This is a genomic window from Kitasatospora sp. NPDC089509, from assembly GCF_044749365.1.
Classification (GTDB): Bacteria; Actinomycetota; Actinomycetes; order Streptomycetales; family Streptomycetaceae; genus Kitasatospora.
Genome location: NZ_JBIVHS010000003.1, coordinates 544,354 through 658,091 on the forward strand (window position 1 = coordinate 544,354; position 113,738 = coordinate 658,091).

Consider the following 113,738-nt stretch of genomic DNA (forward strand, 5'->3'; position numbering starts at 1 on the left):
CGCGGCCGCCCAGCTCATCGCCGAGTTCGCCGACCTGCGGCCGGGTGCCGGGCACCCCGGCGTCGAGCAGCTGGTCGGCCTGGACCAGATCCGCGACCGGCTCGCCACGCTCACCCGGGACGTGCGGGAGGAGGTCATGACCTTCGCACCCGACGGCGGGCAGCGGCCCGAGAACATCGAGGCGGCCAAGCCCCTCGACCTCGACCTGCTGGGGCGCGGCGTACGGATGCGGACCGTCTACCTGGAAAGCGTCCGCAACAGCCCGCACACCGTCGAGTACCTCACCTGGCTCACCGACCGGGGCGGTCGGGTCCGCACCGTGTCCGCGCTGCCGACCCGGATGATCGTGGTCGACTGCGCCACCGCCGTCATCCCCACCCGCAGCGACGACACCGCCGCCGGCGCCGTGGTCCTGACCGGCCAGGGGATCCTGACCGCGCTGTGCGCGCTGTTCGAGACCGTCTGGGCGGGCGCGCAGCCGCTCGGCGCCGCCGCCCGCCTCGACGAGCACGGGCTCACCGCCCAGGAGCGGGCGACCGTCGCGCTGCTCGCGGAGGGCCACACCGACGAGGCCATTGCCAAGCGGCTGGGCGTCTCGCCCCGCACCGCCCGTCGCACCGCCACCGAACTGATGGAGCGTCTGGACGCCCGCAGCCGCTTCCAGGCAGGTGTACGGGCCGCCCAGGCGGGCTGGCTGAACCCGTGACCCGTGACCCGTCTCGGACCGCGCGGTCCGAGACGGGTCCGGGCCCGAGCCCGTCGTTCTGCCCGCCGGTCAGAGGGTGCCGGTGATGGCGGCGGCGTAGTGGTTGCCGTTGACGCCGGCCAGCGGGATGGCGCCGACGCCCTGCCAGGTGCCGTCGACCCGGCGGATGGTGTGCAGGATGCGGTCGTCGTTGGTCACGAACGTCGCCTGGAGCGCGTTGTCGACCGTGGCCGCGCCGACCCCGGTCGCGGTGAAGGAGCCGAGCACGGGGGCCAGATCGGTCATCGGGGACCAGGAGCCGTTGCCGAAGCGGGCGGCGTGGAACTGCTTGGTGCCGTCCTCGGAGACCACCACGATCTGCAGGTCCGCCCCCGTACCGGTGGCGGCGACGTCGCCGGCCCGGCCCGCGTCGCCCGCGGCGGTGTAGACGTCGCCCCACGGGCTCCAGTCCCCGGACCCGGCGCGGACGGTGTGGAACACCCGGCCGCCGGAGACCGCGGCCACCTGCAGCTGTCCGTTGACCGCCGCGGCGGCCGCGCTGGTCACCGGGCCGTTGAGGGCTCCGGCCTGCGAGGAGACGTCCGCGAAGGGGGTCCACGTCCCGTTCACCAGCCGCGCCGCGTGGTACAGCCGGCCGCCCGCGACCGCCAGCACGTGGAGGTCGCCGCCGGTCGACACCGCGGACACCTTGGTCACCGCGCCGGACAGCGCACCGGCCGCCTGGCCGTTCACGTCCCCGAAGGCACCCCACGTCCCGTCGGCGAAGCGGATGGCGTGGTAGACGTGGCCGTTGCCGCCGACCGCGACCACGTGGGTGTCGCCGTCGATGCCGGCGTCCGCGATCGAGCCCACGGTACCGATGTCACCGGTCTGCCCGGCGACGGCGCCGAACGCGGACCAGCTGCCCGAGGCGTTGCGGGTCGCGTGGTAGATCGCGCCCCCGCCGTTGACGACCACCTGGGCGGCCCACGCCCGCGCCGGGGTGGGGGTGGACGGGTAGGGGTCGGCATGGTCGTTGAGCAGCGGGGGACGGCACGTCGGCGACCAGGCGCCGGGGCCCTGACCGGCCAGGATCTTCTCCGCGATCAGGATCTGCTGCGGCTTGGTCGCCAGGTCCGGCCGGGCCGCGTACTGCAGGCCGCTGTAGGCCCGCCAGGTGGGCAGGGCTATCTGCAGGCCGCCGTAGTAGCCGTTGCTGGTGTTGATGCTCCAGTTCCCGCTGCTCTCGCACTGCGCGACCTTGTCCCAACTGGCGACCGAGGCCGCGGAGGCGTCGGTCGCCGCCGCGAGCGGCGCCGCGAGGGAGATCAGGGCCGCGGCGACGACCGGCCGGCGCAGCGAGGAGGACCTGCGGGCGGTGGAGGAGGGCATGGCAGAGCTCCAGGAGTTCCAGGGATGACGGCGATCCGGCCGGCGGGCGTACCCGGCCGCGGCACGAACCCGGCGGCAGCCGGTCGGCGGGTACCACCCTCCCCGCCACCGGGGCCGGGCGGAAGGCGTTCCGGCTGGACGGAAGCGTCCCTGGACCGTTCAGTCCAGCCGCGCGTTGCCGACGAGGCTGGCGGCTGCCTGGGCATCGAGCCGCCCCGCCCACCCGGCCCACCTCGACCGTGCCTGACGAACCGTCGACGACCACTGCTCGAAGGAGAGTCTCGAAGGAGAGTCTCGAAGGAGAGTCACCTTGCCCGGCAAGCCTGTTGCCGGGATCAGCCCCGGAGCCCGGACCGGCCCGCCGACCAGTTCGCCGAACGGCGGCTGAGCGGTCCGGTCCGGTCAGTCGGTGGGCGGGATGTCGTGCGGCAGGCCGGGCGGCTGCAGCGGGCCGGGGGCCAGGCGTTCCAGCAACCGGTCGACTCTGCCGTCGGGCCGGTACAGGGTGCGGTAGGCGTAGGGGTGCGCGGCGCCGGGGAACGTGGTGACGCCTTCGTCGACGACGGTGCGGCCCTGGGTGATGGCGAGCAGCCGCAGGTCGACGTCGGCGGGCAGCGCCGCCTGCTCACCGGTGGGCGGGCGGCGGTGGCGGCCGGCCATCTCAGGCCCCGACCAGGGTGCGCAGGTCCTCCGAGGCGCCCCAGCCGTAGGTGGAGAACCCCCGCCCGTCGCCGGCGAGGTAGGCGGTGAGGGCGGCGTGCGAGGTGGGGAACATCGGGGTGGGCAGGGCGTTGGCGTCGACCCAGCGGACGGCGAGGTGCTTGGTGGGCTCGGTGTTCGTCGGTGTGCCCCGCCAGGACGTCGCGGCGAACGCCGAGAGCAGGAAGGGGCCTTGGCCGTCCCACCCGTCCCTGACCTGGATGGTGTGGACCAGCCGCAGCTCCCCGGTGTCGACGACGAGCCCGGTCTCCTCGCGCAGTTCGCGGGCGGCGGCCTCGTCGAGGCGCTCGCCCTCCTCGGCCTTTCCGCCGGGGACGGTCCAGGCGGGAACCGTGGACCAGGAGTCGTTGGCGTAGTGGACGCCGACGACCCTGCCCGCCTGCTCGTCGTGGACGATGACGCACACGGCCTGACGCAGGGACAGCATGGATCCTCCAACAGGTGCTGAGGAAAGGGGAGTTCACGCGGGAATGTGCGGGGTGCGCAGCAGGTCGACGTCCTGCGGGAGGGCTGCGGCGCTCACGCGGCCCACCCCACGGTGGACAGGGCGTTGCCGCGGCCGATCTCGGCGAGTGCCTGGACGGTGTAGGGCACGGTACTGCTCGGGAGACCGTCCAGCGGCCACCAGCGCAGGGCGTCGCACTTGTGCGGTTCGGCGTTGCGGACCCGGCCGTCGTAGCGGGTGGGGCGGAAGAACAGCTGGAGGCGGCTGCGGCCGTCGTCGGCGTCGAGGTGGTGCAGGGTGTGGACGAGTTCGAGGCCGTCCTCGGCGATGAGGATGCCGAGTTCCTCCTCGGCCTCGCGCGTCATCGAGCGGGTGATCGGTTCGCCGGGCTCCATGTGACCGGAAGGCAGGTGCCACATGCCGTTCGCGTAGGCGGTGTTGCGTCGTCGGCCGAGGAGGACGGCGTTCTGGTCGAGGAGGACGAGGTGAACGCCGACGACCAGGGTCAGCGGGTCCGCCCCGGGCCGGCGGGGCACGATGGCGGCCGCCTGGTTGGCGTCGTCGAGCGGATTCACACGGTCCTCCCGCCGGGCAGGCCGGCCGTGTCGCAGAGCAGCGGCAGGTAGTGCCGCAGGTAGGGCGGGACGTTCAGGGCGAGCGCTTCCGCCAGGGGGACCATGCGGACGGCCAGGCCCTCGTCGCCGAGCCGCAGGTCGCTCTCGTCTCCGTCCCGGACGGCGTGCAGGACGCGGGTGAGCGGGAGGCCGAGGTCGTCGTGCGGGGCGGGCAGGGACCGCAGTCCGCTGATCCGGATGCCGGCCTCCTCGCGGACCTCCCGCACCGCGGTCTCCAGGGCGGTCTCGTCCCCCTCGCGCCAGCCGCCGATCGGGGTCCAGTAGCCGGGCCAGGCCATGCCCGGTCCGTCCTCGCGCAGGTGCAGCAGCAGTCGGCCCGCGGTGTCGGTGACGAAGACCAGGACGCCCTCGAAGTCGTCGCCGTCCGGGGCGGGGCGCTCCAGGTAGAGCGGGACGCCGGAGCGCTGGGCGCGCAGCACCTGCCGCAGCCGCTGGTAGCCAGCCGGCTCCATGAGCCGCCGCCAGTCGTGGGCGCTCTCGAACCGCCACTCGGTGTGCTCGTCCGGATCCAGGTCGATCCGGGCCTGCTGCTCGGGCGTCAGTACGCCGCCGTCGAAGACGTAGCCGCACACCGGGACGGGGTAGCTGGTGCCGGCCTGCTCGTGGATGACGGCGACCAGGCGGCGCCGGGCGATCACCTCGGGGTTCTCGGCGGCGAGGTCGAGGCCCAGCTCCTCCTGGGTCTCGCGCAGGGCGGTGGTGAAGGGCGTCTCGCCGTGCTCCATGTTTCCGCCGGGGAAGTTCCACACGGCCGGGTTGACGGCCGAACGCATCCCGAGGACACGGCCCTGCGGGTCCGTGACCAGGAAGCAGCCGTAGGAGGTGGGCCGGGCGATGGTGGTGAGGTAGCCGCCGACGGGCCGCCAGTGCGGGATCCGCAGGCGCCGGGTCAGCCACTCGATCACGGTGCGCTGCCCGTCGCCGGTCGGCGGCAGGACGTCCGGGGCCGCCCACTGGTGCCCGTCGTGATCCGGTGAGAGCACAACCTCGGTGGCGTCCGGGACGACGGTGGTGAAGACGAACTGGCGCATGCGCCGTCCGCGCTGGTCGGTGACGTCGAGATGCCGCGCGTACTCCAGCGGCAGGCCGGAGAGCCCGGTTTCCTCGGCCAGCTCACGGGCCGCGCCGGCGGGCACCGACTCGTTGTCCTCCCGGGCGCCGCCCGGGTACTCCCACAGACCCGGAAGGACATCGTGCGGGGACCTGCGGATCATCAGGATCCGGCCCGAGGCGTCGCGGACCACGACGCCGACGCCGATCCGCTCAATGCCTTCACGCGCGGCGAGGTCTGTGAGTACGTCGAAGTCGATCACTGGGCGGGCTCCTCGGTTTCGCGGGCGGGACCAGCTGGCCGGCCGGGCGGCGCGGTGCCGGTGGCCGCGGCGGCGGGGCGTTCCACGGGGACCCTCCAGACTCTGGTGGTGTTCGAGCAAACGGAACCGCACAGGAACCTCAGGTGCCGACAAGTAGGCCTTCAACTGGCTGAGTTGGCCCGCTGTGCGGCGGTGGCGGCGACTGATGATGGCGCTGTTCGAATCCGGTGTTCAAGTGGATTCCCACCGGGCGAGCCCGGGTCGAACGGGGACGTTTCGAGCACCTTCCGGGCAGCGGTCGGCGCCTCCTCCAGGCGGTTGCGGAGGGTGCCCGGCAGGGCCGCGGAGCCCGGTGGACAGGCGGCGAGAGCCCGTTCGAAAGCCGTCCTCCGGGCCGGGTCGAGGAGTTGGCGCACGCCCTAGCGGGCGAGGAGGCCACGCAGCCCGTAGCCGTCGCGGGATTCACCCGTTCGGCTGGTCAGCTGGGCGAGGAGGTTTCGGGCATCGGGGGTGTCCGGCTCGGTGAAGGCCCGACTACCGGTGGCCTCCGCGGCGCTCGGCGGGCTGCCCGCCCGTTCGCGGCGCGACCATGGTCGGGGTGTGCCGGGAGAGGTGTTCGGCGTCGGGGCAGTAGGCGAGGCCGGTCAGGGGTCGGCCGGTGAAGAAGCGGATGAACAGGTCGGAGACCTCCGGGCCGCGTTCGAGCGGCAGCATGTGGTCGGCGCCGGTGATGGTGGTGAACCAGCCGTCCGCGCAGGTGGCCGCCAGGTCCCGGCAGTGTGCGGGGCTGGTGAAGTGGTCGTGCTCGCCGGTGGTCACCAGGACGGGCATGGCCGGTGCGGCGCCCTGGGGGAGGCCCTGGTGGGCCATGAGGTCCTGGTGCGCCATGAGGCGCTGGGTGTTGGTCATCAACTGCTCGGCCTCCAGGGGGCCCAGGCCGGTCAGGCGGCGGTGCAGCAGGCGGTGGATCCGGTGGCCGTCGACGGTTCGCTCCAGCGCCTCGCGGTTCATCAGCTGTCCGAGGGTCACCTCGGTGAACTCCTCCATCTGCCGGGCGACGAGGAAGTCGATGCCGCGTCGGAAGTGGGAGCGGGCTTGCTCGGGGACGGCGGTCATGGCGCCGGTGAGTGCCATTCTCCGGACGCGGGTGGGGTGGCGCAGGGCGAGGGCGTGGGTGACGGCGGAGCCGTAGGAACTGCCCACCAGGTTGACGGTGGTGAGTCCGGTGTCGTCCAGTACGCGGCACAGGGCGTCGGCCAGGAAGTCCACGCCGTGGTGGACGGGGAGGACGTCGGCCTTGCCCCAGCCGGGCAGGTCCACGGTGATCACGTCGGCGTGCGCGAGGAATTCCGCTTCGATCCGGCCCCAGTTCTCCTTGGTCTGGAACGCTCCGCCGACCAGTACCACCGGTGCGATCCGCGGAGTGGTCGAGCGCGACAGGCGGGACTCGTAGTGGTAGCCGTGCCAGGTGTGGGCGGTCAGGACGGGCGGGAACCCGTCCGTCGTCGTGGTGGCCGATGACTCGGTCGACTGGGACACGGTTTCTCTCCCTCTCGGGACCGGACTGATGTGGGTTCGCGGGGCCGCAAGGCTCGAACTGCCGTTCGCGGCAAGGGGTGCCGACCGTGGGAGGCACGTCATGGGAGGCACGTCATGCCGGGCAATCTAGAGCAATCCGGTCGTAACACCCGGCTGGCACACCGGCGGACGTCGCACGGCCACCGGTTGCCGCTGTGACCTTTGCGACCGTTATGTCGTTCATTGGTCATGAATGAAGTGGTTCAGGAGTTTTCAGTGGAACGGGAGCGTCCTCATGCGCTCGTGGTGAACGTGCCCGAGCACGGACACGTGAACCCGACCCTCGCCCTGGTCACCGAACTCGTCGCGCGCGGATGGCGGGTGAGCTACGCGGTCGCGGAGCAGTTCGCGCCGCAGGTCCGCGCGGCCGGTGCGGTCCCGGTCGCCGTTCCGGTCCCGGAGCGCGCCGCCGGGCCCTCCCCCGAGGACGTGAGTGACGGCGTCGACATGTTCCTCGGCGAGGCGGAGACGGCGCTGCCCGTCCTCGAAGCCGCCTTCACCGACGACCGACCGGACGTGGTGCTGCACGACCTCGAAGCCTTCGCCGGCAAGGTGCTGGCCCGCAAGTGGGGCATCCCCGGGGTCGAACTGTCGCCCACGCACGCGCTGTTCCCGGGCTGGGAACAGGCCTTCCTCGGCCTGGACGACGCGAGCGAGATGCCCTGCGCGCCGCGGTTCCAGCGGTTCCTCGACGTCAACGGCGTCGACTCCGCACTCGGTGACTTCATCCAGCACTCGCAGGCGAAGGTGGTCTTCGTCCCCAGAACCTTCCAGATCCACGCCGACCGGATGGGCCCCGAGCACGCCTTCGTCGGACCGGCCCTGGGCGACCGCTCCGCCTTCCAGGGCGCCTGGCAGCCCCCGGCCTCCGGTCGGCCGGTCCTGCTGGTCTCACTCGGCTCGGTCTTCACCGACCAGCCGGAGTTCTTCCGCTCCTGCCTGGACGCGGCCGCCCGGCTGGACTGGCACACCGTCATCGCGATCGGCCGCCACATCGACCCGGCGACGCTCGGCCGACTGCCCGAGCACGTCGAGGTCCACGTGAGCGTTCCCCAACTCGACGTCCTCGCGGCCGCATCGGCCTTCGTCACCCACGCCGGAATGGGCAGCGTCCTGGAGGCCCTGCACTTCGGCGTGCCGATGGTCGCCGTCCCGCAGATGGCCGAGCAGCGCGTCAACGCCGCCAGGCTGGCACAGCTCGGCCTCGGCGTGCACCTGCCCCGCGAACGAGCCGATGCCACCGCCCTGGCCGAAGCCGTCCGGCAGGTGTCCCGCGACCCGGCGGTGGCCGCCGCCGTCGCCACGATGCAGGCCGACGTACGGGCCAGCGGCGGCGCGACCGCGGCCGCCGACGTCGTCGAGTCCGCCGCCCGTTCCAAGCGGACACCCACCGACCACCTCGCCACCGTCAGCTGACCACCGAGCCGATCCGCCGCACCGCACCCTCGCCACCCCCGTGGGAGACCGGACCATGCTCCACAGCACGCCGCTGACCCCCCTCGACGAACTCATGACCCGCTGGCCGTTCAGCCCCGGCGCGGCCGGCCTCGCGATCACCTGCCAGGGGCCCGCTCCCACCCCGGCGCGGATCACCGCCCTGGTCCGCGAACGCTGGGGAGCGATCCCGCGCCTCAGCCGGGCCCTGACCCCGCGCGGCAGGCCAGGCCCGGCCCGCCGGCACGCCTGGGTGCACCACCGGGACTTCGACGCCGCGCAGCAGATCGTCCACGAGCCCGGTACGGAGACCTTCGAACAACTGGTCTCCCGACTGATGACCGAGCCGTTCGACCAGGACCTGCCGCCCTGGCGCCTCCACACGCTCCCCGAGCCGGACGGCTCCGAGTTCACCCTGCTGCTGCGCACCCACCACAGCCTGCTCGACGGCCGGTCCCTCGTCACACTCCTGCGGACCCTCCTGGACCCGACGGCGCAGCTACCCGCGCCCCGTACGGCCCCTGCGCGCGCGACCCCTGCCGAACAGCGGGCGCTCCAGCGGTTCGCGAGCGTGGTGCGGGCGCTGCGCGCCTCGGCCGTCCCCGGCACCGCCGTCCCGATGCCCGACCAGGGCGTGACGGCCCCCGCCTACGCCTGCCGCCCGGTGCCCACCGAGGTCTTCGGCCGCGCCCGCACGGCCCTGCCCGGCCAGGCCACGACCGTGACCGAGGTCTTCCTGGCGGCGACGGCCGGAACCCTGCGCGCCGGCCTCAGCCCCTGGCCGTCCACCTCCACCTCCACCTCCTCCTCCTCCTCCTCCTCCTCCGGCGGCGGCGAGCGCCCCGTGTTCGTCACGGTGCCCATGGACACCCGTCCCGCAGGGCACGGTCACCGGCTCGGCAACGAGTTCGGCGCCATCCGCGTCGCCGTCCCGGCGGGCACGGACGATCCCCTCGCACGGCTCGCCGCCTGCCGGGGCCTGATCAAACCCACCGAACACCAGGCGACCCTGCGATTCGCCGACGCGCTGCTGCACGCCCTCACCGCCGTGGGACCCCGCCTGGTCAGCGCCGTACTCGCCCCGTCCTACGCCCCCGCCTACTCCGCGGCCTGCTGCTCCTCACTTCCCCTGCCGGGGGAGGGCCTCGCCTTCGACGGCCGCCCGCTCCGTCGGTTCCGGGGATTTCCCATGGTGCCACCCCACGGAACGGCGACCTTCGTGCTCCTGGGCTGCGCCGCGGGATACACCCTCAACGTGGCGACCAACTCGTCCTCGGGGGACGCCCGCCTGCTGGCCGACACGCTGCTGCGCGAACTCCACCTGCTGGCAGCCCCCGCCCTCGCTCCCGCGGCCCACGGCGCACCCTGATCCGTCTCCACCGGCCATCCCGGCGTCCGGTCAGTCCACCAGCAGCACGAGCTTGCCGCGCACCGTTCCGGCCTCGCCGACGCGGTGCGCCCCGGCCACCTCGGCCAGCGGGAAGGTCCGGCCGACCCGGACGGCGAAGCGGCCGGCTTCGGCCATGTCCGCGACCTGGGCGAGCACGTAGGTGGCGCGGCCGCTGTCGCCGCGGCTGAAACGGACGCCAGTCTGCTGCGCGCCGCGGAGATCGGCGACCGTGATCACCTGCTCGGGCGTGCCCGCGAGCTCGACGAGCTCGGGCAGGACGCCGCTGCCGGCGACGTCCAGGGCGAAGTCGACGCCGGTCGGCGCGATCGCCCGGACCCGCTGCGCCATCCCGTCCCCGTAGGCCACCGGCTCGGCCCCGATGGCGCGCAGGGCGGCGTGCGTGCCCGGACTGCCCGTGCCGATGACACGTGCGCCGCGCTCCGCGGCGAGCTGGACGGCGGCGCCCCCGACGCTGCCGGACGCCCCGTTGACGAGCAGGGTGCTGCCCGCCGTGACACCGAGCTGGTCGAGCGAGCGCGCCGCCGTCTCGGCGGCCGAGGGGATCGCCGCGGACCCGGCGAAGCCGAGCGCCTCCGGGACCGGGGCCCAGTGGGAGAGCACGGCCAGCTCCGCCTGGGCGGCGCCGTACGGCGAGAAGCCGAAGACCCGGTCGCCGGGTACGACGCCCGGGACGCCGTCGCCGACCTCGTCGACGATGCCCGCGGCCTCGTAGCCCAGGGTCTGCGGCAGCTCCTGGTCCATCAGGCCCCGGCGCTTCTTCCAGTCGCTGGCGTTGATCCCCGCGGCCCGGACCCTGATCCTGATCTCTCCGGCACCGGGACGGGGATCGGGGAGCTCGACCAGCTCAAGAACCTCCGGACCGCCGAACCGGCTGAACCGCACTGCCTTCATGAGGCATTCCTTCCGTGGAAGGAGTGGCGGACCGTCCGGTACCGCGTGTGCGCGTGCTCCGGTCCGGCTGTCCGCTCGGCGCCGGAGCACGTTTCTACTCCGATGCCCAGACCTTACGCCATGGCCACGCGTGGCCGGCAAGTCACTCCGGGGCCGCCTCGACACAGGACCCGTGTTCGTTCGGGCGGGGCCGTCGTCGGGCCATCCGAACGATCCTGCCCGGGGCGGGGTGCCGGGGAGCGGAGAGCCGCCTCCGGCACCGGTGGCTCGGTCCCGGTCTTTCAGGGTTGCGGGATCGGGTCGGTGGGTGCCGGGAGGGTGTACTCCACCTTCTTGATCTCGGAGATCAGGTAGCCGCCGTCGGGCTGGCGCTTCAGCTGCAGCCGCGCGTTGACCGATTCCCTTCGGGTCTGGTACCAGCCGCCCGCCGCCGCGTAGGCGCAGCTGATGTCGGCCTCCAACCCGACCACGTCACCGGTGAGTTCGTGCGGATCGTGGCCCTCCTGGGGCCTCGCCAGTGCGCGCATGACGACCGACCAGCCCTGCCGCGCCGTCACCTCGGCCGGCCAGGCCGCAGCGTCGGCCACGCACGCGTTGAGTCCTCCGCCGGAAGCGGCGAGTTCGGGCGTCAGGTATCCGCGGACCCGGTTCAGGACGGCCGCCGGTCCGGTGTCGCCGCGGGACACGTCGAAGCTGCCCGAGGTGACGGCCCAGCCGATCGCGACGGACTCCGCGTCATGCCGGTCGACGGTCAGGGGAGGTGTCGGCGAGGTCGGTCGCTCCTTCGGTGGGACCGGCAGCTCCATGGGGTCGACGCCCGGTGCGGAGGAGAAGGAGAATCCGGGTGGCGCGGTGGCGACCGTCGTTCCCGGGATCTCCTTCTCGTTCTCGTCGTAGCACGGGTTGCACCGGGCGCGTTCACCCGCCCCCGTGCCGTAGTCGGTCTCCCAGCCCCTGCCGAGCGTGTTCAGAAAGGTGCCGCGTTCCATCCGCACCCCGGAGATGTGGAACGGGCGGTCACCGTCCTTCAGCTCCCACGTGCGGTGTTTGCCGTCGACCGTGCCCTCGACCGTGATGACGTAGTCGTAGCTGTGCCTGGCCGCGAGCACGGTGAGGCTCACGATCTCGGGCTTCCCGTTCTCCAGGTAGAGGTACTTGTCCGTGAAGTACGGGGCGAAGGACACCGGCCCGAAGGCCGCGACCATGGCGATCGGGTCGGTGGAGTCCAGGTCGACGCCCATGTCGATCTTCTTGCCCTCGCCCTGGGAGGTGCAGTCCACGACCGTGCCGGGCAGCGGGTCGTGGGGCTCCCCGACCACGGTCGCCCGCACCTGCTCGATCGCCACCGTGTGACCGTTGCCGACCAGCGAGACCGAGAGCGGGGACGCTCCCACGTCCGTGCCGCCCTGGGTGTGCGACCAGGTCCGGGCCGCGCCGCAGTCGGAGACGGCGGGAAGCTCGGTCGACGTGAGGACCTTCGGTACGACCGCGGTCGTGTCGGCGTCACCGTGCTCGGGGTCGTAGCGGGCGCTGAACACCGGGCCGGTGTCCCCGCCCGCGCCGTGCAACGCCCAGTACGCCGTGCCCGACCCCAGCAGGGCGAGCGCGCACACCACGGCCACCAGGAGTCGCGGGCGTAGCCTCCCGGCCAGCAGCGAGACGATGCCGCCCATGATTACGTTGCCGTGGATGGTGCTGTGGCTGATCTCGTTCCTGGTGTCGCGCTGATCGCCCAATCCGCCCACCCCGTCCGACAGTTCCGCGTCCACCACAGTGCGGCTCCCGGCGGGCGAAGGGAAGACCCCGTCCTGGCGGTGACACCGGCGGCGACGGTGTGGGGGGCCTCGACGGGATCGTCGAGGCCCCCCACACCCACCTCTGCCTCACCGGCCGTGTCTGCTGCGGGGTCGGCCGTTCGGGGTGGCGGTTACTGGTGGGCGCCCTTGATGTTGGGCTGGGTCTTCTGGTTGTAGATCTCCTTGCCGGCCGCGTTGAAGGCGTGGACGTACGGGTTCGGGGTGGAGGAGACCGAGTCCTGGCCGGTGGAGATGGCGGCGGTGTAGACGAACGCGCCGTCCGCCATGACGGCCGGGTACTGCGTCGGGTCGTCGCCGTAGCTGATGGTGACCTTGGCGACGTCGGGGGTGTAGTGCCCGGCGCCCAGGGTGAGGAACTTCCCGCCACCGACGGGCGCGGTGGAGTCGTCGAAGAACTCGACCAGGTGACCGACGCCCCACAGGCGGTCGTTGATGAACGTCGCGGGGACGGAGGAGCTCGTGCCCTTGGCGCCCTTCGACTCGCACTGCACGTACTGCTTGGCGGAGTTGACGGCGACGACGACGCCGTCGGTGTCCGCGGTGGCGGTGGGCGTGCGGACCGCGATCACCGAGTGGTACTGCGACGCCTCCGAGCCCAGGCAGGAGGCCAGGATCTTGGTGGCGGTCGCGGCGTCGATCGGGGACGTCGCCGTGCTGGTGATCTTGAAGGCGCTCGGGGTGACGGTCACGGGGCCGGCGGACGGGCCCTTGCCGGGGACCGCCGCGGTGCCGGCCGGGCCGGCTTCGGCGGCGTTGGGGGCCTGGGGGGTCGGCGTGGCGGTGGGCGCGGCGGAGGGCGTGGCGGCGGCCACGGGGGCGGCCGCGGGGGTGGGGGTGGCGGTGCCGGTTGCGGCGGTGGCCATTCCCCCTGCGGTCGCGAGGGCCGCGGCGGTGGCGGTGGCGGCGATGAGCATGATCGGGCGGATACGCATGAATCCGTTGTCCTTTCCTGCGGGCGTCCGGTTGATGCCAGCACCCCTGTACGCCCCGTGGCGCCCGGCGGGTCGCACCCCGCCCACGTGATCCACGTCATAGGCCGCCGGTGCGACCCTGGGACGGTGCTCGTGCGTACAGGGCGGGACGCTCCGTCCAGGAGGCACGGCTCCACCGCCGCGGCCGAGGAGTGCTCCCGCGCGCACCGGTTGTCCCGTGAGCCGACGGACAGCCCCGGAGGAGAGGCCCTTGATGACGCCACAGGAGTTCGACGCGTTCTACGCGGCGTCCTTCTCCCGCCTGACCGGGCAGCTCTACGCGCTGACCGGCAACTGGTCCGAAGCACAGGACGTGGTCCAGGAGGCCTTCATCCGCGCGTGGGACCGCAGGAGCACCTTCGACCCGGACGACGCCCCGGAGGCGTGGATCCGGACCACGGCCAGGCGGCTGGCCCACTCCCGCTGGCGGCGCCTCGCCCGGGGCCTGCACCTGGCCGGACGCCACCACCGCCAGGAACCACCCACCGTCGAGCCGCCCACCGAGGAGCACCTGACGCTGGTCAACGCGCTCCGCGACCTGCCCGAGGCCCAGCGGGGCGCCCTGGTCCTGCACCACATGTGCGACCTCTCCGTCGAGCAGGTCGCGGCCGAGACCGGCGCCAGCGTCAGTGCCGTCAAGAGCCGCCTCTCCCGCGGCCGGACCGCGCTCGCGGCCATACTCACCGACGCCGACCAGGCCCCGACCAGCGAGGAAGGAAAGCTCCGTGTCTGACCCCCACCACGACACCCTGGCCGACCGGCTGCGGCTGCTCGGCGAGCAGCTGCCCGCACCGGCCCTGCCCGCCGCGGAGATCCGCCGCCGCGCCGACCGGCGCCGCCACCGGCGGCGCGCCTTGGGCGCGACCGCGGCCTGCGCCGCGGCGGCAGCCCTGTGCCTGGCCCTCCCGTCCGTGCTGCCCTCATCGGGACCGCAGCAACCACTGGGCCCCCAGCGAGGACCGGCCACCACGGACGCCTCCTCCGTGTCGGCCTCCCCCCGGCCGTCAGCCCCTCCTACCGCCATCAGCACGGCGACGTCCCCGATCGACGCCGGGACCGTCTCCGCGATCCTGGCCTCCTGCCTGGGTGCGGAGGCGTCGACGTTCGACGCGGTGATCGCGGTCCGCACGCCCGTCGCGTCCGCGGACACCGACGGGGTGGTGATCGCCGTCAACTCCGCGAAGCAGTACGTGCAGTGTGAGTCGAAGGGCGACAAGGGCAGGAGCTCGTCCGTCCCCGCGACGTTCATCAACGACCGTCTGTGGGGCGTCGGTCACCTGATCGAGTTCTTCGACGACTCCACCACGTCGGCCGGCACCGGGACGTCCCTCTCGCTGGGCGCCGGGCACTACACCCCCGACGTCGCCAAGGTCACCATCAGCTACGGCGACGACCCCACGCAGTACCCGGCCGTCATGGCGCACGGCGCGTTCGTCTACGCCGCGGCCACCTCCACCGGCGCCAACGGGAGCTCCGGCTCCCCGAACCCCTACGTCCACGCCTTCGACGCGGCCGGCAAGGAGATCTACAACCAGAAGACCCAGCCCAACAGCAAGGGCGCCGACCAGTAACCGCCACTCCGGGCACCCGGCGGTGGAGCGGCCGACCCCGTGGCAGCACGGGGACGCGCGGGCGCGCGTGCGCCTTCAGCCCCGGCGGCGGCGAACCGGGCGCCGCCGCCGGGATCCTGGTCTGCTGGCCCGCGTCGGCGAGGGCGAGGCCTTTCGACGGCCGGGGCGTCCGCGGTCCGGCCGGCCATGGGCGTGCCCTGACACCGGCTCGGCCACCGCCCGCCGGTCCCGAACCGCCGCTCCGGGCCAGGAAGCCGGACCACCCGCCGTCCCCGAGCACGGCCGCCAAGAGCGTTCCGGACTGCGAGCACTAGACTTGTGCGAATGGCCGCTGACACCCAACACATCGTCGTCGTCGCCCACGACCCCGCCTGGCAAGCAGGCGGACTCGCCCTCGCAGCCGAGTTGCGCTCGGAACTCGCGCCGCTGCCGGTGCACATCGAGCACATCGAGCACATCGGCAGCACCGCGATCCCCGGCATGGCCGCGAAACCGGTCTTCGATCTCCAGATCACCGTCACCGATCTGGCGGAGGCCGAGCGTGCCTTCGACCAGCCCCTGGCCGCCATGGGATTCCGGCGCTCCCCGTACCAGCACGACCACGTCCCAGCCGGACTCGACGACGACCCCGAACGGTGGACCAAGCGCCTGTGGTCACGTCGCAGCCACGCCGGCGCAGACTGCAACCTCCATGTCCGCCTCCTCGGCTCTCCCAACGAGCGCCTCGCTCTTCTCTTCCGCGACTGGTTCCGTGCCCATCCCGAGGCGGTGCCCGCCTACGCACAGTTCAAGACCCTCCTCGCGGGTGCGGTCGGTGACATCGGCGTCTACGCCGACATCAAGGACCCGGTCGTCGACCTCGTCATCACCGTCGCCAACTCCTGGGCCGCCGAGACGGGTTGGGCCCCGCACGGCACGACGTCCTAGGCCGTGTATCGAAAGTGGATCTTGAGCGTTGGATGATCGTGATCCATGGCGCGGGGAGATCTCACTGATGAACAGTGGGCAGTGTTGGAGCCGTTGTTGCCGAGGGGAACGAAGGCGGGACGGCCGCATGTCTGGCCTCGGTGGCAGCTGATCGACGGCATACGGTTTCGGGTCCGCACCGGTGTTCCATGGCAGGACGTGCCTATCGAGTACGGGCCGTGGGGTCGGATCTACGACCTGTTCCGCCGATGGCAGCAGGACGGTACGTGGCACCGGGTCCTCGCTCGGCTCCAGTCCCTGGCTGACGCGACGGGCGCGATCACGTGGGACCTGAGCGTCGACTCGACTGTGTGCCGCGCTCATCAGCATGCGGCCGGGGCCCGGAAGCAGGGTGGTCTGCAGAAGGAACCACCGGGCGGTGTCTTCACCGAGCCTGATGATCACGGTCTGGGAATCTCGGCTCCCGGGGCGGCAGGCCACCGCGCTTCGACCCGGCCGACTACCGCGAGCGCCACGCGGTTGAATGCGGGATCAACCGCCTCAAGAGGCACCGTGCCGCTGCCACGCGATACGACAAGCTCGCGGTCCGCTACGAAGCAACCGTCCTCATCGCAGCCATCAACGAGTGGCTGTGATCACTATGCGTCGTCAGAGCTCGTAGTCCTGGGCCAGTTCCTCCCAGTGAATGCTACGAAGCTCAAGACCAGCATTCTCACCTGACGGGACATCCAGGACAGGCTGGAACCAGACCACGGTGAGAGCGGAACGGTGCAGCACCGGGTTGAGCTCAGGAGCGACCGCTGCCGAGCGGAAGAGGCCTATGCAAGCCACGTCAGGCAGCACCTCAACAGGGCCGAAGGCGCCAGCGGTCTGGTCTGGACACTCGCGGCAGGGCGGAACGAGATGGACCGGCGCGGAAAACGCGCGTCCGGCCTCCCGCTGGAGGCCGCTTACGATCATGTCGTTGACGGGCTTGCACGGATAGCCCTCCAGGAATCCCCCATAGGTCGAAGACATCCGCAGCTCAGTGAGCTCGATCGAACGACCAGACGAGAGGGCTATGTAACTCAGCGACATGCCGACACCCTATGCGCACGGCTCACTTCCGATGCACGTCCTGGCAAGGGCGGCGAGGGCTGGTCACGGTCGCCGGGCGGTCCGCGAGCGGGTCAAAACGCGTCGCGCCGGGCCGGGGTGGGTGGTTACGCTCGCGCGATGGAACGGGATGAGACCCTGTGTCTGAGCCAGGCACGACAAGCCCCCTGGGTGCTGGTCGTTCTACGCTGACTGGATGGCCGGTGATCTGGAGCGGTCTTGCCCGGCGTGCGGCAACCGGTTGAGGACGGGGGCTCGGGCGGAGGCGGTGTTCTGTTCGGCGCGGTGCAGGTCGGCGCAATGGAGATCGGTGCGTCGCTCGCGTGTCAAGGTGGCCGCGATCCGGGCCGCTGTGGTGGCACGCCGCCCACCCCGAGATCACCATCGTCTGGGCCGACTCCGCCTATGCCGGCGAACTCGTCGACTGGGCCGAGAAGCACCTCCGCATCGCAGTCAGGATCGTCAAACGACCGCACGACGCCCAGGGCTTCGTCGTCCTACCCCGCAGATGGGTCGTGGAGAGGTCGCCGGCGTGGTTCATGCGCGCCCGCCGCAACTGCCGCGACTACGAACGCCTCCCAGCCCACGCCGAAGCCCACCTCAGGTGGAGCGCCATCACCCTCATGCTCCGACGTCTCAGTCGTGAAGCTACAACCACCGCACACCCCGGGGTCGCACTCGCAGCATGACGAAGGCTCCCAGCTTCCTTTGGCAACTCCGTAGACCGGCCACCGCTACGGAACCACACGGGCATGACCCGAACCTCCAGAGATCCTCCCCGCCTCTCCTATCCCACGGCAGTCTGCATGCGCGCTCCGCACGTCGCGGGATCTTCAAAAACTGCACCCACTGCACTTCTTGCAGAGTCTGCAATGACTGCATAGAGTGCAAAAATGGATTCCGCAGAGGCCAGACGCCAACGACGCCAGATCGCCCGCCGGGTGCAGATCCGCGGCGCAGCCGTCCGGCTGGCTCTGGAGCACGGCGGGCCCGACGAGGTGACGGTCGAGCAGATCAGCCAGGCGGCTGACATCTCCCCACGGACCTTCTTCAACTACTTCCCGACCAAGGACGCCGCCTTCTCCCTGGAGCCGCACCAGTGGACGGCCGAGGAGATCGTGGCTGAACTGCGCACACGCCCCGCCGACGAACCCACGGCCGTCGCGGTCCGCGAAGTCGTCAAGGCCATGGCAAGCGCTGCGGGCTTCAACGACTTCGCCGAGGAGTGGGAGCTTCTCCAGGAGCTCTACCGCCGTCACCCGGAACTTTTCCTGCGCCTGCGCATGGACCAGGTCGACCGCACCATGGCCGCGCTCGCTGACGAAATCGCCGTCCGGCTCGGCGGCGGTGCCGTAGGAACAGACCTATACCCCACGCTCCTGGTGGGCGCCGCCTTCGCGGCGCTCCAGGCTGCCGAGAACCACCGCCGGACGAACCCGCGCCCCCTCGACGAGCTGATCGACGAAGCCTTCGACCTGCTCATCAAGGGACTTTAGAGCCGGTCGGCACTACCGATCCACACCCATCCAGGAGGCAACACAACCATGCCCCAGGCCGAAGGCACCCTCACCGCCGCGTACGAGTCCGAGATGCAAGCCGGGCGCGAAGCCCTGAGTGCCCGCGACTTCCGCTCGGCCTACCGCCACTTCGGACGCGCCCACAACATCGGCCACGACAACCTCGTCATGCACGTCGCCGCACATCGGGGCCTGCTCGCCACCGCCTGGAAGCAGTGCCGCCTCGACCGGGTCGGCACCCAACTGTTCCTGATGGGCGCCGCCTATGCCTTTGACCGCAACCCCCGCCCGCAGGCCACCGAAACGCCCCTTCCTTAGTCGATCGTCTCACTGCGGAAGGCCCGTGCGAGTTGGGCAACGCACACGTCGCATCGGCATCAGGTCTCCGGCGGCGAGGCCCAACCCCCAGCGGGCACGGCAGGACAACTACCGGGTTACCCAGCCGGCTCATCAAGGGTGTCGAGGCGTTCGTTGCTCCGTCACTGTGACGGCGAAACGAACGCCTCACCCCTATCAAGCGCAGCACACCCGCACTGACCAGGGCACAAGGTTCAAACAACAGCCTCTGAGGCGCTGGAGCCGTTGCGTCGGCTGCTGCTGGAGCGGCGCGCCGTCGGTTGGCCGGAGTCGGCCGTCGCGGCGGTGGAGGCTGCCCGGGCGGCGCTGGCGGGCGGGGTGGACACGCCGGGTCTGTGGGAGTTGGGTGTGCTGTCCGACGGGGAGGTTCTGGAGTCCCACCGGCTGCTGGCCGAGGTGGAGCAGGAACTCTGGCCGGTGCTGCGGCTGCCCACCACCGTCGAGGGCCGCGACCGGGCGCTGGCCCGGTACTGCCTGCGGGACCTGCTGGACGGCCGCCTCGATCCGTTGGCGGCGGCCGAACGGGTCGGCTTCGAGCTGTGCCCCTACGACGACCCCGATTCGCCGCTGCGGCCGTTCCGTGCATGGCTGTACCGGGCGGAAGACCAGCAGGAACACGGCGGCGGGCTGACGGAGGAACTGGTGGCCGAACTGCGCGACCTGGCCGCCGAGGTGCTGGCCGGCCCGCTGTCCTGACGGCCGCGCCCCGGGCCGGGGAGGGTCAGTTCGGGCAGTAGGAGCGCGGTGGCTGCCGGTCCGGCCTGACCAGCCGCTGTTCCAGGTTGTCGAGCGTGATCCGGATGCCGATCGTCCCGCCCAGGCCGACCCTGATCCGGCCGCGGGCGAGCGCGATCAGGGCCGTCAGGCCGTACTTGTCGATCAGTGAGGTGCGGTTGCGTGGCGGTCAGTGGCCGTGGCCGCTGGTGAGCTCGTGGTGTTCCTCGGCGGTGGGCTTGGGGACCTGGCCGCCCTCGCCGTAGAAGCCGCGGGAGAGCCTGGCCCGGGTGCGGGTGAGGGCGCCGGCCTTGCGGGCCACGCCGTTCCCGTCCGTCCGGGCCGGCAGCGGGATGGGCCGGTGCTGCTTGTGGGCGGTGAGCTGGTGCAGTTCGGCGGGGTCGAGCCCGGCGTGCACCTCGATGAACTCGCCGTGCGGCAGGCGCTTGATGACGCCGGTCTCGCGGCCGTGCAGCACCTTCTCCCGGTCGCGGCGCTGGAGGCCGAGGCACCAGCGCTTGGTGACGACGAAGGTGACGACCGGGAGGACGAAGAAGCCGGCCCGCACCGCGTAGGTGATGGTGTTGAGGGACAGGTGCAGGTGGGTGGCGAACAGGTCGTTGCCGCCGCCGGCGAGCATCACCAGGTAGACGCTGATCCAGGCGGCGCCGAGGGCGGTGCGGACGGGCGCGTTGCGCGGCCGGTCGAGCAGGTGGTGTTCGCGCCGGTCGTTGGTCACCCAGCCCTCGATGAACGGGTAGCCGGCGATCGCGCCGAGGACGACCGGGAACAGGGTGAAGGGGATGAGCACGCCGAGGTTGAGGGTGTGGCCCCGGAGCCCGATCTCCCAGCCGGGCATGACGCGGATCAGGCCCTCGGCGAAGCCCATGTACCAGTCGGGCTGGGCGTCGGTGGACACCTGGTCCGGCCGGTACGGGCCGTACGCCCAGATCGGGTTGATGGTGGCGACCGCCGACATCAGCGCGATGATGCCGAAGACCAGGAAGAAGAACCCGCCGGCCTTTGCCGCGTAGACCGGCATCAGCGGCATGCCGACGACGTTCTTCTCGGTCCTGCCGGGGCCGGCCCACTGGGTGTGCTTGTGGTGGAAGACCAGGATCAGGTGCGCCACCAGCAGGCCGAGCATGATCCCGGGGATCAGCAGCACGTGGATGGTGAAGAACCGCGGCACGATGTCGTGGCCGGGGAACTCCCCGCCGAACAGGAACATCTGGAGGTACGTGCCCACCAGCGGCACGGCCAGGAGCACGCCCTCGATGAAGCGGATGCCGGTGCCCGACAGCAGGTCGTCGGGGAGGGAGTAGCCGAAGAAGCCGTCCAGCATGCCGAGGAAGAGCAGCAGGAAGCCGAAGAGCCAGTTGATCTCGCGCGGCTTGCGGAACGCGCCGGTGAAGAACACCCGCATCATGTGCACGAACATGGCCGCGATGAAGACCACGGCCGCCCAGTGGTGGATCTGGCGGATCAGCAGGCCGCCGCGGACCTCGAAGCCGATGTCCACCGTCGAGGCGTACGCCTGGGACATGGGCACGCCCTTGAGCGGGACGTACGAGCCGTTGTAGACGACCTCGGCCATCGAGGGCTTGAAGAAGAGGGTGAGCCAGACGCCGGTCAGGATGATGATGACGAACGTGTAGAGGCAGATCTCGCCCAGCATGAAGGACCAGTGGTCCGGGAAGATCTTCCGCAGGTTCGCCCTGGCCAGGGTGTAGATCCCCAGCCGCCCGTCCGCCCAGTCGGCCGCCCGTTGCCCGCGCCCTCGGTCCTGATTCCGGGTCATATCCCCACACCCCAGTCAGAAGTGAAACGGGGATAACTCCCCGCCCCATGTCGGGGTCAGATTAACCGGGGAGTGGTCCCTGTTTCTAGTCCGCGGTGTTCACGCTAACAGCGGTCGGCGGTTGGCGGTTGGCGGTTGGCGGTCGGCGGTCGACAGACGACGGTCGACCGCTGAGCCGCCCTCATGCCTCCCACAGGTTGAGGAAGGCCTCCTCCAGGCGCTCGGGACCGAGCGGCGCACCGGGCAGCGGGTGCGTCCCGTCGGTGGGGCGGAACGCGTCGAGCAGCAGGGCGAGGGGCCGGCGCCAGCCGTCCGGCTGCTGCTCCGTCAGGGCGGGCATCGCGCGCACCAGCGGGCCCATCAGGATGAGCAGGTCCATCGTGGTCACGTCGGTGCGCAGGCTGTGCTGCTCCTGGGCGCGGACGACCAGGGCGGCGACCGTCGTGGCGTTGCGCTCGGAGAGCTCGGCGAGGAACCGGGAGTCGCGGGCGGTGGCGGTGACCAGGTCGTTGAGGCCGCGGTCGTCGGCGACCAGGGTGAAGATCCGCTCGAAGTAGCCGCACAGCGCCCGCCAGCCGTCCGGCTCCGCCAGTGCGCCGGCGGCGGCCTCGGCGAACACCGTGCGGGTGTCGGCGAAGATCTCCTCGATCAGGGCCTCGCGGGTGGGGAAGTGCCGGTAGAGGGTCGCGTTGCCGATGCCCGCGGCCTTGGCGATGCGGTCCAGCGGCACGCCCAGGCCCTCCCGCGCGAAGAGGTCGCGGGCGGTGTCCACCAGCAACTGCCGGTTACGGGCGGCGTCACGGCGCCGCGGGGGCGCCGCCGTCGGGCTGGCGGGGGAGCCGTTCGGAGCGGGGGGCAAGACGGTGACCTCGGCAATCGTCGCGGATCGTCAGAAGGCGGAAAAGCAGTGAGGAACCGGGCGTGGAGCAGCCTATCGGCCGTCATCGGCTCCCCGTCGGGCCGCCCGCCAAGCTGACGGTCCCGCAGCGTCTCTGCGGCCCTCGGGGCCGGCGGGCTCGCGCGGTCAGGCGCAACTCCCGTAAACAGAACCGTGGTTCTGCCTCCCCCTTGACCGCCTCCTCGATCGACTACTGGGGCTTCACCCGCAGCGGGGCCAGGGAGGTCAGCACGCGCTGCGCCAGGGCGTCCGGCAGCGGGGCGTACATGAGGTTCTCGCCGGCCGCCTGGCCCTTCGGGCTCAGCCCGTGGGCCAGGAAGTTCGTCAGGACGGCGGTGCCGGCGAAGGCGCGGTCGGCCCCGCCGTGGTCGCAGAAGTCGATGTAGCCGACGTCGACGATGGGGTAGCTGAGCGAGTGGGGCCTCGCGTAGTCGATCGTGACCGTCAGGTTGGTGCCCGTGCCCTGCACCGAGCCTCCGGCGGCCATCAGGCTGGCGGACTTGGGGGTGAGCTCCACCGCCTGGTCGCCGCCGGAGCTCACCTTGGCCTTCTGGAGGGTGCCGGCCTCCGGGAGCGGCACGAAGGAGATCGACCACTGGCCCCCGGCGACGTAGGCGGGGAGGTCGGACGCGTTCGTGCCGGACGCGGACCGTGACTTGTCGGGCCACGCCCGGCCCGGCTTGTACGGGAAGTCGGCGGGCGCCGCCTTGGCGAGGTACTGGGTGAAGATGGCGGTGGACGTCGACTCGTTGCTCGGGACCCGCGCGTCGATCGGCGAGTCCGGCAGGTTCCAGACCGGGTTGAGGGCCTTGATCGCCGGGTCGTTCCACTTGGTGATCTTGCCGGTGAAGATCTTGGCGAGCGTCGGGGCGTCGAACGTCAGCCCCTTCAGTCCGGGCACGTTGTAGACCACGGCGATCGGCAGCACGATGGCCGGGATCTGGGAGGCGTAGCCGGTGGGGCAGCTGTGGCCGACGACGGCCCGCTGATCGTCCGTCATCGGGGAGTCCAGGGCGACGCCGTCGGACTTGAAGGTCGCGTACTGGTCCATCACGGTGCCGCTCGACGGGCCGTTGAAGGTGATCGCGGCACCCGGGCAGTCCTTGGCGTAATCCGCCTGCCACTGCTTGACCAGGGCCACCTGCAGCCCGTCCGCGCCGACCGCCTGCTTGCCGTCGGGACCGCAGGCGGAGTCGACGGTCGTCACCGGCACCGAGGAGGACGGGCCGGACTTCGGCCCGTGGGACACCGGCTCGTCGGGGACGTGGTCCCGCCAGGCGAGGAAGCCCAGGGTGCCCGCCGTGGCGACGACCACCGCGGACAGCGCCGAGCCGACCAGCACGCCCTTGCGCGGGCGCCTGCGCGGGCGCGGGCGCAGGGCGGCTTCGGCGAGGGACGGGGGGCCGGAGGGGGCCGCCAGGTACGAGGGGAGGACCGGGACCGGGGCCGGGTCCGTGGGCGCCGCGGCCCCGGCGGGGGGAGTGGGCGGGGTCGTCGGCGTTGGCGGCGTCGCGGTCGCACGGGCCGGGGGCGCCACGGGTGCGAGCGGAGCCGCCGGGGCCGTCGGCGTCGGCGCTGCCGGGCCTGAGGCTGCCGTCGGCGTCGGCGTCGGCGTCGGTGTCGGCGGCGGTGTTGCCGGGCCTGAGGCCGCCGGGGCCGTCGGCGTCACCGGCCCCGTCCGGAACTGCACCGTCCGGTCCCGCTCACCACGCGCGGCCAGCCCCAACAGCTGCTCCACCGTGGGCCGTTGCTCCGGCTCCTTCGCCAGGCAGGCGACGACCAGCGGACGCAGCTCCGCCGCGAGTCCGGTCAGGTCCGGCTCCTCGTACACCACCCGGAACCCCACCGCGTGCGAGGAGTCCACGCCGAACGGCCCGCGTCCGGTGGCCGCGAAGGCGAGTACCGAGCCCAGCGCGAACACGTCCGTGGCCGCCGTCGCCGTACCGCTGCGGAACTGCTCGGGCGCCATGAACGGCGGGGTGCCGACGGCCACTCCGGTGCTGGTCAGCTGGGTCTCGCCGGCCGACTTGGCGATGCCGAAGTCGATGACGCGCGGGCCGTCCTCGGCGAGCAGCACGTTGCCGGGCTTGAGGTCGCGGTGCACCAGCCCGACGCGGTGGATCTCCCGCAGCGCCTCGGCCAGCCCGGCGGCCAGCCTGTGCACCTCGGGCGGGGTCAACGGGCCCTGGCCGGAGACCCGTTCGCCCAGCGAGGGACCGGCGATGAAGAGCGTCGCCAGCCAGGGCGCCGGCGCGTCGGCGTCCGCGTCGAGCACGGGTGCGGTGAACGCCCCGCTGACCTTGCGCGCGGCCGTGACCTCCTGCCGGAACCGGGCCCGGAACTCGGCGTCCGCGGCCAGTTCGGGCCGGATCACCTTCACCGCCACCTGGCGCCCGGACACCGACTGGGCGCGGTACACCACGCCCATCCCGCCCGCGCCGAGCCTGCCCTCGAGGAGGTACCCGCCGATCGCTCGCGGATCGTTCTCCAGCAAGGTCACGTTCCGACCCCTCCCCCGGTATGAGCGGCCACCCGGCCGACCGGCCCAGCTTAGTGGGGACCCGTCCACGAACCGACGGCAGCCCTCGGACCCGCAGGTCCGCCCGCCGTGCGACTTCGCCCGCTGCACGACTTCGCCTGCTGCACGACGCCGCTGTCTGCCATCGGCGAATACCACCCCGGGCGGGCGCAACGGTCAGTACCGTCCGGTCACATGACGACGATCACCACCCGTACGGTCGCCTACCCGGCCGACAACCTGACGATGATCGGCCACATCGCGCTCCCGGCCGGTGCCGGGCGCCGGCCGGCGGTCCTGATCGGACCCGAGGGGATGGGGCTCAGCGACGTCGAGCGCCACCGGGCCGATGCGCTCGCCGAACTGGGGTACGTGGCCCTGGCCTTCGACCTCCACGGCGGACGCTACCTGGAGGACCCGGAGGAGATGCTGGCCCGCTGCCTGCCGCTGCTCGCCGACCCCGACCGCATGCGGGACATCGGCCACGCCGCGCTCGACGTGCTGCGCGCCGAACCACGGGCGGACCTCGACCGGACCGCGGCCGTCGGCTACGGCACCGGCGGCGCGGTCGCACTGGAACTCGGGCGCGACGGCGTCGACCTGCGCGCGATCGGGACGGTCAACGCACTGACCACGGGCCGACCGGGCGAGGCGGCACGCATCCGCTGCCCGGTCTGGGCCGGGGTCGGGTCGGAGGACCCGATCATGCCACCCGCGCAACGGGAGGCGTTCACCGCCGAGCTGCAGGCCGCGGGCGTCGACTGGCGCCTCACGGTCTACGGCGGCGCCCTGCACGCGTTCCACCACCCGACGGTCGACCACGCCACACCTCCCGGCGTGGGCTACCACCCACGGCACGCCCAGCGGGCCTGGCGTGACGTCGTCGCCCTGCTCGCCGAGTGCCTGCCCGTCACGGACTGATCCGACCGGCTCCCGGTGGGCTGTCACCCTCCTCGGCCCCGGTCACCCTCCTCGGCCCCGGTCGCGGCGCGCACAGCCGGCCCCGGTCACCGCGCGCACAGCCGGTCCAGGGCCGCTCGGCTCTCGTCGTCCGCGGGGCGGTAGACCAGCAGGCGCAGCTCCGGGTCCTGGAGCGGCAGCAGGATGTCGAAGTCGACGGTGATCGCACCGGCGACCGGGTGCCGCAGCACCTTGCGGCCGCGTCCGTTGACGCCGACCTCCCGCTCCGACCACAGACGGGCGAAGTCCTCGTCCTGCGTGGCGAATTCGGCGATGAGGCCGGACAGTTCCCGGTCCTCCGGGTGCGCGGCCCAGGCCGCGCGCAGGTGGGCGATCCCGTCCCGCAGCACCTGCTCCCGGTCGGCGTAGAAGCCGCGCATCGCCGGGTGCAGCAGGCACAGCCACATCGCGTTGCGCCGGGCCGGCGGCACGGCCTCGAAGTCCGGTAGCAGCCGGGCCATTTCGGGGTTCCAGGCGAGGATGTCGTAGCGGTGGTCCAGCAGCATCGCCGGCAGCGGCGAGAGGTCACCGACCAGGGCGGCCAGCGACGGCGGCGCACCGGCGGCCGGCCCACCGGTGGTGCCGGGGCGGCGGTGTCCGGCCAGATCGAACAGGTAGTCGCGTTCGCCCGGTTCCAGGCACAGGGCCCGGGCCAGCGCCGCCAGCACCTCCACCGAGGGCCGCAGCCCGCGGCCCTGCTCCAGCCGGACCACGTAGTCGGTGCTGACCCCGGCCAGTTCGGCGACCTCCTCCCGGCGCAGCCCCGGCGTCCGCCGGGGCCGCCGGGCCACCGGCAGGCCCAGCCGGTCGGGGTCGAGGCGTTCGCGCCTGCTCCGCAGGAAGGCGGCCAGCTCCTGGGCGGTGTCCATGGTTCGGGTCGTCATGACCGGTCCAACCGCCAGGGTGGGAGCGATCTTCCCAGGAAGAGCCGTCCCTTACCCCCGGACCGGCGCCGCCGCAGACTCGGTTCCGGCAACGGAACACGAGCACATACGAGCACAAACGAGCACAGGAGTACCTGATGGCACTGGCCCTCGACGACTACCGGCTGCTGGGCCGCTCGGGACTGCGGGTCTCACCGCTGGCCCTGGGCACCGCGACCTTCGGCACCGAATGGGGGTGGGGCGCGGAACGGGCCGAGGCCCGCAAGCTGTTCGACCACTACGTCGGGCTCGGCGGCAACTTCCTCGACACCGCCGACACCTACACCGACGGCAGCTCCGAGCGCCTGCTGGGCGAGTTCGCCCAGGAGGAGCGCGAACGCCTGGTGCTGGCGACCAAGTACTCGACGCTGCGCCGCCCCGGCGACCCCAACTCCGGGGGCGGGCACCGCAAGGCGCTGTTCGGCTCGGTGGAGGGCAGCCTGCGGCGGCTCGGCACCGACTACCTCGACCTGCTGTACCTGCACGTCTGGGACGTCCGGACCTCGGTGGAGGAGGTGCTGCGCGGCCTGGACGACCTGGTCCGGCAGGGCAAGGTGCTGTACGTGGCGATCTCCAACACCCCGGCCTGGCAGGTGTCCCGGATGCAGGCGATCGCCGACCTGCGCGGCTGGTCCCCGCTGGTCGCGCTGCAGCTGGAGTACAGCCTGATCGAACGCACCGCGGAGCGCGACCTGATCCCGATGGCCCGGGAAATGGGCCTGGGCGTGGTCCCGTACTCGCCGCTCGGCGGCGGGGTGCTCAGCGGCAAGTACGGCCGGGAGGACGTGGGCGCGACGGGCGCCGGCCCCGACGGGAGCACCCGCCGGAGCCACAACCTCGCCCTGGGCACCCTCACCGAACGCAGCCTCGGCGTGGCCGGGGTGGTCCGGGAGGTGGCCGCCGAGCTGGGGCACACCCCGGCCCAGGTGGCGCTGGCCTGGACGCTGCGGAGGCCGGGCGTGACGAGCACGCTGCTCGGCGCCCGCACCCCCGCCCAGTTGGAGGACAACCTGGGCGCCCTGACGGTCGAGCTGACGGACGCCCAGCTGGCCCGGCTCGACGCGGCGAGCGCGATCGCCCTCGGCCAGCCGCACGAGCTGCTGACGAGCGAGCCCATCCGCCAGGTGACCACGGGCGGTATGCGGATCGAGACCCGCGGCTGACGGCCAGCCGTACCCGCCGCTGACGGCAGGCCGTCAGCGGCGGATCGGCGGGCCACCCGACCACCCCTGGTTCCACCGGCGTCGGCCCGCCCGGCCGGACGCCCGCCGGATCCGTCCGCTCAGGGGGCGGTGTTGCCGTGGGTCCCGCGCGGATCGGAGGTGCCGGAGGGTGACTACTCGTGACCGGTCAGCCCTGCGGCCCGGGTGAGTTCGGCGATCTCCTCGGGGGCTCGTCCGGTGTGGAGGGCGAGGGTGTGGGTGATGAGGCCGGTGAGGTCGGGCCAGGGCAGGTTGCCGTGCGCGTTGTAGAGCGCGACCAGGCCGTGCAGGGCGGTCCAGAGCAGCAGCCCCGCCTGCCAGGGCCGCTACCTCGACGACCCCGCCTTCGACCGGCTCTGGGCCGCGCTGGCGGAACTCGGCGTACCGCTGTACCTGCACCTCGGCATGCCGCCCGCGGACCACTGGCACGTCCTGGACGGCCACCCCGAACTGGACGGCGCGCTGTGGAGCTGGCAGGCCACCACCGGCGGCCACGCCATGCGCGTGGTCATGTCCGGGGTGTTCGACCGGCATCCGGACGCGACGATGATCCTCGGACACGCCGGCGAGTTCCTCCCCTTCGAGCTCTCCCGCTCCGCCTGACCGACGCCGACAAGGACAGGATCGCCTCCGGCAACGCCCGCCGGCTCCTCCGGCTGTGACGGCCCACCTGTAGCCGCCCACCTGTGGCCGGCCACCTGTAACCGGCTGACGGCGTCGTTAATGGGGGGCGGCAGGACGCTCTGATCAGGCAGGATGGCGCGGTGAGCTTCTTCTCCCGTCGTCAGCAGCCCCTCCAGGCCGTCCCGTCCCTCCAGCCCCTCCCGGTCCTCCCGCAGCCCTCCCCGAGCACGGACGCCCTGGAGCGCGTCCGGCTGGCGATCGCCGGGGCACGGACCCGGGACGGCGGTGCGCTCGAAGAGCTGACCGCCGCGCTGCTGGAGGTCGGCTCGGCCGGGCAGCTCGCGGACTCGCTCGAAGCACTGCGTGCGCTGACGCGGCGTCCGGAGCTGCTGCTGCGCCTGGACGCCTCCATACGACGGGAGTCGTGGTACGCAAGGCGCCCGGACCCCTCGCCCACCGAGGACGACCCGGTCGCGCTCGCCCTGGCCGCCTCGCACGGCGACGGCCGCGCTCGTGAGCGCGCGGTGCGGCGGATCCTGCACGAGCCGCACCCCGAGCTGATGCCGTTCCTCGTCCTGCGGACCAGCGACTGGGTCCGACAGGTACGGGGAGAGGCGTGCGCGGGCCTGGCCGTTCTGCTCCACGAGAACCCCCGGCTGGCCACCCCCGAGACCGTGCGGACGGCCCTACTGGTCAACCGGCGCCGCCACGGCGCCTTCGCCCACGGCCAGTTGATCGCGCCGTTGCTGGACGCGTCGGGCACGGCCCGGGCCGGAGCGCTGCTGACGGCCCCCGAGCCGTCGGTGCGCCGCTTCGTCCTCGACACCGTCGCCCACCGCCTCGGGCTGCGTGAGCTCGCCGCCCTCGCCGAGAGCGACCCCGACCGGCAGGTCAGGGCCCGGGCCGCCGAGGCCGCCGCCCGCCAGGCGGTGTGGAGCGACCAGGCCGAGCTGCTGCGCCGCCTCGCCCGCAGCCGGCACGCCGAGGTGCGGATCACCGCCCTCACCGGGCTGATGCGCACCGGCTCGCCCCAGGAGGTGGTGCCGTTCCTCGACGACTCGTCCGCGCTGGTACGGGCCCTGGCGCGGGAGGCGGCACGCCGCACCGGCACCGACGCGCGGGCGTACTACCGCACGGCCGTCCAGAGCGCCGAGCCGCCGGTCGGGGCCGTCGCCGGGCTCGCCGAGACCGGCGGCCGGGCCGACGGCCCCCAGCTCACCGCCCTCCTGGACCACCCGTCCGCTCAGGTCCGGGTCCAGGCGCTGCGCGCCCTGCGGAGCCTGGACGCGGTGCCCGTCCCCCGCGTCACGGCACTGCTCGGGGACGGCTCCGGCGCCGTGGTCAGGGAGGCCGCCGCCGCCCTCGCCCCCAGCGCCGCCCAGCTGCCCGCCGACCTGCTGTGGGACATGCTCGCCGACCCGCAGCGGCCCGCGGTGCGCCGGGCCGGCTACCGGCTGCTGAACCGGCGCGACCGCCCCACCGCCCTGCGCGCCGCCCTCCTCGTGAGCGGCGACCCCCACCCCCGACTCGCGGCCCGCGGCAGGACCGACGCCACCACCCGGATCCGCGCCCTGGCCCCGCACCGCTGGCGCACCCGCCCGGTCACGCCCCTCGACGCCGACCCCGCCCAGGCCGCCGAACTGCTCGCCCTGGCGGAGCGGCGCCGGACCGAACTCACCGACGACGTGGTGCAACTGCTGCACGACGCACTCCGCCCGGCGCCTGCCGGCCGGTGACCGGGCTCGGCGTGTGCCCGGTGCTGTGAAAGGCTGGAGCATGCCCTCTCACCTGCGCTTCTTCTTCGAGTACGGGGTCGACACCCCGCTGTGGCCAGGCCCTCCCGGCGACCCCGACCTCGACAGCCCCTACGGATACCCCTGCGTCCTGGAGACCCTGCCCATCACCCCGGCCACCCGGAACGAGCTCACGAGACTCTCCGACCTGTACCAGTCCTCCCTCGACTGGGACCACCCGGCCGGCCCCTCGCCCTGGACCCGGGACCAGCAGGAATCGTTCCGACGCGAGGCCGACGCGGCGCTGGAGACGCTGCGCCGCGACCTGGGGGAGGACTGGGCGGTCGAGGACCGCAGGCACTGAGCCACCTGACAGCGGCCGCACGGCCCGACCCCCTCGCGGTCGGGCCGCGCCGGGGGCTGCTCCTCGCGCGCGCTGTCAGTCGTCGAGTGCGATCGCGTTCTTGGCGCGTTCGACGGAGGCTTCGGCAGCCGGTCCGCCGGGGTTCTCGGTGGCGAGTGCCTGGTTGAGCTCGACGAAGGGGCGCATGCGCTCGTCGTAGCGGGCGAACGCCGCGCGGTGGTCGCCGTCCGCGCGGCGCAGGGCGTCGGCCAGTACGTGGGCTCCCACGAGCGCGAGGCTGGTTCCCTGGCCGGACAGCGGGGAGGCGCAGTAGCCCGCGTCGCCGAGGAGGACGGTGCGGCCGTTCGACCAGCGGTCCATGCGGACCTGCGTCATCGCGTCGAAGTAGAAGTCGGGTGCCTCCCACAGGGCCTTCAGCAGCTTCGGGGTCTCCCAGCGCAGCGTCGCCATCCGCTCGGCGACGAACTGCCTGTGCCGGTCGGCGTCACGGTGGCCGGCGGGCAGCGGTTCGCCCGCGAAGCCGAACGTGATCCTCAACTCCGTGTTGTCCCGCACCGGGTAGATGCCGTAGCCGGCCTCGCCGTCCCTGAGCCACAGCTGCCAGTCGTCCAGGGCGAGGAAGTTGTCCGCGCTGAAGATCGCCAGATGCATGCCCAGGTGGCGGGTGAACTGCTCCTCGGGCCCGAAGGCCAGCCGGCGTACGGCCGAGTGCAGGCCGTCGGCCCCCACGACCAGGTCGAAGGTCCGGGGGCGGCCGTGCTCGAAGGCGACCCGTACCGCGTCCTCGTCCTGGTCGAGCGCGGTGATCCGGTCCCCGAAGACGAACTCGACGTCGGCGCAAGCCTGTTGGTGCAGGATGCGGAGCAGGTCGTCACGCAGCAGCTCGACGTCGTCGTTGGCGAGCCGGCCGCTGCTGAAGGTCGTCTCGGTGGAGCGGTGGATCTCCCTGCCGTCGCCGTCCAGTACGGACATGCCGCGCATCCTGGTGCGGTGGGCTCGGACGTGGTCCAGCAGCCCCATCCGCTCGGTGACATCGAGTGCGACGCCACGGATGTCCACCGCCTGGCCGCCGGGGCGCAGACCCGGTGCGCGTTCCACGACCGTCACGGCGATGCCGTGACGGTGCAGCCAGTGGGCGAGCGCGGACCCGGCGACACCGGCGCCGGAGATCAGCACGGTCTTCATGCAAGCTCCTTCATACGAGCACTTCCGTACGAGCACGTCCGTACGAGCACTTCCATACGCTGTACGCGCTCTGAATGTACGGCGTATGCACAGCGCTGCCAACTGCCATTTTCCTCCTTCTGTCCTAGGACAGCAGGCCGATTCCGGCTGCCCCCGCTGCTAGGGTCTGAACTAGTACAGGTCCGGTGAGTCCCGAAAGAAATCCCTCCAGGAGCCGACAACATGGCCTCGCAGTCCGCCCCGCCGTTCCGACGCATCGCCGACGAGATCGCCCGGCGCATCGCTGAGGGCGCGCTCGCCCCGGGCGAACGCGTGCCGTCGACACGTCAGATCGCCCGTGAATGGGGAGTCGCGCTCGCCACGGCCACGAAGGCCCTCACCGCGCTGCGCCTGGAAGGCCTGGTCGAGGCCCGTCCCCGGGTCGGTACCGTGGTGGCGGCCCCGGCCCCGGCGGAGGGTCGCGTCCCGTTCAGGCGCAGGTCCCCGTCCGCGCTCCTGCCCGATCACGAACTGAGCCGTGAGCGGATCGTCCGCGCCGCGATGGACCTCGCGGACGGCGAGGGGCTGGGCGCGGTGTCGATGCGCAGCGTCGCCGCCAGGCTCGGCGTCGCCGCCATGTCCCCCTACCGGTACGTCAACAGCAAGGACGACCTGGTCCTGCTGATGGCGGACGCGGCGTTCGGCGAGGAGACCTACCCGGTCGAGCCGCCGGAAGGGTGGCGGGCCCGCCTGGAACTCGGGGCGCGGACCCTGTGGGGGATCCATCGCAGGCATCCCTGGCTCTCCCAGGTGGGCTCCCTCACCCGGCCGCTGATGCTTCCGGCCCTGATGGCTCATGCGGAGTGGGCGCTCGCCGCCCTCGACGGCCATGGCCTCGAACCGGAGACCATGCTCGACCTGCACGTCCTGCTCTACGGCTACGTCCACGGGATCGCCGTACATCTGGAACGGGAAGCCCAGGCCGAGGCCGCCACCGGCCTGTCCGAGGACCAGTGGATGGACCGTCAGGCCCCCGCCTTCGCGGCGATCACCGTGGCGACCCGGTATCCCGTGTTCACCAGGATCGCCAACAGCTGCAAGGACGGTTACGACCTCGACCTGGACACCCTGTTCGAGTTCGGCCTCAAGCCGCTCCTCGACGGCATCGCCCTCATCATCGAGGCCGCCTGACGGGCCCTGCGTCGGGCCGGCCCGGCGGGAAGCGGGGGAAGGGTTGACTCGGGGAAGTGTGAGTGGTTTATTACTCATATGGCGACGACGGGACGGGTGCTCAGCACCGCGGAGGAACGCAGGGAAGTGGTGCTCAGCACCGCGGTCAGCAGCTTCGCGGCCCGTGGTTACTACGGCACCAACACCACCGAGGTGGCGAAGCGGGCGGGCATCTCGCAGGCCTATGTCTACCGCCTGTTCCCCAACAAGGAGGCGTTGTTCCTCGCGGTCGTCGAACACTGTTTCGACCTCGTGCGGGACAGCTTCGCCAGGGGCGCGGCCAAGGCGCGCGGCAGCGAGCCGCACGAGGTGCTGATGGCGATGGGCGACGAGTACGCCCGGCTCATCGCCGACCAGGACCTGCTGCTGGTCCAGGTGCACGCCCAGGCGGCCGCGGCGTCCGAGCCCGCGGTGCGCGAGGTGGTGCGGCGCGGCTACGCCAGGACCGTCGAGTACGTGCGCAGCGTTTCCGGCGCGGACGCCGACGCGGTCCAGTACTTCATGGCCAGGGGGGCGTTGTGCCACCTGGTGGTGGCGATCGGCGCCACCGAGGTCGACGCGCCGTGGGCGAACACGCTCTCGGCGGGCCTGCGCCACTACTGATTTCCGTCACCGACCGAGTTTTCGCTGCGAGAACGGCCGCATCATGCGGCCTTTCTTTTGACCCAAAGTGTGAGTGGTTAACCACTCAATCTCTGAAGGAGAAGTCATGAGCCAGGAACTGCACGTCGTCCTCGGCACCGGACCCGTCGGCCTGACCCTCGCCGAGCGGCTCGTCGCCCAGGGCAACCGGGTGTGCACGGTGAACCGGTCCGGCGGTGGGGAGCAGATCGCCGGTTCGGTGCGGGTCGCCGCCGACGTGACCGACCGGGCGAAGCTCGCCGAGATCGTCGAGGGCGCCGACGTCGTCTACAACTGCACGCACGTGCCGTACCAGCTGCAACCGCAGGTGCTGCCCGTGATCCAGGACGCGCTGCTCGACGTGGTCGGCCGCAGCGGCGCGAAGCTGGTCACCGTCGAGACGCTCAACCAGTACGGCCCGACCGGCGGGGTGCCGATGACCGAGCGGACGCCGCTCGCCGCGCCGGGCCCCAAGGGGAAGACGCGCGCCGCGATCACCGAGCGGTACCTGGCCGCGCACCAGCGTGGGGACGTCCGCGTCGCGCTCGGCATGGCGGCCGACTTCTTCGGCCCGCGCGTGCTGCTGTCCTCGCTGGGCGCGTCGGTGTTCCCGGCCGCACTGGCCGGCGCCGCCAGGCTCGGGCTGGGCGACATCGACCTGCCGCGGAGCTACACCTACGTGCCCGACCTCGCCGCCGGCCTCGCCGTGCTCGGCTCCGACGAGCGCGCACTCGGCAGGCTGTGGCACCTGCCCGTCGACGGCCCGTACACGACCCGGCAGATCCACGGCATCATCGGCGACCTGACCGGCGAGCCGACGCAGCTCACGGTGCAGCGCGAGGCGGAGCCGTTCGGCCCGTACGACGAGGAGTTCATGGCCGAGTACCGCGAACTCTTCTACTGGCACACCGAGCCGTTCGTCATGGACGACTCGCTCTACACCAGCACGTTCGGTGCCCGCGCCACCCCGATGCGCGAAGCGCTCGCCACGACCCTCGACTGGTTCGCCCACTCCGCCCAGGAAGGACAGTGACCATGCAGACCCTCTACACCACCGAGGTGACCTCCAGCGGTGACGGCCGCAACGGCAGGGTCCGCTCCAGCGACGGCCTGCTGGACACCGCGCTCGCGCTCCCCAGGGAAGCCGGCGGCTCCGGCACGGCGACCAACCCCGAGCAGTTGTTCGGCGCGGGCTACTCGGCCTGCTTCCACAGCGCGCTACGGCTGGTCGCCCGGGAACGCAAGGTCACCCTGTCCGGCGACACGGTCGTCGCGCGGGTGGCTCTCGCCCGGGACGACGCCGGGTTCCTGCTCGACGTCGAACTGTCCGTGCTGCTGCCCGGGCTGTCGCAGGCGGACGCCGAGTCGCTGGCCGGGGACGCCCACGGGCGCTGCCCGTACTCGCGGGCGATCCGCGGCAACGTCGACGTCACCCTGCGCGTCGCCGTCTGACCGGCGGGCGACTGGTCAGCCTTCGGCCCGGCCGGGCTCGGGTTCGTCGTGGATGGTCAGTGCTCCGGCGAGGTCGAGGTCGGTGACGGTGCCGTTCGCTCCGGCGCGGACGAGCAGGACCGCGCCGAGGGCGGTGCTCCAGAAGGTCCTGGTCTCCGTGCTGAGCGGGCGGCGGGTCTTCCAGCCGCGGCTGTCGAGGAGTTGGCCCACGAAGCGCTCGGACTGCCGGAACAGCAGTTGGAGGTGCTGGTCGACGACGGGGGCGAGTTCGGGCTTGGAGATGCCGGCGGCGAGTGCCCGGGCGACGGACGGGAGCGAGGGCATGGCCAGGACGGCGCGGGCGATGTTGCGTCGGAAGGCCGCCGCGTCGGGGGCTTGGCGGCCGATGCGTTCGATCCGGCGGGCGTCGTGCAGCAGGCCGAGGAAGGCGGCGTGCACGAGCAGGGAGTCCTTCGAGCCGAAGTGGTAGGTGACCTGGTTGGGGAAGACGCCTGCGGCGTTGGCGATCTCCGCGACGCTCACCTCGGCGCCGGGGCGCTCCTCGCAGAGCCGGGCGGTCTCCTCGATCAGCCGGCGCCTGGTGGCGCGACCGCGGTCCCGTGGCCGGGCGGGTGTCGGTCGGGCTTCGGTTCGCTTCTTCTCCACCCGCTAATTGTATGTGATACAACAGGGCTCATTCACTTGTATCGCATACAAGAAAGGTCCAGGGGCATGCACCGGACTGAAGTTGACGTCGTCGTGACCGGACTCGGCGCGATCACCCCACTCGGTGGGGACGTGGCCTCCACCTGGGAGGCCCTGCTGGCCGGCGAGTCCGGCATCCGCGGCGGCGTCCTGCCCGGCCACGAGGGCGCCGGCCTCCCCGACACCGTCGCGGGCACCATGGCGGTCGACCCCGCCGGACTGTTGCCGCGGGTCCAGGCCAGGCGGCTCGACCGCTCGCAGCAGGCGGCCCTGGTCGCGGCGGCCGAGGCCTGGGCCGACGCCGGCACCCCGGAGGTGGACCCGGACCGGCTCGCCTCGGCGATCGGCACCGGCATCGGCGGCGTCCGGACGCTGCTGAAGGAGGACGACGCGCTGGAGACGGCCGGGGCGCGGCGGGTCTCGCCCCGCACCGTCCCGATGCTCATGCCCAACGCGGCGGCGGCGCTGATCAGCATCGAGTACGGTGCGCGGGCCGGGGTCTACACGCCCGTCTCGGCGTGCTCCTCCGGTGCCGAGGCGATCGCCCTCGGGGCCAGGCTCATCCGGGCCGGCGAGGCGGACGTGGTCATCGCGGGCGGGACCGAGGCCGCGATCACCCCGATCACCGTCGCCGGCTTCGTCCAGGCCCAGGCACTGGCGCGGTGCACCGCCGAACCCGCCTCGGCCTCCCGGCCGTTCGCCGCGGACCGCACTGGATTCGTCCTCAGCGAGGGCGCGGCCGTCGTGGTCCTCGAAAGCGCCGAACACGCCGCCGCCCGGGGTGCGCACGTCCACGCCGTCCTCGCGGGCGCCGGCATCGCCGCCGACGCCCATCACATCACGGTGCCCGCCGCCGACGGCTCCGGCCAGATGTCGGCCATGCGCAAGGCCCTCGCGCAAGCCGGCCTGGCCCCCGAGCGGATCAGCCACATCAACGCCCACGCCACCGGAACCCCGGTCGGCGACGCCGCCGAGGCACACGCCATCAGGGCGGTCTTCGGCCGCGCCACCGTGACGGCCCCCAAGGCGGCGCTCGGCCACCTCTTCGGAGCCGCTGGCGCGATCGAGGCGCTCATCGCCGTCCTCAGCGTCGAGCACGGCGTCATCCCGCCGACCCGCAACCTCACCGCGGCCGGCGTCGATCCCGACCTCGACCTCGACGTCGTCGCGGACCGACGGGACGCCCCCCAGGAGGCCGTGCTCAGCAACTCCTTCGGCTTCGGCGGGCAGAACGTCTCACTCATCGTCACCAACGCCCGGCACCACACGTCCCGAGCGGCCTCGTCGACGCCGTGACCCACCCGGCCGCGCAGCGGTCGACAGCGCGGGGTTGGCCAGCCCGAACGCGACCACGGTGTCCCAGCCGACGCGCAGTTCCGTGACCGGGTCGTCGGGGGAGGGTGCGATCTGCTGCTTGGCTGCCAGGAACCGGGTGAAACCGTGCTCGGCCACCGCGTCCAGCAGCCCGTCCTCGTCGCCGAACCGCCGGTAGCGGGCGGGCGGTTGCAGTCCGGCGGCGTCGGCGACCGCCCGGGTGGTGACCGAGTCGCGGCCCCCTTGCTCCAGCAGGCGGGTCGCGGCCGCGATGATCCGGCGGCGCGTCTGTTCCCGTGCGGTGGTGGCGGGTTCCGCTGCGCGCCGGGTGGGGGTCGGTCGGGTCGGCTGGGTCGGTCGGGTCGGTGTTGCGGGCGGGGCGGTTCCTGTACGTCGGCTGAGGCAGTGCCCTTCTTCGGAAAGCCGGTCTCGTCCACGATCAGCACGCCGTCTTCTAACGGAGGTACTGCTCGATCACGTCGGCGCCGCGGGTGACTCCACCACTTCGCAGGATGGCTTGGCGCATTCCCGCAAGGTTGACGCGTACTGCCGGGTCCGAGGCAACCCTGCTGATCGCCGCCCGCAGTGCTTCGGCGCTCACCATGTCGGCGTCCAGGCGTTCGCCGAGCCCGAGCTCCTCCAGGCGCCCGGCGTTGGCAGCCTGCTCGGGTGTCCGCGGGACGGCGACGAGGCCGACCCCGTAATGCAGCGCCTCCATGACGGAGTTCATCCCGGCGTGCGAGACGAAGGCGGTGGCACGGCGGAGTACCGCCAGTTGCGGGAATCGCGGACGGACGTCCACCCGGCTCGGGACGGCGCCCAGTACGGCGGCGTCCGTATCGCCCACGGTCATCGCCAACTGCCACGGTCCGTCGGCGACGGCTTCCATGCAGGCGCGGTAGAACTCCGGGCGACCGTTGAAGACGGTGCCCAGTGAGACATACAGCAGTGGCGCGTCGGGGTCGGGCGGTGACCACTGTTCGGCCTGCTCGCGCCTGCCCATCGAAGGACCGATGAACTGAAAACGTTCGTCGAAACTGTCAGCGGCCGGCTGGAACTCTCGCGGGACGAAGACGAGGTTGAGCCCGTCCGCCATCGTCATGGTGTCGGCGACACCGAGCGGGACACCGTACTCGGCGGAGAAGGCCGCACAGTCGGCGGCGAGCAGGGCCATCGCCGGATCGTCGGTGTCGAGCCCCGCAGTCAACTGCCGGTCCAGTGAGTACGTCTCGTTCGAGGCGAGGTGGGGGAAGCACTGCACGGCGGGGATGCCCAGCCTCCTGGCGATGATCCGTGCAGGCCAGTTCGTCGTGTCGTAACAGATTGCGTCCACCGGCTCCGAGGTGCAGTACTTCCGCAGCACCGGGTAGGTCGCACTCATTGCCGCGAAGTAGTGGCGCAACCAGCCGGCCACGGCCTCCGGGCCGATCTTTGATGGCGGTGTGAACGGCTCCAGTGGCGGTAGTTCCAACCACCGTGCGCCGGCGCCGGTGATCGCGGCCGCGTGGCCTGCACCGGTGGCGTAGTCCACCTGGTGCCCGCGCCGTACGAGTTCCTCGACCAACGGCAACATCGGATTGATGTGACCATGCCCAGCCAGGGTCATGAAGAGTAACTTCTTCAACACGAGGGACACACTGGCAGCCCCGACGCCGCAACGCCATCGAGATTCGCGACTCACCGCAGCCACGGTCGGCGACCGCTCGCCGACCTCTCGACCGGATGGATCACGAAGTCACGCCGGAGTCAGTTGTATTCGAACCAGGTCAGGATGGCCTTCACCCGGCGGTTGTCCTCGCCGGAAGGCATGCCGAGTTTCAGGAAGACGTTCCCCACGTGTTTGGCCACGGCGGCGCCCGAGAGGAACAGCTGCGCCGCGATCTCCGCGTTGGAGCGGCCTTCGGCCATGAGGGCGAGCACCTCCTGTTCGCGCGCCGTGAGCCGGGCGAGCGGGCCCCGGGGCGGGTCGGCGCGGGTGACGTGGCGGACCACCTCGGGGTCGATCACCACTCCACCGCCGGCGACCGTCTCGACGGCCCGCAGGAAGTCCGCCACCCTGCCCACCTTCTCCTTGAGCAGGTAGCCGACGGCCCCGTCGGTGCCCGGGCCGTTCAGGAGTTCACGCACGTACGGGCCCGTGACGTAGGCGGAGAGGACCAGGACCGGCAGGTCCTGGTGCCGGGACCGGATGTCGATCGCGGCCCGGAGTCCGTCGTCGGTGTTACCGGGCGGCATGCGGACATCCGTGATCACCAGATCGGGGGCGGCGCCGGCGGCGGTGAGCTCGTCGACCGCCGCGACCAGTTCGTCGGCGTCCTCGCATTCGCGGATCACGTCGTGGGCACTGGAGACCAGGATCTCCCGGATTCCGGCGCGAATCAGCAGACTGTCGTCCGCCAGGATGATTCTCACGATCGATGTCCCATCGCTTTCCCCGTTCCGCTTTCCCGTCCCGCTCTTCCCGGTCGAATTCCGTCACCACGGGGGTTCGGCCGGGGCGGATGCCACGATCTCCGTCCCGCCGCCCGGCGGGCTGATGATTTCGAGGTTCCCACCGACGCTTCGCATCCGCTCACGCAGCCCGGAGAGCCCGGAACCGGTGCTGATCCGCGCGCCGCCGGCGCCGTCGTCCCGCACCAGGACGCGCACCCCGCTGTCGGAGCACCGCAGCTCGATCCGGGCGCTGTCGACGCCCGCGTGCTTGGCGATGTTCGTCAGGGCCTCGGAGACCGTGAAGTACACGGCCGCGGCGATCGGCGAGGAGAGCCGGGCGTCCGTACCGGTGCTGGTCAGTTCGACCCGCAACGGTGATCTGGCCACCAGCTCCCGGACGGCGGCGATGAGACCGAGATCGCTCAGTTCGCCGGGGTGGATGTCGCGCACCGTCTCCCTCAGCCGTTCGAGCGCGCGCTCCGCCTGGCCCTGGGCCTGGCGGGCCAGCTGGACGATCCGCTCCTCGTCGATGGCCGAGGCCGAGGCCGCGGCCTCCAGGATCCCCAGGCGCATGACGAGGGCGACGAGTTCCTGCTGGGCGCCGTCGTGCAGGTCGCGCTCGATGCGTCGGCGCTCGTTCTCGAAGGCCACCGTCAACGAGGCCCGGCTGGCGCGGAGTTCCTCCAGTTTCGCGAGCAGGTCGGGGTTCCGGCGCTCCGAGAAGGCCCGCAGGAGCAGGTCGCGGAGCAGGGAGACGCCGGCCAGCGCACCCCCGGTGACCGCGCCGAGGACGATGCCCGAGGGCACCGCCACGAGGGTCTCCCACAGGGCGGCCGGGGTGAACGGGCCGACTTTCGCGGCGATGCCGAAACCCCAGAGGACGGGGGAGAGGACCAGCGCGAGGGCGCTGAAGAATCCGAGGAATCCCACCAGCAGCGAGAGCGCGGACAGGAGCGTGGCGGTGGCGAACACGGGGAGGTCGGTCCGCCACACCGACCGTGTCCGCAGCCGACCGGCCACCCACCGCGCCCAGCTGCGGTCGACGGGTCGCAGCGGCACCGTCCGGACGCCGCACCACTGCGCCCTGGAGCGATCCAGCTCGGCCACCACCGGGACCGAGACCGGTGCGGCGAGAACGGAAATCAGGAGGATCGGAAAGGCGGCCGCTGCGACGAATTCGGTCAGGAGCCTCCGGGCGACACGAACACGAATCTGCGCCATGATCAATATCTTCGCACAGTTCGGATCGGTCGAGCGGTAGACCCAGGTCTACTTCCAATAGCAGTGCGGGCACCCGTGCACTCCACCGCCCGTCGCGGCTTTCCTTGGGTCATGTCATTTTCCACTGCCGCTCCCGTGCCGTGCATTCGTTTGCGCGGCCTTCGGACGGAATTCCCCCTTCCCGGCCGCCGGGGCGAGACGACGCGCGTCCTGCACGACATCGACCTGGACATTCCCGAAGGCCGGCTGACCGCCGTCGTCGGCCCCTCCGGTTCGGGCAAGTCGACGCTCCTGCTCTGCACGGCCGGCCTGGAGCAGGCGACGGCGGGGTCCGTCGAGGTCCTCGGGACGGACCTCCGCTCGCTCGGCCCCCGCAAGCAGGCCGCGTTCCGCAGCGAGAACATCGGCTTCGTCTTCCAGGAGTACAACCTGGTCAGCTCGCTGACGGTCGAGGACAACATCGCCCTGCCGGCGCGGCTGGCCGGCCGCCGGGTGCCCAGGGCCCGGGTCGAGGACGCCATGGCGCGGCTGGGCATCGCCAAGCACGCGCGGCGACGCCCCGACCGCCTCTCCGGTGGCGAGCGCCAGCGCGTCGCGGTGGCCCGGGTGGTGGCGAACCGGCCGCGGATCGTCTTCGCCGACGAGCCGACGGGTGCGCTCGACCTCAAGTCGGGTCATGTGGTGCTCGACTGGCTGCAGGCGCTCCCCGCGCAGGGGAGCACGGTGCTCATGGTCACCCACGACCCCCATGCGGCCGCGCGGGCCGATCAGGTCGTGGTGATGGGGTCCGGGCGGGTGCACGCCGTCATTCCCGGTGGCGACTCCCGCGCGGTGGGCGACGCCGTCCTCTCGGCGCAGTCGGCGGACGAGGCCGGCGGGGAGGAGTCGTGATCCGCCTCGTGCTCTCGGACATCCGCCTCCAGGCCTCGATGTGGTGGTGGACGCTCCTGTGCGCCACGGTCGGCGCGGCGTGCTCGGCGGGCTCGGCCATCGCGATGTTCACCGCCCTCTCGGCGGCGCGGGCGGCGGGTGACGCGCGGATGGTCTCCGCGTCGACCGCCCTCGGCGGCAACATCGTCTTCTTCACCGTGCTCGCCGCCGTCGGCATCGTCGCCTCCGCGGTCGGCCTGACGTTGACGACCCAGCGGCGCGAGCACGCCCTGTGGGTGATCCTCGGGATTCCGCGCCACCGGGTCAGGTTCGTCCTGCGGACGGAACTGGTGGTGCTGGGCACGGTGGCCGGCGTGCTGGCCGCACCGCTCGCCCTGGTGGTCGCGGGCGTCGCCCTCGCGCAGTGGAGGGGGGCGGGGCTCGACCTGCACGGGGCCTCGGTCGGGTTCCGGTTCTGGTACGTCGGCGTGAACGCGCTGTTCGGACTGGTTCCGTGCCTGCTCGGGGGCTGGGGCGTCACCCGGCGGGCCGCCAGGACGCCGGAGATGCACGCCTTCCGGGACCACTCCGATCCCCCGGCCCGGACGGGCGTCGTCCGCGGTGTGCTCGCCCTGTGCCTGCTCGCCGGTGTGGTCGGGATGTGGATCCCCGGTCTGGGCCTCGACCTCAAGGGCGGGTTCGCCCAGCGGACGGCCTTCGCGTTCGCCGGGAACCTCTTCCTCGTCTGCCTGCTGCTGCTGATGGGGCCGTGGGTGCTCACCCCGCTGATGAGGCTCTGGACGGCGCTGGTGCCCTCGCGCGGCGTCGCCTGGCACCTTGCCGTGCGGTCGTGCCGGGCCCGTGCGGCGAGGAGCGTCACCACGGTGCTGCCCTTCGCGCTCTCCCTGTCGTTCGTCGGCCTCTTCATGGTGATGGGGAACGTCATGCCCGGCGGCAGTACCGGGCTGGACAACATCCTCGTCGTGCTGGGCTGGGTCTTCGTCGTGTCCTGGGTCGGGGGCCTCGCCGTGATCGCCCTCGTCGGGCGGGAACGCGTCCGTGACTCCGCCGTCGTGACGGTGGCCGGTGCGCGGCCGGGCGTGGTCACCCGGTCGCTGGTCTACGAGGGGGCGATCTACGCGGGGACGGCGATCGTCTTCGGCGCGCTCTTCCTCGCCGTGTCGAGCCTCACCATCGCCCTGGGCGCCCGGACCGACGTCGTCCGGGTCCTGGCGGACCTCCCCTGGGCCACCCTCGGGGCGCTCGCCGCCGGGACGCTGGCCACCACCTGCCTCGCGCTGGTCCTACAGGCCGCCCGGGTCTCCCGCACGGTCGCGGTCCGGGCCCTGCGCTCGTGAACCGGGACGCGGCAACCAACCTCACCGTGCTCGTCGACGATCGAGCCCGAATGTCGAACAGGAAAGAACGAATGACAAGCAATTCCCCCTCCGGAATCAAGGCACCTCGGGTGCGGAGGCGCGCAGCCCTGGTACTCGCCGCTTCGATCGCGGCCGCCGTGGCGATGACGGCGTGCTCCCACGACTCCGCGGACACCTCGGCCTCTCCGGCCCCGGGTGCCACCCGGGTGAGCGCCGACCTGCAGAAGCTCATGAGTACCGCACCGTGGTCATCGGGCCAGTGGGGCCTTCAGGTCGCCGATCTGAAGACCGGGAAGGTCGTCCAGTCCAAGGGTGCCGATACGCAGTTCATGACCGGTTCGACGGCCAAGACCTTCGCGGTCGGTGCCGCGCTCGACGTCCTGGGCGGCGACCATCGCTTCCGTACGCCTGTGGTGCACTCCGGTACGGTCTCCGCGGACGGGCGGCTCTCCGGCGACCTCATCCTGGTCGGGAGCGGCGACCTGGCACTCGGCGGGCGGACCACCGCGTCGGGCGGACTGGACGTCCCCGACTTCGACCACTACGACGCCAACGCCGTCCCCGGCCTGGCGACCATCACCGCCGAGGACCCGCTGGCGGGAATCGACGAGCTGGCCCGGCAGGTCGCGGCCAGTGGCGTCCGCCATGTCGACGGCGACGTGGTGATCGACAACCGGCTCTGGGATCCGGTGTCGATCGGCGGGGTGCCGGTCACTCCGACCGTCGTCAACGACAACCTGATCGACGTGCTCATCACGCCGGGCGCACCCGGCGGGCCGGCCAAGGTCGACTGGCGCCCCAAGACCGCCGCCTTCGGCGTGGACGCGCAGGTGACCACCACGCCCGCCGGAAGCAAGCCGACGGTGACGACCGAGAGCGTGAGCCCCGGGCACATTCGCGTGCGAGGTTCCGTACCCGCGGACGCGAAGGCCCCCTTCGTGACGACCTACCAGGTTCCCGACCCGGCGGCGTTCGCCCGCACCGTCCTCATCGAGGCACTCGGCAGGAACGGCGTGAGCGTATCCGCCCCCTCGCTGGGAGCGAACCCGGACAGCCGGCTCCCTCCGTCGGCTGAGGTGAACTCGCTCCCCGTGTCGGCGAGTTACACCTCGCCGCCCTTCAAGGAGTACGCCAAGCTGATCAACAAGGTCAGCCACAATCTCGGGGCGAACCTCCTGCCGCCGCTGATGGCGGTGCACAACGGGCAGCGGACCTACGCGGACGGCATGAAGATCGAGAAGGACTTCCTCGCCCGCTCGGGGGTGGACCCGCAGTCGGTGAGCCTCGTCGACGCCCAGGGACTCCCCGGCGACAAGGCGACGCCGACCGCCCAGGTGGCGCTGCTGCGGCAGCTGGCACGGCAGGACGACTTCGACGTCTTCTACGACTCCATGCCGAGCATGGGCGTCGACGGTTCGCTCGCCGACGTCATCGACCGCACCGATCCCGCCGCCGGACACATCCGTGCGAAGACCGGCACCCTGGTCAGCTCCTACCAGGGCGAGTTGGCCCTCGGCACCAAGGCACTCGCGGGCTACATCGACGCGAAGGACGGCCACCGCTACGCCTTCGCGATGTACGTGAACAACATTCCGGTGCCCGGTGGCTCGGTGAGCGATGCCATCGACCTCGCTCTCAAGGCCAACAAGCAACTGGGAGCGATGGCCGCCACGGTCTACGAGTCGCCCAAGGCGTGACGGGCAGCCCGATGAGGTGATCGCTTCGGCAACCGGGGACGGAGTCGGGTTCCAGCGGGTCCCGGGGGTGGGGTCCGGAGAGGTGAATCGGTGGTGTGTCAGGTCGGTGGGCGGCCGCGGCCCCTGCTGGGTGATCGACAGTGGCGGATGGCGACTGCTCGCCGAGACCCCCTTCCGTCGTCTGGAGTTGATCATGACGTTCTCACTGTCAGAGGCCCCCGCTGTCGGGCACCGTCCCGGTTCGGCGGGCCGGCGGGGCCGGGCGCTGGCCGTCGCGGCCGGGGTGCTCTGCGCCGCCGTCGCGCCGGTGGCGCTTGCCGCGCCCGCCCACGCGGCCGGCGCCTGCACGACCACCGGTACCACCACCACCTGCACCTTCGCCACCGCCGGCGCGGACCAGGCGTTCACCGTCCCGGCCGGTGTCACCCGACTGTCCGTCACCGCCACCGGGGCCGAAGGCCAGAGTGCCGCCAACGGTGGAACCGGCGGCAGCGGCGCCAACGTGAGCGGCACCGTCACCGTGACGCCCGGCAGCACCCTCTACGTCAACGTCGACACCGGCGGCGGCCCCGCCGGCGGTGTCCCCGACGTGAGCAGCGGCGGTACCGGCGGCGGTTCCAGCGACATCCGCACCTGCGCCTCGACCGCCGCGAACTGCGTTCTGACCGGTGTCCCCGCAACCGACCCGCGCCTGATCGTCGCCGCCGGCGGAGGCGGCGGTGGCGGAGGAATCGCGCAGACCCCCGCCACCGGGGCCACCGGCGGAAACGCGGGAGACACCGGAGGATCCGGCGGCCAGCGGCCCCAAGGCGCCGGGGGCGGCGGCGGTGCGACCCAGGCAGCCGGAGGAACCGGGGGTGCCGGCTGTCCTGCGGGTCCCCCCGGAACCGGTTCCGGCACCATGGGCGAGCCGGGTGCCGGGGGCCAGGGCGGGGGCGCCTTCGGCGGTGGGGGCGGTGGCGGCGGCTGGTTCGGCGGCGGCGGGGGCGGCGGCTGCGTGGCCATCGGCGGCAACGGCACCCTCGGGCCGGGTGGCGGTGGCGGCGGATCGAACCTCGTCCCCTCCGGCGGCACCTCCGCGGTCGCGTCGGGCCCGGCGCAGGTCACCCTCACCTACACCACGGGCAAACCCGTCACCACCACCCTGACCGCACTCATCCCCGTCACCCGGGTCGGCCGGCCCGTCGTGCTCAGCGACCTCGTCTGCCCCGCCCCGGGCTCCACCACCAAGCCCACCGGAACCGTCACCTTCACCGACACCACCACCGGCACCGCCCTGGGCACCGAACCCCTGTTCCTCTCCCTCGGCCACTGCGCCGCCGCCGGCCTGGTCACCACCTTCCACACCACCGGCACCCACACCATCACCGCCGTCTACAGCGGCGACTCCGTCTACCAGGGCAACGGCGGCAACCCCGAAACCACCACCGTCACCGTGAACTGACCCGGCACACCGCACCACGCAACCAGCAGACGCACCCTGGTGGGTTCCCGCCCGACCGAGGGTGCGTACGCTTGCCCGGACCGGGTGGACCTCGTCCTGGGCGCCGGCATCGCGAACACCTGCTACGGGCCGGAATGCTTCCTAGGGGTCGCCTTCAGGGCCGCTCAAGTATTGATGAATCACTGTGGTTCATGGTGCGTCGTCATGAGCCGTCGGCACGTCCCGGCCGGCCGTGCCGGAGTGCTACGGCGCGATCGAGGTCGGTCGCCGACGGCGAAAATCCGCTCCGCTGACCAGTGCGAACGGGGAATCGATCAAGAATTCCAGCTGCCGTGGCGACGCGTGGACTCATAGCCGGAAGATCGAAGAAATACTCCGTACAGCACTTTATTCACGCCTTGACAGCGGCCTATTTCCGACTGTTGTATGACTGGCGTCGCGGGGTCGGGATGGCAAACAAAAGTTACTCGCGCCATATCCGCCGCACGGTGGCGGAACGCCCGGCCTTTTCTGCCGGGTGCACAGCAAATCCCTTTCCGTATTTCCCGAAATCGGGAATTCCACGAACAGCGAGTGCCGACATGTTCGAGCTCTGGAGAAACCTTGAACGCCACCTCGCTCGTAGCTTCGACAGACCCGGTCGCCCGGCGGCGGCCCCGCCGGGGAGGCCTGGCGGTACGCACCGCGGCTGACGTGGGGTCGCACCGGGCCGGGGAGGGATCGTGTCGGGCCTGACGCCGATCGCGGCCTACCCGCTTCCGACGACGACGGACGACCTGCCCGTCAACACCGCGCGCTGGACCCCCGATCCGCGCCGGGCGGTGCTGCTCGTGCACGACATGCAGCGCTACTTCCTCGCGCCGTTCCCGCCGGCGGTGCGCGACCCGCTGGTGCGCAACTGCGCGTCGCTGCGGGAGCGTTGTGTCGCCCTCGACGTCCCGGTGTGCTACACCGCGCAGCCCGGCGGCATGACGGAGCGGCAACGCGGTCTGCTCAAGGACTTCTGGGGCCCCGGGATGAGCGTGGCCCCCGAGGACCGCCTGGTCGTACCGGAGTTGACGCCCCGGTCGACGGACGACGTGTTCACCAAGTGGCGCTACAGCGCGTTCTTCAAGTCCGCCCTGTTGGCCCGCATGCGGGACCAGGGCCGCGACCAGCTGATCCTCTGCGGGGTGTACGCGCACGTCGGCGTCCTGGCCACGGCCCTTGAGGCGTTCACCAACGACATCCAGCCGTTCCTGGTCGCCGACGCCGTCGGGGACTTCTCCGCCGAGTACCACCGGCTGGCCCTCGACTACGCGGCCGCCCGCTGCTCGGTGGTCACCACCACCGAGGAGGTCTTCCGATGAACCCGTCGCAGTTGCTCGGGCGCGTCCTGGGCCCCGATCCGGGCGCCTTCGCCCTCCTGCACCGCCCCGAGAGCCTGGGCCCGGACCGGATGGACGTCCTGCTGGGCCGGATCGGCACCCCGGCCCGGCTCGCCGACGTCCCGCTGGGCGCAGGGCCCCGGACCCCCGGCGAGGACCGGCACGACGTGCTGGTCCTGGTGCCGCACCAGCAGATCGCCGAGCGCGGCTTCGCCGCCGTCCCGGACGGCTCGCCGCTGCTCGCGATGACGGTGACCGACCAGGGCCGGATCGCCACCTCCGAGGTGCTCAGGCGCCTGCCGGACGAGCCGATCGGCCTGGCCGGCGGACGCTTCGACACCGACGACGAGGCCTACGCCGACACGGTGCGCGCGGTGCTCGACCGCGAGATCGGCACCGGGGAGGGGTCGAACTTCGTCATCAAGCGCTCGTTCGTCGCCACCGTCACCGGCTACTCCACGCGCAGCGCGTTGAGCCTGTTCCGGCGGCTGCTCACCCGGGAGACCGGCGCCTACTGGACGTTCCTCGTGCACACCGGCACCCGCACCTTCGTCGGCGCCACCCCGGAACGCCACGTCAGCCTGCGGGACGGCGTCGCGGCGATGACCCCGATCAGCGGGACCTACCGCTACCCCGCGAGCGGACCGGTGCTGTCCGAGGTCATGGACTTCCTGACCGACGGCAAGGAGACCGACGAGCTGTACATGGTCCTGGACGAGGAGTTGAAGATGATGGCCCGCGTCTGCCGCAGCGGCGGCCGGGTGGTGGGCCCGTTCCTGCGGCAGATGGCCCGGCTCGCGCACACCGAGTACGTCATCGAGGGGCGCAGCGACCTCGACCCCCGGGACATCCTGCGGGAGACCCTGTTCGCCCCCACGGTGACCGGCAGCCCGCTGGAGAACGCCTGCCGGGTGATCACCCGGCACGAACCGCGCGGCCGCGGCTACTACGGAGGCGTCGCCGCGCTCATCGGCCGCGGCGCCGACGGCGCACCCACCCTGGACTCCGCGATCCTGATCCGCACCGCCGACATCAGCGGCCCGGGCCCCGACGGCGCGGGGCGGGTCGAGGTCGGGGTGGGCGCGACCCTGGTCCGGCACTCCGATCCCGCCGCCGAGGTCGCCGAGACCCGGACCAAGGCCGCGGGCCTGCTCTCGGCACTGGGCGCCGACGAGCGGCTCGACGCGCACCCGCTGGTCCGGGAGGCGCTGGGCCGGCGCAACGGGACGATCGCGCGGTTCTGGCTCAGCGACACCGCGGCGCGGACCCGGCCGCACCCGGTACTGGCGGGCCGCCGGGCCCTGGTCGTCGACGCCGAGGACACCTTCAGCGCGATGCTGGCCCACCAGCTGCGCGCCGTCGGGCTGACGGTGCACCTGGCCGGCTTCGACGCGCCGCACCGCTTCGACGACCACGACCTCGTCGTCCTGGGCCCCGGCCCCGGCGACCCGCGCGAGGCCGGCCACCCCCGGATGGCCCGGCTCACCTCGGCGATCGAGGAGCTGCTGTCCCGGCGCACCCCCTTCCTGGCCGTGTGCCTGAGCCATCAGCTGCTGTGCCGGCACCTCGGCCTGCCACTGAGACGCCGCCAGGTCCCCAACCAGGGGACCCAGCGCGAGATCGACCTGTTCGGCTCGCGGGAGCACGTCGGCTTCTACAACTCCTACGCGGCCTACGCGCGGGCCGAGCAGCTGGAGTGCCCCGGCGTGGGCGAGGTGCGGGTCGGCCTGGACGCCGGGACCGGGGAGGTGCACGCCCTGCGCGGGCCGCACTTCAGCTCGGTGCAGTTCCACCTCGAATCGGTGCTCACCCGGGACGGAGTACGGATCCTGGGCGCACTGCTGGCCCCGTTGACGGAAATCAAGGAGGTGCTGAACGCGTGATAGCCACCATCTCCTGGTGGGACCTCTCCGGGTCCGACCAGACCATCGACTCCCTGCGGGTCTACCTGCGGGACGAGGGCGTGGAGCCGTGGGCCGGGATCGACGGACTCCGTCTGAAGATCTGGATCTCCGACCGGCGGACCAACCGCTGGGGCGCGGTGATGCTGTGGGAGTCCACGGCCGACCTGACCGCGCCGATGCCGCCGAACCGGGCCACCGAGCTGATCGGCTACCCGCCGACCCTCCGGATGGCGACCGAGGTGGAGGCGCTCGTGGAGGGCGTCCGCTCCGGCGGGACGCCCGACCGGGGCCTCGCCTTCGAGCCCGTGGCCTTCGAGCCCGTTGCCGTTGAGCCTGTCGAGTCCGAGCCCGTCGCCTTCGAGCCCGTCGAGGAGCCGTCGTGAGCGCGTCGACCCCGCCCCCGGCGTCCGACGAGTTCGCCGCCCCGCCCGCCGAACCGATGGGCCTGCTCCAGGCCTGGTTCGACAGCGCCGTCGCGAACGCCGTCCGCGAGCCGGGCGCGCTGGCGCTGGCCTCCGCCGATGCCCGCGGCCACGCCTCGAACCGGATCGTGCAGGTGCTCGCGGTCCGCGACACGGGCCTGGTGTTCGCCAGCCACGCCGACAGCCGCAAGGGCCGGGACCTGGCCGGGACGCCGTGGGCATCCGGGGTGCTCTACTGGCGCGAGGCCGGCCGCCAGGCGATCGTGAGCGGCCCGACCCGTCCGCTGCCCGACGGGGAGTGCGACGCCCTGTGGGCCGCCCGGCCGGCCGCCGCGCACCCGATGTCGGTGGCCTCGCACCAGAGCGCACCGCTGTCGGACGAGCACGCCCTGCGGGCGGAGGCCGCACGACTGGGCCGCGACGGCACGGCGCTGCCCCGCCCGGCCGGCTGGCTCGGCTACCTGCTGGAGCCCGCGGCCGTCGAGTTCTGGCAGGCCGCCCCGGACCGGCTGCACCGAAGGCTCCGCTACGAGCGCGACGGCTCCGGCTGGCGCGCCGACCGGCTCCAACCCTGACCGTGCCCGCCAAGTCCTCCAACAGGAGAAGGTAAGTCGATGTGTGGAATATCGGGCTGGGTCTCCTTCGACCGGGACCTGACTCAGCACCGCGCGGACCTGGACGCGATGACCCTGACCATGGCCTGTCGGGGCCCCGACGCCGAGGGCGCCTGGCTCGACCGGCACGCGGCGCTCGGCCACCGGCGCCTGTCGATCATCGACCTCGAAGGCGGCACCCAGCCGATGTCGGTGCGCACCGACGACGGCGAGGTGACGCTCACCTACAGCGGCGAGGTCTACAACTTCACCGAGCTCAGGGGCGAACTGGTCCGCCGGGGCCACCGGTTCCGGACCCGCAGCGACACCGAGGTGGTGCTCCACGGCTACCTGGAGTGGGGCGAGGCGGTCGCCGAGCGGCTGAACGGCATGTACGCCTTCGCGATCTGGGACGCCCGGGTCGAGCGGCTCGTGCTGATCCGCGACCGGCTGGGCGTCAAGCCGGTCTACTACTACGCCACCGAGGACGGGGTGCTGTTCGGCTCCGAGCCGAAGGCGATCCTCGCCCACCCGCTGGCGGAGCGCGCGGTCGACCTCGCCGGCCTGCGGGAGCTGGTCAGCTTCACCCACACGCCGGGGGCCTCGGTCTGGTGCGGGATGCGCGAGGTGCTCCCGGGCGGCGTGGTCACCGTCGACCGCGGCGGCCTGCGCGAGCACCGCTACTGGACCCTGCCGACCCGCGTCCACACCGACGACCGGCAGACCACCGTCGACACCGTGCGCACTCTGCTTGAGGACATCGTGGACCGTCAGCTGGTCTCCGACGTGCCGCGCTGCACACTGCTCTCCGGCGGGCTCGACTCCAGCGCGATCACCGCCCTGGCCGCCGCCCGGCTCGGCAAGGAGGTGCGCAGCTTCGCGGTGGACTTCGTCGGACGGGAGGAGGACTTCGTCCCCGACGAGCTGCGGGGCACCGCGGACGGCCCGTACGCGCTCGACGTGGCGGCGCACGTCGGCACGCAGCACCGGACCGTCGTGCTCGACCACGCGGCGATGGCCGATCCGGAGATCCGCCGCAGGGTCATCACCGCGCGGGACAGCCCGTTCAGCTTCGGCAACATCGACGCCTCGCTGTACCTGCTGTTCCGGGCGATCCGCGAGCACTCCACGGTCGCCCTGTCCGGGGAGTCCGCCGACGAGGTCTTCGGCGGGTACCGCTGGTTCCACCAGCCGGAGGTCCAGGCCGCGGAGACCTTCCCGTGGATGGCCGTCTTCGTCAGCGGCGCGAAGGCCCAGGCGTCCGACCGGTTCAACGCCGACATCACCGCCGCCCTCGACCTGCCGGCCTACATCCGCGAGCGCTACGCCGAGGGCGTCGCCGAGGTCGAGCGGGCCGACGGCGAGAGCGACCACGAGCTGCGGATGCGGGTGATGTGCCACCTGCACCTGACCCGGTTCGTCCGCATGCTGCTGGAGCGCAAGGACCGGATCAGCATGGCCGTCGGGCTGGAGGTCCGGGTTCCCTTCTGCGACCACCGGCTGGTGGAGTACGTCTACAACACCCCGTGGTCCATGAAGACCTTCGACGGCCGGGAGAAGAGCCTGCTGCGCGCCGCGACCGCCGATCTCCTGCCCCGGTCGGTACTGGAGCGGACCAAATCGCCCTACCCCGCCACGCTCTCCCCGCAGTACGCGGCATCCCTGCTGGAACAGAGCAGGGAACTGCTCGCCACCGACGACCCGGTGTTCGAACTGGTCGACCGTGGTCGGCTCGAACGGATCACGCGGCAGGACCCGGGCACGATGAGCCTCGATGTCCGCAACGGCATGGATCGGGTCCTCGATCTGAGCACGTGGCTGGACGTCTACCGCCCCGAACTCCGGCTGTCCTGACGGCGCCGGTGCCACGGTAATTCAGCACAGGGAAAACCCATCCCACAGAAGGACACGAGATGGCAGACACCCATGCGCAGCCCGAGCACGTCGGAAACGACGTCGAACTCCGCCGCCGGCACCGCGAGGTGGTCGCGGACTACATGAGCCGGAAGGGCGAGAACCGCCTGACGCGGTACCTGCTCTTCGCCGAGGACGGCAGCGCCGGCCTCTACACCACCGACACCGGGGAACCCGTCGTCTCGCAGGGCCACGAGAAACTCCGGCAGCACGGCGAGTGGTCCCTGCGGATGTTCCCCGACTGGGAATGGAAGAACGTCCGGATCTTCGACACCCAGGACCCCAACCACTTCTGGGTGGAATGCGACGGAGAAGGGCAGATCCGCTATCCGGACTACCCGCCGGGCCACTACCGGAACCACTTCATCCACTCGTTCGTGCTGGCCGACGGGAAGATCAAGCAGAACCGCGAATTCATGAACCCGTTCCAGCAGCTGCGGGCGCTGGGCGTGGAGATCCCGGAGATCAAGCGTGGGGGAATCCCCACCTAGTCCGATGTCGTCCGTACGAACAGTGGGCCTCCCGGTACCGGACCGGGAGGCCGGAATGGGGAGTCGCACATGACAGTCGACATACAGGCCACCCGGGACGTGATCGAGGTCATCACCGGTGGCTGGCGGGCCCAGGCCCTCTACACCGCCGTCAAACTGGACCTGCCGGACCACATCGAGGCCGGCCGGGACACCGACCCCGAACTCGCCCGGGCGACCGGCGCGGACGAACGGGGCGTGCACCGGCTGATGCGCCTCCTGGTGGCCATGGGCGTGTTCGAGGGCGACGGGACGACCGGCTACCGGAACACCCCGCTGAGCACGGCCCTGCTTCCCGGGCCCCAGTCCATGCACGACCTGTGCCTGCTCTACGGCGAGGAGTTCTACACCGCCTGGGGCCACGCCCACCACGCCGTCTCCACGGTGAGCTCGGGCTTCGAGGCCGCCTACGGCCGGCCGCTCTACGAGCACCTCGGCCACGACCCCGCGCTCACCCGGCGCTTCCAGCACACCATGAACGCCGGAAGCATGTTCTTCCACCAGGTGCCGGAGGTGTTCGACTTCTCCGGCCGGACGGTCGTGGACGTGGGCGGAGGGGGCGGACAGCTGCTCGCCGCGATCCTCGCCGCGACGCCGGACGCCGAGGGCGTGCTCTTCGACCGCGAGCACATGATGCCCAAGGCCCGCGAGCACCTGGTCGCCGCGGTCGGACCGGAGCGCGTCCGGCTGGTCGGGGGAGACATGTTCGAGGGCGTCCCGGAGGGCGGGGACGTCTACATCCTCTGTCGGGTGCTGGCGGGTTGGGACGACGACGCAGTCGTCGGCGTCTTCGAGAACTGCCGCCGCGCCATGACGGACCCCTCCGCACGGCTGCTGCTCCTCGACCGCTTCGTCGCGGACAAGGACTCCACCGTGCTGCCCGCCCTGTGGGACCTCCACCTCCTGATGACGACCGGCGGCGCGCACCGCAGCCTCGACCGGATCACCTCCCTGCTCGACCGGGCCGGCCTGGACATCGTCCGGAGCGCCGAACTGCCCATGGAGAACACCGCGTTGGTCGCCGCGGCCCGCCCCTCGCCGCAGCCGTAGCGGAGCCCCCCGCACACCCGGCGCCGCGGGCCGTCGCCCGGTACCAGGCCCTGTTCGACGCCCACCGACCCGGCATCCGTCCCCCGGCCCGCGCGGTGTGCGGGGGACTTCGAGAACGGAAACCCATGGGTACGTACGAGTACGTGGTGGCCGACGTCTTCACCGACGTCCCGCTGGAGGGCAACCCGACCGCGGTCTTCGTGGACGCCGCCGGGATCCCTCCCGAACGCATGCAGCGGATCGCGCAGGAGATGCACCTGTCGGAGACCGTCTTCGTCCTCCCCCCGGAGGGCGACGGCGACGTGCGGGTGCGGATCTTCACCCCGGTGAACGAGCTGGCGTTCGCGGGCCATCCGACCCTGGGGACGGCCATCGTGCTCGGCCAGGCGAACAACGCGAACAACGCGGACAAGGCGGACAGGGCGGACACGATCCGGATGGAGACCGCCATGGGCACCGTGGTGTTCGAGCTCGAACGGGCCGACGACGGCCGGGCCGACTCCGCCTGCATGTGGCAGCCCGTCCCGACCTGGGAACTGTACAAGCGCGCCGACGAGTTGCTCGCCGGTCTCGGCCTGGCCCCGGCCCCCCGGACGCTGCCGGTCGAGGTCTACCGCAACGGGCCTCGGCACGTGTTCGTCGGCCTGGACGGCGTGGCCTCGCTCTCCGCCCTCGAACCGGACCAGCGGGTCCTCGCCCGGCTGCCCGACATGGCCGCCAACTGCTTCGCGGGCGCGGGCTCGCAGTGGCGGCTGCGGATGTTCTCGCCCGCCTACGGCGTCGTGGAGGACGCGGCCACCGGCTCGGCCGCCGGCGCGCTGGCGGTGCACCTGGCCCGGCACGGCGTGATCCCCTTCGGGGAGTGGATCGAGATCCGCCAGGGCGTCGAGATCGGCCGCCCCTCGACGATGCGGGCCCGGGCCTTCGGCACGCCGGGACGGATCGAGTCGGTCCAGGTCGCCGGGTCCGCCGTCGTCGTCGCCCGCGGAACGCTGTACGCGTAGCGGCGTAGCCGTGTAGCCGTGTGACGGGCATGGGGCGGCGAACGACGCCGGGGGCCCGGCAGGAGCGGTGACCGTCCACTCCTGCCGGGCCCGGACGGGCGGGGCCGTCGGGTCGGGGGCCGGTTATCCGGCCAGTGCGCCGAAGCTCGCCTCCAGTGCGGCCTCCGCCGCCGTCAGCCGCCCCGCCGTCGCGTCGAGCCACGACGCGTCGGCCCGCACCGCGTCCCGCGCCGCCGCGAGCATCCGCCGGAACTCGGCCGGCTGCGGGCCGCCGAGGCCGCGGTAGCCGGCGACCATGTCCGCCGGGTCCAGCGCGGCCCGGAACTGCTGCTCGGTCAAGGGGAGTTCGCCGTCCACGCCGTCGAACCCGCCCGCGATCCCGCGGTACAGCCGCCGGGCCTCGGCGAAGTCCAGCCGCTCCACCGTCAGCCCCTCGCCGCGCCCGTACGTGACCAGGGCGGAGGCGAAGCTGTGGCCGACGTGGAACGGCACGTCGCAGTCGCGCTGCAGGACGTTCGCGAGCTCTGAGGTCGTCGAGTAGTCGGACCGCACCTCGTCGAGCGCGGCCCCCTCGTCCAGCCGCATGCCGCCCACGATCGCCGTCATCTCCCCGAGCAGGGCGAGGGTGCGGTCCAGGGTCCGCTGCGCCTCGGCCCGCTTGTAGTCGGTGAGGCCCGAGCACACGTTGTGCGCGGCGAGCGCCGTCGAGACGCCGTCGCCGATCACCTCGCTGGCCAGCAGCCGGGCCCGGTTGAGCGCGACCGGGTTGCGCTTCTGGGGCATCAGGGTGCTCGGGCTCAGCAGGTCGGTGTTGTCCAGGGTGATCCACGGCCGCGCGTGGTGGTACTGCGCGTGCACGTCCTGGACGAAGGTCCCGAGGGACAGGGCCAGCGCCATCGCGCCCGCCGCCACCTCGAACCCGACGTCGATCGGCGAGAGTTGGGCCGCGTCGAAGGAGTTCTCCACGGGCTCGTCGAACCCGAGCAGCTCGGCGAGCCGCACCCGGTTGACCGGGAAGCTCGACGTCGCGAGCGCCGCCGCCCCGAGCGGGCACCGGTTGACGCGCGGGTAGGCCTCGGCCAGGCGGAGCGCCGAGCGCCGGAGGGTCGCCTCGTAACCGAGCAGGAGGTGGCCGAAGGTGGTCGGCTGGGCCTGGACGCCGTTGGTGTAGGCGGGCACGATCGCCGACCCGTACCGCTCGGCGAGGGTGAGCAGGGCGGTGCGCAGCTCGCCGAGCGCGCGGTGGACGAGGACGAGACGGTCGCGCAGGAGCAGCCGGTAGACGGTGGGCAGCATGTCCTGGCGGCTGCGCCCGGAGTGGATGCGGGAGCTGTCCGGCCCCACCAACTCCCGTACCAGGGGCTCGACGTGCAGGTAATCGGTCGGCCGGTCGGCGCCGGGTGCCTCGGCGTCGGAGACGACCTTGGCGATCGCGGCCGCCGTCCGGGCGCCGACCTCGCGCGGGGCGATGCCCTCCTCGACGGTCATCACCGTCGAGGCCTTGTCGAGCCGGCAGAGCCAGAAGAAGGTGTCCCGGTCGGTCAGGTCGGTTGTGATGGTCACAGCGCGGGTTCCTTGATTCGAAGGGGTCGGGAGGCCGGGGCCGGCCAGGCGGCGAGCGCCACCAGGACGCTGAGGCCGACCACGGCGGCCAGCAGGCCGACGGTCGCGCCCCAGCCGGCGGCGGTGTAGAGCGGGGAGGGTGCGACGGCGCCGATGCTGCCGCCGGCGTAGTAGGAGGTCAGGTACAGCCCGACCGCACTGGACCGGGCGGGTCCGCCGGCCTCGGCGGCGTAGCCGATGGCGCACGCCTGGCCGGAGAACACCCCGGTGGAGGAGGCCGCCAGGCCGAGGATCACGGCCGGGGTGGACGGGACCAGGGTGAGGGCGAGGCCGGCCAGCGAGACGACACTGACCAGGACGAACGTCCTGCGTCTGCCGATGCGGCCGATCAGCCGGCCGGTGAGCGGCGTGACGACCACGGCGACCAGGAAGACGGCGAACACCGCGCCGATCTCGAAGGTGCTCAGCCCGAACGGCGCGGCTTCGAGCAGCATCCCGGCGTAGGTGAACGAGCCGACCTGGAGGAACAGGATCGCCGCCCCGATGAAGCAGGTGCCGAGCAGCCGCGCGTTGCCGAAGTGCCGCCCGATGCCCCGGAGGCTGGCCAGCAGCGACTCCGAGCGCCGGAACCGCCGTTCCCGGGGCAGCCAGGCCGCCGTCACCACGAGCGTCACCAGCAGCACGAGGGCCATGGCGAGGAACGACGACCGCCAGCCGAACTGCGTGGTCACCGCGCCGGAGAGGAACCGTCCGCAGAACCCGCCGAACGCCGTACCGGAGACGTAGAGGGCGTTCGCCCCCTGTGCCGCCGGGCCGGTGCACTCCTCCGCGACGTACGCGACGGCGACCGCGAAGACGAACGGGATGAACAGCCCCTGGGCGAACCGGCACACCAGCATGGTGGTGAAGTCCCGGGCGAGCGCGCAGGCGAGGGTGGCGGCCAGCGACGCGCCGATCGCCGCCACCATCACGCGTTTGCGGCCCAGGAAGTCCGAGACCGAGCCGGCGAAGGGGGCCAGCAGGGCGACGCCCAGCGTCGTCGCGGTGATCGTCCAGGTGGCCCGTTCGACCGGTACGTGCAGGTCCCGGGCGAGGTCGGGCAGCAGCGGCTGGGTGGAGTAGATGTTGAGCAGTGCGCACAGGCCGAGCAGGAAGACGGCCGTCCGGGCCCTCGGTGACAGCGGCCCGGCGGCGTCGGGACCGTTGGGCACTACGCCGACTTGGACGGGGACTTGGACGGCGACTCGGAGGTCTGCCCGGACGCCGGCCCGGAGGCCTGCTCGGCGCGGTTGAGCAGCCAGCCCAAGTGCCGCTTCACCGCGGGCCATTCGCCGGCGATGATGCTGTAGTAGCAGGTGTCGCGCAGGGTTCCGTCCGGCAGGATGACGTGGTTGCGCCAGACGCCCTCCAGCTTCGCCCCGAGCCGTTCGATCGCGCGCCGGCTCGGCTGGTTGAAGAAGGCGGTCCGGAAGCTCACCGCGATGCAGTCCTGCTGCTCGAACGCGTGCTGGAGCAGCAGCAGTTTGGCCTCGGTGTTGAGCGGGGTGCGCTGCACGCTGCGGCGGTACCAGGTGTGCCCGATCTCCACGCGGCGGTTGGCGGCGTCGACGTTCATGTAGCTGGTCATGCCGGCGATCCGGCCCTGACCGTCGAGCACGGTGAAGGGCACCATCCGCCCCTCGTCGGCGAGTCCGAGGCGCCACTCGATCTCCTGCCGCATGCCGTCGGGGGAGGGCACCGCGGCGAACCAGGTGTCCCACACCTTGCCGTCCTCGACGGCGTCGACGAGTTCGGCCTCGTGGCCGGGTTCCAGCGGGACCAGCGTCACGTGGTCGCCCTTCGCCGTGAACGGCTCGATCCAGGGCGCGCGTTGGCCGGTGGTGCTCGTGGTGCTCGTGGCGCTCGTAGTGGTCATGGTGGTCATGGCGGTCTCCGAAGAAGAAAAGGAAGAAGTCGGGGAGGGTCCCGGCCGTCAGGCCTGCTGCGGGGAGCGCTGCGGTGCGCGCAGGTGGTCGACCATGGCCTGGACGGCCGCGGCCGCGTCCGCGGTGATCCGGGAGTCGATGCCGGGGGCCGGCAGCATGTTGGTGAAGTAGTGCGCGCCTTCGGTGAGATGGCCGAGCGCGCACAGGTTCGGCACGACCGAGCCGTCCGCGTCGATCAGCCGTCCGGCGGCGTCGACGTCGAAGCCGCCCGGCTGGAACCAGCCGTTGGCGAACGGGCGGGCGTGCCCGGCGGACAGCAGCGACCGGGTCAGCGGCGAGGCGTCGTGCTCCGGCAGGAACGGGTCGATGCTCGCCCCGACGAGCACGTCGAAGCGGGTCGGCGGCGAGGACTGCCGGGCGCCGTCGAGGACGAACCCGGCGCCGTCCGGGTCGGGACGGGCGGTCGCCCCCGGGCCCGCGCCGAGGTGCAGGGTCCCGGCGGCGAACAGGGCGCGCCACTCGCGCGACCGGGATGCGGGCGGCCCGGCCGCGACGGCGTTCAGCATCGGGGCGTACACCTGGCAGAACTGCTGGTGCGAGGCCGGGGTCAGGCCGCGGTGCTCGACGGCCAGCCGGAGCCCGTCGCGCAGGTCGCGCAGGGCGTCGGCGGCGGCCTTGACCGGGTTCCCCAGGTTCCCCTCGGCGGCGCGGCGTTCGTCCGTGGCGAGGAAGTCGACGAGTTCCGCCTGGTGTTCGTCGAGGGTCCGGAGCGGGCCCGGCGCCGGGCGGCGCAGAAGCGATTCGACATCCGGAAGGTCCGCCGCTCCGCCCGCCGCTCCGCCCGCCGCCTGGGCGGCCGTGCGCAGTTCGGCGCGCAGCAGGGGGAGCACCTGGCTCTCGAAGTCGAGCTGGCCGTGCGTCAGGCGGAGCCTCACCAGCTCCTCCTGCGTCAGGACCGAGGGCCGGTGGGTGTCCGCCGGTGTCTTCTGGTTGACGGCCCGGGGCGAGAACACCCGGCCGCTGCGCGAGTAGACGTGGATCCGGGGCTCGTCCCCGCTGGGGCGGTAGACCGGCTCCCCGTCGGCGCCCGTGACGAACCGTCCGCCGCGGCCGACGGTCAGGCTGGCGACCGCGTCGATCGCCGACAGCCCCATGCCGCGCACCGCGACCCGGGCGCCGGGCTCGATGGCGTCGAGCTTCTGCAGCGGGTAGCAGTTGCGGACGTAGCGCAGCCGGGGGTTGGCCCGGCGGTGGTCGGCGACGAACTGCTGGATCGCCTGGTCGTCGGTCGTCGGGTGGTTCGTCCCGTGGCCGGTGGTGAGGAAGACGAAGTCCGCGGCGACGATCGCGCCGTCCGACAGGTTGAGGACCCAGGACCGGTCCCGCAGGGCCCGCAGCGTGTGCGCGGTCGCCCGGTGCTCGTGGACTCTGATCGTGTCGGGGGCCTGCCGGCGCAGGAGCCGGTAGCAGTGGGCCAGGTAGCGGCCGAGGACGCTGCGCGGCAGATAGGTGTTCCCGGGGACGCCGGCCCACTCGGCGAGGCTGGGCCCGGAGGCCGGTTGCCCGGAGGCGTTCGAGTCGCCGGTGCGGAACACCGTGACCTGGCCGGCGACGGTGTTCATCAGCAGATGGTTGGCCTGGCTCGGGTAATGAGTCCCTGAACCCGGCTGATTCGGGTCGATCAGATGGATCGACAGGCTTTCCCAGGAGATCTGTGGTATTCCGCAGATCCGCTCAAGAATGCTGAGTCCGCGCGGGCCGCCGCCCACGATGGCAATGGAGACGTGCTTTGAAGTCAAAGTAACCCCAGGGTTAAGAAGTGGTCAGTGCACGGGGCGAGTTCCGGTCTGACCTGGAAGTTGGTGTGACGGAGGCAGGAATGAGGCGTCATGGCGACGAACTCCAGGTGATTTTTGGTGACTTCCGTGCGGCGGCGCCGCAACGGACGGACCGGCCTCGAATGGCCGTCGGACGGGTGGCGTACATCCCCATCAAAGCCCGACGGGTCGCGCACGAAGTCCGGTTCAACGGAATTGATTCAACCCGAGTGCCGTCCTGACGGCAAGTGAGGAAAGTGTGTGCACGGAGCCGAAGGGATGTGAACGTACGACCGGTGTCATTGGAGCACGAACCGAATTCACGCCGCCGTCCGCCCGATTCCGGCCAGGAAAACCGCGACACGGGGTCGTTCCGGACATCCTGATGGCCGGTGTGCACCGCTCCGGGCGAAACGTCGCTCCGGTCGGCCCATACTGCCCGTGCGCGGGCGTACGTCCGCTGAGGTCGCGCATCCGCACTTGTCCGGTCGGCCACCCTTTTCTGCCCGATTTCTGCCCTCCGGCCCCTGGCCTCGTGATCGTTCGTCGCGTATGCAGGAGGGGTTGCCCCTTCTCCCTAGGTAGGGCCCCTTCTCATGCGTGCCCAAGACAACGACCGGTCCACGCGGGACGAACGTGCCCGCACCACGCCCCGCGCCCCCGCAGCGGCGGGCGGCGCGTCGCGCGTCGGCCTCATGGCCTTGCAGGCCGGTGCCGGGAACGCGGCCGTGGTCCAGATGCTGCGCCGGGCCGGCCACTCCGGGGCCGGCGAGCAGCACCGGCACTCCGCCGGCTGCGGCCACCCGCAGGCCGGGCAGGAGGCGCCCGCGGTGCAGCGCTCCACCGTCCAAGCGGTGCTGCGCGGGCCCGGCCGTCCCCTGGACGACACCACCCGCGCCGCACCGGTCCAGCGGGCCGAGGGGCGTGGTGCACCACGGATCGCACCCGCGGGACGGGCCCCGGCCGTGCAGCGGGCGGCCGAGCTCGCCGACCTCGCCGGGGGCGGGAACGCCGGCGCCTTCGGGCAGGCCGTCGCGGACGCCGAACCCCAGGGGGCGGGCACCGTCGCGATCGTGCCCGCCGTGCTCAGCCGAACCCTCGACCTCATCAACATCGCCGAGCAGTACGAGAGCGGCTTCGAGGAAGGCACCGCACCGGCGGACCGCTTCGCCCTGGTCATCGGCGTGAACATCCGGACCCGCAACCCGCAACCCGCAGGACGCTGCGACCGCGCAGACCCTGTTCACCCAGAAGGTCAACGCCTTCCGCACCGCCTGGGGCAATGACCGGTTCCGGGTCGCGGTCATCGGATTCACCTGGGCCAACCACGGGACCAAGGCCCAGGAGACCAACCAGCGGACCATCCCCTACGGCGAGATCCGGGACAGGATCATGCGCTCCCCCGAGACGACCGCCATGATCGCCGGGCTGCGGGCCGCCGGGCGGGAGCACGTCTACCTTCACACCAGCGACGCCGACACCGCATCGTTCGCCACCGAAGCGGGACCGCTGTTCTCCGCGGCCGCCGAGCACCTGGACACCGGGAGGCTGGACGTGTTCAGCGGCGGCTACACCTCCCCCGCGGACCGAAGGACCGCCGACGACGACGTGCTGATCTGGCACGCGAGCCAGGTGGACCTCGCCGTCCGCAGAGCCATGGCCCAGGTGGAGCCCGCCCTGGTCTACTACCCCGAACCCAACACCTTCGTGAAGGTGCATGAGCACTACGACGAGCTGGAGGACGGCGTCACCTTCGGCAGTGGAGCCCAGGAAGGCCAGCAGCTGATGGACTCACTGCACAACAACCGGTACGACGGGGTGAAGGGAGACTTCGACCCGAAGTACGCGATCGCCACCGACATGGACCGCGTCGGTCAGAAGGTCGGGGGGCACCCCAGGGGCACCCCGGTCACCGATGCCACCATCAAGCAGTTGTTCGCGCTCGCCCAGACCCACGCCAGGCAGCAGGAGTGGACCAAGCGCGTCAAGCTGGCGTTCGAGCACACCGACGTCGCCGCGTGCAGGGCTCTGGAAGCCCTCGTCTTCGCGGGCCTCACCACGGAGAACCTGTCCCAACTGCCCGCCGTCCTACCGGAAACCCCCATCGGTTCCGCTGCCATCGACCGCGCGGCCGGGAAGGAACCGCTCAAGGGGGTCGATCCCGGAGTCATCGCCACCGCGAAGGCAAGCAGGGACGCCCTGGTCCGGGCCGTGGTCAAGGCCGTGCGGGCACTGCGGGAACGCAACGACCAGCGGCCCGGGTGAGGTCGGCACAGGCCCTGGTTCTTCGGGAGGCACGGGAGCGCACAGCCCGGGGACCGGCGGTGGGAGGGTCTCTGACGGTGCATCAGTAGCGGAGTGTGACGCGGCCCGCGCGGCAGTGCTCCTCGGCCGCTGTCGTTCGCCAACGGCCGAGGAGCACGGTCTCCGCCCCCTGGCCGGGGCGCGGAGACCGTCGTTACCCGGTGCCGACCCGGGTCCGGGCCGCGGCGCGGCGGGCCGGGACGGCGGCGGCGAGGGCGCCGACCGCGAGGGAGAGCAGCCCGGTCAGCAGGAGTGTCCCCCAGGGGATGACGAGGGAGTACTGGGCGACGGCTCCGTTGGCCAGTGCGCCGACGGCCCAGGCGCCGAAGAGTCCGGCGGCGGTGCCGAGCAGGGTGCCGAAGAAGGCGACGGAGACCGCTTCGAGGCGGATCATCCGGCGGACCGCGGCGCGGTCCATGCCGAGGGTGCGGAGGGTGCCGATCTCGTGGGTGCGTTCGAGGACCGACACGGCCAGGGTGTTGACGATGCCGAGGGCGGAGATGACGGCGCCGATGGCGAGCAGCCCGTACATCAGGGTGAGCAGGTCGCCCATGGTGCCGGCGGCCTCCTGCGCCAGCTGGTCGCGGCTCTGCACCTTGAGCAGCGGGTTGTTGCCCACGGCGGTGCGCAGCTCGTCCGAGGTCGTGCCGGTGCTGCGGACCAGGATGCGCTGGACGGAGTGGGGCAGGAAGCCGTTCTGCTGGACCTCGGCGCGCGAGCCCAGGACGTCCCGGGCGGTGGGGTTGTCCTGGTAGACGCCGACGACGGTGTACTCGGTGAGGTCCTTGCTCCTGCCGGTCCGGGCCTTGACCTGGCTGCCGGTGTGCAGGCCGGTCTCCTGGGCGAGGCTGCGGGAGACGGCGATGCGGCCGGGGGCCAGGTCGGCCGGGGAGCCGCTGGTGAAGCGCAGGTTCATCACCTGGCCCACGGTGGCGGGGTCGACACCGGAGACACGGGTGACCTTGCCGCCGAGGACCATGGTGGAGTCCGCGACGGCGGCGGCGGTCCGCACGCCCGGGAGCCGGGCGACGCGCTGCGCGGCGGCGGGGTCGATGCCGCTCGTGGTGTCGCCGGTGCTGATCACGTGGTCGGCGGCGAGTCCGGCGGCGGCCTGCCGGTCGAGGGCCTGCCCGGTGGAGTGGCCGATGGTGGCGAGGCCGGTGACCAGGGCGGTGCTGATCAGCAGGGTCGCGGCGGTCGCGGCGGTTCGGCGCGGGTCGCGCAGGGCGTTGCGGTGGGCCAGCGTCCCGGTGAGACCGCTGCGGCGGGTGGCGTACGCGGTCAGGCGCAGTACGGGCGGTGCGAGCGCGGGTGCGACGGCGATCAGGCCGGTCATCAGGGCGGTGGCGCCGAGCAGTGCGACGTTCAGGTTGTGCTGGGAGGCGTCCTCGGCGGTCGCGGCGAGCGGGACCAGCAGGCCGGCTCCGGCGAGGAGCAGGAGCGTTCCGAGCGCCGGGCGCAGGCGGGAGCGGGGAGCGGGCTGGGCGGCCGAGCGCAGTGCCTCGACGGGGGCGATCCCGGCCGCCCGGCGGCACGGCAGCCAGGCGGCCAGGACGGTGACGCCGACTCCGACGGCCAGGGCGGCCGCGACCGGGCGGGGGCCGATCACCAGCGGGCCGGTGGGCAACTGGTTGCCGCCGCTGCTCAGCAGGCCCGGCAGGACCTCGGCGATCCCGAGGCCGGCCACGAAGCCGGCCGCCGAGGCGGCGAGGCCGACCAGCACGGCCTCGGCCATGAGGGTGCGCAGGACCTGACGACGGGTCGCGCCGAGCGCCCGCAGCAGGGCGAGCTCGCGGGAGCGCCGGGTGACGAGCATGGTGAAGGTGTTGATGATCAGGAAGGAGCCGACGAACAGGGCCACGGCGGCGAACACCATCGGCGTCTTCTGGTAGCCGCGGGTCAGGACGCCGACGTAGCGGGCCTGTTGGTCGGCCAGGAACTGGCCGGTGGTGGCGTGGGCGCCGGCCGGGAGCAGCGCGGTGACCTGGCGGGCGAGCTGGTCCTGGCCGGTGCCGGGGGCGGCGGTCAGCTCGATCGAGGTCCAGTGGCCGGGGGTGGCGTACAGCTGCTGGGCCGTGGCCGGGTCGAACAGGGTCAGGGTGCCGCCGGTGGTGACGCGGGTGTCGGTGGTGGTGACGATGCCGACGACGTGCTCGGCCGTGGCCGGGCCGTTCGTGGCCAGGGTCACGGTGTCTCCGACGTGCAGACGGCCCGCGGCGGCGGTGCCGCGGTCGACGGCGATCTCGCCGGCGCGGGCGGGGGCGCGGCCCTCGACCAGCGGGTAGCGGGCGTCCTTGCCGTCGCGGCCCGGCACGTACGCGGCGCCCAGGTTGGCGCCGCGTTTCGCGCGCAGGGGGTCGCCGTTCGCGGTGCCCAGGGTGGCGCTGCCGTCCGCCGACGGCCGGACGGCGGTGACGCCGGTGACGGCGGCCAGCCGGTGGGCGAGGGGGTCGGTGAGCGGGCTGTCGGGGGTGTCGGGGCTGCCGGGGCTTGCGGGGGTGTCGGCGGTGACGCTGACCGCGGTGTCGGCGAAGGTGCGGGAGGCCGCAGCCCGGTGGGCGGCGGCGGTGGAGTCGGCGAAGACCAGGGTGCCGGAGACGAACGCGACGCCCAGGCAGACCGTGAGGACGGTCATCAGCAGGCGGGCCTTGTGCGCCAGGACGTTGCGCAGGGCGGTACTCAGCACGGGGCGCTCCCGGCGGGCAGGTGGACGGCGGAGGCCGGCCGGTCGTCCGGGTTCCGGAGCGTCTTCATGACGTCCAGGACCCGGTCAGGGGTCGGGTGGGCCATCTCGTCGACCAGGCGGCCGTCGGCGAGGAAGACCACCCGGTCCGCGTACCCGGCCGCCACCGGGTCGTGGGTGACCATGACCACGGTCTGCCCCAGCTCGCGAACGGAGTCGCGCAGGAAGCCGAGCACCTCCGCGCCCGCCCGGGAGTCGAGGTTCCCGGTGGGCTCGTCGGCGAAGACGATCGTGGGCCGGCCCGCCAGCGCGCGGGCGACCGCGACACGCTGCTGCTGCCCGCCGGACAACTGCGACGGCCGGTGGTCCAGACGCTGGGCGAGGCCCACCATGGCGATGACCCGCTCCAGCCACGGTTGGTCGGGCCTGCGGCCGGCGATGTCGGTCGGCAGCGTGATGTTCTCCCGTGCCGTCAGTGTCGGCAGCAGGTTGAACGCCTGGAAGACGAACCCGATCCGGTCCCGGCGCAGCTGGGTGAGCTGCCGGTCGTTCAGGCCGGTCAGCTCGGTGGTGCCGATGCGCACCGAGCCGGAGGTCGGGAGGTCGAGCCCGGCGGCGCAGTGCATCAGCGTGGACTTGCCGCAGCCGGACGGGCCCATGATCGCCGTGAACTCGCCCGCCCGGAAGGTGAGGCTGACACCGTCGAGGGCGGTCACGCGGGTGTCGCCGCTGCCGTAGACCTTGGTCAGGCCGGTGGTGGTGACGGCGGTCCCGGGTGCTGCGTGCGGTGCGTGCGGTGCGTGCGGTGCGTGCCGGGCGGGATCGTGGTCGGTCACGGGAAGTGCTCCTCTTGCTGACGGGGGCGGCCGGGTACGCCTCGAAGGGCCGCGGAACGTGTCGGGGGGGCGGGTCTCGGCCCGGGCGTCGGGGCGTCCAGGCGCCCGGGCGGCTACCGCTGCCGGGCCCGCAGGATCGAGCGGCCCAGTGCGCCGACGGCCAGCAGCGTCCCGCCCAGGAACAGCGCGACCGCGCCGAGTACGCCGGCCGGTTGCCCGGTCTCACCCGCGTTCGGGTTCGCGGTGAACGCGCCGGCGATCAGCAGCACGGCGGCGAGGGTGGTGAGCGCGCCGGCGCCCAGCATCCCCGTGACCAGGCCGTTCTGTACCCGGCTCGGCCGGACGCTGAGGGTGTTGTCGGACGTGTTCATCGGTCTTCTCCTCCGAAGTGCGGAACCACCGGGGTGCACTTCGAAGAGTGGCCAGCGAACGTGTCGGGGCCCGCGCCGCCGTGTATCAGCGACCGCGCCGCTCTGCAGCAGTTGTGCAGCGACAGCAGTTGTGCGGCGACGCCGCGGACGTCAGTCCGGCAGGCGCAGGGTGGCCACGGCTCCGCCGTCGCCGGCGTTGGCCAGGAGCAGCTCGGCGCCGAGCAGTCCGGCCTGGCCGAAGGCGATGGTCAGGCCGAGTCCGTGGCCGGTGCCGCGTTCGGCGGCGCCGGTGTGGAAGCGGCGCGGGCCGTCCCGGAGCAGCTCCTCCGGGAAGCCCGGGCCGTGGTCGCGGACCACGACGGTGCGGCCCGCGACGGTGACCTCGACCGGCGCCGCGCCGTGCCGGTGGGCGTTGACCACCAGGTTGCCGACGATTCGTTCGAGGCGGCGCGGATCGGTCTCCACCGCCCCGGCCGCGTCGGCTCCGGTGACCTCGGTGGGCAGGCCGGTACGGGCCACCGCCTCGGCGACCACCGCGCCGAGCGGCACCCGGGCGCGGACCGGCTGCTCGGCGCCCGCGTCCAGCCGGGAGATCTCCAGCAGGTCCTCGACCAGGGCGCGCAGGTCCCGCACCCGGGCCCGGATCAGGTCCTCGGTCTCACCGGGCGGCAGCAGATCGGCGGCGGCGAGCAGACCGCCGACGGGCGTCCGCAGTTCGTGGGCCACGTCCGCCGTGAACTGCCGCTCGGTGCGCAGGCGCCGGCCGAGGCTGTCGGCCATCAGATCGACGGTGGCGGCGATGTCCGCCACCTCGTCCCGGCCCTTCGTCGGACCGGTCCGGGCGTCGAGATCGCCCCGGTTGATCCGGTCGGCGGTCCGGGAGACCTCGCCCAGCCTGCGGGCGAGCAGTCCGGCCCCGTAGACCGCCACGGGCACGGCCGCCGCGAGCGCGAGCAGCGAGGCCACGGTCATGGCCGCATCGAGCCGGGGCAGGCCGGACAGCTCCGGGCCCAGGTTGATCCGGACGGCCAGCACGGGGCTGCCGGGCCCGCCCGTGCGCTGGGCACCCCAGACGCTCGGGCCGAGCACTCCGTCGCTGCGCCCGTCGTAGGCGGTGTGGCGGTTGCCGTCGGCCGGGTGGCGCAGCGTCAACGGGAGCTCGGGCGGGTCGAGTTCGGCGCCGTCGGCCAGGGTGCCGGTGCGGCGGTAGACGTCCATCGCCGAGTACACGGTGTTGAACGCCCTGGCCTGGCCCCGGCTGCGGATGTCCTGCGCGGTCCACAGGTGGACCAGCACGCCCACCGCCACCGCGACCAGGCAGGCCGTGGCGGCGGCCAGTGCGGCGATCTTCCACCGCAGGGCCGTCCAGCGCGGCCGCCTCGACGGGCGCACCGGCCTCAGCGCCTGAACTTGTAGCCGAAACCGCGGACCGTCTCGATCCGCTCCCGGCCCAGCTTCTTGCGCAGCCGCTGCACGCACAGGTCCACGACCCGGCTGTCACCGTCCCAGCCGTAGTCCCAGACGTTGCGCAGCAGGGTGTGCCGCTCCCGTACGACGCCCGGATGGGCGGCGAACTCCAGCAGCAGCTTCAGCTCGGTCGGCGCGAGCGCCACCGGGCGGCCGGCCACGGCCACCTCCAGCGCGGCGGTGTCGATGGTCAGGTCACCGAAGACCAGCACCTCCGGATCGGCCGGGCCTCCGGCAGGCTCCGGCACCGGAGGCGCGTAGGCGGCCCGGCGCAGCAGCGACCGGATCCGGGCCACCAGGACGAACGTGTCCACGGGCTTGACCACGTAGTCGTCGGCCCCGGCCTCCAGCCCGGCGACCACGTCCAGCCCGTCACCGCGCGCGGACATCATCAGTACTGGTACCAGGCTGCTCTCGCGGACCCTGCGGCACAGGCCGATTCCGTCCAGCCCGGGGAGCATCACGTCGAGGATCAGCAGGTCGAAGCCCTCGGCCCGGAACAGCTCCAGCGCGGTGAGCCCGTCGGCCGCGGCCGTCACGCGGTAGCCGTAGCGCTCCAGCGCGGTGGCGAAGGACCGGCGCATCAGCTCGTCGTCCTCCACCAGCAACACATGGACCGGACTGGACGGGCTGGGCGAGGACACGGGCGGCGGACTCCTGCTCGGCTGACTGGTTTCGTGGGCCCGGTGCGGGGCCGGCGACCCGGAAGGAACACTACGGTACGGCCCGGGCACGGAAGCGGTGCCCGCCGTGCACCGGCCACCACCGGGGCCCGCGACGCGGGAACGGGCGGCACCGGCCGACCGGGTAGGTGGTGACGCGGCGGCTCACAGCGCAGACCACCCGAACCGCGACGCGATCGGGTCCAGCGGCGTGAAGTACCCGGTGGAGAAGCACGTCGTCGGGGACGACGTGGCCGTGCAGGTGACCTTCGACCCGTTGTCGCCGGCGACGATCACTCCGACCGGCGCCATCGCGTCGCCCTGCGGGTTCGCCACCGCGGGGCCGCCGCTGTCGCCCTGTGCCACCGCGATGCCGCCGTTGCGCGAGCGGACCTCCGTCAGGTCGGTGCGCCCGTCTGCTGTGCTCATCCCGGTCCGCGTCACCTCCAACTCGCAGTGGAAGCCCGAGGTCGCTCCGGAGAAGCACGTGCTGTGCCCCTGGTCGAGGCGGGCCGGACCGTACAGCGGCCGGCTGTCCCCGGAGTCCCGGGCACCGCTGTAGAACCGGGCCTCGGGCGCCTGGCCGGTCGTGATGACCGCGACGTCGAGGGCGTGGTCGAAGGCGGTGATCTCGCCGACGGTGCGCTGGCCGTTGTACACGGTCCCGCCCGTCTGGCAGTGCGCGGCCGTCAGCAGCACCCGCTTGCCGCCCACCCAGCCGGGGACCCCGGTCGAGCACTCCGAGTCGCCCGACACCCGCAGGGTCGCGCCGGGCGTCCAGGGCGCAGCGTCGCTGCGCCGGGTGCCGCGGGTCGGAACCGGCACCGTGCCGACCTCGGGGTGCACGGGCATCCCCGCGATCTCCTCGGCGCGCTTCTCGTACGCGGAGACGGGAGAGCCGGCCGGGGCCAGGCGCTTCGTCGCCTCCGGCCGGTAGGTCAGGTTCAGGCCGCTGCCGTCGGCGGCCGGGCCGACCGTCGACCACTCCCGCACGTCGTGGCCCACCGCCGCGACGAACCGGCCGATCGCCTGCTCCAGCTCCGTCTTCGAGTACGCGGCCGACCGGTAGCGCACGTCGTACTCCGGGCTCACCGGCCCGACCGGGTTGTGCGCGGCCTTCGCGCGGGCCCCCGGGCGCCACGCGTCGACGGCGGCCTTCACCGGCGCGGGCACGGGCCCCTTCCAGAACAGGTCGAGAGCATGCTCCTCCGGCCGGAAGACGACCGACGTGAACCCGGAGCCGTCGGCCTGCCCGCTGTCGACCAGGCGGTGGATCTGGTCCGCGATCGGCTGCAGGTACTGCTCGTGGTACTCGGCGCTCAGCTTGACCGCGGGCTGGAAGCCCGTCGCCACCTGGGGATCCCGGGGATCCCGGTGGCCGTCCTGGGCCGCCTGGGCGACGGCGATGGAGGCGGTGCCGAGGAGCAGGAGGGCCGCCGCGTGGCGGACGTACTTCGGTGGGCGCATGCGGCCACCGTAGGGTCACCGGCGCGGTCACCCACAGTTGTCGGATGGTATGCGTGCGCCCCGCTATCGGGCCCGGCGGGCGGGGTCAGCTGGTGCGGTGCAGTGCCGGTACCGGTTGCGCCTGCGCCTGCGTCGTGACCTCGGTGGGTCGGGCCTCGGCGCCCCAACGGCGGGCGAGGACGGCGCACACCATCAGCTGCACCTGGTGGAAGAGCATCAGCGGCAGCACCATCAGTCCCGCCGCGGCGCCGGGGAAGAGGACGGCGGCCATCGGGACGCCGCTGGCCAGGCTCTTCTTGGAGCCGCAGAAGACGATTGCGATCACGTCCTCCCGGACGAACCCGAGCCGGCGGCCGACCAGCAGGGTGAACGTCAGGACCAGTGCCAGCAGTACCGATTCGACCAGCAGTAGGGCGGCCAGTCGGAGCGGCGAGAGCGTGCCCCACATTCCGCCGACGACGGCGGCGCCGAAGGCGCTGTAGACGACCAGCAGGATGGAGCCGCGGTCGACCAGGGTGAGGACGCCACGGTGGCGGGTGGTCCAGCCGATGATCCAGCGGCGCAGCAACTGGCCGGCGGCGAAGGGCAGGAGGAGTTGTTCGGCGATCTCCAGGACGGTGCCCGCCGAGATGCCGCCCTGGGTGTGCAGCAGCACGGCGGCGAGCAGCGGGGTCAGCAGGATGCCGAAGAGGCTGGAGAAGGTCGCGCTGCAGACTGCGGCGGCGGTGTTGCCGCGGGCGATGGAGGTGAAGGCGATCGAGGACTGCACGGTGGAGGGCAGCAGGGTCAGGAACAGCAGGCCCTGGTAGAGCTCCGGTGTCAGGACCGTCGGTACCAGCAGGCGGGCGGCCACCCCGAGCAGGGGGAAGAGGACGAAGGTCACCGTGAGCACGGTGCCGTGCAGTCGCCAGTGCTTGAGCCCGTCCCAGGCCTCCCGGGCGGAGAGCCGGGCGCCGTAGAGGAAGAACAGCACGGCGACCCCGACGGTGGCCGCGTCCGAGACGAGCGGTGCGGCGGCGCCGCGGGCGGGGAGCAGGGCGGCGAGCAGCACGGTGCCGAGCAGGGAGGCGATGAACGGGTCGACGCGGATGCGGAGGCGTCGTATTCGGTGGAGGCGTCGTATTCGGTGGGGGCGGGGGAGCGGCGGGGTGTTCGGGGAGGGCATGGTTCTCCGCACTGGTGGTTCGGACAGGGTGGTGGTTCGGACGGGGTGGTGGTTCGGACGGGGTGGCGGTTCGGGCTGAATGGCGTGGTTCGGGCGGGCTGGTGCCAGCCTGCCGCCGGGCCCGGTGATTGTGAATCCCGCTGGCCGCACTCACTGTCATCATGATTCGTGATATCAGCAGATAGAGTGGCCGGATGTTTGATCCGGTGCAGTTGAGGTCCTTCCTCGCGGTGGCCAGGGCCGGCGGCTTCACCCGGGCCGCCGAGCGGCTGGGAGTGCGGCAGTCGACGGTCAGCCAGCACGTGCGGCGCCTGGAGGAGGCGGCCGGCCGACAGCTCCTGCTGCGCGACACCCACTCCGTGCGGCTCACCGGGGAGGGCGAGGCGATGCTCGGATTCGCCCGGACGATCCTGGAGGCGCACGAGCAGGCGCTCGGGTACTTCGCGCGGACGCAGGTGAGCGGGCGGGTGCGGTTCGGCGCCTCGGAGGACTTCGTCGACACCGAGCTGCCCCAGATCCTGCGGGGCTTCCGACGGCGTAACCCGCAGGTCGACCTCGAACTCACCGTCGGGCTCAGCGCCGTGCTCTACGAGCAGCTGGCCGACGGGCGGCTCGACCTGGTGCTCGGCAAGCGCCCGCCGGGCGGCGACTCCCAGGGCCAACTGGTCCGGCAGGACCGGCTGGTGTGGGTCGCGGCCGAGGACTTCCGGCTGGACGACCCGGCGGAGCCGCTGCCGCTCATCGTCTACCCGCCGCCCAGCTTCACCCGGGCGCGAGCCCTGGAGGCCTGCGAGCGTGACGGCCGGCCCTGGCGGATCGCCTGCACCAGCACCAGCCTGTCCGGTGTCCGGGCGGCCGCGCTGGCCGGACTCGGGATGGTGCCGCACGCCCGCAGCCTCGTCCCGTCCGGCCTGCGCCAGGTGCCCGACCAGCCGGGCCTGCCGGGCCTGCCGGACCTGGGAACCATCGACTTCGCCCTCACCACGGGACGCACCGGCGCCCGCGGCCCGGCCCGGGTCCTCGCCGAAGCCGTACTCGCGGATGCGTTCCGGCTGCAACGCGCCCCGGAGCGGGCGCAGCCCTGACCTGGTCACGGCACGACCGCCGTGCCTCCCGTGCTGCCGTCCACCGGTGCCGTCCTCGACGGCGATGTCGCGGAGCGCCGTGGCGGGTCGCACGGCCGCAGGCTGGGCGACATTCGTCCAAGACGGGCAGGCGCGGTGGCGAGCACGATCGTCCGTACACCCGACCGGAGAGGACCGTTGTTGATGACCGACCCGTACATCGACGCCGTCGAACTCGCCGCCGCCATCCGGCGGAAGGAGGTGAACCCGGTCGAGGTGGCCGACGGCTACCTCGCGCGGATGGACGAGCTGGACCCCGGGCTGAACGCCCTCTGCCACCGGGACGACGAGGCCGTCCGCAAGGCCACCGCGGCGGCCGACGCCCGTCAGCGCGGGCCCGGTGGACAGTATTTGACGTAACGTCAGCTGACCTCGGTGACCTTGCCGTCCAGCGTCGCGCGGACCTGCTTGTCGGCGCGGGTGCCGCTGACGTTGACGAAGATCTGGATGGTGCTGGAGAACGGCAGGTTGCGCTTGATGACGGCTTCGCCGGTCTTGGCGCCGTCGATCTTCGACTCGGCGGCAGCCCCGGCGATCACCTTGGCGAGCACCTCGGGCTTGACCTCGCTGCTGTCGAAGAGGTTCGCCTTGAGGACGGCGCCGGGGTCGTCGCTGCCGGTGGTGGTGAGCTTGACGGGGCGCGGGTCCTCGACGCCCCCGTCGCGGTAGGTGAACTTGTTGACCTCGGTGGGCTTCGCGGGGTCGGCGGCCTCGACCGAGACGTAGTCCGGGTACACGGCGATCTGGAGGACCTTCATCGGCGACGCACCCACCTTCTTGGCCAGCGCCTGGAGGGCCTGGTCGATGGCCGGTGCGGTGAACAGGTCCGCGTTGGCCGCGGCGCTCGTGGTGCCCGCAGCGCTCGCGGTGCCCGCGGCGGCCGTGGTGCCTGCGGCGGCCGTCGGGTGCGTCACGGAGCTGACGGCCGAGCAGCCGGAGAGCGTCACGGCGACGGCGAAGGAGAGCGTGAGGGCGGCAGTGAAGGAACGGCGGGACATGTGAGCGTTCTCCAGTGAATGAATGAGTAGTGCCGACCGGTCGGAGGGGAGACGAACGGCCCTCTCCGGTCGGGTGCGCGGACGATCGTGCCCGCCACCGTGCTTGCCCGTCTTGGACGAATGTCGCGTAGCCTGCGCCCATGCATTCCACCGCGGCGCTCTGGGACGTCGCCGTCCCGTCCCAGCCCGGCCCGCTGCGGGGCGTCAGCATGGCCGGCTTCAGCGACCACGCCGCCTCCCCGGTCGACCTGGACATGGTCCCCTACCCGGCCGTCACCATCGCCCTCGACCTCGGCGACGGGATCCTCGCCGTCGAGGACAGCACCGGTGGACGGCAGCACGGCACCGCGGTCGTCGGCCTCGGCGCCGGCGGTGTCCGCACGCACAACCAGGGCATCGAGTGCCTGCAGATCCGGTTGTCGCCGCTGGTCGCCCACGCCGTGCTCGGCCCACCGGCCGAGCTCGTCTCCCTGGACGACCTCTGGGGACGCGAGGCCACTCGCGTCCGGGAACAGCTGCGCGACGCCGCGTCCTGGGACGACCGCTTCGCGCTGGCGGCCGCCGCACTCGCCCGACGGTACGCAGCAGGCCGCCCCGTCGCTCCCGAACTCCGCTTCGCCTGGGGCGAGTTGGTGCGCACCACCGGCGCGGTCCGGATCGAGGACCTGGCCGCCGAGACCGGCTGGAGCCGCAAACGCCTCTGGTCCCGCTTCCGCACCCAGCTCGGCCTCACCCCGAAGCGGGCCGCCCAGCTCATCCGCTTCGACCACGCCGCCCACCGCCTGGCGGCCGGCCGGCGTCCCAGCCAGGTCGCCGCCGAGTCCGGCTACGCCGACCAGTCCCACCTGAACCGCGACACCGCCGCCTTCGCCGGAACGACCCCGACGGCCGTCGCGGAGGCCGCCTGGCTCACCATCGACGAGATCGCCTGGGCCCGCCCGGCCTACCTCCGACCGGGGAAGTCGTAACAACCACCGGCCACCATCCGCCCCATGGCGGATTCGGTCGGTCTCCGAGCCTCGACCGGCTCAACCGCATGAATCCTGGGCGTGCAATCGCTCCACTGTCGGGCTTCCGAGCACTCGCTACACCCGGATTGAGTGCGAACAGCGGTAGGCGCCAACGACCCGAGTCATCTGAAACGGTCAGTAAATTGTCAGACCTGGGACCGGTAGAAGATCTTGCCGCCGTTGGGGGCGACCCCGAGCGCGGCGTAGAAGGCCAGGGCGGCGGGGTTGTCCCGGTCGGCTGTCCACTCGACCCGCGAGCAGCCCGTGGCGCGGGCTTCGGCGTGGACGGCGGCCATCAGTTCCTGTGCGACTCCCCGGCGGCGGTACGGCTCGCGGACGTACAGCTCCTTGAGGTACAGGCTGGTGTCGGCCCCCGCCGCCGGCCAAAGGAAGCTCACCGAAGCGAGGCCGGTCACCTCGCCTCCGTCGAGGGAGAGCAGGACCGTCGCGGCGGGCCACCGACCGAACAAGGCTCTGCGGACCTGTTCGGGATCGACGACCACGGCAGAGCCCCCGTAGTACTGCTCGACCTCTCCGAGGATGGTGGCGATGATCTCGGCGTCGGCTTCGGTCGCTCGCGTGATCGCGGTGCCCATCGGTGCCCCTTCATCCGGCCGAAGGCAGGGCGAGTACTTCGCGTAGGACCCGGACCTCCGGCAACCGCCTGCCCACTTCGGGCACCTTAACGGCAAGATCACGTGCACGGTAGAGGATCAGCGCGCTGCGGTGCTCCTCCGGCAGCTCAAGGATGCTGTCCACGGCGAGGCGGGCACCTTCGGCGAGGTTGCCGTCCCAGGAGAGGCACGCCGCGCGGTCCAGCTGGATGAGTGCGCGGTCCGTCCTGTTCTCCACCGGGTAGAGATCGAGCGCCTGTTGCTGTTCTTCCCAGGCGCGATCCGTGTCGTGCAACGAGGTCCAGGCGTTGCCGGAGTGGAAGTGGAGTTGCGCCTCGTCGTAGCCGAGCGCGGAGGGCTGTCGATCCTCGGGTGACAGGCGCGCCAGTGCACGGTGCGCCCGGCCGAGCGCGGACACCGCTTCGTCCCTCCGCCCGGCCAGTGCATGGGCGCGGGCTTCGAGCGGCGCCGCCAAGGCGTCGGCCACACATGGCATGCCACCCGCCAACTGCTGTGCCCGCACCGCAAGTTCGACAGCCCCAGCAAGGTCTCCGCCGTAGTAGAGCTGGTACGACTCCTGAGCGTAGATCCACGCGAGCGTGGCACGGTCCTCGGCTTGGGTGGCAGCCGCCCTGCCTGTCCGCCACCAATCCCGGGCGCCTGGGTCGTCCAGCTTGAGCAAGGTGAGCGCCATCAAGCCCGACAGGCGTGCGCAGGCCGACAGCAGGCAGCGCTTTATGGCCGGTGGATGCCGGTGTTTGAGGAGCGCCCGCAGGTCCGAGAAGTCGGCCAGGAGATCGGTCAAGAGGTCCTGCTCAGGCCGGTAGCGGGTGGCTCGTCCATGCCTTGCGATGGTGAACTCCCACTCCTCCAGGGATGCCCCGGTCATCGAACCTGCGGCAAGATCCTCTGCAAGTCCCGCCTGCAAGGCGGCCGCACGTTCGGTCGCCGGCGCCCCCGGCGGATGTTCAGCCAAGTCACAGAGGAGTCCACCCGCCCCGAGTGCCGTGTCCAGTGCCGCCGCTATGGCGGGCGTGGGCGACCGGCGTTCGTTCTCCAGGTCGGAGACAACGGTCTTGCTGCACCGGGCAAGTCTCGCGACATCGCGCACGGACAGGGTTCCGCGCAGGCGCCGGAGGGCCTGCGCGAAGGTCTCGTCGGTCATGCCTCACCTCCGGTGTCCGCGCTGTCCGCACAGCTGCGGACAGTTGCGGACGGCTGATCTCTTTCAGCCACCACGGCTTCGTACGACGCTACTTCCAGAGACACAGGAACTCGGCGCATCCACGGAGATTCCACTGGATATGACGATACGTCATGTCTTCTCACCGTGACACGCCGCAAACGAGTCATAGATGGAGGGGATCGGTGTGTCTGACTCCCTTGTCACACCGGCCACGGTGGCGGGCGAAGCGTTCTTCTGGCTCCCGCGCCATCGCTCGTCCGTTCCCTCGGCGCGAGCGCTGTTGGGGAACTTCCTCAGTGAAGTGCCGAACGGAGCCACCCTTGCCGCCGACGGCACGCTCGTACTCTCGGAGTTGGTGACCAACGCCGTGGTGCACGCCCGGGTGCCCCGAGGCCGCCGCATCGCGGTGCGGTTCGAGGTGATCTGCGATCACCTGCGGATCGAGGTCCACGACGCGAGCAACGAGCGGCCGGTGATCCGACGGTTCGGCGGCGCCGACGACGTGTCGGGGCGCGGGCTGTGCCTGGTGGAGACCCTGTCGGTGGAGTGGGGCTGCCAGCCTCGACCGGAAGGTATCGGGAAGATCGTTTGGGCCCTGGTGGGTCCGAAGGGCGGTGCGCGGTGAAGACGAAGCGTGCGTCCGGGGTGACGGCTACGCGGTGCTTCTACGGCGGTGCGGGGCTGCGCAAGACCACGGCCCGGTACATCGTGGTCAACGGACAGGTCGTGGGTGTTCACATGCGGCACCCTCGTCGTTCCGGGGAGGTGTCGGCGTGACGACCCTTCCCCAGGATCCCGGCCCCGACACCGGTCCCGGCGGTGAGCACAGCACCTCGTTGGAGGCTCCGCGCCCGCTCCCGGTCGTGGTAGAGGTGCGGGGTGTGACGGAGGCCGCGCAGTTCACAAGGCTGACGGCCGCGCTGGCCGCGCTGCTGGGCTTGTTGCGGGCGCTGCCCCTGAGTTCGGAGCAGCACGTGTTCTTCGACGAGCAGTTCGGGCCGACCGGCACGGATCAGATCGCGCACCGGCTCGCGATGTTCGGGGAGGTGCGGTCGTTGGCCTTCCTCGGCATCACCCCCCATCTGGTCAGGGTGATGCTGATCGACCCGGCAGCACCTCGACAGTGAGGCGTCTGAGGGCGTGGCGCGGCTGGATGCTGACATGGTGGTTGCTACACGGTCGGTTCACTGGGCCGGTGCGGGTGATCCCACCGGGACGGCGTGCCTCGCACCGTGAGGTGGCGACTTGGTGCACCGAACCCGGTTTCGAATCCTGTATGCGCTTGCGGTTGATGCGCCGGATCTGGCGAGCCCGAACGGGAGTGGATGATCCGCTGGTCAACCTCGGTGAGGCGGAGTTGTTCCGGCAGATCTTCGGCCAGGACCCCGACGGCACCGAGGCCGAAGAGCGCCGGTGACGGTTCGGACCTGGGGGACGAAGGCACGTCGGACCGGCCGGACCACGAACACTCCGACGAACCCGCCGATGAAGACGGAGAGGCCTTCCCCGGCCCGGCCCCCTGCGCACGGTGGCGCCCCCGTGCCGGCCTCGGGGTGCGGTGGGCGGCATCGTGCTCCGCCGCGCACGGTCCGGCCCTGGGCGGCCCGGTCCCACGGGCCGCCGGTTGTCGTCGAGGTGCGCGTCAGGCAGGCAGCCAGTGCAGTTCGTGCGCCAGGGTTCTGGCGGCGGCGCGGATGCGGCGGTGCAGTGGCGACGGGTCGCGGGGGAGGACCAGGTGGAAGGTGAGGCCGGGCGCGTCCCGTAGCGGTCGCCAGGTGAGGCCGGCCGGTTGGGTCGTGGCCGCGGCTTCTCCGGCCGGCGCGAGCGTGAGCCCGTCGCGCAGGTCGTGCTGGGACAGGTCGAAGGAGACGGCGGGCGTGCGGAACCGGGGGTGTGGCCGGATGTCCTGGAACAGGGCGGACAGCTGGTCGTGGATGACGGGGTTGGCCACACGGTCCGGGAGACGCAGCGGATAGGCGGCGGCGTCGGCGATCTCGATCTCCGGGTGTTCGGCCAGCGGATGGTGCTGCGCCAGCTGGACCCCGATGCGTGTGCGTCGTAGCAGGAACCGGCGTACGCCACGGCCCGGTTGTTCACCGCGGGTGATGCCGGCGTCGATGCGGCCGTCGGCGACCGCGGGGGAGATCTCCGGTGTCGCCATCGGGACCGCGCCGACCTGGAGTCCGCCGTTGTCGCGGATCAGTCTGTCGACCAGGGCCGGTGCGGTCCCGACCCCGGCGCTGAGGCTGTATCCGATGCGCAGCGTGCCCAGTTGGCCGGCCGCCGCGCTCCGGGCGGCGTCCCAGGCCCGGTCCAGTGCCGCCAGCGCGGGCGGTGCGGACTCCGCCAGAGCCGCACCGGCCGTGGTCAGTGCGACGCTGCGGGTGGTGCGGACCAGCAGGGCCGTACCGAGTTCCGTCTCCAGCCGGCGCATCCGGGCGCTGAGTGCGGGCTGTGCGATGCCGATCCGTGCGGCCGCGCGGGTGAAGTTCAACTCCTGTGCCAGCACCAGGAAGTAGCGCAGGCTCACGGTGTCCGGCGGCACCTGCCCTCCCTGCGGATTGATAATGATCCGTTCTGAGTCTAGCTCGTACCGGTCTTTCCCCTGACCGCTCGTCAGGTCCTAGCCTGCGGATGCCGGGATCGATCGTCGATCCGGGTGCCGAGGCGCAGTCGGACGTGTCCGGCCGAGCACAGGAGGTTTCCGTGGCCAAGGGCTACTGGGTCAGTGTCTATCCCGCCGCTTCCGACTCCGAGGTGCTGACCGCCTACGAGGAGTTGGCCGGTCCGGCGGTCCGGGCCGGGGGCGGGCGCCTGCTGTCCCGTGGCCGTCGAGTCGTCGCCAGGGAGGCCGGAATCACGCAACGTGTGGTTCTGATCGAGTTCGACAGCTTCGAACAGGCCGTCGCGGCCTACGGGAGCGAGGCGTACCAGCAGGCGCTGGTGGCCCTCCCCGACGGCTTCGAGCGCGATTTCCGCATCGTCGACGGCATCGACTGACGGTCATCGGGACGACGGTGGCGAGTGGACGCTCTCCGGGGCCGGTGGTGTTCGGTCACTTCACCGGGTGGGGCCCGGGACGAGTCGTTCCGCACGCTGGGGGTGACCCATCTGGTGGAGCACCTGGCGATGGGCACGCTGCCCCGGCTGCACCACGAGCACAATGCCTCGGTGGGGCTGACCACGACCGAGTTCACCTGTTCCGGGCGGCCCGAGCAGGTGGTCGAGTTCCTCGGCCTGGTCTGCCGGGCGCTGGGGGCGCTGCCGCTGGAGCGGATCGAGCGGGAGGCGGGGGTGCTGGCCGCCGAGGGCGGCATGTCGGCCGACCCGGTCACCGGCGAGTTGCTGTCGCACCGCTACGGGGTGCAGGGCGTCGGCCTGGCCGCCTACCAGGGCCCCGGCCCGGACCGGATCCCGGTCGAGGCGGTCCGGGAGACGCTCGCCCGGCACTTCCACGCCGGTAACGCCGTCCTGGTGCTGACCGGTCCGCCGCCGGTCGGACTGCGGCTGCCGCTGCCCTCCGGCGAGCGGCCGCCGCGCGGCGCCACCCAGCCCGTCCTGCGTGGAGGCGCCGCCTGGTACCAGGAGAACGTGCCGAGCCCCGGCCTCGCCCTGCACGGCGACCTCGACGACGACGCGCTGTTCCTCGCCGTCGAGGTGCTGGCCAACCGGCTGCGCGAGACCGTCCGCCACCAGCACGGCCTCTCCTACGACGTCGGCCGCGACACCGTGTTCGTCGGCCCCGGCCAGGGCGAGCGCACCCTCGTCCTGGACGCCCGCGAGGGCCAGGACCAGCGGGTCGCCGAGCTGCTCTGGGCCGAGACGGTCCGGCTGGCCCGGGACGGCATGTCCGAGCAGGAGCTGGCCGAGGAACTGGCCGGCGTCCGCGAGGCCTTCCAGGACCCGCGCTCGACGCCCTTCGAACTCCGGGAGGCCGCAGCCGAGTCGCTGTTCGGCGGCGACTACCGGGATGCCGACACCCGGCTCGACAGCCTGACCCGGGTGACCCCGGACGGGGCCCGGCAGGCGCTCGCGCAGGCCCTGCGCACCGCAGTGCTGGTGGTCCCGTGCGGCACCGAGCCGGATGTGCGGCAGCCGGACGGCACCCCGCTGCCGAAGTACTCCTGCGGGGGCGGCGGTCAGCGACTCCCCGCCGCCGGACGGACGTTCCGGCCGCCGCTGCTCGCCCGGCTGTTCTCCTCGAACGCCCGCCGGATACGCCTGGTGGTGGACGAGGCGGGACTGTGGATGGGCCATCCCGACGGCACCGTCTGCCACGTCCGGTACGACGAGGTGGTGGGTGTGGAGACGGACGGCCCCAGCCGGGTGGTGTTCGGCCGCAACAGCTGCTTCATCCCCGTCGTGTCCGACCTGTTCCCCGACGCCGCCCCGGCGGTCGCGGCCATCGACGCGGCCGTCCCCGAGTCCCTGCGCTACCCGGTCTCGGCGTTCCGCCCGACTGAGTGACCCGACCGAGTGGCCCGGCGGACTGACCCGGCCGACGGACCCGGCCGACGGACTCCTGGACACCCCGGCCGCGCGCCGCCGTCGGCCCGCCTCCGGTCAGCGGTGGCGGCGGTCGCGTCGGCTGACGAGCCGAAGGCGTGGGGAGGGCAGCAGGAAGCCGGTGAAGCCGACTTGGAAGAGGATCAGGCCGAGCAGCCACCACGTGCCGCCGAGGAGCAGTCCGGTGAACATCGCCGGTCCGCACAGCAGGAAGGCGAGCACGGTCCTGTGGTACTCGTTTTCCCGCATCGGGGCGGTCAGCAGGAGCAGGACCAGCGACGGGACGCCGACGTAGATCGACAGGAACAGTCCCAGCAAGGCGAAGTACCCGTCCGCCTCGTTGAAGAGGGCGAGCCCGCCGACCACGGCTCCCCAGCCGCACGCGAGGGCGATCAGGTATCGGGCCGCCGCGCGCAGGAACCACAGCAGGGCGCTCTCGACCCTCAGCACCATCCCCATCGGTACCGGCTCCCCCTCGTCCGCTCCTGAGGTCGATATCGTCGCAGGAAAATTGAACATGTTCAATATGGAGGCGGGAAGCCGAATGCGCGGTGGTGAAACCGCCCACCCCGCGGGCCCGCGGTTGGCGCGAGCCCGCGCAGGAACCCGGATACGTTCTCGGGGTTGCCCCTGACGCAGCCCCGAGAGGTGGGCCGGTCGAATCAGTGGTCAGCCCTGATGACGCGTCAGATCCCGACTGGGAGCGTGGAACCGACGGCCACCGGTCAAGGGAGTTGACGTGATGTGGGGTAGGGGAGTGCACCGGGCGCCGATCGTGGGCGCGGCACTGGTCGCGGGTATGGCGATGACGTTAACGGCCGCACCGGCCAACGCGGCGTCGCCGAGGTCGGCCACGCAGGGTACGGACACGACTGCACGGCTCACCCTGCCCGCCCCGACGGGCCGGCACACGCTGGGGACGGTGTCGCTGCACCTGGTCGATCCCTCGCGCCGGGACACCTGGGTACCCGGCCGGCCGGTGCGCGAGTTGGTGGTGCAACTCTGGTACCCGGCAGATCACTCGCCCGCGTACCCGAAGGCGCCGTACATGACCCCCGGCGCCGCCACGACCTTCATGACCACCAACGGCCTTCCCGCCGACCGGATCACCCTGCCCGTCACCCACGCGGGCCAGGGCGCACCCGCCGAGCCCGGCCGCTTCCCGGTGCTGCTCTACGCCCACGGCTCGCACGACAACCGCGCCGGCAACACCGCACTGCTCGAAGACCTGGCCAGCCACGGATACATCGTCGCCTCGATCGACCACACCCACTACGCCGAGGAAGTCGAGTTCCCCGACCACCGCGTTGAGACCGAGGTGCACGACCCCGATCCCGTCCACGAACTGGACACCCGGGTCGCCGACGTCCGCTACGTCCTGGACGAGATCACCGCCCTGGCACACGGCGCCGATCCGGACGCCGAACACCGGGCCCTGCCCCGACGGCTGGCCAGGGCCCTGGACCTCGACCGCATCGGCATGTTCGGCGCCTCCTTCGGCGGCGTCGAGAGCGCGGCGGCCATGAACGCCGACCCGCGGATCAGGGCCGCGGCCAGTCTGGACGGTCCGCTCGCCGAGCCGGGGTTCGGACCGATCAGCCGCGACGGTGTGACCAAGCCGCTGCTGAACCTCACCTCGGCCGCCGCCGACGGCCATCCCCCGCTCCGCCCGCTGCTGCACGGCTGGGGCCGGGTGTACCGGATGGACGGCAGCGAGCACCTGACCTACTCCGACGGCGAGATCCTCATCCCCCAAGCCGAGCCGGTGCTGCAGATCCCCGCCGACCAGCTGACCCAGCAGTACGGCACCATCGCCCCACGACGCGCCCTGCGCCTCGAACGCACCTATCTGCGCGCCTACTTCGACCTGCAACTGCGGGACCGCCACACCTGCCCCGACCTGTTCGACGGTCCCTCCGCCGCGTACCCCGAGATGAAACCCGGCGCCTGAGCGGCCGGCCGCGTCCGTATCCGCGTCCGCGTCCGTATCCGCGTCCGCATGCCGGCCGGCCCGTCCGGTCGAGACCATTCGCCACCGGACCCGTACCCTCGACTCCGTGCCCCGCGATCCGAAGAAGCCCCGCCAACTCGTCGCCGACGGACGCGCGTTCCTGTGGACGCTCCGCCACGATCACCGCGCGCTGGACGACGGCCGGTCCGAGGGCTGCCGCGAGACCCTCACGCTGCACCCCCAGCCCGTCGGTACCGGCGGCCCCGCTGCGCATCGTCTTCGCCCAGGGTCCGGGCCGGTACGTCGGCGGGTTCCCCCTGGGCTCCGGGGACGTGGGGTTCGTCCGGGGCGGCTCCCTGAACCTGTACGAACCGGGCGCCGTCCGGGCGTTGCTCGATGTGGCGTCGGCCCGCGGGTGGCAGCCGGGACTGCGGCGGCGGGCGGTGGAGGTCGACGGCTGGTCCCTGCTGGAGGCGGCAGCCGCCGTGCGAGCCGGGGACGCCGGACCCGAGGGCCAGGTCGCGGCGGGGAGGTAGCGGGCCGCCGGCGGGCGAAGGAGCAGGGAGACGGCGTGGCCCGGTCCGACCACGAGGTACCGAAGGCTCCTCAGCGGGAACCCGCGGATCGGATGCTGTGCTCTGCGGGGTGGTGGTCGAGCCTGGTGAGGGCGTCGCGCAGGGCGGCGCGGGTGGTGACGCCGAGCTTGGGGAAGACGCGGTAGAGGTGGGCGCCGACGGTGCGGGGGGAGAGCCGGATGCGTTCGCCGATCTCCTTGTTGGTCAGGCCGCCGGCGGCGAGTTCGGCGACGCGCAGCTCCTGCCAGGTCAGCGGCACGGCGGCGGGCACGGCGGCGGGTATGGCGGCGGGCTGTGGGGCGGGCACGGCGGCGGGAGGGGCAGTGGGCACGGCGGCGGGCGGTGCGGTGTCGGTGGCGCGCAGTTCGGCGCGGGCCCGGGCGGCCCAGGCGGTGGCGCCGAGCCGTTCGAGCGTCTCGGCCGCCGGGGCGAGGACCGCCCGGGCCGCCGCGCCGCCGTGGCTGCGGCGTACCCGGGTGCCGTACGCCAGCCGGATGCGGGCCAGTTCGAACGGGTACCGGTCGGCCGCCGGGTCGGAGCGGACCCGGGCGTACAGGTCCGCGGCCTCGTCGTCGTCCTCGGCCGTGATCGCCAGCGCCCCGTAGGTGATCAGGGCCAGGCGGGGGGAGGTGTCGGGCAGTCCGGCGTCCCGGGCGGCGAGGGCGTGGGCGCGGGCCTGCTGGGTGCGGCCGGTGTGCAGGGCCGCCTCGACCAGGTCGAGGAGGGTACGCGACGCCTGGTGGTGGTAGGGCCGGAACGCACCCGGTGCGGTGATGCCGGTGGCGTGCAGGTACGCGGACTCGTGGTCGCCCGCCCCGAGGGCGGCGCTCGCGCCGGCGGCGTCCGCGAGCCCGGTCAGGAATCCGATGCCGCGCGGGCGGGCCCACGCGTCGACCTCGGCCCGCAGGTCGTGGGCTTCCCGGCTGCGGCCGCGGACGGCGGCGAGGTGGGCGAGGTAGGCCCGGGTCTGGTGGGCGAAGAGCTGGTTGTCGGCCTCGGTCGCCAGGGCGAGGGCGCGGTGGCCGGTGCGTTCCGCGGCGTCCCACTGACCGAGCGCGGTCTGGTCGAGCATGATCAGGTGCAGCATGACGATGCCGCTGGACGTGGCGCCGGTGTCCAGTTCCCGGTCCACGACCCGGTCCAGGTACGGGCGCAGCGGGCACAGTGCGTCGAGGTGGTGGGCCGAGACGGCGAGGCGGGTGACGTCCCAGGGGTCCTGGTTCTCCGGGTTCGCGGCGGCGCGTTCGATCCGCTCGGCCCAGCCGGAGCCGTGCCGGAGGACGTCGCTCCAGGTGTCGGCGTACATCCGGGCCCGTCCGGTGGCGAGGCCGCCCAGTGAGGCGAGGAGCTCGTGGGTGCGCCGCCAGGTGGTGCGGCTGCCGGCGTACTGGCTGGCGGCGAGCAGGAGGCTCACGAGGCGGTCGAGCATCGCGTCGTGGCGGTCGGGAGTGGGGCCGGCTGCCGCCTCGTCGCACTGCTGTCGGGGCAGCTGTCCGGGCTGCTCGTGGTGCTCGTGCCGATGGTGCTGCTGGAGCCGGTGGAGCCGTTCCACCGCCGCCGCGACCTGGCGGTGCACGGTCCGGACGGCGCCGTCGCGGTAGAGCGCGAGGTAGGCGTCGGCGAGGACGGCGGCGGGGTTGTCGTCCTCGCCGGGTACGGAGGCGGCCAGCGCGAGGCTGCGGGCCCGGCCGGGCCGGTCGGCCTGCCCGGCGACGTACGCCGCCTCACCGAGCCGCCGGGCCCGTTGCGCCCGGTCCTCGCTCAGTTCGGCGGCGCGGGTCAGCCAGGCCACGGCCATCCGCGCGCCGCCGCGCCGGGTCACCGACCGGGCGGCGGCTTCGAGGGCGGCGGCCACGCCCTCGTCGGGGTCGACGGTGGCGGCCGCCAGGTGGGTGGCGCGTCGTTCCGGGTCCTCGCGGTGGACGCGGGCCAACTGCCGGTGTGCGCACCGGCGTTGGTCGGGCGTGGCCAGCTGGACGACGCTGGAGCGCACCAGCGGGTGGCGGAAGACGAGGTGGCCGCCGGCCGGTTCGACGACCAGCAGGCCGCAGGCGAGTGCCTCGTCCACGTCGCGCATGCGGTAGCGCGCGGCCGGGGCGGGGCCGTCGCTCGGTCTGGCGGTCGCACCGTCGAGGGCGCCGGCGAGCAACTGTGCCCGGACGGCCGGGGCGAGGCGGGCCAGGCGGGTGGCGTAGATCTCCTGGATCCGCCGGGGCAGCGGTACGGGGTCCGGGCCGAGGAGGATGCCCGGTGCCGGGGTGTCCGGGCGGGCTTGGAGGTGGGCGGGCAGTTCGAGCAGGGCGAGCGGGTTGCCGCGGGCGGTGTCCAGCACGAGGGCGCGCAACTGCCTCTCCAGGCGGGGGTGGTGGTGGTCCAGCAGGCGGGTGGCGTCGGTGTCGGTGAGTGCGCCGATCGGCGCCTCGGGCAGCGCGGCGGTGTCGAAGCGGGAGGCGGTGTCGCCGCGGACGGCCACCAGCAGTCGGACGCCGGGCCGGCCGGCCAGTCGACGGCCGACGAACCCGCAGACGTCGGCGCTGGCGTCGTCCAGCCACTGGCCGTCGTCGAGGACGAGCAGCAGCGGCTGCCGCGCGGCGGCCGCGGAGAGCAGGTCGAGCACGGCGATGCCGAGGGCCATGACGGAGGGCGGCGGGCCGTCCGTCCGGCCGAAGTCGGTCCCGAAGTCGGTCCCGATGGCGGTCCCGAAGACGGCCCCGAAGACGGCCCGGGCGGCGGGGTTCAGTCCCGGGCCGGGGTGGGCGCCGTCCGGGAGTAGGGGGTAGAGGAGTTGGTGCAGCCCGGCGTGGGGCAGGTCGGCCTCCGCCTCGACGCCGGTCGCGCGGATCACCAACTGGCCTTCCTCGGAAGCGAGTTGTGCCGCCAGGTCGAGCAAGGCGCTCTTGCCGACGCCGGCCTCGCCCCTGAGTACCAGGGCCTGTCCGCCCGGCGCCCGGACGAACGCGGCCAGCCGTGCCCGTTCGCCGTCCCGACCGACCATCACCATGCCCGGCTCCACGCCCGGTCCCCTCCCTGCACCCCCCGCCGTATTCAACTGGACGGTTAGTTGATTAGATTGTGCTCAGGTCAAACTGTCAAGTAAACGGTTAGTTAGGAGCTGGGTGCATGGAGCGTGACGCCGAGGCGACCAGACGCAGACTCGTCGCGGCCGGCCGGGCCGAGTTCGCCGCACACGGACTGAACGGGGCCAGAGTCGACCGCATCGCCGCCGCCGCGCGGAGCAACAAGGCGCAGATCTACCACTACTTCGGTAACAAGGCCGGGCTGTTCGACGCCGTCTGGGACGAACTCGTCGAGCAGATCGTGGTCGGCGTACCGCTCGACGTGGACGACCTGCCCGGCTTCGCGGCCGGCCTGAGCGACCTCTACGCGCAGTTCCCGGACATCCCGCGGATCGTCACCTGGCAGCGCCTGGAACGCGGCGAGGCGCTCAACGACCTCGGGGTCGCCGAGGTGCGGGAGCGGACCGCCGCCGTCGCCCGGGCGCAGGCCGGGGGCCGGGTCTCGACCCGCTTCGAACCCGAGATCCTGTTCCCCCTGCTCGCCCACCTCGCGATGCTGTGGGCCGCCGCCAACCCGGAGGTGCTGACCGTCGTCGACCTCGACGACCGCGCGCGCCGGGACGCCGTACGCCGCATCGCCGCCGCCCTGGTCGAGTGAGCCCGCCCGGCCGCCGCCCCGCCCGCGCCGCCTGAAGCCCGGCGCTGAAGCCCGGCGCGGGAAGTCGGCGGGGCCGACTCCCTGCGCAGCGTCAACCGTGCGGACGGGCACCGGGCTCCCGTCGCCACAGCCGGGTCCGCTGTGGCGACGGGAGCCCGGTGAGGTCGCCGGGACGGTCCACCGCGACCGGAAGGCGGCCTGCGGGACGAGCGCACGCGAAACGGCTGGTATTACTAGGGCATGCAGGAAGAGATTGCACGCTCCGCGATCGACACGTTCATCTCCGCGTTCAACGCCTCGGACGACAGCTATGTGACCGCCCTGCTCTCCCAGGCCCTGACCTCGGACGTGGTCTTCTGGGGGCCGTTGGGCCGCAGCGAGGGAATCGCGGCGGTCGAGCGGTTCGTGCTGGAGCTCCGGCGCCACCCGGCGGGGCCCGGCACGATGGCGCGCTTCTCGGAGGTGGACATGCCCGACGAGTGGGCCCGCTACCAGTGGGTCTTCACCACGCCGGACGGAGGTCCCCACCTCGCGGGAACGGACGTCGTCCACCTGCGGCGCAGCCTCATCGACCAGGTCATCGTCTTCGCGGGCGAGATCAAACCGTCCGCTTCCTGAGCCGTCCGGCTGAGGTGACCAGCCGGACGTTCGCCCGAGCACGTGGCAGGCCGTGAACCCCGCGGTCCCGGTGGAGGATCAGGCGAGGCAGAACTCGTTGCCCTCGATGTCCTGCATCGTGATGCACGACTCGTTGACGCCATCGGCGCGCTGGGTCAGCACGTGCTTCGCGCCGAGCGCCGTCAGCCGTGCGCATTCGGCCTCCAGTGTGGCCAGGCGCTCGTCACCCACGAGCCCGACGCCGGCCCGCACATCGAGATGCACCCGGTTCTTGACGACCTTGCCTTCGGGAACCCGCTGGAAGAGCAGGCGCGGGGCCACACCCGAGGGATCGGTACACGCGAAGTAGACCGCATCCTCGGGCGGCAGCGAGCGGAAGCACTCCTCCCACGTGGCAAAGCCCTCCGGGACCGCCGGCAGGACGTACCCCAGCACCTCGCACCAGAAGGCGGCGAGGCGCACAGGGTCCGCGCAGTCGAAGGTCACTTGGAACTGCTTGATCGTAGACATCGGCGCACCATTGCAGGGGCCCTGCTCATCTCCGCAGGTCGGGAGGCCCGCACGCCGTCGGGAGGGCCGGCCGGCGGGGCGAGGCGAGAGCGCTTGCGTGCGGTGGGTTCAGTGCCGGCGGTCGGGCAGGGCGGTGTGGAGGCGGTAGCCGCCGTCCGGGGTGGGGCCGGTGGTCAAGCTGCCGCCGAGGTCCTCGCCCCGGGGCGGGGCATCCGCCGATGCCCCGCCCCGGGGTCGCGCGCGAGTCGTCTCATGGACACTGCGCTTCCCTGGGCGTTCTGGGGCCGGGACGTATGGACCGATCTCTGCATCGACCGCGAATGTCCGGTGTCGAAGAACATGGAGAGTAGGGTGGTTCTGATTTGCAACTCGCCAGATTTGGAAGACGGATCGGAAATGCCGGGCTCCGGGATCATGGCGCTTCTGAAGGTCCCGCTATAGCTTCTCCATCCACCACTTGTCGTTCTCCACCGCGCTCTCTGCGAAGGCGGATATCGCGCTTTTCAGGTCGAGACGGCGGGGATGGGGCAGCGGGCCGAGCGCGCACACGGGTACCCAGCAATCCTTGTCCCGGCGCTCGGGGTTAGTGCAGACCGCGGGAAGCTGGGCATCGAGTGGCCACCCGGCGGGACGGAGGCGGACTGCGGGGAAGCCGTTCGTTGGCTCGTGCAGCTTCACATGGAGCGCGAGTAACCGGTGTTCACCCCACCCGTCTATGCGTCCGATCGGTTGGTCGCTGTATCGGACGCCGACCCTGGCGATTGAAGTCCACGGGATTCGCTGGTGCCCGGACGAGTCTGTGGTGGTGATGCCGTCCTGGTCGATGAGCAGCTTCCTGGGCTGCATCCGCCTTCTCAACTGCCAACGCCCGTACCGCGCCACGCATAACGGGATGTAAATTGAGCCGGCCAGCGCCATGAGCAGGAGCTGCACTTGCGATGACCAGCCGCTGAGGTACTTGCCCCACCAGAAGGCGGCCGTGAAAGAGAGAACGCCGACGCCGAAGATAGGCCACTGTAGCCAGCCTTCGCGCCACTTACTTTGAGGGTCCTCGCCGCCGGACCAGGACTGCTCGAAAAGCGCCGCGTCGAGCGGAGATTCAGCGGGGCGCGTGCCGGTTCTGGAGACCGGGACGACCGCCGACCGTTGCCAAGAGGTCGCGGGGGCTGTGGAGTCTGACTCCGTGCCGCGTGCTGCCTGGTTGATGGCGAAGGGAAGGTTTCCGGCGGTGTCAGTGCCGCGTTGGTAGGGGGCGGGCAGGCCCTTGGCCCGCAGTCGGGCGCGGAGTTCTGGGTAGATGTTGTTGAGGGTCAAGGGGGAAGGTTTGCCGGGGATGCCTTCGCGAATGAGCTCGCAAAGCTCGCCGGTGAAGGAGGTGGGGGCCGTTTCCTGCTGGTCGCGGGGTGGGACGTGTGCGGTGCGGTTGCGTGTAGTGGCGGTCAATGTGTAGACGCCCTGCACATGCGTGATGTCGGCCAGTGCTTCGTCCCCCGTCAGGGCTTCGATGGCCTGGCCCGCGAAGCAGCAGTCGAGGATCGCGACTCGAGCGCGCGCTGGGCTGTCGCGGAGCACGTCGGCGAGATCGCCCCAGGCTAGACCGGTGATCTTCGGACGGTCTTGGCGGGTGTTAGGCAGTGCTAGGCATAGTTCTCCACGGGTGGACAGCGTGCCGTGACCGACGAAGTAGACGAGCAGGACGCCGGTGGTGGCCTCGGCCATGTCTGCGATCTTGCCGGTCAGGTCAGTGGCCGTCAGCGGGTTCAGTATCAGGGTGACCCGGTCCGACGACCAGCCGCCCAGGGTGGGATCACACAGTACGTCGCGCATAGCACGCAAGCTGTTGCGAACCGCGAGGAGCTGGGGGAACTCGGGGTGCTCGTAGTCTGATACGCCGATGAGCACGGCATGTGAAACGCCGAGCGCCGATCGTTCAGTCCCCATCACCGATCCGCAGGACTTGTTCCAGCAGTGGTGCGACATCGCCAACGGTCTCAATGTCCAGGGTGACTGAGCGCCCTTCGGCCTCGACCGTGATCTTCGCCGACGTCCGCCGGGTCTTCAACCAGGTGACCAATGCCGAGGCGAGCACGGACCCTGCGCCGCCGGCTCCCAGGGCCACGGTCAGCAACTCGACGGCTGAGCCCAGATCGGTCTCCCCGATCGGCCCGAAGACAGTCCGCACATGCCCTCGCAGCCCCTCCTCGCCGCTGAGCCACTCGCTCAGCGCCAGCAAGCCGTCGGTATCCCCTGGCTCAATACTGATCCTCGCGTCCAACTCTCCGTCTCCTACCGTCAGTAGACATCGGATTCTTCCAGGAACTGGCCCATCCACAAGGCCACATGACATGGCGGCAGAACTTATGTGACACCAAGCGACGCCCGTGTGCACAGGCTCGCTCCAGCCGTCAAGCCCTACCGCCAGGCCGACCGGGTCCTCAAGCGCAGTGAGACGGGACAGCGTCGCGGGCACCTCGGCTTCGGTTGGGCGGAGGCTGTCGGCGGCGGTTTGTAGGGTGCCCGCGTGAACATCGATGATCTTTCTTGGCAGGCGCGCAACCATGGTGGCGTCAACCCACGGATGGTGCGGACCCTCCTCGACCTGGGGCAGGTGGAACTGCTGATCCGGGCGGCACGGGAGCGTGGGGACTGGAACTGTGCGGAGGCGGCGGCCCGGGAGTTGTGCGCGGCCGGGGAGTTCGATCGGGCGCTGGCCGTGGTGGACCCGTTCACGGATATCGGGTGGCGGGCCGCCGAGTGGGTCGCGGCCGAGATCATGATCCGCCGGGGCGAGGGCGACGAGGCACTCGCGATGGTGCGCCCGGACCCCGCCGAGCTGGGCGACGGCCACGTGTGCGCCCGCTACGCCGAGCTGCTGGCGAAGGCCGGACGGGTGGAGGAGGCCGTCGACGTGCTCACGCCCCATCTCGGGCAGTACTGGCTCCGCTCCCACCTCGTCGAGATCACCGAAGGTCAGGGTCACGACGACCTGGTCCTGGACGTACTCACGCGGGAGGCCGAGCGACTGGAGGCCATCGAGAGCGCGGCGTGCCGACGATGCGGCGGGGACTGCGAAACGGGCCGAATGGAACTCTGGCACGTGCTGCTCCTGACCTCCCGGGTGCTGGAGCGGGCCGGGCGCACGGACGAGGCCGTCGCGGTCCTGCGCGCCGAGAGGGCCTCGGGCCGACGACACCCCGGCAACTTCCCCGAGTACTACGCGGAGCTCCTCGCCCGGCAGGGCCTGATCGATGAACTGAGGGCTCTCGCCGCCGAAGACCACCGCTCGGCCCTCGACGTGTATGCGAAGGCACTGGAGGACGCGGGGCGGGCGGACGAGGCGGAGACCGTGCTGCTCGACGGGATCAAGACCCACGACCATCCGAAGGACCGAGCGGCGCTGATGCGTCTGCTCGTCCGTCAGGGGAGGCTCGACGAGGCCGTCGAGACCGGCCGGCCCACCTACGAGTACTACGACTGCTGGAACTTCCTCCAGTGGGCGCTGGAACTGCTCGTCGAGGACGGCCGCCCCGGCCGGGCACTCGAACTCCTGGACGCCCGCACCGACGAATACGTCAAGGAGCACCCGGACCAGGTTCGCTCCCTGAGGCTCTGGCTACTGAGCGAGGCCGGCCGCTACAAGGAGGGCATCGCGGAGGCCACCGCCCTCAACGAGCAGGAGCCGGGCGAGTGGGACACCGCGCTCGCACAGCTGCTGGAGCAGGACGGCCGGCTGGAGGAAGCCCTCGCACTGCTCCGCTCCTCCACCCACAACCTGGCCCGCCACGACGTGCCCGACATGCTCATCAGGCACGGCCGCCCGGCCGAGGCCCTCGACTCCATCCCCACGATCGCCGAGAGCCGCGCCGCCGCCGAACGGCGGGAGCGGGAGGCGGCGGAGCGGCGAGAGCAGGACGATCCCTGGGCCGCTACGGGCTGGTTCAGTGTGGAGCCCCCGTTCTAGCCAGGGGTGCTGCGGTCAAAGTTCGGTGAGACTGGTCAAACCAACTTGAGATAGTCAGCAGCCGTGCGGACGGAAGCGGCGGCCGTGCCCCGCACGGCGGCGACAGCGGCCCCGGTGCGGCCCCGGTGCGGCCCCGGTGCGGCCCCGGTGCGGCCCCGGTGCGGGCCCGGGCGATGTGGCCTACCCGCCCGGACCCGCACGGCATTCACGCGTCGCTGCCCCCTCCCCTCCTGGGAGGCAGGGACGCGTGAGGTCTTCGAGGCGGGCCGCAGCACCGACCGCCGGCGCCCACGACGCCTCACGGCGTGCGCGGACGGCCACGAGGCGGGGCTCAGCCTCTCCCGCACCGAGCGAGTCCGGTAACCCCCGGACCGGCCGCTCCCGATCGGCCACCCGGCCACTCCCGACGGGCCACCCGGCCAGTCCCGGACGCCCCGATGCCCGGCGGCGAGGCCGCCGGCGAGCCGCGCCCGGCCCTGATGGTCCTCGGCGAAGGCGCCGGCTGGATCGCAGAGCGGCGCACCGAGGTCGTCGACGGCGTCCAGGTGGCGGCCGTCGTCCTCCAGGACGGGCCGGTCACGCGCACGGCCTTCGGTGTGAGCCACTGCGACCCGGCGGGTGGCGGACGTGGCAAAGAGCAATTCCGGTACGACAGTTGACGCACAGTCTGATCGTGGGCAGACTCCTGGCTGTCAGCTGAGATGTATGGCCATAAGTCTTTCTACCATCTCCGCTCATCGTATGACGACACTTCCCCGGCGGTCCGTCCCCGGCCGCCGGCCCGGTCGTCGAGCCCTCCGCCACGCCCGCCAGGTGAGGAGCACCCGCATGCCCGCTGAGACGCCGAAGGCCGCCCCGATCGCGGCCGCCCCGTGGCAGCGCCCGGACGCCGCTCCGCTGACCGGGAGTTGGTGGGCACGCGGGCTGTGGCTGGGGGAGCGGCTGGCGGCCGCCGGGGCGCCTCCCGAACTCGCGGACGGCACGCCGGCGGAGGGTGGTCCCGCCTGGCGGGCGGCCCGTCGCCTGGCGCGTTGGCGAGCGGCGTTCCCGGACCACGCCGACGACACCGCCGCCGCGCAGGCGCAGGTGTTCGGCACCGACCCGGAGCTGCTGCACCGGCTGCTCGCCGAGCATCCGGACAGCCTCGCGGCGCGGGCGGCCAAGCCCGCCTGGGCGGTGTTCGTGGAGGAGGTCATGGCCCGCGCCGCGCAGCCCGTCAGCGTCACTGCCGACGGACACCACCGTCCCCATACCCGCCGGGACGACACCGAGGGGGGCTGGTTCCGGGGCTTCGCGGCCGTCGTCGAGCCGTTCCTCGCCGAGGCGCGCCGGTTGGTCCGCAGCTCGCCCGCCCTGGCCGACCCCGCCGTCCGCACCGTGCTCGACGTCGAAGCGGTCGTCCGTTCACTGACCGGCGTGCTGCGCGACCAGCTGCTCCAACTGCTCGGGCGGGCGCTGGTGTTGGAGCTCCACGTGGCCCGGCTGTCGGATCAGCTGACCGGCGCGACGGCCGAGGAGCGGTTCCGTTCGTTCGTGGCCCTGCAGTGCGAACCGGGCCGACTCGCGGCACTGTTCGACGAGTACGCCGTGCTGGCCCGGCTGGTTGCCGGCGCCACCGTCGACACCGCCCAGGCGTACGCCGAGTTCGTCGCCCGTTTCGTCGAGGACCGCCCGTTGCTGGTGGACCGGATGTTCGGCGGGGCCGACCCGGGAGTGCTCACCGAGGTGCGGACGGGTGGCGGCGACGCCCACGAGGCGAGCCGCTCGGTCGCGCTGCTGCGCTTCGGCTCCGGTGCCCGACTGGTGTACAAACCACGGCCGTTGGCCATCCATGAGCACTTCAACGAGGTGGTGGACTGGTTCAACGCGGCGCTGCCCGGGCTCGGCCTGCGCACGGTCGGCGTGCTGGACCGGGGGGAGTACGGCTGGACCGAGTTCGTCGAGCCGGCCGGCTGCGCGGACCAGGCTGCGGCCGAGCGGTTCTACCACCGCCAGGGGGCGCTGCTCGCGCTGCTGTACGCGCTGGCCGCGACCGACTTCCACTACGAGAACGTGATCGCCGTCGGCGACCAGCCGGTCGCCGTGGACCTGGAGTCCGTCCTCCACGCCGACGTGCTGCGGCTGACCGGGAGCCCGCTGGTCGACGGCGATCCCGCGCAGCGGATGCTCGCGGAGTCGGTCCAGCGGGTCGGCCTGCTGCCGACCCTGCTGGTGGGTGAGGGCGGCGTGGCACTGGACGTCGGCGGGATGGGTGGCGACAAGGGGACGGTACTGCCGTTCACATCGGTGGCGTGGGAGGGGCGGGGCACCGACGAGATGCGCCTGGCCCGGGTACGGCAGACCTTCGCCGGAAGCCAGAACCGGCCCACCCTGGACGGGCGCGACCTCGACCCGGCGAGCTACCTGGACGCGCTGCGGGCCGGGTTCCGGGCCGGCTACCGGGCGATCGCGGACGGCCGGGAGCACCTGCTCGCGGAGGGGGGCCCGCTGGACAGGTTCGCGGACGACACCGCCCGGACCATCGTCCGCGCCACCCGCACTTATGCGCAGCTCCTGAGCGAGAGCACCCACCCGGACGCCACCCGGGACGCGCTCGACCGCGACCGGCTGCTCGGGCTGCTCTTCGCACAGTCCGTGGACGACCCGGCCCACTGGCCGCTGCTCCGGGAGGAGGCCGAGGACCTGTGGGCCGGGGACGTGCCGCTGTTCCGTTCGACGGTCGGCTCGCGGGACCTGCGGACGCACCGGGGCACCGTGCTGCCGGCGGTCCTGCCGGAGTCCGGCCTGGAGCGGGCCCGGCGGATCGTGAGCGGGATGGGCGAGCGCGACCTCGCCGTCCAGGACTGGATCATCACGGCGGCTTTCGCCGCCCGGGCGGCGGAGCAGCGGCCGGGCGGCACCGCCGGCCTCCCCGGCGCCTCCGCTGCCTCCGTCTCCGCCACCGAACGGCCGTCGGCCGGTTCGGAGCCGGCCGGTTCGGGCCCGGCCCGCCGTGGCGGATCCGTCGCCGAGCGGGCCCTGCGGCAGGCGGGGCTGGTCGCCGACCGGCTGGCCGACAGCGCCTGGAGCGAGGGCGAGCGGGTCGGCTGGCTCGGGCTCGACCTGGCGCAGGACCAGTGGCGGGTGGTCGGGCTGCGGGACGACCTCTACAACGGCTATCCCGGTATCGCGCTGTTCTTCGCGCAGCTGGCCCGGGTGACCGGCGACGACACGTACGCGAGCCGGGCCCGGCGGATCCTCGCGCCCTTCCCCGCGCACCTGGCGCGGCGGCGTGGTTCGATTCGCACCTGGGGCGCGTTCAACGGCCTGACCGGCCTGGCCTACGCACTGGACTGCACCGCCGAACTGCTCGGCGAACGCGCGATCGCGGCACCGGTACCGGAGCTGCTCTCGGCCGCCGGCCGGGCCGCCGGTGCGGACGGGCAACTCGACGTGATCGGTGGCGCCGCCGGCTGCCTGGCGGTGGCCGAGGCCCTGGCGAGCCGGTACGGAGGCGTCGCCGAGGACCTCGCCGCCTCGTGCGCGGCCGTACTGCTCCGGCAGGCCGAGACCCAGCCGGACGGCCTGCCGGGCGTGGTCGCCCGGCGCACCCCGACGGCCGCCGGGCGGCCGCTGCTGGGGATGTCGCACGGCGTCGGCGGGATCGGCTGGGTGCTGCTGCGGCACGCCGCCCGCACCGGCGACGCCGCCGCGCTGCGCACGGGCCGGAGCGCGCTCGCCCACGAGAACGCCGGCTTCGACGACGGCATCGACAACTGGCCGGACCACCGGGAGCAGGTGCCGCGCCCGTGGCAGCCGGCCCCGGACCCGCGGGCGGTCCACCACCTGCACGCCTGGTGCCACGGTGCGCCGGGGATCGGACTGCTGCGGGCCGGTCTGCCCGCCGAACTGCGGACACCCGAGGACGACCGTGCGCTGCGCCGGGCCGTGCGGTCCGCGGCCGCTGCGGGAGGCGTCGGCAACGACAGCCTGTGCCACGGCGACCTCGGCAACCTGGAGCTGTTCGCGGCGGCCGCCGCTGCCGGGATCACGGAGGCCGGCGCCGCCCACCGGCGGGCCTGCGCGGCGATCGTGGGCAGGATCGAGGAACGCGGCCCGGTCTGCGGCACTCCGGGCGGGATCGCCACGCCGGGGTTGATGGCCGGGCTGGCCGGGGTCGGGCACGGGCTGCTGCGGATCGCGGCCCCCGAGCTGGTCGCGCCGGTCCTGCTGCTCGCGCCGCAGGGGGCCGGGCGATGACCGTCCCCGAGGCGGCCGTTCCACCGCCGACCGCCGGGCGGGCAGCCGCGGCGCCGGGCCCGCGCCGCCGTCCGCGCCGCCGTCCGCGCGGCTACCGGGTCCCGCCCCGGCTGCAGTTCACCCGCGCCGAGTGCGCCGCCGCCTGCCTGGCGATGGTGCTCAGCCACCACGGCCGGGACACCTCGGTGGCACAGTGCCGTCCGATGCTTGGTACCGGGCGGGACGGCGCCTCGGTCGCGGCGCTGATGTCCGCGGCCGGGCAGTGCGGCCTGACGGCGGAGGTCGAGCACGGGCCCTCGGCGCTCGCCCGGCCGCTGGACGGTCCGGCGATCGCCTACCTGACGAAGCAGCATTTCGTGGTGGTCGAACGGGTGGACGGGCGCCGGGTGCGGTTCGTCGACCCGGCCGGCGGCCGACGGCAGATGACCCGGGCCGACTTCGACGAGGTCTTCGGCGACCTGGTGCTGCACCTGCGTCCGACCGAGGGTTTCGAGCGGCGACGCACCGCGCTCCGGGAGCGGCCGATGGTGCGGTACCTGCGCGAGTTCGTGGCGGCTCCCGGCGGCCGGGCGCTGCTCGGGCTCACCGTGCTGATCGCCGCGCTGCTCCAAGTGCTGGGCCTGACCGTACCGTTGCTCACCCGATCGGTGGTCGACTCGGTGCTGCCGGGGCACCGCACCGACCTGTTCGGAGTGCTCGGCGCGGGTGCGCTGGGGGTCGCCCTGCTCACCGGGGCGCTGACCGCGCTGCGCGCCCTGGCACTGCTGGCCCTGCGCCGGCGCGGTGACATGGCGCTGACCCGGAACTTCGTCGCCCACCTGTTCCGCCTGCCGCTGGACTTCTTCCTGGAACGCGGCCGCGGCGACCTGCTGATGCGGCTGTCCAGCGTCTCCAGCACCCGCGAGACGCTCACCCAGCAGCTGATGACCCTCGCGCTGGACGGCGCCCTGATGGCCGGCTACCTGATCGCGGTGGTGGCACTGCAGCCGCTCTACCTGCTCGCCGTCGCCCCGCTGTGCCTGGTGCAGCTGCTGCTGGTGGTCCGCGCCCACAGCCGGCTGCGGACCCTCGCCGGGCTCGAACTCGTCACCAGGTCCGACGAGCAGAGCTACCTGGTGGAGGCGCTGGAGGCGATCGTCCCGCTCAAGGCGAACGGGTTCGAGCAGCGCGCGGTGGAGCACTGGGAGCAGCTGTTCACCCGCTACCAGAACGCGATGGCACGGCGCGGACGGGCGGCCGCCTGGTTCGGCGGGGCGCAGCGCGGACTGCTGGCACTCGGACCGCTGCTGCTGCTCGGCGCCGGTGCGGGCCTGGTGATGAGCGGCCGGATGACGCTCGGCACGATGCTGGCCGCGAACAGCCTGGCGCTGTCCGTGCTGACACCACTGGAGACCCTCGGCAGCAGCGGGCAGCTCTACGTCGCGGTGAACGCGCAGGTGGAACGGCTCTTCGACGTCACCGACACACCGACGGAGACCGGTGGTCAGGTCCGGCTCCCCACTGCCCGTCCGACCGCGGTCACGGTCACCGGCCTGGCCTTCCGGTACCAGCGGAGCGGCCCGCCGGTGCTGAGCGGCATCGATCTGGACCTGCCCGCCGGGGGCAAGCTCGCCCTGGTGGGACGGACCGGCTCGGGCAAGAGCACGCTGGCGATGCTCCTGCTCGGCCTGCTGCGCGCATCCGAGGGGTCGGTGCGCCACGACGGGGTGCCCATCGAGCAACTGGACCTCGCCGACCTGCGCGCGCACTGCGGCGCCGTGCTGCAGGAGTTGAGCCTGTTCGGCGGCAGCATCCGGGAGAACCTGACGCTCGGCCGACCGGACGCGACGGACGAGGAGGTGGCCCGCGCGGCGCGGATCGCCGGGCTGCACGAGGACGTGATGGCCCTGCCGCGGCGCTACGGGACACCGGTCGGCGAGTCGGGCTCCGCCCTGTCGGCGGGCCAGCGGCAGCGGGTGGCGCTGGCCCGGGCGCTGGTGCACCGGCCGAGACTGCTGCTCCTGGACGAGGCGACCAGCCATCTCGATCCGCAGACCGAGCGTGAAGTGGACAGCGCGCTGGGCGAGTTGGCGGTCACCCGGATCGTGGTGTCGCACCGGCTGAACGCCGTGCGCAACGCGGACCGGATCCTGGTCCTGGACCGGGGCCGGATCGTCCAGCGCGGCCGGCACCACGAGCTGATCGCAACGGAGGGTGTCTACCGCCGACTGTTCGGACCGGCCGAGACCGCCACCGTGCCCGCCGGGGCGACCGTGCCCGCCGACGCCGACGCCGACGCCGACGCCGAAGCCGACACGGACACCGACGCCGCCCTGCCCGCCCCGCTCCCGTGACGCCGAGGGCCGGCTCCTGCGGAGGCGCATCGGCGCCCCGCCCCCGAACCCGGTCCGGCCGCCCCGGCCGACCGCTACCCGAAGGGACACCCAGATGAGCGACCACGAGATCGTCCGCGCCTGGAAGGACCCGGAGGCGGACCGCTCCGCCACCGGATACCCGCTCGGCGACCCGGACCTGACCGCGATCTTCGGCGGCGAAGAAATGATCACATGGGACGGCGGCTGCACCACCGTCTGGACCGTCAACGTCGGCTGCGGGAGCAACTCCTACGCCGGCCTCTGCTGACTCCGGACCACGTGCCCCCGGCCGCCACGGCCGGGGGCACCCGTCCGTGCGGGCCATCGACCGCCTGACTCCCGGCCAGCCCCCGTCCCCGGTACCCCCTGAGGCCCCCGAAGGGCGTCAGGCCAGGAACCCCCGCAGCAGCGAGGCCGTCGCGGCGAGGTGTTCCTCGGTGGCGCGCCGGGCGCCGTCGCCGTCGCCGTCGAGGATCGCCCGGACCATCGCCCGGTGCTGTTCGGCGGCGTGCTCGATGTTGCGTTCCAGCATGGGGATCGCGTTCAGCAGGTCGTTGAGGCGCATGCGGGCCCCGGTGATGGCGGCGGCGAGGGCGGGGGAGCCGGTGAGCTCGGCGATGGCGAGGTGGAAACGCGAGTCGAGCTGGCGGTACTGCTCCGCCGGGGCCGCGTCCAGTTCGGTCAGCCGCTCCTGGAGGTGGGCCCGCTGCTCGGCGGTCAGCGGGCGTCGGGCGGCGGCCTCGGCGGCCCCGACCTCCAGGACCTGCCGGTAGGTCAGCGCGTCCTCCAGTTCGCCGCCGAGGTCGCGCACGGCGCGGCGCAGGTCGGCGACGTCCGGTTCGGGCATCCGGTAGGTGACGAAGGTCCCGCCGTAGCGGCCGCGGCGGGCCTCGACGCAGTCGGCCTGCTGGAGCGTGCGCAGCGCCTCGCGCAGGGTCTCGCGGCTGACGCCGAGCCGGGCGGCGAGGTCGCGTTCGGCGGGCAGCCGGTCGCCGGGGCCGAAGACGCCGAGCTTGATCGCCTGGAGCAGCCGTTCGACGGTCTCCTCGAAGGCGTTGCCGGTCCGGATCGGGCGGAATATCGCCCCGGCCTCCCAGTCGAGCCGTGCCTGCTCGCGCGTCACGTCCACGTCCACGTCAACGTCCACGCCGCGAATCGTACCCGTGAACGGATCTGCCGCACTCGTTCCCGTCCCGCCCTTGACGCGGCCACCGTCCAGCCGGAACGATGCTGCTCACCCACCCAATGGTCTGACTTTAGACCATTGACGAGCCGTCAGACCGTCGAACCCGCCGGGGCGGGTGCGCCACGCCGCCGTGGCCGCGTGCACCCCGGCACACCCTCAACCCCCAGGGGTGCCCATGACCGACGCACGCTCACCCGACCACCCTGGCCCCGCCGTGTTACCGCCGGACCCTTCCCCCGTTTCCGCCGACGAACAACGTCTCCGCGAGCTCGGCTACACCCAGGAACTGGCCCGCTCGATGTCGGGCTTCTCCAACTTCGCGGTCTCCTTCTCCATCGTCTCCATCCTGTCCGGCTGCCTGACCCTCTACGGGACCGGGATGAAGACCGGCGGCCCGGCCCTGATCATCTGGGGCTGGCCGGTGGTCGGCCTGCTGACGCTCTGCGTCGGCCTCGCGATGGCCGAGATCTGCTCCAGCTACCCGACGGCCGGCGGGCTCTACTACTGGTCCGCCAAGCTGACCCGCACCCGCGGCCCCGCCTGGAGCTGGTTCACCGGCTGGTTCAACTTCCTCGGCCAGGTCGCGGTGACCGCCGGCGTCGACTACGGCGCCGCCTTCTTCACCAACGCGTTCCTCACGCTCCGCTTCGGCGTCGCGGCCACCCCCGCGCACACCATGGAGATCTTCGCGGTCATCCTGCTGGCGCACGGACTGCTCAACACCCTCGGGGTGCGGCTGGTCGCAGTCCTCAACAGCGTGTCCGTGTGGTGGCACCTGGCCGGTGTCGCGATCATCGTCGGCGCGCTCGCGTTCCTCCCCGAGCGGCACGCCTCCGTCTCCTTCGTGCTCACCGAGTTCGTCAACCAGACCGGTTTCCACAGCCAGTTCTACGTCGCGATGCTGGGCCTGCTGATGGCCCAGTACACCCTCACCGGCTACGACGCCTCCGCGCACATGACCGAGGAGACCCAGGACGCCGCCCGCTCCGGCCCGCGCGGCATCGTCAACGCCATCACCGTCTCCCTGGTGGCGGGCTGGATCCTGCTGCTCGGCATCACCTTCGCGATCCGCGACTACGACGGCGCGCTCAACAGCACCACCCAGGTCCCGCCCGCCCAGATCTTCATCGACGCGATCGGCTCCGGCGGCGCCCAGTTCCTGCTGCTCATCGTCATCGGCGCCCAGTTCTTCTGCGGCATGGCCTCCGTCACCGCCAACTCCCGCATGATCTACGCCTTCTCCCGCGACGGCGCCCTGCCCGGCTCCCGCCTGTGGCACCGCATCTCCCCGCGCACCCAGACCCCGACCAACGCGGTCTGGCTGGCCACCGGCGGCGCCCTGCTGCTCGGCCTGCCCGCGCTCTGGAACACCACCGCCTACACGGCCGTGACCTCCATCTCCGTCATCGGCCTCTACATCTCCTACGTCATCCCGGTGTACCTGCGGCTGCGCCAGGGCGAGGACTTCCCGCGCGGCCCCTGGCACCTGGGCCGCTGGAGCCGGCCGATCGGCGTCGTCGCCGTCGCCTGGACGGCCGTGATCACCGTCCTGTTCATGCTCCCCACCGCCAGCCCGATCACCACGGAGAGCTTCAACTACACCCCCGTCGCCGTCGTCGTCGTGGTCGGCTTCGCCGGCGTGTGGTGGCTGGCCTCCGCCAGGAACTGGTTCACCGGGCCCCACACCGGCCCCGCGCCGACCGCGCCCGACGCCCTGTCCGCGCCCGACGCCCCGCCCGCCCCCGACACCGAACCGGAGACCCGATGACCACCCCCCGGCTCACCCTCGACGAACTGCGCACCCGCGTCGCCGACGGGTCCGTGGAGACCGTCGTGCTCGCCATGACCGACATGCAGGGACGCCTCCAGGGCAAACGCGTCGCCGCCCGCTACTTCCTCGACGACGTCGTCACCGGCGCCGCCGAGGGCTGCGGCTACCTGCTGGCCGTCGACGTCGACATGAACACCGTCGACGGCTACGAGGTCTCCTCCTGGGACAACGGCTACGGCGACCTGACCCTGCGCCCCGACCTCACCACCCTGCGGCCCGTGCCCTGGCACCCCGCCACCGTCATGGTCCAGTGCGACGTCGTCCAGCACGACGGCACCCCGGTCGCCGTCTCCCCGCGCCAGATCCTCCAACGCCAGCTCGACCGCCTCGCCGGCCACGGCTGGCAGGCCCAGGCCGCCACCGAACTGGAGTTCATCGTCTTCCGGGACAGCTACGAACAGGCCTGGGACAAGGACTACACCCGGCTCACCCCGGCCAACCAGTACAACGTCGACTACTCCATCCTCGGCACCGGCCGCATCGAACCCCTGCTGCGCCGCCTGCGCAACGGCATGGCCGGCGCCGGGCTGACCGTCGAGTCCGCCAAGGGCGAGTGCAACCTCGGCCAGCACGAGATCGCCTTCAAGTACGCCGACGCCCTCACCACCTGCGACAACCACACCGTCTACAAGACCGGCGCCAAGGAGATCGCCGCCCAGGAGGGCTGCAGCCTCACCTTCATGGCCAAGTACGACGAACGCGAGGGCAACTCCTGCCACATCCACCTGAGCCTGCGCGACGACCAGGGCGCCCCGGTGTTCGCCGGGGACCGCCCGCACGGCTTCTCCCGCACCATGGAGCACTTCCTCGCCGGCCAACTCGCCTGCCTCGCCGACTTCGCCCTGCTGTTCGCCCCCACCGTCAACTCCTACAAGCGCTACGTCCCCGGCAGCTTCGCGCCCACCGCCATCGCCTGGGGCCGCGACAACCGCACCTGCGCCCTGCGCGTCGTCGGCCACGGCCCCTCGCTGCGCTTCGAGAACCGCGTCCCCGGCGGCGACGTCAACCCCTACCTCGCGGTCGCCGCCCTGATCGCCGCCGGACTGCACGGCGTCGAGCAACAACTCGAACTCCAACCGGAGTTCACCGGCAACGCCTACACCTCCGACGCCCCCCGGGTGCCCGCCACCCTGCGCGACGCCGTCGATGCCTTCGAGCGCAGCGCCGTCGCCACCGAGGCCTTCGGCAAGGACGTCGTCCGGCACTACACCCACGCCGGACGCACCGAACTCGCCTCCTACCAAAGGGCGGTGACCGACTGGGAGCGGCGCCGCGGATTCGAGCGGCTGTGACCGCCGTCGCCCCGACCCCCGCCACCCCGCCTGCCCCCGACGACGGCTACCCGCGTCCGCTCATCGGCATCACCAGCTATCAGGACGACGCCGCCTGGTCCGTCTGGAACCAGCGCGCCGCCCTCCTGCCGCAGACGTACGTCGACGCCGTCGTCCGCGCGGGCGGCACCCCGGTCCTGCTGCCGCCCCAACCCGGCGCGGCCGGCCCCCTGGTCGACGCCCTCGACGGCCTCGTCCTGGCCGGTGGACCGGACCTCGACCCGGCCCGCTACGCGGCCGCCCCCCACCCGCGCACCGGCCCGCCCCACCACGCCCGCGACGACTGGGAGAGCCGACTGCTGCACGCCGCCCTCGCCCGCGACCTCCCGCTGCTCGGCGTGTGCCGCGGTATGCAACTGCTCAACGTCGAACTCGGCGGCACCCTGCTCCAGCACCTGCCCGACGACACCCACCAGCGCGTCCCCGCCCGCTTCGTCCGCCACCGGGTCACCCTGGCCGACGACAGCCGCCTCGCCGCCGTCCTCGGCCCCACCGCCGACGTCTCCTGTTACCACCACCAGGCCGTCGACCGGATCGGCACCGGCCTGCGGGCCACCGCCCACGCCGCCGACGGCACCGTCGAGGCCCTCGAACTCACCGGCCACCGCTTCGCCCTGGGCGTCCAGTGGCACCCGGAGACCGACCCCGACGACCCGCGCCTGTTCCACGTCTTCGTCACCGCCAGCCGATCCGCCACCCACAGGGAGACCCTCCGATGACCGAACCGGACCTCTACGAGGTCGTCAACCCCGCCACCGAGGAGGTGATCACCACCCTCGAACTCGCCGGTACCGCCGAGACCGACGCCGCCGTCGCCCGCGCCCGCGCCGCCTTCGACACCTGGCGCCACGTCGCCCCCGCCGACCGCGCCCGACTGCTGCGCGCCTTCGCCGCCGCCGTCGACGCGGACCGCGAGCACCTCGCCGCCCTGGAGGTCGCCAACGCCGGCCACACCATCGGCAACGCCCGCTGGGAGGCGGGCAACGCCCGGGACGTCATCGAGTACTACGCCGCCGCCCCCGAGCGGCTGTTCGGCCGACAGATCCCCGTCGCCGGCGGCATCGACGTCACCTTCCAGGAACCGATCGGCGTCGTCGGCGTCATCGTGCCCTGGAACTTCCCGATGCCGATCGCCGCCTGGGCCCTGGCCCCGGCGCTCGCCGCCGGCAACACCGTCATCGTCAAACCGGCCGAGCTCACCCCGCTCACCGCGCTGCGGCTGGCCGAACTCGCCCTGGAAGCCGGGATCCCCGAGGGCGTGCTCCAGGTCCTGCCCGGCCGCGGCCCGGTCGTCGGCGGGCGCTTCGTCACCCACCCCGACGTGCGCAAGGTCGTCTTCACCGGCTCCACCCGGGTCGGCAAGCAGATCATGGCCGGCTGCGCGGCCCAGGTGAAGCCCGTCACCCTCGAACTCGGCGGCAAGAGCGCCAACATCGTCTTCGCCGACGCCGACCTCGCCAAGGCCGCCGCGACCGCGCCCTACGCCGTCTTCGACAACGCCGGCCAGGACTGCTGCGCCCGCTCCCGGATCCTCGTCGAGGCCCGTGTCCTCGACGACTTCATGGCGCTGCTGGAACCGGCCGTGCGCGGGGTGCGGGTCGGCGACCCGACCGACGAGAAGACCGAGATGGGCCCGCTGATCTCGGCCGCCCATCGCGAACGGGTCGCCTCCTACGTCCCGGACACCGCCGCCGTCGCCTTCCGCGGCAGCGCCCCCGACGGGCCCGGCTTCTGGTACCCGCCGACCGTCCTCGCGCCCGTGCGCCACGACGACCCGGCCTTCACCGAGGAGATCTTCGGCCCGGTCGTCACCGTCGTCCCGTTCCGCGACGAACAGGACGCCCTGCGCATCGCCAACGCCACCGAGTACGGCCTCTCCGGCTCCATCTGGACCAGGGACCTCGGCCGCGCCCTGCGGGTCTCGCGCGGCGTCGAGGCCGGCAACCTCTCCGTCAACTCGCACTCCTCGGTCCGCTACACCACGCCCTTCGGCGGCTTCAAACAATCCGGGCTCGGCCGCGAACTCGGCCCCGACGCCCTCGACGCCTTCACCCAGACCAAGAACGTCTTCATCTCCACGGAGGAATGATCACCATGACCCAGCGACTCGACGGCCGCGTGGCCGTCATCACCGGCGCCGGCAGCGGCATCGGCCTGGCGACCGCCCGCCGCCTCGCCGCCGAGGGCGCCAAGGTGGTCGTCGTCGACCTCGACCCCGAGAGCGGCGCCAAGGCCGCCAACGAGGTCGGCGGCCTGTTCATCCAGGCCGACGTCACCGACGAGACCGCGGTGCGCGACCTCTTCCAGCGGACCGTCGACGAGTACGGCCGCCTCGACATCGCCTTCAACAACGCCGGCATCTCCCCGCCGGACGACGACTCCATCCTCACCACCGGCCTGGACGCCTGGAAGCGCGTCCAGGACGTCAACCTCACCAGCGTCTACCTGTGCTGCAAGTACGCGATCCCGCACATGCAGCGCCAGGGCAAGGGCTCCATCATCAACACCGCCTCCTTCGTCGCCGTGATGGGCGCGGCCACCTCCCAGATCTCCTACAGCGCCTCCAAGGGCGGCGTACTGGCCATGTCCCGCGAACTGGGCGTCCAGTTCGCCCGTGAGGGCATCCGCGTCAACGCCCTGTGCCCCGGCCCGGTCAACACCCCGCTGCTCCAGGAGCTCTTCGCCAAGGACCCGGAGCGCGCCGCCCGCCGCCTGGTCCACATCCCGCTGGGCCGCTTCGCCGAGCCCGAGGAGATCGCCGCCGCGGTGGCCTTCCTCGCCTCCGACGACTCCTCCTTCATGACCGCCAACACCTTCCTCGTCGACGGCGGCATCTCCGGCGCCTACGTCACTCCGCAGTAGCCGCACCCGTCCCGCCCGCCTGCACCCGGTCGCGGTGGTGCGGGCGGGCGCCACGGTCCGGAACGCCGGCAGTCGGTCACGGTGTCAGGACGATGCGCCCGAAGACCTCGCCGGCGTCCATCCGCCGGTGGGCGTCCGCCGCGGCTTCGAGGGGGAGGACGGCGTGGACGACGGCGCTGAGCTCGCCCCGCGCCGCGGCCTCGAACTGGTCGGCGCGCAGCCGGGCCAGGTCGGCCCGCGGCACCGTGTCCAGGCTGAAGGTCGCGACCGACAGCGACCGCTGGAACCGGCTCAGCAACGCCGTCCCGAAGTCCGCCGGAGGAGGCCCGGCGACGAGGCCGACCAGCACCAGTCGACCGTTGGGTGCGAGCCGGGTGAGGAACGAGGGCACCGCCGGCCCGGCGACGATGTCGACGATCACGTCGAAGCCGGCCGGCTCGGGACCACGCGTACTGTTCCCGTCGCGGTCGAGCACGTGTGTCGCGCCGTACGCCCTCAGCCGCTCGCCCCGCTCGGCCGACGACGTGGTCACCGCGACCGCCCGTGCGCCGGCTCGGGCCGCGATCTCGACGGCTGCGATGCCGATGCTGCCGGCCGCGCCACGTATCAGCACGCTCTCGCCCTCGGCGAACCGTGCCTGCCGCAGGGCGAAGTGCGCCACGGGGGCCGCGCTGCCCAGTGCCACCGCGTCGACGGGCGTCAGGCCGGCGGGAAGCGGCGTGACGTTCTCGATCCGCGCGAGCGCGTGCTCGGCGTAGCCGCCGGAGAGGCCGGTGAACGCCCAGACGCGTCGGTCGAGCCACGACGCCTCGACACCCGCTCCCACGGCTGTGATCGTCCCGGCCACCTCGCTCCCCGGTACCAGGCCGTCGCGGGGGAGGGCCGGGCCGAGCGCGCCCAGGGTGCCGCGCCGGATCACCGCGTCGACTCCGCCGACCCCGATCGCCGCGGTCCGGATGACGACTTCGCCTTCGCCCGGGATGGGGGTGCGGACGTCGACGACCTCCATGCCGTCCGGGCTGCCGAGGGTACGGATCGAGACTGCTCGCATGTGTTGCTCCCCAATGGTCCGAGCCGGTCGGCTCCCGTACGATCGAACGTAACGGACGGGTGCGTCCACTTGTCGTTGTGAGAGAGATCGCCCGGAAGATGACTCACCTGCTGCGTATCGACGCGAGGGAGAACCGCGACCGTGTCCTCGCCGCGGCCCGGGAGCTCTTCGCGGAGTCCGGGCTGGAGGTGACGATGCGACAGATCGCCCGACGTGCGGACGTCGGGCCCGCGACCCTGTACCGCCGGTTCCCGACGAAGCGGGACCTGGTGCTCAAGGCGTTCGAGAACGAGCTCGCCGAGTGCGGCTCGATCGTCCACGACGGCGCCGCCGACCCGGATCCGTGGCGCGGGTTCTGCGACGTCATCGAGCGCATCCTGCTCCTCAACGCGCGCAACCAGGGCTTCACGGACGCGTTCATGTCGGCCCACCCCGACGTCGTCGACTTCGAGGCACACCGCCAGGAGCTGGGCCGCGTCGTCTCCACCGTCATCGACCGCGCGCAGGCCGCGGGTCGGCTGCGTCCGGACTTCGGGTTCGACGACTTCGCCGTCCTCCTCCTCGCCGGCCGCGGACTCACCGCCGCACCCGCCGCCACGCGCGACGCGGCGGTACGCCGCTTCACGGCCTTCATGATCGACGGCCTTCGCGTCGCCGCCACCGACCCGGACACCCGCGCCGGTGGCGCCGCGGGTGACGGAGGCTCCGGACCGCGGCCACACCCTCGATCGTGAAGATCCGCTTCTCGTTCCCGCTGTCGTCGAATCAGGTCCCGATCAGGGCCCGACGGCGCTCAAGTGCTGCGCGGTGTCGACCGTGGCCGGGCTTTCCAGGGTGGGGATGCCTGAGTGCGGCGGCGCGATGGTCAACGACATGAACGGCGTGCTGATCGCTCCGCCATCGGGACGAATTTCGCCCGAAATGCGGGTGTCCCCGAGCCGCCCGGGCGGCTCGGGGACACCCGTGTTGGTGGGTCAGGGGCGGCCGAGGGCGCGGAAGGTCCAGCCCGCCGTGCGCCAGTGGTTCGCGTTGAGGGTGCCGCGGGCGTCGATGACCTTGGGGACGGCGATGCGCCGGGTCAGGTCGGCCGGGTCGGTGTCGGAGTACTGGGGCCAGTCGGTCAGGTGCAGCAGCAGTCCGGCGCCGGTGAGGGCCTGCGTGGGGTCGTCGGCGTAGTCGAGGCGGGGGTAGGCCCGGCGGGCGTTCTCCATGGCGGCGGGGTCGTGGACGGTGACCTCGGCGCCGGCCCGCTGGAGGGTGTCGGCGACGGCGAGGGCCGGGGAGTCGCGGATGTCGTCGGTGTTGGGCTTGAAGGCGGCGCCCCAGACGGCGATCCGTTTGCCGCCGAGGGTGCCGCCGAGGGCCTCGCGGGCGAGTTCGACGGTGTGCTCGCGTCGGCGTCGGTTGATCGCCGCGACCTGGCGGAGGAGCCCGGTGTCGGCGCCGAGCTCCTCGGCGCGGTGGGTGAACCCGGCCAGATCCTTGGGCAGGCAGCCGCCGCCGAACCCGAGGCCGGGGTGCATGCCCTTGGCGCCGATCCGCTGGTCGTAGCCCAGGGCGAGGGCGATCTGCTGGACGTCGGCGCCGGCCAGTTCGCAGAGCTCGGCCATCGCGTTGATGAAGGAGATCTTGGTGGCGAGGAAGGCGTTCGCGGCGCCCTTGATCAGCTCGGCGGTCGCGATGTCGGTGACGATCAACGGGGAGCCGGCGGCCAGGATGTCGGCATAGACCCGCCGGAAGACGGCCTCGCTGCTGGTGTCGCCGTCCTCGACTCCGAGGACGATCCGGTCCGGCCGCAGGGTGTCCAGGACGGCGAAGGACTCGCGCAGGAACTCCGGCGACCAGGCCAGGTGGACGCTCGTCCCGTCGCGGACGTGCTCGTCGAGGGTCTGCCGCAGCTCAGCTACCGTGCCGACCGGGACAGTGGACTTCCCGATGATCAGCGCGCTGTCGCCGAGCCTGGGGGCCAGGCGGCGGACGGCGGTGTGCAGGTGGGTGAGGTCGTAGGCGCCGCTGCCGTGCTGCTGGGGGGTGCCGACGCCCAGGAAGTGGACGTCGGCGAAGGCGGCGGCCTCCGCGTAGGAGGCGGTGAACCCGAGCTGCCCGGTCGTGGTGTGCTTGGCGAGCAGGTCGTCCAGGCCGCGTTCGACGAACGGGGCCTGGCCCTTGTTCAGGGCGTCGACCTTGTCGGGGTCGGTGTCCATGCCGAGGACCTGGTGGCCGAGTTCGGCCATCGCGGCGGCGTGGGTCGCGCCGAGGTAGCCGCAGCCGATCACGGTGAGCTTCACGAACGTGTCCTTCCAAGGGGGCGGGGTGCCGCCCGGCCAGGCGTCCCGCCCCCTGAGGAAGGGGATCAGGTGTCCGGCTGGGCGGCGAGGAAGCGGTGGATGCCGTCGCGGATGAACGGCGGGATGGTCAGGACGGGAAGGTGCTCGGGGGCGAAGAACTGGAGCTTGACGCCCTCGGCCAGCGGCAGCGCGGTCTCGTCGCCGTCCCAGTGGGCGGCGAAGAAGGTGATGAGTTGCCCGGAGCCGTGCCGGTCTTGGATCTCGAACAGCGGGCGAAGGTCCCCGGCGTCGAGTCCGGCTTCCTCGTCGAGTTCGCGGACGATCGCCTCGGCCGGGCTCTCGCCGGGGTCGCAGCCACCTCCCAGCAGACTCCAGTGACCGGGCCAGGCCACGTGTTCGAGGTCGTCGCGCAGGTGCAGGAGGAGTTCGCCGCGGTGGTTGGCGATGATCGCGACCGCTCCGCGCGGCTCGGCGGCGGCCGGGGTTTCGGGAAGGGTTTCCATGTGCTCACCGTAGTGAGCTGACGGCCTGTCATGCCGCTGTTGTCAGAGCGTGGTCGGTGAACCAGGCGGCGGCCATCAGGGCCTGCATGCGGGTGCGGTCGAACCGGCCTCCGGGCTTGAGGCCGCCGGCCAGCAGCGGGTGCAGCCCGCGCGGGGCCCGGTCGAGCGCCGAGCTGATCTGGGCGGTGGCCCAGCCTTCCAGCGGGCCGGACAGCCAGCTGGGGACCGGGGAGGCGAAGCCGAGTTTGTCCCTGCTGCCCCAGACCTCCCGGGGCAGGCCGAGGGCGTTCGCGGCGTCCCGCAGAATCCGCTTCCCGGCGGCCGGGTCGGCGATCTTGTGCTCGACCGGCAGCCGGTAGGCGAACTCGACCAGGTCCCGCGCCAGGTAGGGCGAGCGCCGCTCCAGCGCGAACGCGGAGGCCAGCTTGTCCGAGGTCATCACCAGCGGGCGCCAGGCCGTGGCCAGGTCCGCCAGCGTCAGCCCTCGTGCCAGGTCCCCGCCGGCCCGGCGGAGGGCATCGGCGACCAGCTCGCGCAGTCGCCCGTCCGGGTCCTGCCCGCGCAGGATTAGGCGCACGATCGCCTCGGCCGGCCCGAGCGGCTCTCCGGCGGAGCCGGTGAGCTTGGAGGCGAGCGGCCGGTAGGCGTCCAGCCCGGCGCCCAACACCGCCTCCGGCCCGAACAGGACGAGCGCGTGGCGGACGTAGCCCATCAGGAACTCGTCCGGTCCGAGCCCGCCGACGACGACGCGCATGCCGCGCTCGGCGACCGCCCGGTAGGCCATGTGCTCGGAGAACGTGGACGCGTTGCCCATCGGGTAGTCCAGCGCGTGCATGATCTCCGGCAGCGCGTGGGTGAAGTCCTGGATGGTCGGCTCGATGACGACCAACTCGGCACCGACGTCCCGGGCGACGACGGCCGCTGTCGCGGACTCGTCGAGGCGGTCCTGGCCGGGGTAGCGGACCGTGACGCAGAGCTGGGGCCGCATTAGGTAGGCCAGCACCGAGGAGTCGAGCCCACCCGACAGCAGCAGCGCGAAGTCCGAGCCGGGTGCCCGCATCGGGACGCGGCCTGCCAGCAGGGTCGAGAACCGGGCGAGGGCGGTCTTGTAGTCGCCCTGCCAGGGCTCCAGGCCCTCCAACTGCCACCAGGTCCGCTGGACCAGCGAGCCGGTGGCGACGTCGAAGGCCAGCAGCCCCGCGGGGGCCAGCAGCTGGATGCCCTGGAACGGGGTGTCGGCGCCGGTCGGCGTCTCGATGCTGAGCATCTCGGGGCGGACGACCAGCGGGGCGGTGCCGTAGCCGGTCAGGGTGGTGACCTCGGAGGCGAACGCGAGCCGGCCGCCGTCCAGACGCCAGTAGAGCGGCTTCTCCCCGAGCCGGTCCCGGGCGAGGAACAGCCGGCCCTCGCGCGGGTCATAGATGGCGAGGGCGAACATGCCGTCCAGGCCGGCGAGGCAGCCGGGGCCGAGCTTGGCCCAGGCCCGCAGGACCAGGTGGGAGTCGGTCTCGCCGGGCTCCAGCGGGATGCCCCAGGCCGCGGCCGCCTGCCGGTAGTTGTAGATCTCGCCGTTGAAGGTGAGGACGATGCCGCTGGCCGGGTCAAGATAGGGGCCGGGCTGGGCGGCGGTGTCGACGATCAGCAGGGTGTTCATGGACAGCACCGCCCGGCCGTCGGCCGAGATCAAGTGCCGGGTGCCGTCCGGTCCGCGGTGGTGCTGAGCGAGCCCCATCGCGGCGACGGTCATCTGGTGGCGGACGGCGTCGGCGCCGGCCAGTCCTGCGATTCCGCACATCTGGTAGTCACCCCCGAGCGTGAATCGGTGGCGGCCCCCACCGGGAGGTCATTCCCAGGTCCCGGCGGAGGCCCGGAACACCAGGCAACCGTCCGGCGGCCGGTGCGGGCAGGGCTCGCAGGGGGGCTCACAACTCACGAAAGCGGTTCACTGCTTGCGGTGGAGGCAATACCCTCGGTGATCCGGCGTCAGGTGCCGGGGCGTACGACTTCTCGTACCCAGTCGCGTAGGAATTCCGCGCGGAGCCGCGGAACGATTGAAGGGGACGCTGTGGCGTCGACCACCCGCCGTGCCAAACCGCCGAACGAGGCTCTGACCCGGACGATCGACAAGTGCCAGGGCGCCAGCCACAAATCGCTGGCCCACCGCGTGAACCAGCTCGCCCTCGAGGCAGGGCTGACCACCACATACACGCACACCTCGGTCGCGAACTGGTGCCGCCGGGGCATGGTCCCGGACTGGCCGGTGCCCAGGCTGCTGGCCCAGGCGATCGGCGAACGGCTCGGCCGGCCGGTGCAGTTGGCAGAAATCGGCATGGCGGATGCCGAGACACCGGACACCGCAGTGGGGTTGGATTTCCCGCGAGACCCCACAGACGCCGTGCGCGTCGCCACTTCGTTCTGGAGCAGTGTGAACCGCCGCGACTTCCTCACTGGAACGGGCTTCGCCGTCTCCGCCTTCACCACCCCGGTCACCCGCTGGCTCGTCACCCCCGCCGACGACACCTCGACCCACCGCGGCAGTGGACACGTCGGCGCCGCCGACCTCGCCGAACTGCGGGACGCCGCCGACGACGCCCGCAGGTGGGACTCGAAGTACGGCGGCGGGAACTGGAAGGCCAACTCCGTCACCGCCTGCCTCCAGGAACGCGCGGTCCCGCTGCTGAACGGCTCGTTCAGCGACGAGGTGGGCCGCGAGCTGTTCTCGGTGACCGCCCAGCTGTCCCGCCTGGCCGGCTGGACCGCTTTCGATGTCGGCCAGCACGAAGCCGCCCAGCGGCACTTCATCCAAGCCCTCCGCCTCGCGCGGGCCGGCAGCGATGTTCAGCTCGGCTGCTATGTGCTCACCACCATGGCGATGCAGACGCTGCTGCGCGGCTTCGCCAGCGAGGCCATCGACATGACCCAGGGTGCCTTCGAGCGGGCCAAGGGCCATGCCGCCCCCCGGGTCCTGGCTTTCACCAAGCTCATCGAGGCCCGGGCCCACGCCCGCGACAACAACGCGAGGGCCGCATCGGCCGCGCTGGCCGCTTCCGAGACCCTGCTCGGCCAGGCCCGCGACGACGCCGACGAACCGGCGTGGATCGACTTCTATCACCACGCCCGGCTCTCTGCGGACGCCGCCGAGGTCTTCCGCGACCTGAAGAATCCCAAGGCCGCCCTGGCCTGGAACGCGCAGGCCGCCGCTATGCCGACCGGGGTGTTCACCCGCTCCGTCGGCATGCGCCTGGCGATCGTCGGGACCGCTCACCTCCAGGCGAAGGACCTCGACCAGGGCCTCGCGCTCGGCAACCAGGCCGTCGACATCCTCGCCCGCGTCCAGTCCTCCCGGGCCCTCGACTACGTCCGCGAGTTCAACACCGCCCTCACGCCGTGGCGCCGGGAGACTGTCGTCCGCGACTTCCTGCACCGCGCCCGGACGGAGCTGGGGATCGCCGCCTGAGCGCAATGACAGCCGACTCCCCTGGGGAGCCGCGCCGGCCAGGAGCATGACGCCTGAATCGAGCGCTTGGACCAATATCTGACGTCTTGTCAGTTCTTGCGCCCAGGGTGGTCGCGCCCGCTGGTAGTGACGACAACGAGGAGCACGGTGATGGCAGTTGAGCGGATCTGGCTGGATGTCCCGTTCGCCGAGAAGGACGAGGCCAAGGCCGCCGGAGCCCGATGGGACCAGACGGCCCGCCGCTGGTATTCCCCTCGTCCGGGCGTGGCCGCTCTGGAACGCTGGGCTGCCGGTGCGGACATCAGGGCACCTCCCAGGCAGGGGTGTTCGCATAACCGAAGGCCAGCGGAACGGCGAACGTGTCGAGCGGCTCGGCGAACCACGAGGGGTGGACGGCGGCGCTCATCACTCGCTCCATCAGCGCGAAGATCTTCACACCCCAGATCTCCGTCTCGTCACTCACGTCGATCAACCCCTGGCACCACTCGGCATCCCAGCGTGGATCTCCCGCCCTCAGCGGGTTGACCGGCCCGTGGTGCTCTTCGTAGACAACGAGCTCACCGTCCACGGCATAGTGGACGGTGTCTCCCCCGTTGACATCGATCTGCACGCTGAAGCACCGGCCACCGCGCGACAGATCGCGAAGAACCCCCGGAATCGCTGTTGTGTAGCCACCGGCTTCCACCACGAACACCAGGTCACCGGCCATCCCGACCCCGACCAGATCCTCGTCCCGGTCGGCGCGAGCCGTCTCGTCGGCGGCCTGTCGTGCCGTCAGGAGTCGACCGGTCTCCGGATCGCCGTGCAGCCGGCGGATCACCTCGTCCCGCCCCACACCGGCGATCACCGCGATGGTGGG

The 113,738-nt window shown here is 72.4% G+C and carries 102 protein-coding genes and 3 pseudogenes (2 of these 105 only partly in view); 59 read left to right on the top strand and 46 right to left on the bottom strand.

Features of this window, described 5'->3' with window-relative positions:
- Positions 1 to 706: the 3' portion of a helix-turn-helix domain-containing protein gene (locus ACIP4P_RS08810; RefSeq protein WP_400916126.1), read on the top strand. The gene continues 284 nt to the left of window position 1, outside the view; the window shows 706 of its 990 coding nt (coding positions 285-990); its start codon lies off the left edge, out of view; its stop codon occupies positions 704 to 706.
- A 69-nt stretch (positions 707 to 775) separates the two neighbouring features.
- Here ACIP4P_RS08810 and ACIP4P_RS08815 read toward each other — a convergent pair whose 3' ends face one another.
- The 6 genes from ACIP4P_RS08815 to ACIP4P_RS08840 form a co-directional block, all read right to left on the bottom strand.
- Entirely contained in the window at positions 776 to 2,077 is a 1,302-nt protein-coding gene (locus tag ACIP4P_RS08815; RefSeq protein WP_400916128.1) for a transglycosylase family protein, read from the bottom strand.
- 402 nt (positions 2,078 to 2,479) lie between these two features.
- On the bottom strand, positions 2,480 to 2,737 hold the full coding sequence (locus ACIP4P_RS08820) for a hypothetical protein (protein WP_400916129.1): 258 nt from the start codon (positions 2,735 to 2,737) through the stop codon (positions 2,480 to 2,482).
- A 1-nt stretch (position 2,738) separates the two neighbouring features.
- Entirely contained in the window at positions 2,739 to 3,224 is a 486-nt protein-coding gene (locus ACIP4P_RS08825; protein WP_400916130.1) for an NUDIX domain-containing protein, read from the bottom strand.
- A gap of 92 nt (positions 3,225 to 3,316) precedes the next feature.
- On the bottom strand, positions 3,317 to 3,817 hold the full coding sequence (locus ACIP4P_RS08830) for an NUDIX domain-containing protein (RefSeq protein WP_400916132.1): 501 nt from the start codon (positions 3,815 to 3,817) through the stop codon (positions 3,317 to 3,319).
- On the bottom strand, positions 3,814 to 5,190 hold the full coding sequence (locus ACIP4P_RS08835) for an NUDIX domain-containing protein (RefSeq protein WP_400916133.1): 1,377 nt from the start codon (positions 5,188 to 5,190) through the stop codon (positions 3,814 to 3,816). The genes ACIP4P_RS08830 and ACIP4P_RS08835 overlap by 4 nt, the downstream gene beginning before the upstream one ends.
- 534 nt (positions 5,191 to 5,724) lie before the next feature.
- Positions 5,725 to 6,729, bottom strand: a complete 1,005-nt coding sequence (locus ACIP4P_RS08840; protein ID WP_400916134.1) for an alpha/beta fold hydrolase — start codon at positions 6,727 to 6,729, stop codon at positions 5,725 to 5,727.
- 255 nt (positions 6,730 to 6,984) lie between these two features.
- On the opposite strand from ACIP4P_RS08840, the gene ACIP4P_RS08845 reads away from it, so the two are divergent.
- Entirely contained in the window at positions 6,985 to 8,184 is a 1,200-nt protein-coding gene (locus tag ACIP4P_RS08845; RefSeq protein WP_400916136.1) for a macrolide family glycosyltransferase, read from the top strand.
- A gap of 55 nt (positions 8,185 to 8,239) precedes the next feature.
- Positions 8,240 to 9,571, top strand: coding sequence for a wax ester/triacylglycerol synthase domain-containing protein (locus ACIP4P_RS08850; protein WP_400916137.1), 1,332 nt, complete (start codon positions 8,240 to 8,242; stop codon positions 9,569 to 9,571).
- A 30-nt stretch (positions 9,572 to 9,601) separates the two neighbouring features.
- Here ACIP4P_RS08850 and ACIP4P_RS08855 read toward each other — a convergent pair whose 3' ends face one another.
- The 3 genes from ACIP4P_RS08855 to ACIP4P_RS08865 form a co-directional block, all read right to left on the bottom strand.
- Positions 9,602 to 10,504, bottom strand: coding sequence for an NADP-dependent oxidoreductase (locus ACIP4P_RS08855; protein WP_400916139.1), 903 nt, complete (start codon positions 10,502 to 10,504; stop codon positions 9,602 to 9,604).
- Between the two features lie 281 nt (positions 10,505 to 10,785).
- Complete coding sequence (locus ACIP4P_RS08860) at positions 10,786 to 12,240, bottom strand: hypothetical protein (protein WP_400916141.1); 1,455 nt, start codon at positions 12,238 to 12,240, stop codon at positions 10,786 to 10,788.
- A 191-nt stretch (positions 12,241 to 12,431) separates the two neighbouring features.
- On the bottom strand, positions 12,432 to 13,253 hold the full coding sequence (locus tag ACIP4P_RS08865) for a hypothetical protein (protein WP_400916143.1): 822 nt from the start codon (positions 13,251 to 13,253) through the stop codon (positions 12,432 to 12,434).
- Positions 13,254 to 13,506: 253 nt separating this feature from the next.
- On the opposite strand from ACIP4P_RS08865, the gene ACIP4P_RS08870 reads away from it, so the two are divergent.
- The 4 genes and pseudogenes from ACIP4P_RS08870 to ACIP4P_RS08885 all read left to right on the top strand — a co-directional run bounded on the left by ACIP4P_RS08870 (position 13,507) and on the right by ACIP4P_RS08885 (position 16,425).
- Positions 13,507 to 14,025, top strand: coding sequence for a SigE family RNA polymerase sigma factor (locus ACIP4P_RS08870; RefSeq protein WP_400916145.1), 519 nt, complete (start codon positions 13,507 to 13,509; stop codon positions 14,023 to 14,025).
- A complete protein-coding gene (locus ACIP4P_RS08875) occupies positions 14,018 to 14,863 on the top strand; it encodes a hypothetical protein (RefSeq protein WP_400916146.1) in 846 nt (281 codons plus the stop codon). Before ACIP4P_RS08870 ends, ACIP4P_RS08875 begins: the two co-directional genes overlap by 8 nt.
- A gap of 324 nt (positions 14,864 to 15,187) precedes the next feature.
- On the top strand, positions 15,188 to 15,790 hold the full coding sequence (locus tag ACIP4P_RS08880; RefSeq protein WP_400916148.1) for a GrpB family protein: 603 nt from the start codon (positions 15,188 to 15,190) through the stop codon (positions 15,788 to 15,790).
- A gap of 45 nt (positions 15,791 to 15,835) precedes the next feature.
- A pseudogene (locus ACIP4P_RS08885) lies at positions 15,836 to 16,425 on the top strand (IS5 family transposase).
- A 13-nt stretch (positions 16,426 to 16,438) separates the two neighbouring features.
- Here ACIP4P_RS08885 and ACIP4P_RS08890 read toward each other — a convergent pair.
- Complete coding sequence (locus tag ACIP4P_RS08890; protein ID WP_400916150.1) at positions 16,439 to 16,867, bottom strand: hypothetical protein; 429 nt, start codon at positions 16,865 to 16,867, stop codon at positions 16,439 to 16,441.
- 386 nt (positions 16,868 to 17,253) lie between these two features.
- Between ACIP4P_RS08890 and ACIP4P_RS08895 the strand changes: the two are divergent.
- The 4 genes and pseudogenes from ACIP4P_RS08895 to ACIP4P_RS08910 all read left to right on the top strand — a co-directional run.
- Positions 17,254 to 17,571 (top strand): annotated as a pseudogene (locus ACIP4P_RS08895) (transposase); the annotation flags it as partial.
- Between the two features lie 207 nt (positions 17,572 to 17,778).
- Entirely contained in the window at positions 17,779 to 18,381 is a 603-nt protein-coding gene (locus ACIP4P_RS08900; RefSeq protein ID WP_400916152.1) for a TetR family transcriptional regulator, read from the top strand.
- Between the two features lie 48 nt (positions 18,382 to 18,429).
- Positions 18,430 to 18,720: a DUF3703 domain-containing protein gene (locus ACIP4P_RS08905; RefSeq protein ID WP_350514291.1), complete on the top strand. Its 291-nt coding sequence runs from the start codon at positions 18,430 to 18,432 to the stop codon at positions 18,718 to 18,720.
- Between the two features lie 264 nt (positions 18,721 to 18,984).
- Positions 18,985 to 19,455 (top strand): hypothetical protein, encoded by a 471-nt coding sequence (locus ACIP4P_RS08910; protein ID WP_400916154.1) that lies wholly within the window; start codon positions 18,985 to 18,987, stop codon positions 19,453 to 19,455.
- A gap of 208 nt (positions 19,456 to 19,663) precedes the next feature.
- On the opposite strand, the gene ACIP4P_RS08915 is transcribed toward ACIP4P_RS08910, so the two are convergent.
- From ACIP4P_RS08915 to ACIP4P_RS08925, 3 genes are all read right to left on the bottom strand, one after another.
- Positions 19,664 to 21,274 (bottom strand): cytochrome bc complex cytochrome b subunit, encoded by a 1,611-nt coding sequence (locus ACIP4P_RS08915; protein WP_400916155.1) that lies wholly within the window; start codon positions 21,272 to 21,274, stop codon positions 19,664 to 19,666.
- Positions 21,275 to 21,455: 181 nt separating this feature from the next.
- Positions 21,456 to 22,133, bottom strand: coding sequence for a TetR/AcrR family transcriptional regulator (locus ACIP4P_RS08920; RefSeq protein WP_400916157.1), 678 nt, complete (start codon positions 22,131 to 22,133; stop codon positions 21,456 to 21,458).
- 229 nt (positions 22,134 to 22,362) lie between these two features.
- Positions 22,363 to 24,672 (bottom strand): serine/threonine-protein kinase, encoded by a 2,310-nt coding sequence (locus tag ACIP4P_RS08925; protein ID WP_400916159.1) that lies wholly within the window; start codon positions 24,670 to 24,672, stop codon positions 22,363 to 22,365.
- Between the two features lie 213 nt (positions 24,673 to 24,885).
- Here ACIP4P_RS08925 and ACIP4P_RS08930 point away from each other — a divergent pair, with 213 nt between their 5' ends.
- On the top strand, positions 24,886 to 25,611 hold the full coding sequence (locus ACIP4P_RS08930; protein WP_400916160.1) for a dienelactone hydrolase family protein: 726 nt from the start codon (positions 24,886 to 24,888) through the stop codon (positions 25,609 to 25,611).
- Positions 25,612 to 25,697: 86 nt separating this feature from the next.
- On the opposite strand, the gene ACIP4P_RS08935 is transcribed toward ACIP4P_RS08930, so the two are convergent.
- Complete coding sequence (locus ACIP4P_RS08935) at positions 25,698 to 26,534, bottom strand: helix-turn-helix domain-containing protein (RefSeq protein ID WP_400916162.1); 837 nt, start codon at positions 26,532 to 26,534, stop codon at positions 25,698 to 25,700.
- A gap of 137 nt (positions 26,535 to 26,671) precedes the next feature.
- Here ACIP4P_RS08935 and ACIP4P_RS08940 point away from each other — a divergent pair, with 137 nt between their 5' ends.
- The 4 genes from ACIP4P_RS08940 to ACIP4P_RS08955 all read left to right on the top strand — a co-directional run bounded on the left by ACIP4P_RS08940 (position 26,672) and on the right by ACIP4P_RS08955 (position 30,496).
- Positions 26,672 to 27,736 (top strand): aldo/keto reductase, encoded by a 1,065-nt coding sequence (locus tag ACIP4P_RS08940; protein ID WP_400916163.1) that lies wholly within the window; start codon positions 26,672 to 26,674, stop codon positions 27,734 to 27,736.
- 405 nt (positions 27,737 to 28,141) lie between these two features.
- On the top strand, positions 28,142 to 28,378 hold the full coding sequence (locus tag ACIP4P_RS08945; RefSeq protein ID WP_400916416.1) for an amidohydrolase family protein: 237 nt from the start codon (positions 28,142 to 28,144) through the stop codon (positions 28,376 to 28,378).
- Between the two features lie 161 nt (positions 28,379 to 28,539).
- The gene (locus ACIP4P_RS08950) at positions 28,540 to 30,135 is read left to right on the top strand and encodes a HEAT repeat domain-containing protein (RefSeq protein WP_400916165.1); all 1,596 of its coding nucleotides are present in this window, start codon (positions 28,540 to 28,542) and stop codon (positions 30,133 to 30,135) included.
- A 40-nt stretch (positions 30,136 to 30,175) separates the two neighbouring features.
- Positions 30,176 to 30,496, top strand: coding sequence for a hypothetical protein (locus ACIP4P_RS08955; RefSeq protein WP_400916167.1), 321 nt, complete (start codon positions 30,176 to 30,178; stop codon positions 30,494 to 30,496).
- Positions 30,497 to 30,571: 75 nt separating this feature from the next.
- On the opposite strand, the gene ACIP4P_RS08960 is transcribed toward ACIP4P_RS08955, so the two are convergent.
- Positions 30,572 to 31,681, bottom strand: a complete 1,110-nt coding sequence (locus ACIP4P_RS08960) for an FAD-dependent monooxygenase (protein ID WP_400916168.1) — start codon at positions 31,679 to 31,681, stop codon at positions 30,572 to 30,574.
- A 222-nt stretch (positions 31,682 to 31,903) separates the two neighbouring features.
- On the opposite strand from ACIP4P_RS08960, the gene ACIP4P_RS08965 reads away from it, so the two are divergent.
- From ACIP4P_RS08965 to ACIP4P_RS08980, 4 genes are all read left to right on the top strand, one after another.
- Positions 31,904 to 32,851 (top strand): TetR/AcrR family transcriptional regulator C-terminal domain-containing protein, encoded by a 948-nt coding sequence (locus ACIP4P_RS08965; protein WP_400916169.1) that lies wholly within the window; start codon positions 31,904 to 31,906, stop codon positions 32,849 to 32,851.
- Between the two features lie 78 nt (positions 32,852 to 32,929).
- Positions 32,930 to 33,493, top strand: a complete 564-nt coding sequence (locus ACIP4P_RS08970) for a TetR/AcrR family transcriptional regulator (protein WP_350514275.1) — start codon at positions 32,930 to 32,932, stop codon at positions 33,491 to 33,493.
- A 106-nt stretch (positions 33,494 to 33,599) separates the two neighbouring features.
- Entirely contained in the window at positions 33,600 to 34,544 is a 945-nt protein-coding gene (locus ACIP4P_RS08975) for an NAD-dependent epimerase/dehydratase family protein (protein WP_400916171.1), read from the top strand.
- Positions 34,545 to 34,546: 2 nt separating this feature from the next.
- On the top strand, positions 34,547 to 34,963 hold the full coding sequence (locus ACIP4P_RS08980) for an organic hydroperoxide resistance protein (RefSeq protein ID WP_400916418.1): 417 nt from the start codon (positions 34,547 to 34,549) through the stop codon (positions 34,961 to 34,963).
- A gap of 15 nt (positions 34,964 to 34,978) precedes the next feature.
- On the opposite strand, the gene ACIP4P_RS08985 is transcribed toward ACIP4P_RS08980, so the two are convergent.
- Positions 34,979 to 35,608, bottom strand: coding sequence for a TetR/AcrR family transcriptional regulator C-terminal domain-containing protein (locus tag ACIP4P_RS08985; protein WP_400916173.1), 630 nt, complete (start codon positions 35,606 to 35,608; stop codon positions 34,979 to 34,981).
- Between the two features lie 66 nt (positions 35,609 to 35,674).
- Here ACIP4P_RS08985 and ACIP4P_RS08990 point away from each other — a divergent pair, with 66 nt between their 5' ends.
- Entirely contained in the window at positions 35,675 to 36,943 is a 1,269-nt protein-coding gene (locus ACIP4P_RS08990) for a beta-ketoacyl-[acyl-carrier-protein] synthase family protein (RefSeq protein WP_400916174.1), read from the top strand.
- Here the strand turns inward: ACIP4P_RS08990 and ACIP4P_RS08995 are convergent.
- The 4 genes from ACIP4P_RS08995 to ACIP4P_RS09010 all read right to left on the bottom strand — a co-directional run bounded on the left by ACIP4P_RS08995 (position 36,884) and on the right by ACIP4P_RS09010 (position 40,501).
- Positions 36,884 to 37,237 carry a TetR/AcrR family transcriptional regulator gene (locus tag ACIP4P_RS08995; protein WP_400916420.1) on the bottom strand — a complete coding sequence of 118 codons (354 nt, stop codon included), beginning with the start codon at positions 37,235 to 37,237 and terminating at the stop codon, positions 36,884 to 36,886. The genes ACIP4P_RS08990 and ACIP4P_RS08995 overlap by 60 nt on opposite strands.
- Positions 37,238 to 37,415: 178 nt before the next feature.
- Entirely contained in the window at positions 37,416 to 38,588 is a 1,173-nt protein-coding gene (locus ACIP4P_RS09000; protein ID WP_400916176.1) for a macrolide family glycosyltransferase, read from the bottom strand.
- A 119-nt stretch (positions 38,589 to 38,707) separates the two neighbouring features.
- A complete protein-coding gene (locus ACIP4P_RS09005) occupies positions 38,708 to 39,364 on the bottom strand; it encodes a response regulator (RefSeq protein ID WP_400916422.1) in 657 nt (218 codons plus the stop codon).
- A gap of 72 nt (positions 39,365 to 39,436) precedes the next feature.
- A complete protein-coding gene (locus ACIP4P_RS09010; protein ID WP_400916178.1) occupies positions 39,437 to 40,501 on the bottom strand; it encodes a sensor histidine kinase in 1,065 nt (354 codons plus the stop codon).
- Positions 40,502 to 40,765: 264 nt separating this feature from the next.
- Between ACIP4P_RS09010 and ACIP4P_RS09015 the strand changes: the two genes are divergently transcribed.
- From ACIP4P_RS09015 to ACIP4P_RS09070, 12 genes are all read left to right on the top strand, one after another.
- Positions 40,766 to 41,506, top strand: a complete 741-nt coding sequence (locus tag ACIP4P_RS09015; RefSeq protein ID WP_400916180.1) for an ABC transporter ATP-binding protein — start codon at positions 40,766 to 40,768, stop codon at positions 41,504 to 41,506.
- The gene (locus tag ACIP4P_RS09020) at positions 41,503 to 42,843 is read left to right on the top strand and encodes an FtsX-like permease family protein (protein ID WP_400916182.1); all 1,341 of its coding nucleotides are present in this window, start codon (positions 41,503 to 41,505) and stop codon (positions 42,841 to 42,843) included. The genes ACIP4P_RS09015 and ACIP4P_RS09020 overlap by 4 nt, the downstream gene beginning before the upstream one ends.
- Before the next feature lie 110 nt (positions 42,844 to 42,953).
- Complete coding sequence (gene dacB, locus ACIP4P_RS09025) at positions 42,954 to 44,561, top strand: D-alanyl-D-alanine carboxypeptidase/D-alanyl-D-alanine-endopeptidase (protein ID WP_400916183.1); 1,608 nt, start codon at positions 42,954 to 42,956, stop codon at positions 44,559 to 44,561.
- Positions 44,562 to 44,754: 193 nt separating this feature from the next.
- Complete coding sequence (locus ACIP4P_RS09030) at positions 44,755 to 46,005, top strand: Ig-like domain repeat protein (RefSeq protein ID WP_400916185.1); 1,251 nt, start codon at positions 44,755 to 44,757, stop codon at positions 46,003 to 46,005.
- A 722-nt stretch (positions 46,006 to 46,727) separates the two neighbouring features.
- Complete coding sequence (locus ACIP4P_RS09035) at positions 46,728 to 47,354, top strand: isochorismatase family protein (RefSeq protein ID WP_400916187.1); 627 nt, start codon at positions 46,728 to 46,730, stop codon at positions 47,352 to 47,354.
- Entirely contained in the window at positions 47,351 to 49,255 is a 1,905-nt protein-coding gene (locus ACIP4P_RS09040; protein ID WP_400916189.1) for an anthranilate synthase family protein, read from the top strand. The genes ACIP4P_RS09035 and ACIP4P_RS09040 overlap by 4 nt, the downstream gene beginning before the upstream one ends.
- Complete coding sequence (locus tag ACIP4P_RS09045) at positions 49,252 to 49,659, top strand: hypothetical protein (RefSeq protein ID WP_400916190.1); 408 nt, start codon at positions 49,252 to 49,254, stop codon at positions 49,657 to 49,659. The genes ACIP4P_RS09040 and ACIP4P_RS09045 overlap by 4 nt, the downstream gene beginning before the upstream one ends.
- Positions 49,656 to 50,273 carry a phenazine biosynthesis FMN-dependent oxidase PhzG gene (gene phzG, locus ACIP4P_RS09050; RefSeq protein WP_400916191.1) on the top strand — a complete coding sequence of 206 codons (618 nt, stop codon included), beginning with the start codon at positions 49,656 to 49,658 and terminating at the stop codon, positions 50,271 to 50,273. The genes ACIP4P_RS09045 and phzG overlap by 4 nt, the downstream gene beginning before the upstream one ends.
- A 39-nt stretch (positions 50,274 to 50,312) precedes the next feature.
- The gene (gene asnB / locus ACIP4P_RS09055) at positions 50,313 to 52,145 is read left to right on the top strand and encodes an asparagine synthase (glutamine-hydrolyzing) (protein ID WP_400916193.1); all 1,833 of its coding nucleotides are present in this window, start codon (positions 50,313 to 50,315) and stop codon (positions 52,143 to 52,145) included.
- 59 nt (positions 52,146 to 52,204) lie between these two features.
- Positions 52,205 to 52,696: a PhzA/PhzB family protein gene (locus ACIP4P_RS09060; RefSeq protein WP_400916194.1), complete on the top strand. Its 492-nt coding sequence runs from the start codon at positions 52,205 to 52,207 to the stop codon at positions 52,694 to 52,696.
- Positions 52,697 to 52,765: 69 nt separating this feature from the next.
- A complete protein-coding gene (locus tag ACIP4P_RS09065; RefSeq protein WP_400916196.1) occupies positions 52,766 to 53,785 on the top strand; it encodes a methyltransferase in 1,020 nt (339 codons plus the stop codon).
- Between the two features lie 125 nt (positions 53,786 to 53,910).
- Positions 53,911 to 54,789, top strand: a complete 879-nt coding sequence (locus ACIP4P_RS09070; RefSeq protein WP_400916198.1) for a PhzF family phenazine biosynthesis protein — start codon at positions 53,911 to 53,913, stop codon at positions 54,787 to 54,789.
- Positions 54,790 to 54,912: 123 nt separating this feature from the next.
- On the opposite strand, the gene ACIP4P_RS09075 is transcribed toward ACIP4P_RS09070, so the two are convergent.
- From ACIP4P_RS09075 to ACIP4P_RS09090, 4 genes are read right to left on the bottom strand one after another with little or no spacing between them, the layout of a single operon-like run.
- A complete protein-coding gene (locus ACIP4P_RS09075; protein ID WP_400916200.1) occupies positions 54,913 to 56,352 on the bottom strand; it encodes a lyase family protein in 1,440 nt (479 codons plus the stop codon).
- On the bottom strand, positions 56,349 to 57,563 hold the full coding sequence (locus ACIP4P_RS09080) for an MFS transporter (RefSeq protein WP_400916201.1): 1,215 nt from the start codon (positions 57,561 to 57,563) through the stop codon (positions 56,349 to 56,351). The genes ACIP4P_RS09075 and ACIP4P_RS09080 overlap by 4 nt, the downstream gene beginning before the upstream one ends.
- Complete coding sequence (locus ACIP4P_RS09085) at positions 57,563 to 58,267, bottom strand: GNAT family N-acetyltransferase (protein ID WP_400916203.1); 705 nt, start codon at positions 58,265 to 58,267, stop codon at positions 57,563 to 57,565. Before ACIP4P_RS09085 ends, ACIP4P_RS09080 begins: the two co-directional genes overlap by 1 nt.
- Positions 58,268 to 58,324: 57 nt before the next feature.
- Complete coding sequence (locus ACIP4P_RS09090; protein WP_400916423.1) at positions 58,325 to 60,046, bottom strand: FAD/NAD(P)-binding protein; 1,722 nt, start codon at positions 60,044 to 60,046, stop codon at positions 58,325 to 58,327.
- 743 nt (positions 60,047 to 60,789) lie between these two features.
- Here ACIP4P_RS09090 and ACIP4P_RS09095 point away from each other — a divergent pair.
- Both ACIP4P_RS09095 and ACIP4P_RS09100 read left to right on the top strand, forming a co-directional pair.
- Entirely contained in the window at positions 60,790 to 61,380 is a 591-nt protein-coding gene (locus ACIP4P_RS09095) for a hypothetical protein (protein WP_400916205.1), read from the top strand.
- Positions 61,381 to 61,486: 106 nt separating this feature from the next.
- Positions 61,487 to 62,359: a hypothetical protein gene (locus ACIP4P_RS09100; protein WP_400916207.1), complete on the top strand. Its 873-nt coding sequence runs from the start codon at positions 61,487 to 61,489 to the stop codon at positions 62,357 to 62,359.
- A 193-nt stretch (positions 62,360 to 62,552) separates the two neighbouring features.
- On the opposite strand, the gene ACIP4P_RS09105 is transcribed toward ACIP4P_RS09100, so the two are convergent.
- The 7 genes from ACIP4P_RS09105 to ACIP4P_RS09135 all read right to left on the bottom strand — a co-directional run bounded on the left by ACIP4P_RS09105 (position 62,553) and on the right by ACIP4P_RS09135 (position 71,049).
- Positions 62,553 to 65,084, bottom strand: coding sequence for an ABC transporter permease (locus ACIP4P_RS09105; RefSeq protein WP_400916209.1), 2,532 nt, complete (start codon positions 65,082 to 65,084; stop codon positions 62,553 to 62,555).
- Positions 65,078 to 65,917 carry an ABC transporter ATP-binding protein gene (locus ACIP4P_RS09110; RefSeq protein ID WP_400916211.1) on the bottom strand — a complete coding sequence of 280 codons (840 nt, stop codon included), beginning with the start codon at positions 65,915 to 65,917 and terminating at the stop codon, positions 65,078 to 65,080. The genes ACIP4P_RS09105 and ACIP4P_RS09110 overlap by 7 nt, the downstream gene beginning before the upstream one ends.
- 113 nt (positions 65,918 to 66,030) lie before the next feature.
- Positions 66,031 to 66,288 (bottom strand): hypothetical protein, encoded by a 258-nt coding sequence (locus tag ACIP4P_RS09115; protein ID WP_400916213.1) that lies wholly within the window; start codon positions 66,286 to 66,288, stop codon positions 66,031 to 66,033.
- Between the two features lie 150 nt (positions 66,289 to 66,438).
- Entirely contained in the window at positions 66,439 to 67,680 is a 1,242-nt protein-coding gene (locus ACIP4P_RS09120) for a sensor histidine kinase (protein WP_400916215.1), read from the bottom strand.
- 5 nt (positions 67,681 to 67,685) lie between these two features.
- Positions 67,686 to 68,339 (bottom strand): two-component system response regulator CseB, encoded by a 654-nt coding sequence (cseB, locus tag ACIP4P_RS09125; RefSeq protein WP_400916425.1) that lies wholly within the window; start codon positions 68,337 to 68,339, stop codon positions 67,686 to 67,688.
- A gap of 243 nt (positions 68,340 to 68,582) precedes the next feature.
- A complete protein-coding gene (locus ACIP4P_RS09130; RefSeq protein WP_400916217.1) occupies positions 68,583 to 69,884 on the bottom strand; it encodes a hypothetical protein in 1,302 nt (433 codons plus the stop codon).
- A gap of 85 nt (positions 69,885 to 69,969) precedes the next feature.
- Positions 69,970 to 71,049 carry a bile acid:sodium symporter family protein gene (locus ACIP4P_RS09135; protein ID WP_400916219.1) on the bottom strand — a complete coding sequence of 360 codons (1,080 nt, stop codon included), beginning with the start codon at positions 71,047 to 71,049 and terminating at the stop codon, positions 69,970 to 69,972.
- A gap of 194 nt (positions 71,050 to 71,243) precedes the next feature.
- Here ACIP4P_RS09135 and ACIP4P_RS09140 point away from each other — a divergent pair, with 194 nt between their 5' ends.
- Both ACIP4P_RS09140 and ACIP4P_RS09145 read left to right on the top strand, forming a co-directional pair.
- Positions 71,244 to 72,134, top strand: a complete 891-nt coding sequence (locus ACIP4P_RS09140) for a LysR substrate-binding domain-containing protein (protein WP_400916221.1) — start codon at positions 71,244 to 71,246, stop codon at positions 72,132 to 72,134.
- A gap of 183 nt (positions 72,135 to 72,317) precedes the next feature.
- Positions 72,318 to 72,533 (top strand): hypothetical protein, encoded by a 216-nt coding sequence (locus ACIP4P_RS09145; RefSeq protein ID WP_400916222.1) that lies wholly within the window; start codon positions 72,318 to 72,320, stop codon positions 72,531 to 72,533.
- A 2-nt stretch (positions 72,534 to 72,535) separates the two neighbouring features.
- Here ACIP4P_RS09145 and ACIP4P_RS09150 read toward each other — a convergent pair whose 3' ends face one another.
- Entirely contained in the window at positions 72,536 to 73,171 is a 636-nt protein-coding gene (locus ACIP4P_RS09150; RefSeq protein WP_400916224.1) for a hypothetical protein, read from the bottom strand.
- Positions 73,172 to 73,311: 140 nt separating this feature from the next.
- On the opposite strand from ACIP4P_RS09150, the gene ACIP4P_RS09155 reads away from it, so the two are divergent.
- The gene (locus tag ACIP4P_RS09155) at positions 73,312 to 74,139 is read left to right on the top strand and encodes a helix-turn-helix domain-containing protein (RefSeq protein WP_400916225.1); all 828 of its coding nucleotides are present in this window, start codon (positions 73,312 to 73,314) and stop codon (positions 74,137 to 74,139) included.
- Positions 74,140 to 74,327: 188 nt separating this feature from the next.
- On the opposite strand, the gene ACIP4P_RS09160 is transcribed toward ACIP4P_RS09155, so the two are convergent.
- Together ACIP4P_RS09160 and ACIP4P_RS09165 are read right to left on the bottom strand one after the other, a co-directional pair.
- Positions 74,328 to 74,777 (bottom strand): GNAT family N-acetyltransferase, encoded by a 450-nt coding sequence (locus ACIP4P_RS09160; protein ID WP_400916227.1) that lies wholly within the window; start codon positions 74,775 to 74,777, stop codon positions 74,328 to 74,330.
- A gap of 10 nt (positions 74,778 to 74,787) precedes the next feature.
- Entirely contained in the window at positions 74,788 to 75,960 is a 1,173-nt protein-coding gene (locus tag ACIP4P_RS09165; protein WP_400916229.1) for a helix-turn-helix domain-containing protein, read from the bottom strand.
- A gap of 205 nt (positions 75,961 to 76,165) precedes the next feature.
- On the opposite strand from ACIP4P_RS09165, the gene ACIP4P_RS09170 reads away from it, so the two are divergent.
- Positions 76,166 to 76,606 carry an ATP-binding protein gene (locus ACIP4P_RS09170; RefSeq protein WP_400916230.1) on the top strand — a complete coding sequence of 147 codons (441 nt, stop codon included), beginning with the start codon at positions 76,166 to 76,168 and terminating at the stop codon, positions 76,604 to 76,606.
- A 256-nt stretch (positions 76,607 to 76,862) separates the two neighbouring features.
- The gene (locus ACIP4P_RS09175; protein ID WP_400916232.1) at positions 76,863 to 77,108 is read left to right on the top strand and encodes a hypothetical protein; all 246 of its coding nucleotides are present in this window, start codon (positions 76,863 to 76,865) and stop codon (positions 77,106 to 77,108) included.
- A 515-nt stretch (positions 77,109 to 77,623) separates the two neighbouring features.
- Here ACIP4P_RS09175 and ACIP4P_RS09180 read toward each other — a convergent pair.
- Positions 77,624 to 78,526, bottom strand: a complete 903-nt coding sequence (locus ACIP4P_RS09180; RefSeq protein WP_400916234.1) for a LysR family transcriptional regulator — start codon at positions 78,524 to 78,526, stop codon at positions 77,624 to 77,626.
- 161 nt (positions 78,527 to 78,687) lie between these two features.
- Between ACIP4P_RS09180 and ACIP4P_RS09185 the strand changes: the two genes are divergently transcribed.
- Complete coding sequence (locus ACIP4P_RS09185; protein ID WP_400916427.1) at positions 78,688 to 78,981, top strand: DUF1330 domain-containing protein; 294 nt, start codon at positions 78,688 to 78,690, stop codon at positions 78,979 to 78,981.
- A gap of 102 nt (positions 78,982 to 79,083) precedes the next feature.
- Complete coding sequence (locus ACIP4P_RS09190; RefSeq protein WP_400916236.1) at positions 79,084 to 80,448, top strand: hypothetical protein; 1,365 nt, start codon at positions 79,084 to 79,086, stop codon at positions 80,446 to 80,448.
- 96 nt (positions 80,449 to 80,544) lie between these two features.
- Here ACIP4P_RS09190 and ACIP4P_RS09195 read toward each other — a convergent pair whose 3' ends face one another.
- On the bottom strand, positions 80,545 to 80,946 hold the full coding sequence (locus ACIP4P_RS09195) for a hypothetical protein (RefSeq protein WP_400916237.1): 402 nt from the start codon (positions 80,944 to 80,946) through the stop codon (positions 80,545 to 80,547).
- 463 nt (positions 80,947 to 81,409) lie between these two features.
- On the opposite strand from ACIP4P_RS09195, the gene ACIP4P_RS09200 reads away from it, so the two are divergent.
- Together ACIP4P_RS09200 and ACIP4P_RS09205 are read left to right on the top strand one after the other, a co-directional pair.
- Entirely contained in the window at positions 81,410 to 82,438 is a 1,029-nt protein-coding gene (locus ACIP4P_RS09200) for an alpha/beta hydrolase family protein (RefSeq protein ID WP_400916239.1), read from the top strand.
- Between the two features lie 332 nt (positions 82,439 to 82,770).
- The gene (locus ACIP4P_RS09205) at positions 82,771 to 82,974 is read left to right on the top strand and encodes a hypothetical protein (protein WP_400916241.1); all 204 of its coding nucleotides are present in this window, start codon (positions 82,771 to 82,773) and stop codon (positions 82,972 to 82,974) included.
- Between the two features lie 70 nt (positions 82,975 to 83,044).
- On the opposite strand, the gene ACIP4P_RS09210 is transcribed toward ACIP4P_RS09205, so the two are convergent.
- Entirely contained in the window at positions 83,045 to 86,014 is a 2,970-nt protein-coding gene (locus tag ACIP4P_RS09210; RefSeq protein ID WP_400916243.1) for an AAA family ATPase, read from the bottom strand.
- Positions 86,015 to 86,133: 119 nt separating this feature from the next.
- On the opposite strand from ACIP4P_RS09210, the gene ACIP4P_RS09215 reads away from it, so the two are divergent.
- Complete coding sequence (locus ACIP4P_RS09215) at positions 86,134 to 86,688, top strand: TetR family transcriptional regulator (protein WP_400916245.1); 555 nt, start codon at positions 86,134 to 86,136, stop codon at positions 86,686 to 86,688.
- 240 nt (positions 86,689 to 86,928) lie between these two features.
- Entirely contained in the window at positions 86,929 to 87,306 is a 378-nt protein-coding gene (locus tag ACIP4P_RS09220; RefSeq protein ID WP_400916246.1) for a nuclear transport factor 2 family protein, read from the top strand.
- A gap of 78 nt (positions 87,307 to 87,384) precedes the next feature.
- Here the strand turns inward: ACIP4P_RS09220 and ACIP4P_RS09225 are convergent, their stop codons facing one another.
- The 3 genes from ACIP4P_RS09225 to ACIP4P_RS09235 form a co-directional block, all read right to left on the bottom strand.
- A complete protein-coding gene (locus ACIP4P_RS09225) occupies positions 87,385 to 87,816 on the bottom strand; it encodes a VOC family protein (protein WP_400916248.1) in 432 nt (143 codons plus the stop codon).
- A 435-nt stretch (positions 87,817 to 88,251) separates the two neighbouring features.
- Entirely contained in the window at positions 88,252 to 89,796 is a 1,545-nt protein-coding gene (locus ACIP4P_RS09230) for a caspase domain-containing protein (RefSeq protein WP_400916428.1), read from the bottom strand.
- Positions 89,747 to 90,091, bottom strand: coding sequence for a hypothetical protein (locus tag ACIP4P_RS09235; protein ID WP_400916250.1), 345 nt, complete (start codon positions 90,089 to 90,091; stop codon positions 89,747 to 89,749). Before ACIP4P_RS09235 ends, ACIP4P_RS09230 begins: the two co-directional genes overlap by 50 nt.
- Before the next feature lie 303 nt (positions 90,092 to 90,394).
- Here ACIP4P_RS09235 and ACIP4P_RS09240 point away from each other — a divergent pair, with 303 nt between their 5' ends.
- The 5 genes from ACIP4P_RS09240 to ACIP4P_RS09260 all read left to right on the top strand — a co-directional run bounded on the left by ACIP4P_RS09240 (position 90,395) and on the right by ACIP4P_RS09260 (position 98,638).
- Positions 90,395 to 91,777 (top strand): hypothetical protein, encoded by a 1,383-nt coding sequence (locus ACIP4P_RS09240; RefSeq protein WP_400916252.1) that lies wholly within the window; start codon positions 90,395 to 90,397, stop codon positions 91,775 to 91,777.
- A gap of 437 nt (positions 91,778 to 92,214) precedes the next feature.
- Positions 92,215 to 92,436, top strand: coding sequence for a hypothetical protein (locus ACIP4P_RS09245; RefSeq protein ID WP_400916253.1), 222 nt, complete (start codon positions 92,215 to 92,217; stop codon positions 92,434 to 92,436).
- Positions 92,437 to 92,605: 169 nt separating this feature from the next.
- On the top strand, positions 92,606 to 96,016 hold the full coding sequence (locus ACIP4P_RS09250) for a type 2 lanthipeptide synthetase LanM family protein (protein ID WP_400916255.1): 3,411 nt from the start codon (positions 92,606 to 92,608) through the stop codon (positions 96,014 to 96,016).
- Positions 96,013 to 98,349: a peptidase domain-containing ABC transporter gene (locus ACIP4P_RS09255; RefSeq protein ID WP_400916257.1), complete on the top strand. Its 2,337-nt coding sequence runs from the start codon at positions 96,013 to 96,015 to the stop codon at positions 98,347 to 98,349. The genes ACIP4P_RS09250 and ACIP4P_RS09255 overlap by 4 nt, the downstream gene beginning before the upstream one ends.
- A 94-nt stretch (positions 98,350 to 98,443) precedes the next feature.
- On the top strand, positions 98,444 to 98,638 hold the full coding sequence (locus ACIP4P_RS09260) for a hypothetical protein (RefSeq protein ID WP_400916259.1): 195 nt from the start codon (positions 98,444 to 98,446) through the stop codon (positions 98,636 to 98,638).
- A 117-nt stretch (positions 98,639 to 98,755) separates the two neighbouring features.
- Here the strand turns inward: ACIP4P_RS09260 and ACIP4P_RS09265 are convergent, their stop codons facing one another.
- Positions 98,756 to 99,493, bottom strand: coding sequence for a FadR/GntR family transcriptional regulator (locus ACIP4P_RS09265; RefSeq protein WP_400916430.1), 738 nt, complete (start codon positions 99,491 to 99,493; stop codon positions 98,756 to 98,758).
- A 238-nt stretch (positions 99,494 to 99,731) separates the two neighbouring features.
- Here ACIP4P_RS09265 and ACIP4P_RS09270 point away from each other — a divergent pair, with 238 nt between their 5' ends.
- From ACIP4P_RS09270 to ACIP4P_RS09290, 5 genes are read left to right on the top strand one after another with little or no spacing between them, the layout of a single operon-like run.
- Positions 99,732 to 101,324, top strand: a complete 1,593-nt coding sequence (locus ACIP4P_RS09270; protein WP_400916261.1) for an amino acid permease — start codon at positions 99,732 to 99,734, stop codon at positions 101,322 to 101,324.
- The gene (locus ACIP4P_RS09275) at positions 101,321 to 102,679 is read left to right on the top strand and encodes a glutamine synthetase family protein (protein WP_400916262.1); all 1,359 of its coding nucleotides are present in this window, start codon (positions 101,321 to 101,323) and stop codon (positions 102,677 to 102,679) included. Before ACIP4P_RS09270 ends, ACIP4P_RS09275 begins: the two co-directional genes overlap by 4 nt.
- Positions 102,676 to 103,437 (top strand): gamma-glutamyl-gamma-aminobutyrate hydrolase family protein, encoded by a 762-nt coding sequence (locus tag ACIP4P_RS09280; protein ID WP_400916264.1) that lies wholly within the window; start codon positions 102,676 to 102,678, stop codon positions 103,435 to 103,437. The genes ACIP4P_RS09275 and ACIP4P_RS09280 overlap by 4 nt, the downstream gene beginning before the upstream one ends.
- Complete coding sequence (locus ACIP4P_RS09285; protein WP_400916266.1) at positions 103,434 to 104,807, top strand: aldehyde dehydrogenase family protein; 1,374 nt, start codon at positions 103,434 to 103,436, stop codon at positions 104,805 to 104,807. Before ACIP4P_RS09280 ends, ACIP4P_RS09285 begins: the two co-directional genes overlap by 4 nt.
- 5 nt (positions 104,808 to 104,812) lie before the next feature.
- Positions 104,813 to 105,580, top strand: coding sequence for a 3-oxoacyl-ACP reductase (locus ACIP4P_RS09290; RefSeq protein ID WP_350517395.1), 768 nt, complete (start codon positions 104,813 to 104,815; stop codon positions 105,578 to 105,580).
- A 76-nt stretch (positions 105,581 to 105,656) separates the two neighbouring features.
- On the opposite strand, the gene ACIP4P_RS09295 is transcribed toward ACIP4P_RS09290, so the two are convergent.
- A complete protein-coding gene (locus tag ACIP4P_RS09295) occupies positions 105,657 to 106,631 on the bottom strand; it encodes a zinc-binding dehydrogenase (RefSeq protein WP_400916268.1) in 975 nt (324 codons plus the stop codon).
- Between the two features lie 98 nt (positions 106,632 to 106,729).
- Between ACIP4P_RS09295 and ACIP4P_RS09300 the strand changes: the two genes are divergently transcribed.
- On the top strand, positions 106,730 to 107,365 hold the full coding sequence (locus ACIP4P_RS09300; RefSeq protein ID WP_400916269.1) for a TetR/AcrR family transcriptional regulator: 636 nt from the start codon (positions 106,730 to 106,732) through the stop codon (positions 107,363 to 107,365).
- Positions 107,366 to 107,605: 240 nt separating this feature from the next.
- Here the strand turns inward: ACIP4P_RS09300 and ACIP4P_RS09305 are convergent, their stop codons facing one another.
- The 3 genes from ACIP4P_RS09305 to ACIP4P_RS09315 all read right to left on the bottom strand — a co-directional run bounded on the left by ACIP4P_RS09305 (position 107,606) and on the right by ACIP4P_RS09315 (position 111,217).
- A complete protein-coding gene (locus tag ACIP4P_RS09305) occupies positions 107,606 to 108,919 on the bottom strand; it encodes a UDP-glucose dehydrogenase family protein (protein WP_400916271.1) in 1,314 nt (437 codons plus the stop codon).
- Between the two features lie 65 nt (positions 108,920 to 108,984).
- Complete coding sequence (locus ACIP4P_RS09310) at positions 108,985 to 109,422, bottom strand: NUDIX domain-containing protein (RefSeq protein ID WP_400916273.1); 438 nt, start codon at positions 109,420 to 109,422, stop codon at positions 108,985 to 108,987.
- 28 nt (positions 109,423 to 109,450) lie between these two features.
- Positions 109,451 to 111,217, bottom strand: a complete 1,767-nt coding sequence (locus ACIP4P_RS09315; RefSeq protein WP_400916275.1) for an asparagine synthetase B family protein — start codon at positions 111,215 to 111,217, stop codon at positions 109,451 to 109,453.
- Between the two features lie 270 nt (positions 111,218 to 111,487).
- On the opposite strand from ACIP4P_RS09315, the gene ACIP4P_RS09320 reads away from it, so the two are divergent.
- A complete protein-coding gene (locus ACIP4P_RS09320; protein WP_400916277.1) occupies positions 111,488 to 112,879 on the top strand; it encodes a sporulation protein in 1,392 nt (463 codons plus the stop codon).
- A gap of 150 nt (positions 112,880 to 113,029) precedes the next feature.
- Positions 113,030 to 113,152 (top strand): annotated as a pseudogene (locus ACIP4P_RS09325) (DUF5710 domain-containing protein); the annotation flags it as partial.
- Positions 113,153 to 113,180: 28 nt separating this feature from the next.
- On the opposite strand, the gene ACIP4P_RS09330 reads toward ACIP4P_RS09325, so the two are convergent.
- Positions 113,181 to 113,738: the 3' portion of a DUF6461 domain-containing protein gene (locus ACIP4P_RS09330; protein ID WP_400916279.1), read on the bottom strand. The gene runs 78 nt beyond the window's last position; the window shows 558 of its 636 coding nt (coding positions 79-636); its start codon lies beyond the right edge, outside the window; its stop codon occupies positions 113,181 to 113,183.

Coding starts and splice junctions, on each gene's coding strand:
- ACIP4P_RS08815 (WP_400916128.1), bottom strand. CDS start 2,077: ATGCCCTCCTCCACCGCCCGCAGGTCCTCCTCGCTGCGCCGGCCGGTC.
- ACIP4P_RS08820 (WP_400916129.1), bottom strand. CDS start 2,737: ATGGCCGGCCGCCACCGCCGCCCGCCCACCGGTGAGCAGGCGGCGCTG.
- ACIP4P_RS08825 (WP_400916130.1), bottom strand. CDS start 3,224: ATGCTGTCCCTGCGTCAGGCCGTGTGCGTCATCGTCCACGACGAGCAG.
- ACIP4P_RS08850 (WP_400916137.1), top strand. CDS start 8,240: ATGCTCCACAGCACGCCGCTGACCCCCCTCGACGAACTCATGACCCGC.
- ACIP4P_RS08855 (WP_400916139.1), bottom strand. CDS start 10,504: ATGAAGGCAGTGCGGTTCAGCCGGTTCGGCGGTCCGGAGGTTCTTGAG.
- ACIP4P_RS08865 (WP_400916143.1), bottom strand. CDS start 13,253: ATGCGTATCCGCCCGATCATGCTCATCGCCGCCACCGCCACCGCCGCG.
- ACIP4P_RS08870 (WP_400916145.1), top strand. CDS start 13,507: ATGACGCCACAGGAGTTCGACGCGTTCTACGCGGCGTCCTTCTCCCGC.
- ACIP4P_RS08880 (WP_400916148.1), top strand. CDS start 15,188: ATGGCCGCTGACACCCAACACATCGTCGTCGTCGCCCACGACCCCGCC.
- ACIP4P_RS08890 (WP_400916150.1), bottom strand. CDS start 16,867: ATGTCGCTGAGTTACATAGCCCTCTCGTCTGGTCGTTCGATCGAGCTC.
- ACIP4P_RS08900 (WP_400916152.1), top strand. CDS start 17,779: ATGGATTCCGCAGAGGCCAGACGCCAACGACGCCAGATCGCCCGCCGG.
- ACIP4P_RS08905 (WP_350514291.1), top strand. CDS start 18,430: ATGCCCCAGGCCGAAGGCACCCTCACCGCCGCGTACGAGTCCGAGATG.
- ACIP4P_RS08915 (WP_400916155.1), bottom strand. CDS start 21,274: ATGACCCGGAATCAGGACCGAGGGCGCGGGCAACGGGCGGCCGACTGG.
- ACIP4P_RS08930 (WP_400916160.1), top strand. CDS start 24,886: ATGACGACGATCACCACCCGTACGGTCGCCTACCCGGCCGACAACCTG.
- ACIP4P_RS08935 (WP_400916162.1), bottom strand. CDS start 26,534: ATGACGACCCGAACCATGGACACCGCCCAGGAGCTGGCCGCCTTCCTG.
- ACIP4P_RS08940 (WP_400916163.1), top strand. CDS start 26,672: ATGGCACTGGCCCTCGACGACTACCGGCTGCTGGGCCGCTCGGGACTG.
- ACIP4P_RS08955 (WP_400916167.1), top strand. CDS start 30,176: ATGCCCTCTCACCTGCGCTTCTTCTTCGAGTACGGGGTCGACACCCCG.
- ACIP4P_RS08960 (WP_400916168.1), bottom strand. CDS start 31,681: ATGAAGACCGTGCTGATCTCCGGCGCCGGTGTCGCCGGGTCCGCGCTC.
- ACIP4P_RS08965 (WP_400916169.1), top strand. CDS start 31,904: ATGGCCTCGCAGTCCGCCCCGCCGTTCCGACGCATCGCCGACGAGATC.
- ACIP4P_RS08970 (WP_350514275.1), top strand. CDS start 32,930: ATGGCGACGACGGGACGGGTGCTCAGCACCGCGGAGGAACGCAGGGAA.
- ACIP4P_RS08975 (WP_400916171.1), top strand. CDS start 33,600: ATGAGCCAGGAACTGCACGTCGTCCTCGGCACCGGACCCGTCGGCCTG.
- ACIP4P_RS08980 (WP_400916418.1), top strand. CDS start 34,547: ATGCAGACCCTCTACACCACCGAGGTGACCTCCAGCGGTGACGGCCGC.
- ACIP4P_RS08990 (WP_400916174.1), top strand. CDS start 35,675: ATGCACCGGACTGAAGTTGACGTCGTCGTGACCGGACTCGGCGCGATC.
- ACIP4P_RS09030 (WP_400916185.1), top strand. CDS start 44,755: ATGACGTTCTCACTGTCAGAGGCCCCCGCTGTCGGGCACCGTCCCGGT.
- ACIP4P_RS09040 (WP_400916189.1), top strand. CDS start 47,351: ATGAACCCGTCGCAGTTGCTCGGGCGCGTCCTGGGCCCCGATCCGGGC.
- asnB (WP_400916193.1), top strand. CDS start 50,313: ATGTGTGGAATATCGGGCTGGGTCTCCTTCGACCGGGACCTGACTCAG.
- ACIP4P_RS09060 (WP_400916194.1), top strand. CDS start 52,205: ATGGCAGACACCCATGCGCAGCCCGAGCACGTCGGAAACGACGTCGAA.
- ACIP4P_RS09065 (WP_400916196.1), top strand. CDS start 52,766: ATGACAGTCGACATACAGGCCACCCGGGACGTGATCGAGGTCATCACC.
- ACIP4P_RS09070 (WP_400916198.1), top strand. CDS start 53,911: ATGGGTACGTACGAGTACGTGGTGGCCGACGTCTTCACCGACGTCCCG.
- ACIP4P_RS09085 (WP_400916203.1), bottom strand. CDS start 58,267: ATGACCACTACGAGCGCCACGAGCACCACGAGCACCACCGGCCAACGC.
- ACIP4P_RS09095 (WP_400916205.1), top strand. CDS start 60,790: ATGGCCTTGCAGGCCGGTGCCGGGAACGCGGCCGTGGTCCAGATGCTG.
- ACIP4P_RS09100 (WP_400916207.1), top strand. CDS start 61,487: ATGCGCTCCCCCGAGACGACCGCCATGATCGCCGGGCTGCGGGCCGCC.
- ACIP4P_RS09115 (WP_400916213.1), bottom strand. CDS start 66,288: ATGAACACGTCCGACAACACCCTCAGCGTCCGGCCGAGCCGGGTACAG.
- cseB (WP_400916425.1), bottom strand. CDS start 68,339: ATGCGCCGGTCCTTCGCCACCGCGCTGGAGCGCTACGGCTACCGCGTG.
- ACIP4P_RS09130 (WP_400916217.1), bottom strand. CDS start 69,884: ATGCGCCCACCGAAGTACGTCCGCCACGCGGCGGCCCTCCTGCTCCTC.
- ACIP4P_RS09135 (WP_400916219.1), bottom strand. CDS start 71,049: ATGCCCTCCCCGAACACCCCGCCGCTCCCCCGCCCCCACCGAATACGA.
- ACIP4P_RS09140 (WP_400916221.1), top strand. CDS start 71,244: ATGTTTGATCCGGTGCAGTTGAGGTCCTTCCTCGCGGTGGCCAGGGCC.
- ACIP4P_RS09145 (WP_400916222.1), top strand. CDS start 72,318: ATGACCGACCCGTACATCGACGCCGTCGAACTCGCCGCCGCCATCCGG.
- ACIP4P_RS09150 (WP_400916224.1), bottom strand. CDS start 73,171: ATGTCCCGCCGTTCCTTCACTGCCGCCCTCACGCTCTCCTTCGCCGTC.
- ACIP4P_RS09155 (WP_400916225.1), top strand. CDS start 73,312: ATGCATTCCACCGCGGCGCTCTGGGACGTCGCCGTCCCGTCCCAGCCC.
- ACIP4P_RS09160 (WP_400916227.1), bottom strand. CDS start 74,777: ATGGGCACCGCGATCACGCGAGCGACCGAAGCCGACGCCGAGATCATC.
- ACIP4P_RS09165 (WP_400916229.1), bottom strand. CDS start 75,960: ATGACCGACGAGACCTTCGCGCAGGCCCTCCGGCGCCTGCGCGGAACC.
- ACIP4P_RS09195 (WP_400916237.1), bottom strand. CDS start 80,946: ATGGGGATGGTGCTGAGGGTCGAGAGCGCCCTGCTGTGGTTCCTGCGC.
- ACIP4P_RS09210 (WP_400916243.1), bottom strand. CDS start 86,014: ATGGTGATGGTCGGTCGGGACGGCGAACGGGCACGGCTGGCCGCGTTC.
- ACIP4P_RS09215 (WP_400916245.1), top strand. CDS start 86,134: ATGGAGCGTGACGCCGAGGCGACCAGACGCAGACTCGTCGCGGCCGGC.
- ACIP4P_RS09220 (WP_400916246.1), top strand. CDS start 86,929: ATGCAGGAAGAGATTGCACGCTCCGCGATCGACACGTTCATCTCCGCG.
- ACIP4P_RS09225 (WP_400916248.1), bottom strand. CDS start 87,816: ATGTCTACGATCAAGCAGTTCCAAGTGACCTTCGACTGCGCGGACCCT.
- ACIP4P_RS09230 (WP_400916428.1), bottom strand. CDS start 89,796: ATGTCGCACCACTGCTGGAACAAGTCCTGCGGATCGGTGATGGGGACT.
- ACIP4P_RS09240 (WP_400916252.1), top strand. CDS start 90,395: ATGGTGCGGACCCTCCTCGACCTGGGGCAGGTGGAACTGCTGATCCGG.
- ACIP4P_RS09245 (WP_400916253.1), top strand. CDS start 92,215: ATGCCCGGCGGCGAGGCCGCCGGCGAGCCGCGCCCGGCCCTGATGGTC.
- ACIP4P_RS09250 (WP_400916255.1), top strand. CDS start 92,606: ATGCCCGCTGAGACGCCGAAGGCCGCCCCGATCGCGGCCGCCCCGTGG.
- ACIP4P_RS09255 (WP_400916257.1), top strand. CDS start 96,013: ATGACCGTCCCCGAGGCGGCCGTTCCACCGCCGACCGCCGGGCGGGCA.
- ACIP4P_RS09260 (WP_400916259.1), top strand. CDS start 98,444: ATGAGCGACCACGAGATCGTCCGCGCCTGGAAGGACCCGGAGGCGGAC.
- ACIP4P_RS09270 (WP_400916261.1), top strand. CDS start 99,732: ATGACCGACGCACGCTCACCCGACCACCCTGGCCCCGCCGTGTTACCG.
- ACIP4P_RS09275 (WP_400916262.1), top strand. CDS start 101,321: ATGACCACCCCCCGGCTCACCCTCGACGAACTGCGCACCCGCGTCGCC.
- ACIP4P_RS09285 (WP_400916266.1), top strand. CDS start 103,434: ATGACCGAACCGGACCTCTACGAGGTCGTCAACCCCGCCACCGAGGAG.
- ACIP4P_RS09290 (WP_350517395.1), top strand. CDS start 104,813: ATGACCCAGCGACTCGACGGCCGCGTGGCCGTCATCACCGGCGCCGGC.
- ACIP4P_RS09295 (WP_400916268.1), bottom strand. CDS start 106,631: ATGCGAGCAGTCTCGATCCGTACCCTCGGCAGCCCGGACGGCATGGAG.
- ACIP4P_RS09300 (WP_400916269.1), top strand. CDS start 106,730: ATGACTCACCTGCTGCGTATCGACGCGAGGGAGAACCGCGACCGTGTC.
- ACIP4P_RS09310 (WP_400916273.1), bottom strand. CDS start 109,422: ATGGAAACCCTTCCCGAAACCCCGGCCGCCGCCGAGCCGCGCGGAGCG.
- ACIP4P_RS09315 (WP_400916275.1), bottom strand. CDS start 111,217: ATGTGCGGAATCGCAGGACTGGCCGGCGCCGACGCCGTCCGCCACCAG.